This is a genomic window from Vreelandella sp. DA03-1M (assembly GCF_055725665.1).
Genome location: NZ_CM146798.1, coordinates 341,262 through 456,604 on the forward strand (window position 1 = coordinate 341,262; position 115,343 = coordinate 456,604).

Below are 115,343 nucleotides of genomic sequence, written 5' to 3' on the forward strand. Positions count from 1 at the left end.
GCCTTTATTGCGTGCCAAGGTCTCCAGCAGCTCGCCATCGCCGCAGGCAAGATCGAGCACGTGCGCGCCTTTAGGCACCCAGTCGTAAATCAGTTCAAGATCGGCGCGCATCATGGCGTCTCCTCTGAGCCCGTTTCAGTTAGCTTGAGCTCGCGGGCTGCGCGGTTCATAAAGGCGCTGACGATAGCATCGTAGCGTGGCTCTGAGAGTAAGAAAGCATCGTGCCCGTGGGGCGACTCAATGTTGGCGTAGCTCACCGACTTACCTGCACGGGTGAGGGCGTCGACCAGCTCTCGCGAGCGGGAGGGCGGAAAGCGCCAGTCGGTGGTAAAGCTAACAATTAAAAATGGACACTGCGCTGGCGCCAGCGCCTGGGCAAAGTCGCCGCCCTGAGTGGCCGCGGGGTCAAAGTAGTCCAGCGCCTTGGTCATCAGCAGGTAGGTGTTGGCATCGAAAGCGGTGGAAAAGGTATCGCCCTGATAACGCAAGTAGGACTCCACCTGAAACTCAACGTCGAAGCCAAAGTTAAGGTCGTCGCTGCGCAGGTCGCGGCCAAATTTGCTGCCCATGGCGTCTTCTGAAAGATAGGTAATATGGCCTACCATGCGCGCCAGTTTCAGCCCTCGTTTAGGTACGGTGTCGTGCTCAGCGTACCAGCCGTCAAAAAACTCTGGATCTGAGCGAATCGCCTGACGAGCCACTTCGTTAAAGGCGATATTCTGTGCCGAGAGCCGGGGCGTTGCGGCAATCACCACTGCATTGGCGACCCGCTCCGGATAGGTCATGGTCCACTGCATGACTTGCATGCCGCCAAGGCTGCCCCCGACGGCTGCAGCCCAGCGCTCAATTCCCAGCTGGTCGGCAAGTCGCGCTTGGCTGGCGACCCAATCGCTAACCGTCACCATGGGGAATTCGGGCCCCCATTGGCGGCCGGTCTCGGGATTGTGGCTAACCGGCCCGGTGCTGCCGTGGCAGCCACCCAGGTTATTCAGCGAAACAACAAAAAAGCGGTTGGTATCAATCGCTTTGCCGGGGCCAATATGGGCATCCCACCAGCCGGGCTTGCGATCGTCTTCGCTATGGTAGCCCGCGGCGTGGTGGTGGCCGGAAAGTGCGTGGCAAATCAGCACGGCGTTGCTACGCTCAGCGTTCAGCGTGCCGTAAGTTTCGTAAATCAGCTCATAGGCAGGCAGCACTTTGCCACACGCAAGTGCGAGGGGCGTGTCGAAGCGTGCTACGTGCGGAGTGACGAGGCCGACGGATGTCGTCGGCCGGTCTGCAAAGGCAAGCGTGTCTGAATCAGGCATTGAAGGCGCTAGTCCTGCTAAAAAGTGCAACTAAATGAATCAACTCGAATAGATTCATTAAATAAACAGCTGGTAGTCAGCCGCCATCACAACCCAACCAGCGCGCCGGAAATGCCCGCCGCACGAATCATTGAGCCGACCACCAAACCATCAATCAGGTTAATGGCAATAAACACCACGATAGGCGAAAGATCGATCATGCCCAGCGATGGAACCACTTTGCGCACCGGGGCCATAATCGGCTCTACCAGTTGCATTACCAGCAGCGCACCTGGATGGCTGGCGTTAGGCGCTACCCAGCTCAAGATGATCATGACAATCATGGCGAAGAAGTAGATTTTTAAAATCGCATTCGCCAAGGCCGCCACGCCCGCGATCAGCAGGCCAGGAATCGGCGGCATGCCAACGCCAATGACCATGAAAATGGCGACAATGCTGACGACTTTCAAGACAAAGCCTGCCGCTAACGTGGCGAGATCAAAACGACCAGCAACAGGACCCAAAAAGCCCTGAAAAAGACCTACTACCGGCTGGGTGATTTTGACTACCGACTGGCTTAACGGGTTGTAGTAATCCGCCCGCGACGCTTGCAGCAGAAAGCGCAGCATCAGTAAAAAAAGGTAAATATTGATGAGGGTATTTACCAGCATTAACCCTGCACTGCCCAATTCATTGCCCATTATTAAGTCTCCTTGATGATTCGTTGCGAGGCGGTGGCGTTACTGAACCGTTATTTCAGTACTGTTATGTCACTTTCCGCTCAGTTCCTTAGCCATTGCCTGGGCGCGATCGGCACATGCCTGCATGGCGTCGGCAATCGTGGTGCGCAATTGTGCCTCTTCCATGTGTTGAATGGCACGTTCAGTGGTGCCGCCCGGCGACATTACATTCTGTTTCAGCGTGGCCGGGTCTTTATCACTCTGTTGCGCCATCGTAGCGGCACCCAGTGCGGTTTGAATAGCGAGGCGACGCGCGGTGGCGGCAGGCAGGCCGAGTTTAACGGCGGCTTCTTCCATGGCTTCGAACATCAGAAAGAAATAGGCCGGGGCACTGCCGGAAACGGCGGTCACCGCATCTAACAGGGTTTCCTCTTCCACCCATTCGACAATGCCGACCGCTTCCATTAGCTGGGTGGCCGCGTCGCGCTGGTCATCGCTTACTTTCGCATTGGCGTAGAGGCCGCTGGCGCCGTAGCCAACCAGAGAAGGCGTATTGGGCATGCAGCGCACCATAGCGTTGTTGCCACCTAGCCACTGGTCAATAGTGCTGGCATCCAGGCCTGCGGCAATCGAGATAACCAACGGCTGCTGGCGCTGAACGCTGTCGCGCAGCGCTTCACATACGGTGCGCATGATTTGCGGCTTCACCGCCAGTACCACCACATCGGCTTCAGCCACCGCCGCATTGTTGTCGGTATTGGTATTAATACCCAGACGCGCTTTAACCGGTGCCAGTTCGCTATCACTCGGTGCGGTGGCGGTAATAGTAGAAGGCGCGACGCCGCTGTCGATGAGGCCGCCGATAATGGCGCTGGCCATATTGCCAGCCCCAATGAAGGTAATGTTATTCGCCATACCAGGTGTCCTTAAGTAAAAGTATGTTCAGTGTGAAGGTAGGCTACTGCCCGCCTAGGCCGATTGGCGGGCGCCGAAAATCGCGGTGCCTAACCTTACCAGCGTGGCACCTTCCAGTACCGCCGCTTCTAAATCGTCGCTCATGCCCATTGAAAGTGTATCAAGAGGGGCATTCGGCAAGCTGCTCTGTAGGGAGGTTAACGCTTCGCGCAGCGCTGCCAATGGCTGGCGCTGAGCATCTACGCCTTCCGCCGGGGCGGGAATCGCCATTAAGCCGCGCAAGTGCAGGTTGGGCAGCGTGGCGACTTCTTTGGCCAGCTCCTCTAGCTCTTCTGGCAGCACACCGGCTTTGCTCTCTTCGCGGCTGATATTAACCTGCAGGCAGATATTCAGCGGCGCTAGGTGGGTCGGGCGCTGTTCGCTGAGGCGCTTAGCAATTTTTAGACGATCAACGCTGTGCACCCAATCAAAGTGCTCGGCGACCGCGCGGCTCTTGTTGGACTGCAGCGGCCCAATGAAATGCCATACAATGTCGTCAAGATCAGCAAGCTCAGTCTGCTTCTCTAGCGCTTCTTGCAAATAGTTTTCACCAAATTCACGCTGGCCTAACTGCCAAACTTGGCGAATCATTGCCGCAGGTTTGGTCTTGCTGACCGCCAGCAACGTGGCTGCATCCTGGGCGCGTCCCGCGGCTTCTAATGCGTTACGCAGGCGTTCACGTGCCTGATCGTATGAAGAGCCGAGTGACTCGTTAAGCGCGATGTCTGTCATACTCAAGCACCTTACCGCAGCTGGGAAGAGAGATGGATATTACCGAACTGCTAGCATTCTCGGCAAAGCAGAATGCCTCTGACTTGCACCTTTCGGCCGGTTTACCGCCCATGATACGTGTTGATGGCGACATCCGTCGGCTCAATGTGCCCGCTATCGATAATAACGATGTGCGCAAATTGATCTACGACATCATGAATGATCGACAGCGGCGCGACTACGAAGAGCACTTGGAAATTGATTTTTCCTTTGAAGTGCCGGGGGTTGCGCGCTTTCGCGTGAATGCTTTCACTCAAGCGCGCGGTGCAGGGGCGGTGTTTCGCACCATCCCCAATCAAGTGCTCTCCATGCAGACCTTGGGGCTTGGTGAGGTATTTGAGCGCTTAGCGATGTTGCCGCGGGGTTTGGTGCTGGTAACAGGACCCACGGGCTCGGGCAAGAGCACCACACTGGCCGCGATGATCGATTACATTAACGATCATCGTTACGAGCACATTCTCACCATTGAAGATCCTGTTGAGTTTGTCCACGCCAGCAAGCGCTGTTTGATTAATCAACGCGAAGTGCACCGCGATACCCATAGCTTTGCCGACGCGCTGCGCAGTGCGCTGCGTGAAGACCCCGATGTGATCCTGGTCGGAGAGCTGCGTGATCTTGAAACTATCCGCCTGGCGCTTACCGCGGCAGAGACGGGGCACTTGGTGCTGGGGACGCTACACACTACTTCGGCAGCTAAAACTGTTGACCGCATCATTGATGTCTTTCCCGGCGAAGAGAAAGCCATGGTGCGTTCGATGCTGTCTGAATCGCTCCAGGCGGTGGTGTCGCAATCACTGCTTAAACGCCAGGGAGGCGGACGTGTGGCGGCGCATGAAATCCTCATCGCCACTTCGGCAGTACGCAACCTGATTCGCGAAGACAAAGTGGCGCAGATGTATTCGTCCATTCAAACCGGCGGCAGCCTGGGCATGCAAACCCTGGATGCCGCGCTGTCAAGGTTAGTGAAAGACGGTACGGTTAGTTTGGAAGAGGCGCAGCTGAGTGCGAAGGGAACGCTGTCGATGAAGGATGAATAAGGAGCATAGCGTGCCAGATGCCCAACTTTCGCCCACCCAGTGGCTGCATCAACTACTCGATATTATGGTTGAGCAGAACGCTTCTGATTTGCTCATCTCCGTGGGCGCACCGCCCAGTCTGAAAATGCCCGATGGGTTGGTACCGTTGGGTCAGCAGCGTTTAACCGCCCATCAGGTCAACGAACTGGTCACCCACACGCTGCCAGAAGGGTTGCGCGAACGGTTTGCCAGCGAGCATGAAGCGAACTTCGCGCTGAGTCGCGAGGGCAAAGGGCGTTTTCGGGTCAGCGCGTTTCAGCAGCGCAACCAGATGGCGATGGTGGTACGCAGCATCGCGATTGAAATTCCTCGTCTGGAGGCGCTAGGCGTGCCGGAGCAGTTGGCTGAATTAGCTCAGGCTAAACGCGGGCTGGTGCTGGTGGTAGGCGGTACGGGAACCGGCAAATCAACGACTCTGGCAGCGATGATTCAGCAGCGCAACGAGACCGTCGGCGGTCATATCATCAGCATCGAAGACCCGATTGAGTACCTGCACCCGCACAAGCGTGCGATTGTGAATCAGCGGGAAGTGGGGATTGATACCGAGTCGTTTGAGGTGGCGCTTAAAAATACCCTGCGTCAGGCGCCGGATGTGATTCTGATTGGTGAAATCCGCACCCGGGAAACCATGGAGCATGCACTCACCTTCGCCGAAACCGGCCACCTCTGTCTGGCAACGCTGCACGCCAATAACGCCAATCAGGCGTTGGAGCGCATCATTCATTTTTTCCCCCATGAACGCCATGAGCAGATATGGATGGATCTTTCGTTGAATCTGCGTGCGGTCGTTGCTCAGCAACTGCTGCCCACGCTTGCGGGTGGGCGCCGTGCAGCCATTGAGATCATGCTGCAGTCGCCGCGCATTGCCGACTTGATCCGTAAAGGGGAGGTCGCCGAGATTAAAGCAGCGATGGCCAAGTCCCGCGATGCTGGCATGCAGACCTTTGATCAGGCCCTGCATGACCTGCATCAGGCGGGGCATATCAGTAGAGAGGTGGCCATGGCCCACGCCGACTCGGCTAACGACCTGCGCATGCTGCTCAACGTCAGTGACGCCAGAGCGCGTAACCTCTCGCTGGACGAACAGGTGCCGAGTCATTTAAGCCTGCGCGATGGCGATGATTACTAAGCGTTAGCAACGCAGCAAAAAGCTATGCAGCATAAATACCGCCCAGCACCCGCAGGCCCTGCGCACCGGTGACCGAAGGCAAGTTGCCAGGCAGGTGATTCAATCGCTGATGAGCCAGCCAGGCAAAGGCGCCGGCTTCTATCCAGTCTTCAGGCCAGCCATACGCCGATGGCGAAGTTAGCGTGGCGCGAGGCAAGTGATGGGCAAGGCGCTGCATTAAGTAGCCGTTGTGAGCGCCGCCGCCAGCGGTGATCAGCGTGAGCGGGCCCTCATCGGCCCGCAGTTGTTCAATCCCTTGGGCGACACTCACTGCCGTAAGTTCAGCCAACGTCGCCTGCACATCGGCGGCGGCTTCCTGACCGCTAAGATATTTTTGTAGCCAACCCATATGAAATAGCTCTCGTCCCGTGCTTCTCGGCGGCGGCTGCTGGAAGAACGGTTCGGATAGCAATCGAGCTAACAGCGCCTGATCTACTTCGCCGCTCGCGGCCCAATCGCCGTTCTGATCAAAGCGGCCGCCGTGATGCAAGGCAAACCAGCCGTCCAATAAAACATTCGCCGGTCCGGTATCAAAACCAATCACCGGGTCGCTCGGCTGGCTGGAAAGCCAAGTGAGATTGGCAAAGCCGCCCAGATTAAGCACCAGTTGGTGTGCGTCTGCTCGACCAAATAGCGCCTGATGAAACGCCGGTGCTAACGGTGCGGCCTGACCTCCAGCGGCTAGGTCACGGCGTCGGAAATCGGCCACCACCGTGCAGCCGGTAAGCTCTGCCAGCAAGCTAGGGTTATCCAACTGAAGAGTATAGGCCGGGCCGCCGTCGTGGCCTTTGGGGGCGTGCTCGATAGTCTGGCCATGACTGCCTATCGCGCTGATCTGTTCTACATCCACTGAGAGCGGCGCTAATAACTGGTGCACGGCTTGGGCTTGGCATTGGCAGAATGCGTGCTCAGCGGCTGCGAGCTGCGCAAAACTTACCTGCTCTGCATGGCACAGTTTAAACAGTAGGTGATGCATCTCATCGGGCATCGGTTCGGCGTGGGTTGCTAATAGTCGCGGTGGTAAGTCATCTTCGATAGCGATAAGCGCCGCATCAATACCGTCCAGGCTAGTGCCGGACATCAAGCCAATATAATAAAGCGGCGAAGCGGTCGGTGATTTCATAAGCAAACTCGTACAAAGCGTGGCTAATATCCAGCCAGGGCTAAAACAAGGCCAAACCAAGGCTCAACCAGGGCGAACGAGCATGGTAACATCGTCGGCTATTTATCACCTGAGCCCGTTAAAGGGCGGTTCTTTATAGTGGAGAGAGGCAATGAGTGAGGTGGATCAGGCTTTAGCACTGCTGTCGCGGGGTACGCATGAAATCCTGGTAGAGGATGAGTTAAAAAAGAAGCTGGCTTCAGGCCGCAAACTGCGTATTAAAGCGGGTTTTGATCCCACGGCCCCTGATCTGCACTTGGGGCACAGCGTACTGTTAACCAAAATGCGCCAGTTTCAGGACTTGGGGCACACGGTTATCTTTTTGATCGGCGACTTTACCGGACGTATTGGTGACCCCACCGGTAAAAACGTAACGCGCAAACCGCTCACTGAAGAGGACGTGAAAGCTAACGCTGAAACCTATAAGGAGCAGGTGTTTAAAATCCTCGATCGTGAAAAAACCGAAGTGCGCTTTAACGCCGAATGGTTTAGCGAGCTTTCCGCCGCCAAAATGATTGAGCTGGCGGCGCAAAGCACCGTGGCGCGTATGCTCGAGCGGGACGACTTTGAAAAACGCTATAAAGCCAATCAGTCCATTGCCATCCACGAATTTCTCTACCCGCTGGTACAGGGCTACGACTCGGTGGCGCTTGAGGCAGATGTGGAGCTTGGCGGTACCGACCAGAAGTTCAACCTGCTGATGGGGCGCGAGATTCAAAAGCACTTTGGTCAGGAGCCTCAGGTGGTAATCACTATGCCGCTGCTGGAAGGATTAGACGGCGTGCAGAAGATGTCGAAGTCGTTGGGCAACTATATAGGTGTCGATGAAGCACCGGGCTCCATGTTCAACAAGCTGGTCTCCATGCCGGATAGCCTAATGTGGCGCTACTTTGAGCTGCTCTCTTTGAAATCGAATGAAGAGATCGACGCGCTGAAACAGAGCGTTGAGCAGGGTGCGAACCCGCGGGACGTTAAAATGGAGCTGGCGCGGGAGCTGATTGCTCGTTACCACGGGGACGAAGCAGCAGCCAATGCGCATAAGTCGGCGGGTAATCAACTTGCCGATGGCGAACTCCCGGAAGACCTACCGGAGGTGACGGTCGATTTCGAAGGCAGCGAGCAAGCGCCCATTGCCGCCGTGCTAAACAGAGCAGAGCTCGCCAACAATAGCGCCCAGGCTAAAGACATGCTGGGTAATGGCCGCGTTAAGGTCGATGGCGACGTCGTCGCCAAAGACACTATGCTGGCGACAGGTAAGAGCTATGTGATTCAGGCGGGCAAGAAACGTTACGCCCGTGTGACGCTTGTTTGAATTTTTTGTGCTTATTTTCCATGAAGGTCTTGCCAACCCGACAGCGAATCCGTAAAGTACGCATCCGCTGCCGGGGACGCCAAGCGTTACCAGCGGTGTATAAGGTGTAAAAGCCTTGGTTTGTCAGGAAGTTAGAGCCAGTTGTATCGCTCGCTTCAGTCGCTAAAAACAGCGGTTGACAACCACCAGGAAATGCGTAAAATACGCCTTCCTCGCTGAGGCAAGCCAAGTCAACGGCGGCCAGATTGCTTTTACAGTAATCAATTAGCGAAAACAGCTCTTTAACAATTTGATCAGGTAATTCATGTGGGCGCTTGCTGATGTTGGTGACAAATCACTAAATATCAAGGCAAGCGAACATATCGATACTTTTCGAAGTATCACAGTGAATTCGTTTGAACCTTGAGCCAAGTTTGGTTCGCTTCTGTCGCTTTCGAGTGGCAGGTAAGAACCGCATAGATCTTAAACTGAAGAGTTTGATCATGGCTCAGATTGAACGCTGGCGGCAGGCCTAACACATGCAAGTCGAGCGGTAACAGGTCCTTCGGGATGCTGACGAGCGGCGGACGGGTGAGTAATGCATAGGAATCTGCCCGGTAGTGGGGGATAACCTGGGGAAACCCAGGCTAATACCGCATACGTCCTACGGGAGAAAGGGGGCTTCGGCTCCCGCTATTGGATGAGCCTATGTCGGATTAGCTAGTTGGTGAGGTAACGGCTCACCAAGGCGACGATCCGTAGCTGGTCTGAGAGGATGATCAGCCACATCGGGACTGAGACACGGCCCGAACTCCTACGGGAGGCAGCAGTGGGGAATATTGGACAATGGGGGCAACCCTGATCCAGCCATGCCGCGTGTGTGAAGAAGGCCCTCGGGTTGTAAAGCACTTTCAGCGAGGAAGAACGCCTGTCGGTTAATACCCGGCAGGAAAGACATCACTCGCAGAAGAAGCACCGGCTAACTCCGTGCCAGCAGCCGCGGTAATACGGAGGGTGCAAGCGTTAATCGGAATTACTGGGCGTAAAGCGCGCGTAGGTGGCTTGATAAGCCGGTTGTGAAAGCCCCGGGCTCAACCTGGGAACGGCATCCGGAACTGTCAGGCTAGAGTGCAGGAGAGGAAGGTAGAATTCCCGGTGTAGCGGTGAAATGCGTAGAGATCGGGAGGAATACCAGTGGCGAAGGCGGCCTTCTGGACTGACACTGACACTGAGGTGCGAAAGCGTGGGTAGCAAACAGGATTAGATACCCTGGTAGTCCACGCCGTAAACGATGTCGACCAGCCGTTGGGTGCCTAGCGCACTTTGTGGCGAAGTTAACGCGATAAGTCGACCGCCTGGGGAGTACGGCCGCAAGGTTAAAACTCAAATGAATTGACGGGGGCCCGCACAAGCGGTGGAGCATGTGGTTTAATTCGATGCAACGCGAAGAACCTTACCTACCCTTGACATCCTGCGAACCCGGAAGAGATTCCGGGGTGCCTTCGGGAACGCAGAGACAGGTGCTGCATGGCTGTCGTCAGCTCGTGTTGTGAAATGTTGGGTTAAGTCCCGTAACGAGCGCAACCCTTGTCCTTATTTGCCAGCGAGTAATGTCGGGAACTCTAAGGAGACTGCCGGTGACAAACCGGAGGAAGGTGGGGACGACGTCAAGTCATCATGGCCCTTACGGGTAGGGCTACACACGTGCTACAATGGCCGGTACAAAGGGCGGCGAGCTCGCGAGAGTCAGCGAATCCCTTAAAGCCGGTCTCAGTCCGGATCGGAGTCTGCAACTCGACTCCGTGAAGTCGGAATCGCTAGTAATCGTGAATCAGAATGTCACGGTGAATACGTTCCCGGGCCTTGTACACACCGCCCGTCACACCATGGGAGTGGACTGCACCAGAAGTGGTTAGCCTAACGCAAGAGGGCGATCACCACGGTGTGGTTCATGACTGGGGTGAAGTCGTAACAAGGTAGCCGTAGGGGAACCTGCGGCTGGATCACCTCCTTAAACGATGCGTCACAGTGAGTAAGCGTCCACAATGAATTACCTGATCAGAATGCTGTTACTACGCAGTGATAAGTGTTTTTGTTTTTTCACGTTAAAAAGAAAAAATAGCTTTTAAGGTTTTAAAGGTTTTTTCTTCTTTTTAAGTCGAAAGAACGCTTATCACTGCTTCTAGCAGTCGCTCTTTAACAATGTATATCATGCTGACAAGAACACTTCTTACGAAGTGCTTCTTAAATTGTGATACGCGTCAGCGTATCCGGCAAAATGAAACGTGATCATTGCGAGATACCAGACTCCTTCGGGTTATAGGGTCAAGCAATGAAGCGCACACGGTGGATGCCTAGGCAGCCAGAGGCGATGAAAGACGTGGTAGCCTGCGATAAGGCTCGGTGAGGTGGCAACAACCTGTGACCCGGGCATTTCTGAATGGGGAAACCCACTGACCATAAGGTCAGTATCGTGCATTGAATACATAGATGTACGAGGCGAACCAGGGGAACTGAAACATCTAAGTACCCTGAGGAAAAGAAATCAACCGAGATTCCCCTAGTAGCGGCGAGCGAACGGGGACCAGCCCTTAAGCATGTGACTGATTAGGCGAACAGATTGGGAAGTCTGGCCGTAGCGGGTGATAGCCCCGTAGTCGAAAATCTGATCATGTGAAATCGAGTAGGTCGGGGCACGAGAAACCTTGACTGAAGACGGGGGGACCATCCTCCAAGGCTAAATACTCCTGGCTGACCGATAGTGAACCAGTACCGTGAGGGAAAGGCGAAAAGAACCCCGGAGAGGGGAGTGAAATAGATCCTGAAACCGTGTGCGTACAAGCAGTCGGAGCCCACTTGTTGGGTGACGGCGTACCTTTTGTATAATGGGTCAGCGACTTATATTCAGTGGCGAGGTTAACCGTATAGGGGAGCCGTAGGGAAACCGAGTCTTAACTGGGCGACACAGTCGCTGGATATAGACCCGAAACCGAGCGATCTATCCATGAGCAGGGTGAAGGTTGAGTAACATCAACTGGAGGCCCGAACCAGGATCTGTTGAAAAAGATTTGGATGACTTGTGGATCGGAGTGAAAGGCTAATCAAGCTCGGAGATAGCTGGTTCTCCTCGAAAGCTATTTAGGTAGCGCCTCACGTAGTACCGCCGGGGGTAGAGCACTGTTTCGGCTAGGGGGTCATCCCGACTTACCAACCCGAGGCAAACTCCGAATACCGGTGAGTAGAGCGTGGGAGACACACGGCGGGTGCTAACGTCCGTCGTGAAAAGGGAAACAACCCAGACCGTCAGCTAAGGTCCCGAAATCCTGGTTAAGTGGGAAACGATGTGGGAAGGCTCAGACAGCTAGGAGGTTGGCTTAGAAGCAGCCATCCTTTAAAGAAAGCGTAATAGCTCACTAGTCGAGTCGGCCTGCGCGGAAGATGTAACGGGGCTAAACCAGGTACCGAAGCTACGGGTTCATCCATTAGGATGAGCGGTAGAGGAGCGTCGTGTAAGCCAATGAAGGTGAATTGAGAAGTTCGCTGGAGGTATCACGAGTGCGAATGCTGACATGAGTAACGATAAAGGGAGTGAAAAACTCCCTCGCCGGAAGACCAAGGGTTTCTGTTCGACGCTAATCGGAGCAGAGTGAGTCGGCCCCTAAGGCGAGGCCGAAAGGCGTAGTCGATGGGAAACGGGTCAATATTCCCGTACCGGACATGGTTGCGATGGGGGGACGAAGAAGGCTAGGTGAGCCAGGCGTTGGTTGTCCTGGTGAAAGTGAGTAGGCTGAGGGTTTAGGCAAATCCGGACCCTTAAGGCCGAGACACGAAACGAACTGACCACGGTCAGGAAGTCACTGATGCCACGCTTCCAGGAAAAGCCTCTAAGCTTCAGATCATGTGCGACCGTACCCCAAACCGACACAGGTGGTCAGGGAGAGAATCCCAAGGCGCTTGAGAGAACTCGGGTGAAGGAACTAGGCAAAATGGTGCCGTAACTTCGGGAGAAGGCACGCCGGCGTAGGGTGATGAGACTTGCTCTCTAAGCCCGAACCGGTCGAAGATACCAGGTGGCTGCAACTGTTTATTAAAAACACAGCACTCTGCTAACGCGCAAGCGGACGTATAGGGTGTGACGCCTGCCCGGTGCCGGAAGGTTAAATGATGGTGTTAGCCCCTCTCTTGTAGAGGGCGCGAAGCTCTTGATTGAAGCCCCGGTAAACGGCGGCCGTAACTATAACGGTCCTAAGGTAGCGAAATTCCTTGTCGGGTAAGTTCCGACCTGCACGAATGGCGTAATGATGGCCACGCTGTCTCCACCCGAGACTCAGTGAAATTGAAATCGCCGTGAAGATGCGGTGTACCCGCGGCTAGACGGAAAGACCCCGTGAACCTTTACTATAGCTTCACACTGGACGCTGATGTTGCCTGTGTAGGATAGCTGGGAGGCTTTGAACTCTGGACGCCAGTTCGGAGGGAGCCACCCTTGAAATACCAGCCTGGCATCATTGGCGTTCTCACTCAGGTCCGTTATCCGGATCGAGGACAGTGTGTGGTGGGTAGTTTGACTGGGGCGGTCTCCTCCTAAAGAGTAACGGAGGAGCACGAAGGTACCCTCAGCACGGTCGGACATCGTGCATTGAGTGCAAGAGCATAAGGGTGCTTGACTGCGAGACAGACACGTCGAGCAGGTGCGAAAGCAGGTTCTAGTGATCCGGTGGTTCTGTATGGAAGGGCCATCGCTCAACGGATAAAAGGTACTCCGGGGATAACAGGCTGATACCGCCCAAGAGTTCACATCGACGGCGGTGTTTGGCACCTCGATGTCGGCTCATCACATCCTGGGGCTGAAGTCGGTCCCAAGGGTATGGCTGTTCGCCATTTAAAGTGGTACGCGAGCTGGGTTTAGAACGTCGTGAGACAGTTCGGTCCCTATCTGCCGTGGGCGTTGGATGTTTGAGAAGGGCTGCTCCTAGTACGAGAGGACCGGAGTGGACGACCCTCTGGTGTTCCGGTTGTCACGCCAGTGGCATTGCCGGGTAGCTATGGTCGGACGGGATAACCGCTGAAAGCATCTAAGCGGGAAGCCCCCTTCAAGATGAGACATCCCTGAGGCCTAGAGCCTCCTGAAGGGCCCAGCGAGACCAGCTGGTTGATAGGCACGGTGTGGAAGCGCTGCAAGGCGTTGAGCTAACGTGTACTAATGGCCCGTGAGGCTTGACCCTATAACACCCAAGGGGTCTGGTCGTAATGATGACGAGACATTCAAAAGCCGGATACGCGGCGTGTGGCCTGGCTCAAACGAGCAGGCGGCACAGTGAGACGATCACAATGTAGCAACCGCTAGTCAGCATGATAGACATTAAAAGTTACGCCTGACGACCATAGCACGCGTGAACCACCTGATCCCTTGCCGAACTCAGCAGTGAAACCGCTTAGCGCCGATGGTAGTGTGGGGTCTCCCCATGCGAGAGTAGGTCATCGTCAGGCACTTATACCACGAAGAACCCAGCCACCCGGCTGGGTTTTTTGTGTGCGTGCAAGAAAAGTCGTTACTTTTTACAGAAGCGATTTTTTCTTAGCACTCTGAAAAATAAGTTTTTTAAATATATTTATAACAATAGCTTGCGTATTTAGCATGGTATTGTTGCCAAGCAGCATCTAGTATTATGCTGCAGGTGCAAGATTTAAAATCTCAGGAGGAGGAAACGATATGACGACGGAATTAGCCAAAAAGTTAGCAATTGCCCTATTTATGGCGTTAATGGCAGGCGGGCTTGTCGCCTGTGATGATCAAGGCCCAGCTGAAGAAGCGGGTGAAAGCATTGACGAAAGTGCAGAAGAAGCCGGTGAGAGCATGGAAGAGCTCGGTGAAGATATGGAAGAGGCTGCCGAAGACTAGGCAGAAGAAGCATGTAATTGCTACGTTAGCAAAGCAGCCGCTGAAAAGCGGCTGCTTTGTTTTTGTGTCGTGTCTATTATGATTCCAATAATGATAAAAATTAAGGAGGCGCTGTGCAGCTACAACGTGAGAAAAGCCTACTGCTGATGGTCGATTTTCAGGCTGGCCTGCTGCCTGTGATTGAAGGTGGTCAAGAGGCCGTTACCGAGGCGGCTTGGCTAGGTGGAATGGCTTGCCTACTTGAAGTGCCGGTGTGGTTAACCGAGCAGAACCCTGAAAAACTAGGTGGTACCGCACCATCTCTATTGGCCGCACTAAACGATTATCAACTGTGGCAAAAACAGCATTTCAGCGTGATGGCAGAAGCTGAATTTGAATCAGCATTAAAAGCATCAGGAAAGACGCAGATTGTACTGTGTGGAACAGAAGCGCATATCTGTGTGCTGCAAACGGGGTTGGGGTTGCTAGCGGCAGGTTACGAGCTGTACTGGCTTAGCGAAGCGTCTGCCAGCCGTCGACCACAAGAGGCTACGATGGCGCGTGAGCGTGCATGTGCAAGCGGTGCTGTGGCTGTGACAGCGGATATGGTGGCTTATGAGTGGCTACACCGCTGTGACACGGCGCAATTTAAAGAGGCGCACCAGCGGTTTCTAAAGCCGCGTTCTTCACGCCCCGTGCGTTTTTTCTAGGCTGTAATAGCCCGGCCGTTCGCTTTAGCGATCGGCTTCTTTGCGAGTGAACACGAAGGTATCCCCCTGGGATGCCGAGGCGTCGAAGCGATAACCAGCAACATCGAATGCCTTGAGTTCATCTGGTTCGTTGACTTGCTGCTGAATCATCCAGGCGCTCATCAGGCCACGTGCTTTTTTGGCGTAGAAGCTGATGATTTTAAAGGTGCCGTTTTTCTCATCTTTAAACACTGGCGTAATGACCCGCGCATTGAGCTGCTTGGTATCTACCGCTTTGAAGTACTCGTTCGAGGCGAGATTCACCAGTACGTTGGAGCCGCTTTCAGCAATTGCCTCATTGAGTGCGGGTGTTAGGGTGGGCTTCCAGTAAGCATAGAGATCTTTACCGGCACTGTTAGGCAGCTTGGTGCCCATCTCCAGCCGATAGGGTTGAATTAAATCCAGTGGCCTAAGCAAGCCATATAATCCGGAAAGTATGCGCAGATGCGATTGTGCATAGCGGTTCTCTGCTTCACTAAAATTTTCCGCTTGCAGGCCCGTATAAACGTCGCCTTGAAAAGCCTGGACAGCAGGTTTGGCATTGCTCAGAGTGAAGGGCGGACGCCACTCTTCAAAACGCGCTGCATTCAAGCCCGCTAATTTATCGCTGATCCCCATGAGCTCGCTGATTTGTTGCGGCGAGTAGTCGCGCAAAATAGTGATAAGCGCTTTGCTCTGTTTCAGAAAATCGGGCTGTGACACTTGCTCTGTAGTCGGTGGGGTTTCGAAATCCAGCGTTTTGGCGGGAGAGATAACACTCAGCATCGCATGCTCCTGGTCGTGCTCTGGTAAATAAAAGCTTGATATAAGTGAGCTCAGTATACCAAGCCTCGGCGAAGGCCGAGGCTATAGTGGTGATAGCTTGGTGAGAGTCGACTGTGCTTTTAACGGCTGTTTTAAGGGCAGGGGTTCTGCATGCGGCGGTGAATGTCTTCGATTGCCTCTAGCACGTCGTTGTCCAGCTTGAGGCTTTCGCTGGCAAGATTACTTTCCAACTGCTCCATGGTGGTCGCGCCAATAATATTGCTGGTCAAGAAGCTGCGTGAGTTAACAAACGCCAGCGCCATTTGGGCGGGATCTAGCTCGTGCTTTTCAGCCAGAGCGACGTAAGCCTGGGTGGCCGCTTCGGCTTCCGGCGAAGTGTAGCGCTTGAAGCGCTCATACAGCGTTAAACGACCTTTGGGTGGCTGCGCGCCATTCAGGTATTTACCTGAGAGTACCCCAAAACCTAGCGGTGAATAGGCAAGTAGGCCGACGTCTTCACGGTGGGCAATTTCAGCCAAACCGACTTCAAAGGAGCGGTTAAGAAGGCTGTAGGGGTTTTGAATAGACGCCACGCGGGGTAAATCCAACTGATCTGCCAACTGCAGGGAGCGCATGACACCCCAGGGCGTTTCATTAGAGAGCCCAATGGCTCGCACCTTGCCTGCATCGACCAGTTCTTTCAGGGCGGAGAGCGTTTCTTCTAACGGCGTCGCATCTTCGTCTTCGCTATGTACGTAGCCTAGCTTGCCAAAGAAGTTGGTTTGACGGTCGGGCCAGTGCAGCTGGTAAAGATCTATGTAATCGGTATTTAACCGCTTTAAGCTTGTATCGATAGCTTGGTGAATATGTTCACGAGTCAGGCGTGGGCCTCCACGGATATGGTCAAGCCCTGGGCCAGCGGCTTTAGTAGCTATAATAAGGTCGTCCCGAGCGCCACGCTGCTTGAGCCAACTGCCGATATAGCGCTCCGTAAGACCTTGGGTAGTGGCCATCGGGGGGACAGGGTACATTTCAGCGGTATCAATGAAATTGATGCCAAATGCCACGGCTCGGTCAAGCTGCTCATGGGCTTCGGCTTCGCTATTTTGCTCGCCAAACGTCATCGTGCCTAAGCAGAGTCGACTGACCTCCATGCCGGTTCTGCCAAGTGGGCGCGTTTGCATTTTTATCTCCTTACTAAGGCGGCATTGCCAAAAAATAAGCCACCCTGGCAGGGTGGTAAACGGCGTATGCATGGCATGTTAGCGAGGCTCTTGGAAAGCAGCAAATTAATGGGGTTGAGTCGTCGCAAAGGCAGGCGTATGCTTGCCAGCCCATCGACCGGCTAAAGGCCGGTTTCTCGTGTGGTTGGTAGCTATTTTTGGTGGCTGCTGGCCCAAGGTCCCAACAGATAGGCAGGGTGGTTTGCCATGCTGCAGGCATCAACGTTGTTTACTCGGCTAGAATTTCGTCTAGCTGAACGGCTGTTTCATAATCGCTGGCTATTGCCGCGTTCTCCGCGTACCCAGCGTTTAACGATGCGCTTATTTAAGCGTTGTGCGGAGGCGGGTCACCCTGATGCGCTTTCCGTTTATGGTCATATGCTCTTTCATCGCAGTCAAACGCCTCAGGATAAGGCGCGTGGTGCGCGGTATGTTCTGGAAGCAGCGCATGCAGGAGATGTAAAGTCTCAGTACCAAGTAGCGCAAATCCATGAGCATGGCTGTGTGCAATACCCCCGTCGCGAAGATTATGCGGTGACGTGGTATGCCCGCGCTGCCCAGTCTGGGCATTTTTTAGCCGCCGAGCGTCTTGCCCGAGCTTATCGCCTGGGTGAGCTAGGCTTGACGGTAGATGATGAGCGAGCCGCTTATTGGCAGCGACAGGCCGAACAGCAGCCGCTAGATGACGTGGCCGTCGCATAAGCGCTTTCACGTTTTGATTGAGTGAGGAAGGTTGTGTCCGAGACGCTACCCACAGTACTAGATATTGAAGCGTCCGGATTTGGGCGTGGCAGTTATCCCATCGAAGTAGGCATCGCACGGGCTGATGGAAGCTGCTGCGCCTTTCTCATTCAACCGCTAGATGAGTGGACGCACTGGGATCCAAAGGCGGAGCTGCTGCACGGTATCTCTCGTGAGCGCCTCATTCAGGAGGGCTATCCCGTGCGTCAGGTTGCCCACTGGTTAAACGATGAGCTGCGCGAGTTAGGCAAGGCCTACAGTGATAGCTGGGGCTACGACAACACCTGGCTTTCCCTCCTCTTTCATCACGCGGGTATGCTGCCGCGTTTTCGCCTTGAGGCGCTAAGGATACTGCTCAGCGAAGAGCAGCAAGCGTTATGGAGCGACACCAAAGAAGCAATGATCGCCGAACGCGGCATTCACCGTCATCGGGCAGGTGAAGATGCACGTTTGCTACAATTAACTTATCAGCATACCCGCCAGCTCACCGAGCGTATGGGCCGCTAGTAACGTCTCCCTCACTCTTCCCTCGTCAGCACTATAGCTGAGCTTCTAATGCATCAAGCAGTTCATTGGATGTTGCTGCGTCGAGCAGCATGTCACGAGTGGCGGATGCCAAAAAGCCATGGCTGACAGTGCTGTCTAAAAAGGTCAGCAGCGGTGAATAGAACTCGTCGATGTTAAGCAACCCCATGGGTTTTTCATGCAGGCCCAGATAGCCCCACGTCCATATTTCAAACAGCTCTTCAAAGGTGCCAATCCCGCCGGGTAAGGCAATAAAAGCGTCGGCATTAGCCGCCATGGTGGCTTTGCGTTCATGCATATTACGCACCCGAATCAGCTCGCTTAACCCAAAGTGTGCCTGTTCTCGCTCCACTAAGTGTTCGGGCATTACACCAATGACCTCGCCGCCTGCCTCCAACACTGAATTCGCCAGCTCTCCCATCAGGCCAATGCGTGCCCCGCCATAAACCAGCGTGTGACCACGCTCGGCAAGCGTGCGTCCTAGTTTATTGGTCGCCTGCCGGAAAGCTGGGCTATTACCCTCACGAGAGCCAAGGTAGACACAAATTCGAGCCATTCGTTTTTTCCTAACGCTAAAAATGAGAAGTGACTAATCCGTTGCTTAGGGCAGGCAGCGGTCGACCTGATGGTGTTGATCCATCCACTGCCCTATAACGTTGTTACCGCAAAGGTGATGAGCATATTGAGTGTGCAGACAGCGTACTTGGTGCCAATTGCTAATACCGCCAATGCCGCGTTCGGTCATTACGTCGGTATAGCCCAACTGAGCGACTTCTTGGCGCTGGGCATCGCTCATATAGTCCCAGCGAGCAGCCACATAATCACGGTGACTTTGCAAATAAGCCTCAAGAAAGTCTGGTTCTTCCTGCAGCCGCTGTTCGAGCGCTTTGATAACGCCCACCGCTTCAATGCGAGAAATTTCTACTTTAAGAACATCTGAGCAGAGCCAATACAGCGTAGGAAAAGGTTTGCCATCGACGATAGGAGACATGCGTAGCACCAGCGGCGTCCCTTCGCCGTCAGTAGCTGCCACTGCCTCAATGCCACGCGGTGCGCGGCCAAGCTGTTGTGCAATAATAGCGAGCTGACGTTCGTCAGGCGCCTGATTGGTGCGTATCACCATCGGGTTGGTCTCTCACAAATTTGTTTGAGCGGCCAACGGCACGGAAAAAGCAGCGATTGAGCTGTTCGGGCGACGCAACATAGCACCACGTCCGCTCACAGTATTCAGCGGCTCGTGCCATTAGCACATCATAAAGGCGGTTGAAGGGGGCATCATAATCGTAGGGGTCTGCCCCAAACAAGCGGATATGCGGATAGTCGGCGAAGCGCTCAACAAAGTAGTGCTCAAGATCCGCTTCAACGGCACGGTGCTGCGCAACGTTGTCAGGGTCTATCCAGAGGTTGTAGCGGATGGCCATAAGCGTGGCTCCTATTGCCCCGACAGCGCGGGGCAGCGTCGGTCAGGCGTGTTCATTCAGGGGCATCTTGCAGGTGGGCCGTTAACGCCTCACGTAAATTGCCCTCAATGGGCTTGGCGCACTTAGCCTGGTGGTCGTACTGCACCATGACGGTGTGACCCAGGTTGGTAAGTGTGCCGTGTTGGCGCGCCTCTTGGGTCACCGTAAACGAACTGTTTCCCAAGCGTGTTAAATACGTGCGTATTTCGATGTCGTGACCGTAAAACAGTTCAGCTCGGTAGTCGACTTCCATACGCGCCATAATTAAGCGCCACTTCTTCGGGTTTAAATCAGGCGTGAAGAGTTTGAATAAGTCGTTACGGGCCAGCTCAAACCACGCGGGTAGGCGAGTATTATTGATATGCCCTAGGGCGTCGGTGTCGTAAAACGCTGGCTCAATGGTACGCGTAAACATGGCATGTCCTTGTTATGAACGAAGGGTTATCAATGACTGGTGATTAATGAACGGGATTAGCAGCAGGTCTTCAGGATTAACCCAAGCAAGTGCTTGGTCAAGTGGCACGGCGTCGGTACCACGCCGTCAGTTGCATCCATCCCAATAGCCATAGCGTCGCCGTGGCAAACCCAGCCAAGCTGCCCCACAACAGGCCTAGCGTTGGGTAAGTATAGGAAACACATAGGGTATAACTCAGCAATGAGCCAAGCCCCATCGGGTAGTGTTTGATAACAGTAGCTACTGGGGCCGCGCCGTGATTTAGATGAAGAATCAGCAAAAAAGGCAGCATGGTGACCGGAAAGGCGGCCAGCGTTCCCGCCCAGGCGGGCGGAAGCCAATGCGCTAGGCTCGTAATGGCAAATATGATCGCGGCGGCAAGGCAGGCCCGTGCAGCAAGAGCAGGGAGCGAAAACGATCGACTGGGTGGACTTTTTACATCTGGAATAGCGCGGAACAGGCCACTAAATGCGGCAATAGCCCCTAGTGTTACCAGCGTGCCGCTGAGCCGGGTGAAATCAAATTGGGCGAGTATAGTGCTGGCGGCTAGCCACGCAATGAAACCGCCTAGCACACCGCTGGCCATGCCTTTAACGCCTGGTTGACGTCCTGCTACCCAATAACCGGCGCCTAGCGCCATCGTCGCGGTAAACCCAGCCAGCGTATGTACTGCGCTTTGGGTCGCAAAGACGGGTGAAATTTCTAAGCCGATAAAAAATAGCGCCAACGCCGTGCCCAATGGATAACCCGCCAGCAGCCCGGCCATACGTGGACTGGCGCGCACCGCAATTGCCCCTAGCCCCAATACCATACTGATTGAAAGGCCAAGCTTTGCTAGCTGCCAAGTGAGCGGAATTTCTATCATGTAGCGTGTTCCTTGCTGTTATTTTTTGGTGCTATTGGTGTGTCGTTGTTTTATGACGCCATTTAATGGCCTTCACCGTTTCGGTTTTCTAAGCGAGCGTGCTGCCGATTAAACTAAACGCAGCCCTTGCTGGTCGCGCCAAGCGGCTTCTAACGCCTCTTGCAGAGGCGCTTTTAGGTGGGCAGGGAGGGCGTCCTGAGCTGCTTTCAATGAATCAAACGAGCGATTGCGTAGCCAGCAGTATGCCCAGGCGCAGGCTTCAGCATCGCTATCGGGGGTCGGGCGAGCGGGCATTTGATTAAGCAAAAATACCGCGGTGCGTGGCGCCCAAAGCGGCATCTCACCGAGCTCATCCTGGCTCCACTCTTCCAGCGTTGCGCCGCTCGGCGTGGCGTCGGGCGTACCTAATTTGGCAACCCGGGCCGTTTCGGCAAGAATAAGCGCAAGCTGGTCAGTATTCGCTTGGCCAAGCGAGCGCCATTGCCGCAACAGGGCTGATAGCCCTGCCCGCATCTTGGTATAAAAGTCATCTTGCGGCATGCTTGGCATCACCCCTGTTCAATAAGTGAGATTTTTCATGGCCTACGATTTTGCCACGCCTGTGGAGCGACGCCACCCAGAAGGTGGCTGGGCATCGCAAAAATGGCACCGCTACGGCGACGACGTGTTACCCCTTTGGGTCGCCGATATGGATTTTCGCTCCCCGCCAGCAGTCGTTGATGCGCTGCAGTCGCGAGTGGCTCACGGTGTTTATGGCTATGGTGAAGTGCCTGCTACGTTAACAGAAACGCTATGCCAGTGGAGCGCCCAGCATTATGACTGGCCCATTCAGCCCGAGTGGCAGCAGTGGTTGCCAGGGGTAGTGCCTGCCTTACATTTGGCTGCGCTCGCGCTGACCGAGCCTGGCGACGGTGTATTAACAGTCACACCTATCTATCCGCCGTTTCTAGCAGTGGCAGAGCGCACCGGGAGGCTGCCTCAGCAGGCGATGCTCCAAGCGTCTTCGAGCCTCGGTGAGCCTTGGCAGCTCGATATTGCCGCCCTGGAGGCGGCGATTACGCCGCGTACCCGTCTATTGCTATGGTGTCATCCCCACAACCCGACAGGGCGCGTATGGCATCAGGAAGAGCTTGCTGCGCTGGCTGAGCTGGTAGAACGCCACGATCTTTGGGTGGTTTCCGATGAGCTTCACTGCGACCTGTTATTAGATGAAGGCGCGCGTCATCGTCCGCTGGTGGCAGCATTTCCTGAACTGGCCAAGCGCACAATCACCCTGTGGGCGCCCTCTAAAACCTTTAATTTGGCTGGGTTGACCAGTGCCTGCGCGGTGATCCCTGACCCTGCTCTGCGTCAGCGCTTTGCAGCCGCAGCAAAAGGGCTGCTGCCCGATAGCAACATACTCGGCTTAGTCGCGGCGGAAGCGGCTTATCGTGAAGGTGAATCGTGGCGGCAGGAGCTGTTAAGCGTACTACGCGAGCATCGTGCGACGCTGGAGGCGCGAGTAGCTAGCTGGCAGGGCGTTCGTTGGAGTGCGCCGGAATCAACGTACCTAGCCTGGCTGGATATGCGCGAGGCGGGCCTGGGCAATGCGCCCCATAAAAGGCTGCTGAAAGAGGCGGGGGTGGCACTTTCAGACGGGGCTGCCTTTGGCTGCCCCGGCTTTGTGCGGCTTAACTTCGGCACCACCGCTACCCAACTGGAAATGGCATTGTCACGCATGGATGCAGTGCTAAAAAGCAGTGAGACCCGTTAGTAGAGCATGGCAAATAGTTTACGGCGGTAGGTAACGGTCAGCGGATGATCGGCGCCTAATGCATCGAACACCTGCAGCAGTGTTTTACGCGCTGCGTCATCATTGTAGGCACGGTCGTGTTTCATTAGCGCCAGGAGTGCTTCCAGGCCTGCATCGTAATGACCGTCAGCCACTTGGCGCAGGGCGCGCTGGTACTGAGCTTCGCTGTCGGTACGATCGCCCAGGGCTCCGATCTCTTCGGTTGAGGGCGCCTGTTCGCCAAACTCAATGCTGGCGCGCACGCCCCGTGCAGGTGCCGCGTCGCGCTCTTCCGGCGGCAGGTTATCAAGCACTTCACGCGCCTCGCTGCCACGCCCTTCGGCTACCAGTACCCGGGCGAACGCGACTTGATAAGCGTAGTGTTCCGGATACTGGCCCATCAGGGTTTGATAAATTTCGCGCGCGCCCGCGACATCGCCTGCCTGCAATGCCTCTTCCGCCTGCTCTTCCGGGGTAGGGGGTGCTTCGCCGGGGGCGGGGAAGTAACGATTCAACCACTCGCGTACCTCCTTTTCCGGCAATGCTCCCTGAAAACCATCCACTAGGCCGCCCTGGCTAATCAGCTTCACATCGGGCACTGAACGCACGCCGAGCTGGCCGCCGATTTCTGCATTCGCGTCTATATCGAGCTTACCGAGCACAAAGGCGCCTGCGTATTCCACTACCAGTTTCTCAAGCACTGTGAGCAGGGTGCGGCTGCTATCGGTGGAAGGCGAGTAGCAGCCCATCAGTACCGGCACCTGCATGGAGGCTTCCAATACCTGCTGAATATTGCCTGCGTTCAATTCAATGATGACATCTTCAGGTCGCACCGACGCACGCTCATCGGTAGGCGCGGTAGCATCGGTATTTCCAGTATCCGCGGTGAGCGGCTTACCTGAACGGGGATCAATAATCGACATAGGTAGACTCGTCAGCAAAAAATGAATAATAGTTACCCATGATATGCAGGCATGCCCCGGCGGATTCAAGGAAAAGGCAGGAAAATAAAAAGCCATAGGTGAAAAAAACCGTACCTTTCGGTAACAGTTTTTCTGGGCGTTTTTACATAACTAGCGGACACAAAAAAACCAACACCCGTAAAGGTATTGGTTTTTTCTATATTTGGTAGCGGGGACGGTTATGAGACTGATGGAATAGGGACATGTTATATGTCCTAAAATTGCATCTAATGTTCTAAAATCATCATTAAAAAGGGTTTTTTATAGGTTGCATTCGTGGAGGTAGTGTCACTTAAGAACACATGAGGGAATTTATATTTGGCACAGAAGTAGGTGGAATTCCTTGAAAGGAAGTGACCTTCGGGCCAATCACAGGGCACAGTCAAGCTGTTGAGATAGGTCGAACGTAGATGACCTTATGCCTCAGTTTCCTGAAAGCCAAGATCGAGTAATCCTGGCCGTAAATCAACTAACGCATTGGCTGGCACACCAAGCCAAAACAAGTTCCGGGCGCGGGTAACCGCAACATAGCCAATACGCCCGATCTCTGTATCCACGCCGTTCATTAAGCCTTCGGCATGTTCCTTGTTTGTCAAATACAGCACTGCATCCAGGCTTTCTCCCTTAGCCTGATGAACTGTGTCAACGCGAATGCGGGGTCGGTAGTTATTCCCATTCAGGTCAGCGGTAGATAGTAACGGTCCATCAGGCAAATCTCTTGTAGTGAGCTTGCTACCAAGCTTATCGACGCTCGTCAGACCACAATCTTTATTAATTTGAGCTAGTAAAGTTTTGACTCTATTAAGTAATAGGGGGTGCCACTGCGCTTTTCCATTGAGCGATACACCGGGCAGTCCCATATCAGGATTACGAGTAAAAGCCCAGATGAGCCGACGTAACGCCTGATCCTCACGTTGGGATGTGAGCTTAGCCAACATCCCATTTGGAGCATCAACGAGTAGGTTGACGATACCGATAGCCACCAGCCTGAATGCACCTTGATAGTCTTTAAAACGCTCGCGCAGAATTGCAGCCTGTGTAAACCGTTTGACGATGCCCCAGCCCGGGGCCCCTTTGTTGCCAGCCAGTTTATCTGCCTGTTTGCGTCCGCGGCAGAGTACCGCCGAACGCTCCAGCCTAAGGCCAGCGGCCTCCACTGCTCTCTGAAACGAAACAATGAGTTGCTCTCTGTCATTCTTACCGTAAGCTACAAAGAAGGTACCATGGACTGTATCAGGCGCTTCCCTATCTGCGGCATCGGTTCGTCCGGCCAGATGGTTGGCCAGATCAAGGATTGGTGGCACGGATCGGAAGTTTCTCTTCAATTCGAGGCTATTTACGCCGTCACGTTGCCCGTACTTTGACAAGAACGCCCCATCAGCACTGGCAAATTCATAAATACCCTGATTTGGATCTCCTATCAGCGAGACCTGGCAACCAGCACTCACTAGCTGCTCGATGATGACCTGATGAATCGTTCCGATATCCTGAGCCTCGTCAATCAGGATATGCGGATAACGGCGAACCAGAGCACGCAGAATCCCAGGTTGATCTGCTAACGTGCGATAGCACCAGTAACGCCCGAGGTTGTGTGTGTAGGCACCGATCCGCCCAAGGCGATGCACCACGTCTGCAGCTTGGGCAGTATTGAGCCTGTGCATTTCACTTTTAATATCCGAGTAGCAGAAGTAGACACCTCCAGCGTCAATACCGACCTGCATTTCATTGATAGCGCGCGGGTAAGGATCCGTTTGAAAGGTGAATCCTTTCAGAAATGCTTCTCCACCGGTCACAAGGAAAGCCGTCTGTTGCGCACCCATCGTCCGATAGGCATGAGGGCGCAACACGTTGCTGGTGATGAAAGTATCCAGCGTATCTATGTCCACGCGGTTGTTGACGTTGCTGCTGAGCCCCAGATCTTGATATTCCTTTCGGAAAGTATCTACAGCGACATTGGAGAAGGACAGGAGTGCCACACGACCACGATGATTACCAAGTTTTTGACGAATATTGGCCAGACGTCGCACGGCCGTGAATGTCTTGCCGCTGCCAGCACAGGCAATTACTGACAAGGGCTCTACTGAGGCATCTATAACCTGCGTCTGCTCTTCGGAAGGGTGGTTCACTACTTGGCCTCCGCTGTTTGACAGGCATGAGAAATCGCATTCTGGATGTAGTCTGGCACTACAAAAGCGTTGCCTTCGGCAATAACTTGCGCCAGTGACTGGCCAAAGCGTCCCTTCTGCACATTATTTTGTTTGCGCTCAAACATGCCGCTGAATAGAGTCCGTGCTTTGGCTGCATCGCCATCTTCCTCTTCGACCTTAGTCTGGAGGTCTCGCGCGATTCTCGGGTGCATATTTCTAAGTGCAGCCAGCATTGCGATGCGATTAACGTCAACCAACGCCAGATCATATTCGAGAGTTTTGAGACCGCAGAAAACCTTAACGAGGGAATCCTCGTTTTTCTTCATTCTGGCGGTATTGTTTGAAACCCTAATTTCCTCGTCGAACGTGGGATAAACGGCCACCGTTTCTCCGGTTTCATCCGCTTCACTTACTGGATCCGCGTCGGTGATCACGGATACTGGAATTTTCAGGGCCTCCTCACCAAACAGAGGCAAAAAAGAGTCAAAATTGAGTCCTTCGACACTGATCAGGCTGACGCCGTGCTTGCGCAGGTTATAGCCACACATTTCCGCGAGCACATTGACCAGCATCAATTCGGCCGCGCCTTCAACGAAGATGATACGACGGGCAAAAAACAGTTCAGCGCGGGTCACATCAAGGTAGCGTTCGAGCTTTTCTCTTTTTCCCCTTTCAAATTGGATGGTGCGTGGGAAGAAAGTCTCCACGCCAGTGGCTGTTTCGACCAGACAGGTGAGACTGTCGAGATTAGCAATGCTGGCGAAGTTGGGGGAATGGCTAGAAACAAACAACTGAACGGGCTTCTCACCCTCCCCATCTTGAATCGATTCCAGGTAATCTAGCAACACCGCCTGCAACTGCGGATGCAAGTGTGCCTCAGGCTCCTCAATGATCAGGCCTCGGTAACTCGCGTCAGCGTTCCTGGCCAGCTCACAGAGAACCACCGCCATGTAAATCAGATTGTTAAATCCAAGGCCGTTCTGTTCAATTTCGAAGTCGTCCACTACTAACGACAGGCGTGATGCCAGCTTCTGAAAATCGCTTCCGCTCAATCCCAAATCCAACACTTGGGCTAGCTGAGACCCTAGCATCGTGTCATGCCGACTTGTGATGGCCGAGTGAGCGGTAATAATCGGATCGTGGCCCCTTAGCTCTTCATCGAGCAGTTTAAGTGCTTCATTAATTCCATCACGACCTTCATCATCGGCAAGGAGCTGAAATAGTCGAGCCAGCTTGCTATGGCGATTGGGCTTGAGACCCTGTGAAGCATCTCTAAGAGGTGGCAGGTAGACACCGCGAAGGTTCTCGATCATATCCGCGGTCAGGCCTATCTCTTCATGGTCTCCACACCAACGCCTTACTCGCAGCCTGCCAATCTTGTCAGCTTCTGAATAACGGATGTTAATGTGAGCTTCAAACCTGCCATCTTGGTCCGGCTTCAGTGCTGCCAGAAAGTCTGCTTCGTCGTCTACGTCCAAATCCTGGAAGACGTACTTAAACTGGATGTCACCTGCCGGATCGCCCCCCTTTGGTCGATGCATATCGTCGTTGTTAAAGCGCGGGTATGGCTCGTCGTATCCTGCAAGTAGCGCGCGCAATGCATCAACAATAGCGGTCTTGCCAATGTTATTAGAGCCGACCAGGACGTTCAGCCCGGGCTGAAACTCAAGGTCAACAGATTGCAATTTTCTGAAGTTCGTTATTTTCAGTTTTGCTAGATACACTGATGTAGCGCCCCCTGTGGATCGGTTTTTAATTCATCCATTGTTATCACGACTGTGTAATCAACACATCACCTGCGCCCCATCCCAGAAAAGGTCATAAGCGGTTACCCCAGCAATAGCATGCTTCTATACCAATGTGATACCCCAAGCCCTGGGGAGGAAAAGGGCTATTTCCGCTCCCTAAATAAATTTTATCCCGCTAGCCCTTTCTTAAATCGTTTCAAACCTTCGCGGTTACTGGGAGGCCTCAGTAGCCTCAAGCCTGCCATATTTTGTAAACCTTGAGAGTGCTTACTAAAATTAGATATGCTTGTGGCAACAGGTACCTAAAGCTCACTAAAAATAAACGGTTTCGGGTACCGACAGCCTGAGAGAAGGCCGGTAAGCTATCTTTCAAACTTCACGGAGATAAGCACATGACCCACCTCAAGCCGCCAGCCTCTCCCCTAGCCGTTTGCGAAGACATTCTGCGAAAGAGTAAACAATACAATTTGGAGCATCACTGTTTGCCGAGTGAGAACAGAGTGATTGATAGACTGTTGAACAGAGGCCACGAGCTGGAAAGCGCCTATCTGGAACTGCACCGTAAGCTCGGCCATCACCCTCATGCACTGCAGGAATTTCTCGCCAAGCTTTTGAGTACAGCCGCATTTTGGAAACCGGAAGACATGAAGGCCGCCCGTGCTAGTCGATATCGTCTCATTGAGGTCAATCGGGAGATTGCGGACAAGGCTATGGAGCTCTCGACGCTGCTGGATGAGCGCAGCGTGCTCCATAATCATTCCGGCTTCGCCAGCAATACCCATTATCATGTCTGCGAAGTAATCGAAGAAGCCTCTGAACACAACCCTTTGTTTGGAATGGAGATTGGGGATAAGCTTAGCCGCTTACACTATCAATATGACCTAAAATATTGGCCATCACTAAGCGACTTCATGGACGAACTAGCCCAGGATGCTAGCGACGCAGATATTGAAGCTACTGATCCGCTAACCAAGGCGGCCACGGAGAGCTCTAGATCGTCAAAAGGTGATTTTCTCAGGGCCTTCCTCGCTGCCATCGAGGAAAGCAGTGCTCAGGTGTTTGGGCGGCTGCCCAGTGACTTGAAGATCACGGACAATACCATGGCCTCCTTGATTAACTGCGCACTGGAGCTAAAGGTGGACGAGATGGCATCCGCCGACTATGTGAAGCGCTTCCGGCAGAAGGAACGCGAGCGCAGTAGAAGGACATCCTATTGGACATCAGCCAGCAATTGAAAAGATGAAATAAACACTCTGCTCGGAAATGCCTGCTTCGAACAAAATTTCAATTTAAAAGTAGAGCGGTATAACCATATTGGATGTGCTATGCGTCACATGCTGCATCAACGCAAATGCTCCCATCATGAACGCTAACCGGGTCTCACAGTGCAAACAGGTCGTTTATTATCACTGGCTGCTTTGCGCCGTTGTGTGCATGCCATAGATAGGACGGATAACCTCTTGCCGAAATGCTAAATATATTTTTCTTTAAGAGCTGAAAAAGTCGTAAGTTCAGTCAGGTCTTATAGGCTTGGAGTACTCATTTTGCCAAACGTTTTTTTCTCATACTGTCACGCTGACGAGGTGCTGAGAGATCAGTTAGAAAAGCAGCTAGCGATGCTCAAGCGTCAAGGTATTATCGACAGCTGGCACGATCGAAGAATTGGTGCTGGTCAGGAGATCGACGCAGCCATTGATCAACATATCAACAGCGATGAGATAATTTTGCTGTTAGTGAGTCCTGATTTCATTGCTTCCGACTATTGCTACAACATAGAGATGGCGCGTGCCATGGAACGCCACAACGCTAAGGAGGCAATCGTCATTCCAGTGATTTTGCGAGCATGCGATTGGCACCACGCCCCATTTGGAAAGCTGCTTGGCACCCCCCAGGATGGAAAGCCGGTCACTCTCTGGCCGGATAGGGACGAAGCATTGTTACAGGTCGCGAAGGAGGTTCGCAAAGCGGCTGAAAGGTGGCGAAGCACTCAATCAAGCGCCGAACGCGTGGATGTTGGGGCTTTGATGCATACCCAGCAGTCTGTAGTTGCCGGCCCGCGTTCGAGTAACCTTCGAGTCGCTAAGACCTTTACTCAGCTGGACAAAGACCGGTTCCAAATCGACACTTTTGAATACATTGCGCGCTTTTTCGAAAACTCTCTGAATGAGCTCCAAGCACGGAACCCAGGCTACGAAGGTGTATTTCGTCGAATTGATGCTAATCGGTTTTTTGCGACCATCTACAAAGATGGTGAGAGCGTCGCGACGGCGACAGTGTATGTTGGAGGGCAAATGGGAGCAGGGATCTATTACAGTCAGGGTGGTGACTCTTTCAGCAGTAACTCCTTTAACGAGGCTCTTTCGGTGCAAGCAGACGACCAAGCCCTTTACCTAACGAGCATGGGAATGGCTTTCCAGGGGCGTCAACATCAGAAGCTATCTCAGGAAGGGGCAGCAGAAATGCTTTGGGAAATTGTTATCGCGCCACTTCAGCGTGCAAGATAACTTCTCTGTCGGAAACTGGGCCCCTGCTGATTCATGGGTGGTAAACCCTATCCCAAAATAGGCTTCGCATGGGATAGGCTATTCCGATGACTACCTTCTGAGGCTGCCTAGCGCTTGGGTGCTGAAACGCCTGTTGGGCCCATGTTCACTTTGGACGGGTGTGACATCAAACTCGTCAATTACCAGTGAGCAGTGATAGTTACCTTTTGCCCACGATGCCTAATTATAGATAATCAACTGTTTTCCTCAAAGCGGCCAAAGCTATTTTGGGGCACCGCTAGTTGGTGCCTTAACAATGTTTTGCCACCACTTGTGAACCACGCCACTTAGGTAATCTCTGGTCATGCCGTGCATGTAACGTTAAATGTTGCCTGGGCATGCAACATCTGTTCACGAAGTTTAGCAATGCAGAATTTGTTTGGCTGGTGGCAACACCGTCTTTAGTCATACGAATAATCAAAAATGTCAGGGTGACAGCTCTGGTGCGCGACTGCTTTGGCTACTCGTGCTTGGTATCAATAGATATTGGTAGCTATCACTATTATTTATATGTTTTTTAGATATATAGTAACTGTCTATATAAGAATGAATAAGTCGTAATGGTAGAGCATACGTTCGCGGTCAAAAGAGACGATATAAGCACTGGTAAGCAAATAGCGCGCTTTGGCCACCCCTATCGCGATATATGCCAATGGGCTGCCCAGCATGATCTCAGTGATGCTCTGGAACTGGCTTTTTGGACGCTTGGATTGGATCACCAGGTCGTCGCGATTGGCAACCTGGTTAATGAATTTCACCATCCTGAATCAAAAGACATTCTGGCTCGATGGCGGCAAAACCCCACCCTTGCCTCGCTAGATGATCTGGCGAAAGCCATTCGTCAAGATCCCTTGATCAACCTTCAGTATCCTGCATTTCCTCATGCAGGAGACGCTACAAAAACGAAACAAACATATAAAGGCAGCCTTAAAGAGCAAACGTTTCTTATAACGTTAATTACTTACCCGCTGCCTGGGGCGGAGCAATCATCTGAATACGTGTTAAGGCGTGCGCTACGCTTGTGGTTGGTCGCGCAGGCGGCGAATCGGGTAGTGACAGAGCATTGCTTAGCGGATCGAAATATCAGTACCGCAGCGCGCTTTTTGATTGCAGACCGCTATAAAGCGCAGTGGCAACTCGTTGATGATGTTTTGCGCCGTGCCCGACGTTACCTGACACCTGATACTTGGACATTTGAACGTTTTACTGACGCGTTGTCTTTGGCAGCTGAGCAGTACAAGCAAAGCCATACATTTGGTAAAAGTGGCACCGCATTCATCAATGCCATCATCGAGATTGCCAGTGGTGATACAAAAGCTTTCACCACTCAGCGCGATTTCCCTCCGCAGCCTTTTGTGCATGCTGAGTTATCTGCACCCATTTCTGAGCCGACACCGTTAATAAGCCTTGATGAGTCATCTGAACAGTTCATAGAAGTATGTCCTAACCCGGCGGGGTTGTTAGATGAAGAGGCTGATGAGGCGATTTACTTACTGCCGGTTGATGCAACAGATACCCAGGCTCAACAAGAACTGACAGGGCGTAGCTTTTATCAACAACAAGCGGAAACGTCCCATTACCTACCGTGGAGCTATTCCAAGCTTTTGCCACCTGAGCGTTTACTGATTGAGCAGTGGACTGCCCAGCAGCTCAAGCATACTGATCAACGAGAGCGATTGGGCGGAGCGTTAGTGTGGCTCGCGATACGTTTTTCGCGGTCTCTTAGCCAAGTGCTTGCAATGGGCATTGGAGACGAGGCCCAAGGGGAGTGGTCTTTATCATCAAACCTCAAGCAGATGGTTCGCTTGTCACCGCGTCGACGTAATGCATGGAAACCCGATATCGCCGCGCAACCTTACGTGGCAGCTGTTCACGAAAAGCAGTGTATTGGGCTAATCCCTGAAGTAAGAGAGGCGCTTTTAATCAGTAGTCAGCCATTACCCACCCAAGCGTCATTGCTGGCAGAGCTTTGGCAAAGCGCATCACCAGCCCAGAAAATTGAGGTGTGGTTTAATGAACGTATGCGCATAGCGTGCCCACGCGTTACCAGTGGAAAGCTTTCCGAGGTATGGGGCCAATCTGTTTTTGATGCGTCAGGCAATCACCATTTCGCGAGGATGCTAACCGCTCATCCTAATAGCGCGTTACCTGGTGCATGTAGCTATGCCAGCTGGGATATCGAGGCGATTGAGCAAGGACTTGCTTTACCTTATCAGTTCCAGGGCGCCGAAACGTTACAATCGACGAATCAAGGCAGCTTGTTGGTACCGCTTGAAGCCCAGCTCAATAGGGCGATTAGCGAAGCGACTCAGCAGCTCAAAGAAACGTTAGAAGGCAATGATCTGGTGCTTCTACATAATCAGTGGACAAGCTACTGTGTCATGGCCCTCTATGCGGCAACGGGGAGTCGCTACCTTAAAGACCCCTTTGAAAGCCCACGGTTTTTTAATCACGACCTCCCTGCTGTGTTTATTAATGATAAAGCGGAAGGCAGCGGTGTGCGAAATGGTCGTATGGTGCCATTGGCCGATAAGGCGATTAAGTTTGTCGAGGCTTACCTCTCGTACCTCCAACGTCTCGCCGAGCATTTGTTGAGCACCCATCCTGCAATATCCTCACGCATTAACACGCTATTAGAATTGCCTGCGAAGCCTGAACAGCCCCTGTTCTTTTTATTCGATGAGTCGCTCAATTGGCACTCTATGACAGCGTCTGATCTACCCGATGTTCCTTTATTTGACTGGCCGCTACCTCCCAATCTTTTCCGGCACCGACTAGCCCAGCAATTACCTTTATTAGGCGTCGATAACGAAATTGTGGATGGTTGGCTGGGGCATGCGGAAAAAAGCGTCGCCACTTATGGCGACACTTCGGCTCGCTGCTGGATGGACGATTGGACAGCCTATCGCAAAGAGGTCAACGAACTCTTTGAGCGACTATCGTTTGATTTGTTAGTACCCCCCGCATCACTGCCCTTAGCCCCCTCGGTGTGCGGCTTGCGTGATTCAACGACACCTTCCCGAGCGTTCGGGCAGCGGTTACGCGAAAAAAATCGTCGCTTGGCAACACGAAACGTTATCAGAGTAGCGCTTAACGATATTGAGTTGTTTTTAAAAGGGCGTGATATAGCCGCGCTGTCGGCCGATGATATCAATCAGCTGGGGCGGCAAATGTTGCTTCAGCAGGGAAAAACGCCTTACCCCTCTGCAGCCTTACGGTTTAGTGTGCTGACACGCTTGTTAGAGCGGCATGAGTCACCGCATCGCCATGCGTTTCAGCGCCGTTACATTCCGATGTTGCCGGAAAAAACGCTGATTCATGAGCACGCACCCGCTTACGCTGCATTAATGACTCAATTGACGCATTGGGCATCGACTGTGCGTCCATACGCTACCCGAACTCACTGTTCTAAACGCCAGGCATTAGCGCTCGGCGCGTTACTTTTGTGTATTGAAAAACGTATTTGTTACATGCGCCTGCTGAAGGATGTGTGCCAAGGGGACAACTTTCGGCTGTTATATCACCGTAAAGCCTATTACTTGGAGTATAGCGAACAGTTAAATAGCACCAGCTGGCAAGCCCCCGTGCAGCGCCACACAGTGCCATATCATGTGGCATCACTACTAACTTACGGCCAACGCCTAACATCTACCAAAGCGCTCGACGATCCTTGGACGATCCCAAAACAAGCGCCGCCTTTGCCTGAGGCATTTATCCAGTGCTGTGAGAGTCAAAAGTGTATAACGATCCAGCAGGTACTTGGGCAGGCGGCCGCTATTGTCGATCAAGCCAATCTTCTGGGATTGCCGGGCGCAGTGGCTGGCGCGTTAGCAGGGCGGATAGTGGCCACCAGCCTCCCTGTGCAAGCGCACATTCGTATGGTGCACGGCAAATCGCTGATGTTCCCACCTTCAGCAGTCAACACTGAGGATTCGGAGCTTCCTACAACGCTACCGTCACTATTACGGGCTAGCGGCGATAAATACGAGCTGCAGCAACAGGCGGTACTTCTTTTTAAAGAGGTGAAGCAAATCTTGGATGGCTACACCAAGCCGCAGGCTAAAATAACGGCAAAATCTCTGGAACAATTGGTAACACAGCGAAACGGTAAGGTAAGTAGTGCCATCATGCTGTTGGTCATCTGGATCGCAGCGGTTATCCGAAGTGGTAAGGGACGAGCGGGAAGGCGCTTTAAGCCGTTCGAAAGCAGTAGTATTCATCGCTACTGGGGCGCGTTGCGTAAGCTTTTTGAGGAGCTGGCGTACGGTGTCGACCTGATGACGCTCGGTAGTGAAGAAATCACCGCCTTTTATGCGGGGTTGGTTGATTATCAAGAAACCCAGCTAAGCGATATGAGCTATTTTAGCCATCGCCTGCGCTCTTTTCATCGCGTAGCTGCCTCTCTCGGTGTTGAAGAGCCTGACTGGGATGAGCTGCCCGTTGCAGAGCAAGGACGCCACGTGAGAGCTGAAATGCTCTCAGAACGAGAATACCTTGAGACACTGAAGCGGATAGAAACATCGCAACGAGACCCCGATATTGCGTGTTTACTTCAGTTTGTATTGCTATGCGCGTATCGCTTTGGTTTGCGGCTGGATGAAGCGAGAGGGTTGCTCAGGCGAGATTGGTGTGAATCTCATGGCTACTGCTGGGTATTGATTAGGAACAATCGTTATCGAACATTAAAAAGTGAGGCCTCTCGACGTGCTGTGCCGCTTTTGTTTTCTCTCGATGCGACAGAGCAACGTACGCTTAACGCTGTGCTTAATCGTCATGATGCGCTGTTGGGAGGTGAGGCATCCATACCGCTTTTAGGTGAGATGCGCGATGGGAAAGTCGACATAGCGCTTAGTGCTTCAGCCATCAGTGCTGCTGAGATAGATGCATTGCGTCACGTGAGTGGCAGCCCAACACTATCACTCCACCACGCCCGCCATGCGTTTTACAATATAACGGCAGCCGCTCTGCTGCAGCTAAACACGCCTGTCGCCACCAAAATAACTCAGCACGTAGATAGCGCTCACCTTCGTCAAATGGTGATGGGACAGCAACATTACTGTTCGCGTCGCGTGATGATGGGTCTGGCGCGCTTAATGGGGCACCGACAGCCTTCAACAGGGTTACTAAACTATAATCACTTGATTCTAGAATGGGCGGATGCGCTGACGCCTGTGAAAGGGGCAAATGGCAGCATTCTCAAAGAAGCCATAAAACTGCAGGATTTTAAACGTTACACGCCGTCTTCGGCACTACCTCAAGTCCTTCCTTTATTTCACGAACCCACACCGCATTTATTGATGAAAGCGTTGCGATTAGGCGCGCTAAGGCAGAACGTGCGACGAGCGAGTGAGGCGTTAGGATTGTCCCCGGGTCATGCTGCTATTCTTGAAGATGTTGTTAAGGTGGCTGAAAACAATATGCGTTTCAAAATTCGGGGAAAAGACCAATGGGTGACGTCGCAAGACTATCCCTTGGGATTGCTGCGCAGTATCAGCGACGCTGCTTGGGATCGGCTGCTTGAACACACTAAAGAAATAGATAGTGAAACCTTAACGACTAATGAGGCACTAGAACTCAATGAGATTGCTGGCCAAGTTGGCCGACACCGACATCTATTGATGAGTGAAGCGAGGCACGTCGAAGTTGTCGCGCTTACTGTCACAGCATTTAAAGTAGCTCACGGTAACTACGAGGTGGTTGGTAAAAACTTCAGCGATGACATAAAAAGTATGTTGCTACCTTATGGTTTGAAAGAAGTAAGTGATATGGATATTCAGCTAGATATGTTTGAAGTTGTCAAGAGCAGTAGAGAAATGAAATATCAGCAATATGCCGGGCTGCTATTAACTAAAAATGAAAGTGATGTCGTTAGAAATCGTTATGAGTTGGCAGTCGCTTACTTGGTGACTGCCACTTATCTGTATGTAAAAGAAAAAGGGCTTAATGTTAGCTAGATTGCAGCTGAAAGTTTTTGTAGGGATTGTCATCGCTCATAATGGAAAGAGTAGACAATACATATGACTTTTGTTTAGTAGGGCCTTTAGGGTTTTCCAAGCGCTCACCGGTGTAGTATAAAATGTCGTTATTAACTTTTGCAGAAGCTAATGTCATGATGTGGTCAGCATGATTGGAGGAGAGCGTAAAAGGTGTGCTTGAGACTTTATTAGTTGAATCGATATTATACAGAGAAATTGTATTGCTGTGTTCTTCATATCCCGCGGGAATAGCATAACCTTCAATGGGGATTGGTTTAGGCGTTTTAAACGTTGGTGCGCAATACTGACCGCTTACTAAAATGTCGGCTTTTGGTTGTTTTTTATCATCTATCTCAAGTGATACAGTAAATGGGTGCTTAATGGATTTTCCGCTTTTTTTGTTAATGAATTTTTCAGACTGCTCGAAAATAAAAACTTTGTCCCCTGGTAAGATTTGACTGGTATGGGTAATGCTTAAAATGTCTCTTTGTGTGATGACGGAATGCGTTAATTCGTAAGCCAGTAAGGCGAGTTTACGTGTTAGGTTTTCTTGGTGAGGCTGGTTGCTTAAAAACAGCATGCCGATATATTTGTTCTTATTTTCGCCATCTGTTTCTATAAAAAATTTATTTTCAATGCGGTCTTCGTTATCAGGCGATAGATCTTCGATGTACTTAGTTAAAATACTTTGTAAGTGGTAAGTGAAATCTTTTATTTCAGTATTTGCTAGATTTTCTGGGGTGCATTCGATGCCGTTGATATATTGAAGCTTTATAGCATCTTCTAAAGAAACTACTTTTATGATGAGGTTTTCAGGATACTGAAAATGCGTTTTCTTTTGTTCTTTGGGCATGTTGTTCCTCAATACTTTAGGATCGAAAGGTTTAGGCTCTATGCTAAGAAAAATTTATATTGTGTAGTGAGATGTACTACCGACTCCTTCTTATTCGCTACTATATGTGCGCAAAAATAATTTATCAGCTACTACATGTGCTCGAAAGGTTAAATAAACGCAGTTTTTAATGCTATTTCCTAATTTAGCAACTATAGCTTCCGTACGCGTGATTAGCGTACATGCGGCAGCTCTTCCCATCGAGTGGTGTAGCTCGGAGTCCGGTGTTCAGAACGTAATGCCCAGGCATTGCCTGCCCGTGGCAACCCTAGCTGTATTGTCCCTTGTCCTAACTCACGATTGAACTGGTCGACAGTGGCCATCAGCCGGTGCTGAGTTTTGCTTCGGCTTCTATTTGCGATGTTTCCGTTAGTGTAAGTTAACAGTTGGCTTTGGGAGAAAGGTCGAGGAGCATGACGTCGGCTTTATGGTAGGCGTAACCCTTACAGCCACAGCTGTCGAAGTCCTTGTGTGGCATGAAACAACTCGCGGCTTTCCCTCGTCGGGCGGTCTGATGTCGCCACTGTTGCTGGGTAAGACCAAGGCTAACGATAGACGTGATTCATGGATAAACGGAACCTAATGGAGCATTGGCACCTCGTAGTTTTCGACATCAAGCTTGAGCCATTTGATTTATGAGTCTATTATATCGGTATTGATATAAGCATTATGAAAATTGAGGAGTCAGCGTGGCGCGCAAGAAACCTGTTGCATTCGTCGGAGACTCTAAGGATAGGCTGCGCGACTTCCCTCTGGATGCCAAGAGAGAAGCGGGGTTTCAGATAGACAAAATTCAGTCTGGAGGTCAGTCAGACGATTTTCGTCCGATGCCAAGCGTTGGCTCTGGTGTGATGGAAATCCGTGTTCGAGAAAATAACGGTGTCTTTCGGGTTTTTTACGTGGCCAATCGAGGTGATGTGGTATTTATTCTCCACTGCTTCCAGAAGAAAACCCAAAAGACGTCCCAAAAAGACATCAATTTGGGCAAACAGCGATACAAAGAGCTGCCCTGAGTCCTGTTACTAAGTGAGGTGAGATAATGGCCATCGAGTATTACAACAGTGTGTGGGATGCCATTGAGGATACGCCTGAGGAAGCGTTGAATATGAGGCTCCGTTCCGAGCTCATGGCAAAAATTGCTGGCCGTGTGAGGGAGTGGAACCTTACTCAGAAAGAAGCAGCCGACCGATTAGGAATTACTCAGCCGCGCCTCAATGATCTGCTGAACGGTCGCATTAACAAGTTCAGCCTTGATGCCTTGGTCAACCTGACAGGGCCGGCTCACTTCCATCTCGAACTAGAGATTGAAGACGAGAAAGAGGTTGCTGCCTGAGAGTGACCAGCTCAGCGCGCCGTGTTTGTGCATTAGCCATCAGTGGATCGCAATATGATGCACCACGTGGCGTATTTTTTTGCGAGCAACTCAAGCAGAAGGTCATTGAGCCAAGGTTTACGGTCGCCTGTGGGCAATCATTCAGGCGATCGGGTTTATTGGTTTATCACCCGCTGACTGAAGCGACATCTGCAGTGGCTTGAAGCTGAAATCAATCTGGATCAGCTCAATAGCTTGGTGGAGGATAAAGATATGTTGGCAGGGGACTTAGAGAACTGGGCTCAACAGGAGCGGTTCTGAAGGCTGTCTCGATGAAGCTCGCGATAATCTTCGGGCGCAGTTTAGCTTCAAATTTGGTGAAGTCCCGCACTGGGCGGAGAATCGGATCGAACAAGTTGATCATGGCCAACTGAAAGTCTGGTCACGCGATATACTTTTTGCTAGCAACCCTGACGAAATGTTCAAGCAGTAACTCGCCAACAGTCTGGTGGGGGATAAAGGTGTGCTGGCAGAAAATCTTGAAAGCTGGGCTCAGAAAGAGCGTCACCAAGGCATCGCTTGATTAGTTGTCCAGGGTCTAACTGTGCCCTCAACGTCTAAAGCAGCTTGGTTTGCCCTGAAGCGGTAAACTGGTACCCCATGGCTTTGTAGCCTTTCTCACGTTTTCGGAACAAGCGTTCAAGCATGGGCAGTCCAGTATCAAGGTAGCCATAAACAGTGACTTCCTGTTTGTCTTCAACCGCTCGGTGGATCCTGCCAGCGTACTGCGACAGCGTTCCTTTCCAGGCGATGGGCAGGGCTAAAAACAACGTGTCTAACCGCGGCAAGTCAAAACCTTCTCCGATGTATTTACCGGTTGCAACGATAACCTGAGCCTTATGTAACTGCGCTTCCACCGCCTGACGTTCTCTGACACGCATCCCACCACGCAACACAACCGACGTTATGGATTCAGCGGCCAACAGTGCTGCCAGTGTCTCAGCATGCTCTCGTCGTTCCGAAAGGAGAAGACAGTTTGCCTGGTTGTTCACATAAGCGGTTGTGGAAGCCGCGGGTGGGCGTAAGTTATTGCTTACGATAAATGTTATATATGGATAGGTACTTATTAATGTTCCAAAGTTTCATTGGAACGAGGTTTTTGGCGAGGGAAAATAAATCCTAGTAACCATTGCAGTGCCACGTAAATCATCGAGAAGAGCAGCGGTAGCATTGCCTGGAGTGTAGGTTCAGCAAGGATTATGTCCCATGGCCCCGGCTCCATTTCCACAAGATGCCCACCGAATCGACTAACCTTCAACGTCTTGCCGGTGGCGTGGCAAGCAACTTCAATACCCGCCGTATTTAGCCCCGCCACAGAGAATACGCAGGCCGTATCGGCTGGATGGCCTTCGGCATTCATTACCCATACTTCATCACCTAGTTGCAGATCAAGCTCCATCACGGGGTAGCGGAGATCCGAGAGCAACCGTTTCTCCATCACTACCACACGGCCTGCTCGTAGGACTGGAGGTGGCTCGCCCATGGTGGCCGCATAAGTCTCGCTACCAATGGCACCGACTGCCAGTAAGCTGCCACTGAAGGGAAGCTCTTCAATGCGAACTTCGAGGGAAGCGGAATTTGCCCAATGCCAGGTCGCATTTTCGGACAACACGTTTTCCAGCGTGATTACTGGAATAACACGAGAAACTTCTTTCTCCTCTCCTTGCGGGGCGCTATTTTGCGTTTCGAACAATGACCCAGGAGTTTCTAACCCCCCAGGCTCATACTCCTGCAGCGTGACCTGCAACGGACCGCTGCCGTAGCGCACCATTTGCACATTCGCCCTAGGGCCAATCTCCACTAGGCCGCTGAATGCATAAGACTCAATGGGACTTTCTCCCAGGGGATCCGCAGCACCCTGCATGACGTCCCCCTGCTCGATGTACCACCGTGTAGCACTAACCCCCGTCGTGACCATATCCAGTATCTCCGTGTCTGCGGCGATATGGAAAGTGCTGGGCTTGCGTAGCGCCTCGGCCAGCAGATAGATCACGCCGGGAAGTAGTACAAAAGTAAGAATCAATCCAGCGGCTTGGCGGCCTAAGTGTCGTGTTCTTGAATGCCATATCACCGTCAATGCAGCAATCAAGCGATTAACGGAGGGGAGCCGTCTAGGTTGTTTCATGGCGCTAAGGGGAAAGGGACTGGTGGGGCGCGGTTGGGGCCCCTAAGACGAACTAGCTCAGTCTGGCCGAATTGCGGTTCACCGTGTTCACGAAGCTCACTAATATCGACCAAGCATTGTCGGTCGAAGGCAATACGCTGAGGATCAGGTATAATATCGCATTCAATGGCTTGCGGTGCTTTGCCCTCGTAAGGAACGACAAGAAAGGTTTGCATACGGCTGCTGTTAATCATGACGGCCAATTTTTGGTCTTCCTCTGGCCGCTCCCAGGAAACAGGCAGAATATGCTGAGCCGGGTGCCCGGGGGCACAATTCTGTTTGACTTCGGCCAGTGCTGTCAGCACATCCGAACGATCCTCAGCATAGAAGGCCGGCTCTCGGCTTTCGAATGTTACGTGAAGCAGAAAAGGCGTCTCGCCTGCTACTAAGGGCGCCCTCAATAGCCCAGTGTAACGCCCATCTCTTGCCAACAAGGACAGGCACAGCTCAGCATTCTCGATATCCATACCCTGCGGCACCCAGACAAAAAGTTCCTTACCATTGGGTTTGCCGCGGTGCTCGAACATGGCCCCCGCGAGCGGCCTTCCCGATATTGGTACGGTGGAAGAGAATCCCTCATCCACCATACGGGCTGTTACCTCCCGCTCGGGAAGCGGCTGGGCATACGCCAGGCTATTGAGCAGCAGACTTATCCCTATTCCCCACCACGCATTCATGACAAACGGATCCGGGCTGGCAAGCTGGCACTCTTACCGTCAGCAAAATCCTCCCCCATGTGCGGACTTCCTATGGCACAGTTCAGCACGCCGGCTAACTCAACACCGGAAAGCTCATTTAATGCTAGTGCACAACTGTATTGAGGAGTGCTATTGCGAGTGTGGCTTTTCAGTTCAATTCGTAATCCTCCGCGAGTCAGCTGGCCCACAAAGTTGTTATTTCTCACGGAAGCCGTTCGGAAGCTTCCAGTAATCTCGTCAGTAGCAGTATTTATCTTCAACTCGGTAAGGATGAGCTCACGGTATAAGTTGTAAGTATAAGCTTGGGCTTGACTAGCCTGAGTTGGCTCGACGATTTCGACGACCAAGAAGTCTCGGCTGTTAATCAGCTGACGCAGCCCTGCGGTCTGCAGCCGCTCATCATCGCTACTCAGTGCCGTCTCCATGGCTATGTTGCGCAGTAGTGAATCCTCACCCTTCATCACCTCTTCGAACACTGCCATTCGCACCGAGGCACTGTCGTCGGCAAGCAGATTGCGCACTCGATCAATAATGCCAGCCCGCTCCTGGGCCGCCTCAAGGCTGGCAAGATCTAACGCCATCAAGGGGGTACTGGCTAATGCTAAGACTAGGCCTACCCAGTAAGCGCGAACATGTTTCATAAGAACCTCTCCCGCAGGTTTGATTGTTGTTGTCAGCGCGCGGTGGTGTTGCGCACTCGCACATAGCCTTCACGGGTTTGCCACCATGGCAGCCCTGTCACCTTTCCGGTTATTTCGACGCTCTGACCCACGCTCAGCCAACGCACCACGGGGGACCACTGGCTAGGCTCCCCGCGGATGGCCGTACGTGCCGTGATAATGGCCGCCCCGCCATGGGGTTCCACAGGCAGGTGGGATGGCGGTAGCTGACTCGGACCGGAAGTCTGGAAGAAGCGAGTCAGAAGATGGCTGAGGGCATCATGTCGATAGGCCCTTACCACGCCATCATCGGTCGTAAGCACCATGCCGACCGGCATGCCGTCCAACAGTAGCTGCGAACCACTGACTCCCTTGAAGGCTTCGTCGCCCTGATCAACCGTCTTCACTTCTACATGACGATCATCTAACCCAGTAAAGAACACAGGATAAGAAACTATGCCGCCCGTCTCACGCACCCGTAGAATCGAACCCTGGCGGCTGTGTGAAACGGCCTCGGTCAGAGTAGCATCGAGGTTATCGATTATCGGCCAGCCCGTACCGCAAGTAATCTTGCCTTGCGAGGCCACACGAATCACCGCGATGTCGTCGCCGAAAGTCGTCTCAAGCGACGCCTGCGCCCAGACACGATCCGCAGACATCACTTTGAGCCCCAGGCCGAAGCCAATCACATGCTCCGGCACGATGGCAAAGCACTCACCACTGCGTACCCGAAGAACGCCCTGGCCTACCTCCTCGGCCTGTACCAGGACAGGATCGGCGGAAGCCAACAGCGTTGTTGTCAAAAAGAGACAACCGCTCAGCAGACATTGCAGCATCACACGCATCCGCGTCCCCACCTTCCTCACTTTGTATTTTCTAAGCATAGCCCAAGATAAACTTTACTCAATCGGCCTAATCATGGTTATTCAACGTAAATCAACAAGCGTTCTCAGAGTTTTATAACTAGAGAATTAGCTATTCATTCTAAAATCGAACGTTATTCACGCTTAATTGCTGTTTGTTGAACCCATTGGAGCGCTTCCAGAACTTTTCAGCTCGAAAACTTATTTAGCTCGTTAGCAGGCTTGTGAAACCAGCAGCGTTGACAGTTGGTCGTCGGTTAGATATTACTCAGAGTCGCCTAAAACCCTGAGGTGGGCTCAATCAGTTGCTTAACCTGATGGAGTCACTAATTTCTAATCCGGTTGTATACCTAGCTCAGGCTGCCAAGGTTACGGGTTTCTTGTAATGCTCCTAGATCATTGCGAGGCAACGTTACCAGTGAGGTAGATGTTGTTGCTTTTGGCCATGAGAATGAGCGGGAAGCCTTAAGTCATCCAGCTATACGCTCGATGAGCTGCTTCATCAGTGTGAAAAGGCAGTGGCTGATGACAATGATATTGTCGCTTGGCAAAATCTTAAAAAACGTTCGAGGAGAATGAGCTACTGTTGCTTGCTAGGTCGGTGAAAAGAAAAAAAATTGTTGAAACAGAGTGCTAGGGAGCGTGGTTTGAAAATCACCGGGGTCGCCATTGTATGAAGTGCTGATTAGATGCTCATTTGGCACGTGCGGAGCGCTAATGTTTTGGCTGCTATAATCTTACCAATCGTGGCATTATTTTGAAGTGAAACAATGGCTGGCATTTCTCAAATTTGGGAAGGTATTTCGCCGATTTTGTTTATCATGATCGCTACATTAGCTGCTGGAGGCTATGAGGTTTTCAAACAAAAAAATTAAGCGCCCTAAGCGTTGATGAAGACTGTATGGCAATTTTTAAGCCTGAATTCAAACATTAAGCGCAGCACCCGCGGTTTTCAGTGCCCCTGAATACTCTCCCAGGAACACTTGTGCCGGTGTCCGATACCCCAAGCGTTTTCTGGGGCGGTTGTTCAACTTGGCAACGACTCTCCTCAGTGCTGAGTCGCTCACCTTCCGGAAGTCCGTCCCTTTCGGGAAATATTGGCGAATCAGGCCATTGGTATTTTCATTGGTACCACGCTGGCATGAGCGGTACGGGTCACAAAAATAGGTCTTGGCCGAGACGGCCTTAGCAACCTGTCGGTGCTCGGCGAATTCCGAACCGTTATCTAGGGTGATGGTCTGCACTGCTCCTCGACGTGGTTCTAATAACCGGGTCATCGCCTTGGCCGTTCCAGTGGCCGTGATCGCCGGCAGGCGCGCCGCCAAGAGGTAACCGCTGCGTCTCTCGACCAGGGTTACCAGGCCAGATTCTTTGTGGCCCTTGAGTACCGTATCGCCTTCCCAATGGCCGATATGGCGCCTTTCATTCACGTCATCGGGGCGCTGTTCAATGCCTACCCGGTGTGGGATCTTGCCCAATCCCGCATGCTTGGCCAATTGGCGCTGATAGCGCCGCTGGCGTGGTAACCGGAGTCGTTTCCATAATTCACCGCCGTGTTGCTTGTCGTCCCAGATTAGCGCATAGATCCACTGATGGCTTACGCAAACCCCATTGGCATTCGCCATGAAGCCACTTATTTGCTGGGGGCTCCATTCGTCCATCAATTGACCAGTGACCCAGCGAATCAGGCTTGGCAGGCGCTTTGTCACTTTCCAGGCGCTGCGTCGGCGCTGATCACTTCTCGATTGTGCCTGCTCAGGCGCATAGCCAGTCGTAAGCCCATTTCGCTTTATCTCCCGGCTAATGGTGCTGCTGTGCACCCCAATAGCCTTGGCTATTTGGCGCTGGCTGAGGCCGGTCTCAAGATAAGCAAAAATTTGGTATCGTTGGGCTTGGGTCAGCTGTCGGTATCCCATGCTCTGCTTCACTTTGGTCGGTAAAGTCGAGAGGGTACCGGCGCTGGCTCTCCTGATCCTGCCCAGTAACGGTGGACACCTCAAGAACGTCATACGTTACGATGAGGTGAACCATGGCAAGATCGACAACATCAATGAAGAAAAAATCATATACCCGTTACTCAGATGCCTACCGGCAAGAAGCCTTAGCGCTTGCGGATCGCATTGGCGTTGCAGCAGCGGCGCGTGAGCTGGGAATACACGCGAGTCAGCTCTATCAGTGGCGATCTAAAGCACAGCTGCAGCAAGACACATCCGAGCGAGAGCGGTCGTTGGCAGAAGAAAACGCCCGCTTGAAGCGCCAACTAGCCGAGGCAAATGAAGAGCTGGCCATCACAAAAAAGGCCGCGGTGTACTTTGCGAAAAGCCTGAAGTGAAGTACGCCTTTATCCACCGTCATCGTCAGGCGTTCAGTATTCAGCGTATGTGCCATGTTGTCGGGGTCGCTCGGAGTGGCTACTACGCTTGGCGGCAACGCGAAGGCGCATCGTCCCCAAAACGCAGCCAGCAAGCCATTATCGATCAGCATGTGGCCAAGGCTTATCACCAACGCAAAGGCCGCTCAGGCGCCCCGAGACTAACGCTAGACCTGCGAGATGATGGGATGCCGATCAACCGTAAGACGGTGGCTGCCAGCTTACAGCGTCAGGGCCTGCGCGCTAAAGCAGCTCGTAAGTTCAAGGCCACCACGAACTCACGGCATTCGCTGCCAGTCGCACCGAATCTACTAGAACAAAACTTCACGGCCTCAGCTCCTAATCAAAAGTGGGTGGGTGACATTACCTACTTGGCGACGGGCGAAGGCTGGCTTTACCTGGCAGTGCTCATTGATCTTTACTCTCGTAAAGTGGTCGGTTGGGCAATGAGTGAGCGTATGACGGCCGATCTTGTCTGTGACGCGCTACAGATGGCGCTATGGAGACGCAAAATGCCCAAAGGCGTGATAGTCCATTCGGATCGAGGTAGTCAGTACTGTTCCACGCGTTACCAATCGCTGCTTACCCGGCATGAGCTTACGTGCAGCATGAGCGCCAAAGGCAACTGCTATGATAATGCCTGTGCCGAAAGCTTCTTCCACAGCCTCAAGGTTGAAGCGATCCATGGGGAGCAATTTACAACGCGAAACGATATGAGGCGCCAGGTGTTTGAGTACGTCGAACTGGACTACAACAAACAACGGCGGCACAGTGCTATTGGGATGATCAGCCCAGAGGCCTTTGAAGCCCGAATGATCGCTTAAACCAGTGTCCACTGTTGCTGGGTAAGATCATCCTTCCTCTACTGTGTGATCCAAAGTGCTGCGGTTATTCTATGAATCCAGGAGTAGAAGCCTTATAGGTTGTTTGATCACCATTATCTCTTATTTTGCTGTGCAAAATTCATCAATTAAGCCCTTTTATTATCATATTGATACTTTGATTATCGTCATATAAGCGAGAATGTCGATAGCGCTCTTCAACCGGGCGTCGATCATATATTTTCTGATCTAGTGTGTCAGGTTAGTAGTGATTATTATGGTAAACGGTAAAAAAGCATTACTAAGCTGCCAGGTTTTTTCTACATTTCTCAACGTCTATAGCAACCTAGTTTGCCCGGAAGAGGCCAACTGATATCCCATTGCCCTGTAGCCTTTCTCTCGTTTTCGGTACATGCGTTCAAGCATTGGCAGTCCAGTATCAAGGTAGTCATAGACAGTGACTTCCTGTTTACCTTCTACCGCTCGGTGGATCCTACCAGCGTACTGCGACAGCGTTCCTTTCCAGGCGATGGGCAGGGCTAAAAACAACGTGTCTAACCGAGGCAAGTCAAAACCTTCTCCGATGTATTTGCCGGTTGCAACGATAACCTTAGCCTTATGTAACTGCGCTTCCGCCGCCTGACGTTCTCTGACACGCATTCCACCACGCAACACAACCGACGTTATGGATTCAGCGGCCAGCAGTGCTGCCAGTGTCTCTGCGTGCTCTCGTCGTTCCGTTAGTAGAAGGCAGTTTGCCTGGTTGTTCACGCAGCTTGCTACATCCTGAACAATGTCCTGATTCCGGGCGTTGTTCTGTGCAAGCCAGTGGTAAACTGAGGCTAAATGAGGGCGTTCACAAGACTGATAGATATCGGTAGGTGGGATTTCATGACGCTCCCGAACGATGACGCGCTGAACAAACTGGGAGCTGTGTTCCGCCCGAACTTTGTGACGAACGGGCCCTGCAACCATCAACATGATCTTTTGGTGCCCATCCTGGCGGTCAGGCGTTGCGGTCAGGCCGACGACGTAGCGAGCGCTGACTTCATTAAGAAGCATCTCGTAGCGAGGGGCTGAGATATGGTGGCATTCATCGATGATGATCTGGCCGTATTCTCTAACCACGCTGGAGACCGTATTGTCTTTCTTATTGATTAGGCTTTGGTAGGTGGCAACGTCGATCTGACCGATAGGTTTCTTTTTCCCACCGCCTATCACACCCACGGAGATACCCTCCATAAAGGTTTCCAGGCGCTCCTTCCATTGATCTAATAACTGGCGACTGTGAGTGAGGATCAATGTGTTGACCTGCCACTTGGCTATAAGGCCAATGGCCGTTACGGTTTTACCGAACGCGGTCGGCGCATGAAGTATTCCGGTATCGTGGTCGGCAAGTGCCTCCACAGTCCTATTCTGATCATCCCGCAGCGTTGCTTTCAGGCTGATACCACTTAGAACCAGGCCTGGTAGCCTGCGGTCATCAATATTTACCGTTATTCCCTGACCCCGCAACAATGCCTGGAGCTCATCAAATTTTCAGTCTCCTTTGGATTGTTAGCTAGCGCATCACTAACTTTCGCAACAGCCTCTTGGAACGCATCTTTAGCTTTGCTTTGCTCGATCCACAGTTCTGTTCCGAATACATCCATCCATACTACTTTCAACCGCGAAAGAGCATTCCAATAGGCTTGTACTGCTCCTTTTCCTTTATCATCGAATGCAGAATTCATATAAAACCTTTAGAAATAAATTAATGTGACATTGAGCGACGTTGATTGTGCAAGTGCCTGATCATAGCGTAGGGTCTCATGGTCGCTGAAATCTTCGTAACCAGCGGCCACGCCAAAAACCCGCTGAGGGATCATGATATCGAGTTTGTGACGAACCTGTTCCGGTGCTCGGGGTTCATTAATCACGGAGGCCAAGCGGTGCGTCAGACGATGTTGTTTATCGACCTCCCGTAGCAGGAGCAATCCGGCATCGGGGGTAATGTGGCCGCCGGAAAAAATCGGCTTCAATTTGCCGGCGTGAGAGTGGCGAGAAGGTCAGTTTTTCAGGTACCATTTTGGAAGCAGCGGTTGGTGTTGGTTTTTGGTGTAAGGCCTGGAAACGTTAACACTTTCAGCCGCTTTCTTTTGTACCCCGTGAGAAATTCGGGCTAGCAACACTTGGGGCGAGCATGTCTCATCATACTCTGAGGAAGGCGGTCTCAACTTCCAGGCACACGTTATTAAAAAGTGCTTAAACCGGCGACGGGTATCTTGAGCCCCTCGGCGTAGACGTCCAGCGACTTGCGTGGTTGTAAATTCAGTGAGTTGGCCATCTCTTCGAGCTCTTCCTGACTGTAGATCGACAGATCCGTACCCTTCTTCGGCAGGTCCTGCCTCAACAGCGGTGTTGAGGGGCCGGCCATCGGTTGGAACCTCGCTGCCATGGGCTATGCTGGGCAGCAAAGTAAACCGCTGCACTGGTCTTCTGAGTGATCTCGACATGCTTCATTATCTCTTTGTACTGGTCATCAGTCATGAGCAGGCGCAGTGAACGCGTAAGCTTGTCACTGAAGCCGGTGTCCGTCGCAGTGGTGCCATCTACTTTTACCAGAATCACTAAACGCGTCGTGCGCTCCACCATTGTGCCGATGGCAGAACGATAGTTAGCGCGCCATTTCCAAGCATCAGGCGGTCTTCGATTTTAGGATGTCGCAGGCGGATGCTGACTAGGTCTGGAATCTATTGTCGCCTCTTCTTAACAAGTCGGCGAGGGCGCCGTTTACCTTTACCCGGGCGACTAGCTCCTTCTTGAGCGAGCTGCGCGGAATGAGGTAGAGCGCGTTGTAGATGGCTTCGCGTGGGACTTTGTGGTCAGTGTAACCAGGAAAAATACGCTTCAGTGTGTGCTCTTTGCTCTGGTGAGCTAGTGCTTGCGCAGCAGATAGGCCACCCGTCCGAATAACTCACCATCGTGGTTCAGCTTCGGGCAACGAGAGGTCGACAGCGGGTCAGTCGGGCTCGGTAGCCAGCAAGACGGGCGTCATACGCCATGTCAGGCCTGACCGTGTGGCGTGCTATTTCTCGTGAAACGGTACTAGGTGCGTGTCCTAACTGACGCGCGACGATACGAATGGAGTGATAACCCTGCATCAATATGATGCCGACTCGGTATTCCGCAGAAAGATGGCGATAACCGTGAGTCATGGCAACACCCTACCTAATTGGTGAGATGTTGTACTTAGTTATTGAGACCGTCGAAGACACCTTGCGCGGAGAAAACGACCATCTATTAATCACGCCTAGAGATGTGCTCCTAATGACCCTCGCCACGCGCCTCCTTTTGAAATAAAGGGGCTACCATGGCTTAAATTTAGAACCGGATTGCACACCCAACGGGGGAGAATCTCAAACGCCTCGCTGGCCAATGCGTTAAGCGAAAACTAGTATTTACATTCGTTGACATATACATCCGAAAAAATTCTTGACGTTCTCAAAAATCATAACTAGTCTTTCAAAAGTGGATGCGTGGTCTGACCATCAATCCACATAGAAGGGCTAACGAATTACTCTAAAGTGCAGGCTTATTTTTTGATTATTCTGATTAAGGTCAGTCATAGAGCATGGAAATTAAACCTTTAAAAAAACAAAGCTTAAGTGACTTTGTTGTGGCACAAATTAAAAGAATGATAATAGACGGCGAACTGAGTAAGGGTGACAAGCTTCCAGGGGAAAGGGAATTGGCACAGCGGTTTGAAGTTAGTAGAGCGTCAATTAGAGAAGCACTAAAAATACTTTCCTTACAAGGCCTACTGCATCGCACTAACGCGCGCACAGTGGTGACCACAGATTTTCTCAATATCATTGAGGAAACTCTGACGTTAAAAATTCTGCTCGAAGACAGTAGTTATAGTGACATCATTGCAGCACGCTTAGCCCTTGAAAAGTCGATGGTCACACTGGCAGCGAAAGAGATTAATAAAAATGAGCTTGAGTTGCTTGAAAAGTATATCGTTCTTATGGAACAAGCAGCTAAAACAGAATCCATGGATGATTTCGTTGCTTCTGATATTGAATTCCACCGTTCAATAGCCCTTTTTTCAAGAAATAGTGTTCTAAACAGCTTATATAATTCAATTATTTTTTTGTTATTCAAAGTGCAAACGCAAGTGGCATATGATAAAGGAGTAATGGATGAATCGGCTGCTTATCATCGAAGGATTTACCAAGCTTTGGCGCAGAACGATGCTGCACTAGCGGAGAAAGAAATGGAGGCTCATTTGATGGATATTGATGAGCGTTTAAATCACATGCTAATAATTGAAAATTTAAAAAACAGGAATTGAAAAATGTATATACGATTCGAATATAAAAATAAAATAAAAGAAGGTTTCTTGAAAGACGAGAAAATAGCTCTGCTTGATAGAGAGATGCTTGCGGGGGGAGAGCCTACTTCTGAAACGGTGTTGGTGAAGGATGTGACTATTCTTGCTCCCTGCCAGCCTTCAAAAGTGGTATGCGTCGGCTTAAATTACAAAGACCACGCAAAAGAAATGAACATGGAAATGCCAACAGAGCCATTATTGTTCCTGAAACCATCAACTTCCGTGATTGGTGACGGTGAAAAAATTATTGCTCCTCCTCAAAGTACACGCTTAGATTATGAAGGTGAGCTGGCAATTGTAATTGGCCAAGAAGCTAAAAATATTGATACAAAAGATTCGAATAAATATATTTTTGGCTATTCATGCGCAAATGACTTCACTGCCCGCGATTTACAGCTGTCGGACGGCCAATGGGCGCGTGGAAAGTCGTTTGATACCTTTTGTCCAATCGGCCCCGGAATCGTGAAAACGATTAATGAAAATGATGCAGAAATAGAGCTGAGGGTAAATGGTTCTTTGAAACAAAAATCAAATTTGAACCAACTTATCTTTAATGTTGACGAAATAGTTAGTTACATTTCAAAGCAAATGACCCTTCTTCCAGGCGACATAATCCTCACTGGTACCCCGCACGGCGTTGGCACGGTTGTTCCTGGTGACACGATGACCGTATCCATCACCGGGATCGGCACATTGACAAACACTTTGACACAAGCGTGAGCTGGTTATTTACAGGACTAAAAGCCACGCGGGTGAATGAATAATTCTCTCAAATTATTACGGTGATGTTATGACCGAGCCGGTAAAGAAAATAAGAATAGGAACTTGGGTCCAGATCAATAATGCAGATATTGTTGAGTGCATTGCGATTAGTGGTTTTGATTTTGCTATTTACGACATGGAGCACGGAAATATCGATTTCCCAGGACTCGAATCACTCATGCGTGCGGGTGAAGCCAAAGGTCTTCAGAGCGTGGTTCGCGTTCAAGAGAATTGTTCTGTATTAATCATGAAAGCGCTAGATCTGGGCGCAAGTGCTGTTTTGGTGCCGGGCATTTCTTCAGCAGATGATGCACGTTTTGCGGTTGAAGCCGCTAAATATGCGCCATTAGGTAATAGAGGCGCTTGCCCCTTTATCCGAGCTGGCGAGCACACTGTCAAAGACTGGGTCACGTTCTCAGAAAGAATGAACAAACAAACCCAGTTAATTGCTCTTGTCGAAAGTAAGCAGGGTGCGGAAAGCCTTGAAGAAATAATCGGGACGACAGGGGTGGATGGATTAATGATTGGACCTTTTGATCTTTCGGTATCAATGGGAATTCCTGGTAATGTTAGCCACCCCGATATTAGTAAGACGTTTGATGAAGCAGCTCAATTAGCAGTAAAAAATGGTAAAGAATTTTATGGAGTCGATTTTGAGGCAAATAGGGAGGGCGTAGAAAAGATGCTACCTCGTTGGCAAGAAAGAGGTATTACTACAATGGTTACAGGTGCAGATAAAGTGGTTATTATGCACGGATTTAGTGAACTAGCTAGTTCATTCAAACAGTAAAGCTTTTAAAACAACAAAATAGAGAGGTATAACATGAATAATTTGAAACTTCCGATTTCAGCTCTGGTTACAGCCATTCTGACCGTAGGCGCCGGTAGTGCGGCAGCGCAAGGTGCTACATTATCGCTTGCGCATGTGTTCCCTGATTCACATCCTGGAGGAATTCACGCTGAAAAATTAGCAGAGTTGGTTGAAGAGCGAACCAATGGTGAAGTGAAAATTAACGTGCACCATGGCGGTGTACTTGGTAGTGAAGCGGACGAGATTCAACAACTGCAAGCGGGTAATTTAGACATGGCCCTATTGTACGGTGTCTCGAATTTCCAGAATATTAATCCGCGCTTAGGCGTTGAGGAATTACCGTTCATTTTCGCTGATAGTGACCATGCGCAAAGGGCATATGATGGTGAATACGGAGACGCGGTCACAGATATTCTTGAAGAGGAGGGGTTTGTCGCACTTTCTTATTGGGAAAATGGACTTCGACATTTCACCAACAGTGTCCGTCCTATTGTTGAACCGGAAGACATGAGCGGCATTCGTTTCAGAAGCGCAGAAATACCAATCCGCCTAGAAATGTTTGAACTGCTTGGAGCCAGTGCAATCCCTATGGGGTTTAATGAACTTTTCACGGCACTGCAGCAGGGCACTGTTGGCGGTCAGGAAAACCCAATTTCACTAATACATGCCAATAATTTCGATGAAGTCCAAGACTATTTGTCTTTATCTGGTCATATCTACAATTCTGCTGTTCTGACTGCTAGTCCAGCTGCCATGGCAAAGCTCACATCTGAGCAGCAGGACATTCTAAGAGAGACCGGCCAAGAGCTCAAAGTAGAGCAGCGAAACATGATTGCTGAGCAGAATGAAACACTGCTTGCTGAACTTGAAGAAAGTGGCATGCAGATTAATACTATCAACACGGAGCAGTTTAAAGAGATCGTGCTCCCGCTATGGGAATCATTTAGTGAAGAAAACGGGGATGATCTGATTCAGCTTATCGATAAGGCAAATACTGAGAGCTAAAACTTTTCTGGATGGGTTCTACAGTTATTCTGGCGAGGATCCATCCAGTTACTTTTGTTGCCTCGAAAAATTATTTTTATATAGAAAATTGATATAAAAATAAGTAAGAAGCTTACGCTTCCCTCATTCCTTACTAGAAGTAAAGCGTAGCCGATTTATAAAGCGATCGTTTTTATTTTTTCTAGCATGCAAATAAGGATAAAAGACATGTTAAAAAATATCTTCACTGGAATTGAATACATTGTTTCTCGTATGACATTCTTTATTTTTATTGCAATGGTTGTTGCAGTTTTTAGTCAGGTTGTCCTGAGGTTTTTATTTGATTCTTCAATTTCATGGGCTGAAGAATTTGCGCGTTTCGCGATGGTATGGATCGCTTTCCTTGGAGCATCTCTAGGAATGAAAGATGGATCTCACACAAAAATTGATTTCTTTATTAATCGGTTTCCTTGGGGTGTAAAGAGGCTGATTCTTATTTTTAATAAAGCTTTATGCGTCGTTTTTCTAGCGTTCATTTCTTATTATGTAATAGCAGCTTTAAGCTATACAATGAATACGCTTAGCCCGGGAATGCGCATCCCTATGGGGATTATGCATATGATATTGCCAGTGGCCGGTATTTTAATGATAATTTACTTATTAAAAGATATATATCAGCTGGTAAGGAATGAGCCTCTGGCCTCTGAAATTGAATAATAACGATTAATAAGTAAGTTGGAGGTACATAATGCTGCTTTTCATTTTCCTAGGAATACTATTGATTTTAGGGATGCCAGTTGGCTTCGCTATTGGTATTGCCTCGATGCTCTTCTTGTTCCTTGTAGAAGGCCCATTGTCTCCTAACGTCATCGCTTTAAGAATGATTTCGGGGGTGGATTCATTTCCTCTTCTTGCGTTGCCGCTGTTTATGTTAGCAGGTGAGTTAATGAAATATGGGACAACTCCCCGATTGATGCGCCTTGCTAACGCGCTATTCGGTTTTATGCGGGGAGGGCTGGCAGGTGTCGCAGTCGCATCCACCGCTTTTTTTGGTTCTATATCTGGGTCAGGTGTTGCCACCGTGGCTGCAGTTGGTTCAATCGTCCAGCCGGAAATGACTAGGAAAGGTTATGGCAAAGGCTTCTCTGCCTCGCTTGTAGCCGGTGGCGGCGTACTAGGGATGGTAATACCGCCCAGTATGGCTATGGTCGTTTATGGTGTGAGTGCTGGAGTGTCAATTGGAGCGCTTTTTCTTGCAGGTATTTTGCCTGGTTTACTAACGGCCGTTATGCTCATTATCTACGGTGTTTGCATCTCGAGGCGACGAAACTATGGTGGTCAGGGGGGCGGCTTTGAGCTTAGGGAACTTGGCATATCTGCCCGTAAAGCGGTTCTTCCATTATTATTGCCTATTATTATTCTCGGTGGTGTAATGACGGGTATTTTTACGCCCACAGAATCAGCAGTCGTCGCAGTTGTTTATGCTTTTATTCTTGCTTTTATTGTATATCGTGAGCTTAAGCTGAAAGATTTGGTTGGAGCAGTTACTTCTTCTGCTATTACCAGCGCTGTAATTCTTTTTATAATCGCGACAGCTAATCCATTTGGATGGATAATGGCAATTGAGCAAATTCCCAATGCCTTATCTGATCTTCTTTCCAATTTAACAGATAATCATATTCTTCAATTGATTCTCATTAGTCTTATGCTTTTGATTATGGGAACATTTATGGAGACTATTGCGACCATAATCATCATGACCCCTATTCTGGTTCCAATTGCACTCAGCATTGGTCTTAACCCTGTTCATTTTGGTGTTTTGATGATGATGAATTTAGCAATTGGCGGTGTAACTCCTCCACTTGCAGTGGGTTTATTTACTGCAGCAAAGATTAGCGCCATACGTATTGAAGAAACATTCCCTGATGTTTTGTACGTATTATTGGTCATGATTGCGGCTTACGCATTGGTATTGTTTATTCCCTCTATAGCGATGTTCATTCCTGAATATTTTTCTTGATATTTTCAGAACTGTCCGCTCTCGCTTTAGTTATGAGTCACTTTTAAAATTTTCTTTATCCTCGGTGAACGGGTGTGTTGTATGCACCTGCGCTGTGTCGGAAAGGTGAACCTATGATTACCAAAATTAACAACCTTAACGAACTGATTCGGTTTCGGCAGGATCTCCACAGGTGGCCTGAATTGGGTTTTGCGGAGCATGAAACTTCTCGCAAGATTGCTGCGCACCTAGAAGCACTAGGCGTCGAGTACGTCGGTAGTGTTGGCGGAACGGGTATCGTAGCCAAGGTAGTCGGAACTGGAGACAACCACCGGATGGCCAGTGTTGGTCTGCGAGCTGATATGGACGCGCTGCCGCTTGAAGAGCACAGTGGGGTTCAGCATTCCTCAGCAAATCCTGGCTGCATGCACGCCTGCGGACACGATGGACACAGCACAATGCTCTTAGGTGCTATAGAGCATCTGCAGGCCAACAATGATTTTTCAGGGACCGTCTACTTTGTATTTCAGCCGGCGGAGGAGGGTGTCGGTGGCGGAAAGGCGATGATTAATGATGGCCTGTTCGAGCGGTTTCCTATTAACGAGATTTATGGTCTGCATAACTGGCCGGATCTTCCTGTTGGCAAGTTCGGCCTACTCGAGGGACCCATCATGGCGAGCGGGGACAAATTCGATATAACTATTAATGGCCGTGGCGGTCACGGTGGCCTCAATCCGCACGGGTGTATCGATCCGATCCGGATCGCTGCTGAACTAATCAATAAGGCGCATACCATCGTGTCGAGGGAAATCGACCCGCTGAGTCCTGCAGTTTTGAGTATATGCGCAATTCAAGCCGGCAGTATGAGCGGATTCAATGTGATCCCCCATACTGCCACCATGACCGGTACGATTCGCGCCATTGATGAGGAGGCCGGTGATATCGTCAGAGGTGCTCTGAAGCGCGTCTGCGATAGCCTCGAGCATTATTATGAAATTAAGATCGACCTGATCATAGACAATAAATTCCTTGCTACTGTCAACGAAGCCGATGCCGTCAAAACGGCAAGGGGCGTGATAAGAAGTTGCTTTGGAGAAGATGCGCTTCAGCAGAACTATAAGCCTAGCATGGCCAGCGAGGACTTCTCTTACATGCTCGTGGAACGTCCTGGTGCCTATGTTCACCTAGGAGCGGGCGACAAGGATCATACTCACGGCCTTCACAGCCAGAAATACGATTTCAATGACAGCATCATTCCTCATGGAATCGTGTTTTTGGCGAATGTGGCCTTAGCATCATTGGATAAGCAGAACGCAGGTTAGCCCACCAATGCCCGGAGTGCAGTACGTTGAATGGTATTAAACAAAACAACCGTAAAGGGGTTTTCGTCCTGTTACATGGAGCCTGGCATGGCGGCTGGTGTTGGAAGCGAGTGATGGAAACCCTTGCGGCTAGCGGCCACCGTGTATTGACGCCGACACTACCTGGGCTCGGTGCCCGAGCAAATTTGATGTCACAAGACATAACGCTGGACACGTTTATTCAGGATTTGGTAGATCTCATTGAGGGTGAAGATCTCCATGACGTTATTCTGGTCGGGCACAGCTTTGGTGGTATTGGCATCACTGGCGCTGCAGAGCGAATCCCTTCCCGCATCCGCCACCTAGTATATCTGGACGCAATGATTTTAGAGGATGGTGACAGCGCCTTCTCAATTTTGCCTCCCAACATCGCTGCTGAGCGACGCCAACAAGCCGCTCAATTTTCCAATAGCCTCTCAATGCCGGTTCCTGACGCAAGCGCTTTCGGCATAACCGATCCTGCGGACAAGGCTTGGGTCGAAGCCAACTGCACGCCACACCCGGTTTCCACCTACGAAGATACGTGCCGGTTGAACGGACTTATTGGCAATGGTTTGCCATCAACCTATGTCGCTGTTAAACCGGATTACGAACCGCTCGCCGCTTCCCGTGCTATTGCCAAGAAGCAACTAGGCTGGAGCTACCTGGAAATAGATGCCGGGCACGATGCAATGATCACATCACCACAGGCCGTAGTCGAATTGCTGTTAGATATCCACAGGGGTATGTAAATGAAAATCAAATAGTTATGACCAGTATTGAACCTGTTTGATTCGACCAAAGCCAACCTGAATAACCTTTAGGTGGCAGTAAATAAATAATGTGAACAATAACCATGGCAGTACCTGACTCCGGAGCGAACATGCCGACCTACACCAATATTGAAGATCTTCGACAGCGCTATGAACGGCGCACCCCTAAAATGTTCTATGACTATGTTGAATCCGGGAGTTGGACAGAACAAACATTCCGAGAAAATACAACTGATTTCAATAATATACATTTCAAACAGCGTGTTGCAGTTGACATGTCTGGGCGCTCCACGCGTAGTCAAATGATCGGCGAAGATGTGGCAATGCCAGTGGCGCTGGCACCTGTTGGGCTTACGGGAATGCAGTCTGCCGACGGTGAGATTAAGGCGGCACGGGCTGCCGAGGCGTTCGGTGTGCCCTTTACGCTATCTACTATGTCGATCTGTTCGATCGAAGACGTGGCTGAGCATACGACAAAGCCGTTCTGGTTCCAGGTATACACGCTCAAGGATGACGATTTCATGCGTCGTCTTTTCGAGCGTGCCAAAGCAGTCAACTGTTCAGCGATTGTCATCACGGTCGATTTGCAGGTGCTCGGCCAACGTCACAAGGACCTTAAGAACGGACTTTCGGCCCCTCCTAAGATGACCGCGCGCTCGATAGCCAACATGGCCACCAAGGTCCCCTGGGGCCTGGAGATGCTACGTACCAAACGTCGTTCCTTCGGAAATATCGTAGGTCATGCAAAAGGGGTTACCGACCCTTCTTCTATTTCCTCTTGGACAGCGGAAGCGTTTGACGCCTCGCTGGATTGGAGTCGTATAGCCCAATTCAAGGAGTGGTGGGGAGGTAAGCTGATTGTTAAGGGCATTATGGAGCCTGAGGATGCTCGGAGGGCCGTCGAGATAGGCGCCGATGCCATAGTTGTCTCAAATCACGGCGGTCGTCAGTTGGATGGTGCCGTTAGCTCTATTCGCATGCTACCAGCGATTATGGACGCTGTAGGTGATGATGTAGAAGTTCACCTCGATTCAGGAATTCGCTCCGGCCAGGATGTGCTGAAGGCCCTAGCTCTTGGAGCCACGGGTACCTATATCGGCAGAGCTTTCACCTATGGGTTAGGTGCTGAAGGTGAGGCAGGCGTGACGAAGGCACTCGAAATCATCCATAAAGAACTGGATATCTCTATGGCGCTTTGTGGGGAAACAAATGTCAAAAATCTTGGAAAGCACAACCTCTATGTACCTCAAGGCTTTGGTGACCCGACCATTAAGCTTTGATAGCTGGCCACAATAGTTGCCGTCTGCCTACCAAGTAATTGTCGCTGTATAGCTGGGGATAGTGTTGGTTTTCCAGCTATACACACTATTTTTGCCTGCCCCCAGAAGGCTAGCCAGTGAGCTTGAGTATTCTCTAAAGATGGCGAACCTGGAGCCAGCTGTATTATTTCTATATAAGTAAGCGGGCCATAAAACCCATCTACCCACATTAATGTTGGCTGATCACACTGGTAGTCTCCTTAGCATTGGAGATCATCATGAGTCGCGACCTCAATTCCACTCAAGCATTTTGGTTAGGGCACCTGTCTTATGCCGCCGCGTTGTAGATGCCGTTAAGCGCGTATGCTGAAGCGCAAGCCGTGACGTTAGCCGACCTGATGGCGTGGGAAAATCGGTTAATCGTGCAGGGTTTTCCCGTGCCACCGCGTTGTCGTCCTGCCCGGATCGAGGTGATCCGCCATGTGCGACACCAATATGCCTGCCCGGCGTGCGAAGAGGGCGTTAAGATCGCCCCGGCGCCTGCCAAGCTGTTGCCCAAGAGTAATGCCAGCGCCACGCTGCTCGCCTATGTCGCGACCGCCAAGTACCAGGACGCGCTACCGCTTTATCGGCATAGCCAGGTATTTGCCCGCCACGGTGCTGAGATCCCCCGCAACACCCTGGCACGCTGGATGGTACAGGCGGGAGAACGCATAGCTCCGCTGATCGAGACATTACGCCAGCATCTGCTGACCGCTCCTCTGTTCCATATGGATGAGACCACACTCCAGGTCAATCAAGAAGCAGATCGTGCCGCTAGTGCGACGTCGTATATGTGGGTGCAACGAGGTGGGCCACCCGGTCAGCAGGTCGTCTTGTTCGATTATGACGCCAGCCGTGCGGGGCGAGTGCCCGTTCGCTTACTGGGCAACTATGCAGGCCGCTTGATCACCGATGGCTATGAAGGCTACGCCGAGGTCGTGCGTCGCAATGGGCTCACCCATGCGGGCTGCTGGGCGCATGCCCGACGTAAGTTCGTCGAGGCCCAGAAGGTGCAGCCCAAAGGCAAAACCGGCAAAGCGGACTGGGCGCTGAACCAGATCCAGAAGCTGTACGGCGTGGAAAAACAGGCGAAGGCCCTTGAGCCCGACGCGCGTTACGCGCTGCGTGAACAGAAGAGTCGCCCACTGATCGATCAACTCCGCACCTGGCTCGACAAGTCATTGATGCAGGTGCTGCCCAGGAGTGCGCTGGGTAAAGCCTTGCACTACCTGGATAACCAGTGGCCCCGGCTGACCCGGTTCCTGGACGATGGGCTGATCCCACTGGACAACAATCCGGCGGAGAACGCCATCCGTCCGTTCGTAATCGGCCGTAAAAACTGGCTGTTCAGCCATACTCCGAGCGGTGCTCATGCCAGCGCGGCGATCTACAGCCTGATCGAAACCGCCAAAGCCAATGGTCTCTCGCCTTACGACTACTTGCAGTATGTCTTCGCGACACTGCCCACCCTAGACGATGATGACCTCAACACGCTGTTGCCCTGGCAGTGGAAAGAGACATTACCGATCTAAGCGAAATCTGCCTAGATGTGGTTAGTGGTCGCTTACCTATATAAAGGGTAGCGCTACTCAATCTGGGGGTGACGTCGTATGCATGTTTTTTTTATAAAGGAGCATAGTGGAAAATTAAGATCGAAACTTATTCCTATTCCAAATGCTCAAGTGTGTTTGCCAAATTTTCATTTGATTCGGGCGTATATACGGTTAATTATAAATCTCACCATCCGGCATTTTTAAAGAGACAAGAGTCAGTTATGAAAAATTACAAATTATTTATTAATAACGAATTTACTAACCCATCGAAGGGAGAGTGGTTTGACAGCCTTGATCCTTTTTCTGGGATGCCTTGGGCTAAGATTCCTCGCGCCCGTGAATCCGATGTAGATAGGGCTGTGGCTGCGGCAAAAAAAGCACTTGATGGGCCGTGGGGAAGTATGTCGGCAAGTGAACGAGGAGCATTGCTATACAAAGTTGGTGCCCTGATCGAAAAGAATGCAGACCAGCTTGCCAAAGTAGAGAGCCGCGATAATGGCAAGCTAATGAGTGAAGTTTTAGGCCAAGTTAAGTATGTGGCAAAATATTTTTATTATTATGCAGGATTGGCGGACAAAATCGAAGGATCTGTTGTTCCGATAGACAAGCCTAAGGTCTTTAATTATATAAAATATGAGCCAATGGGGGTTATAGCCAGTATTACCCCGTGGAATTCTTCATTGCTGCTTACTGCTTGGAAAGTGGCTCCAGCGCTTTGCGCTGGTAACACGATGGTATGTAAGCCCTCAGAATTCACATCGGCTTCACTTTATGATCTAGCAGAGCTGTTTATAGAGGCGGGGGTTCCAGCTGGAGTCTTTAATGTAATTTCCGGCTTCGCAATGGAGGCTGGTGACCCTCTGGTGCGCCACCCTGATGTTGCACGTGTTGCCTTTACTGGCGGGGATGAAGGTGGGCGTAAGGTTTATTCCGCTGCGGCAGATGGACTGAAACGTGTGTCACTCGAACTTGGAGGAAAGTCGCCAAATATAGTTTTTGATGATGCTGACCTCGACAATGCAGTTAATGGTGTTATTACTGGTATTTTCTCCGCTGGTGGGCAGACTTGTATGGCTGGGTCGCGCCTATTACTTCAAGAATCAATTCATGATGAATTCGTTGAGAAACTTGTCAAAATTACTCAATCAGCGAAGATCGGCGACCCTGCCGACGAATCAACTCAGATTGGGCCGGTGGCGACAGAACCTCAATTTCAGAAAGTCCTTTCCTACATCGATATTGCTAAAAAAGAGGGGGCTCGGTGCGTAGCGGGAGGCAACCGGCTTTCGGGGGAGGCATATGGCTGTGGCCAGTTTGTAGAGCCAACAGTTTTTGTGGATGTAACCAACGATATGCGTATCGCGCAGGAAGAAGTTTTCGGCCCCGTTCTTTCAGTGATTAAATTCAAGGACGAGGAAGATGCTGTGCGAATTGGGAATGATATTCGCTTTGGACTGGCGGCAGGAATCTGGACCTCAAATCTCCATCGTGCAATGTTGATGGCTGATAAGCTAAAGGCCGGAACGGTATGGATAAATAACTATCGCTCCACCAGCTATACCACGCCATTCGGCGGCTTCAAGCATAGCGGCATAGGGCGTGAAGGCGGTATCGAAGCGGTAAAAGAATATTTGGAAGCAAAAAGCGTGTGGATTTCAACTGATCTTGAAATGCCAAGTCCTTTTGTTCGTAAATATTAGTCTAAATTAACTTTAGAACACAAAGAAAACGTATTCTTGGTTGGTTAGCCAAAATTGGGGAAATTTATGAAGCACGCTGAGATGGAAAGCGACATAGTCATTGTCGGTTGTGGTATATCAGGATTAACAGCTGCGGTTTCAGCAATGGAGGCGGGTGCTAACGTTACGCTTTTGGAGCGTTCTTGCAAAGAGGACCGCGGTGGTAATACACGCTGGACCGAAGCTACTCTTCGCATGAAAAACGTAGGTGAGGTGGCAGATGATTTCGAGAGCCATTTTGCGGAGAATGCGGGACATCACCTAGACCCGGAATTGATAAAAGCTTCGGGGAGTTCTTATGAAGACTGGGGTTCCATTGTCAAAGCGCACCCTTTCACAGACCCTGAGCTGATTTCTACATTTTCCGATGAGGCTGGACCGACACTGGAGTGGCTACAGACGTATGGGGTGCGCTTCGATTCGATGCCCGGGTATTTCATAACTACTAGCACTTCACGCATCGTTCCACTTGGTGGTGGCCTGGCCGTTGTAGAGACCCTTGCTGATTGGATCGAAAAAAATGGTGCTAATATTCGTTATGAGACTACGGCCACAAGCCTTTATATGGATGAAGGCGGTATGGTCTGCGGTATAAAGGCCCGTGGGCCAGAAGGCCCCCTACTTATCAAAGCACCCAAGGTAATTCTTGCAAGTGGCGGCTTTCAGGGAAATTATGAAATGCAGGCCCGCTATATAGGTCCCCGTTCTCGATATATTCGTCCTGTTGCTCGGGGTGGCTATTATGACCGGGGAGAGGGTATAGAGATGGCCCTCAAAGTGGGTGCAGCTGGTGGTGGTGATTTCACGAGTTTTCATGCGGAGCCGATAGATCCACGCTCTGGTGCGCCTGAACCAATTGTGCTTGTCTTTAACTACGGTATTCTTGTGAACCGACAGGCTAAAAGGTTCGTGGATGAAGCGCCGGCCAGTGTAGACGCAACTTATGAAGCTATTACGAGAGAAATATTAGAACAACCTCAGGGAATTGCTTATACAATTCTGGATAGCAAAATCAATGATGTGCCGAATTGGCAGCGCTCTGTACGTACTGACCAACAGCCTATAATGGCTTCTAGCCTTGAAGAGCTTGCGGAAAAGCTTGAGCTTGATGTGCAAGCGCTAACTGACACGGTTGAAGCTTATAACACAGCTTGTATAGAAGGCCCTTTTGATCCATTAAGGCCAGATGGGCTCAGAACAGAGCAAGGGTATTTACCTAGTAAGAGAAATTGGGCGCGGTCAATTGATAGTCCACCTTTTATGGCCTATCCAATTATTTGTGGAAATTGTTTTACTTTTGGCGGGCTCAAAGTCAATAGCAAGAGCGAAGTGCTCGACGGAGATGGCCGACCAATTCAGGGGCTTTACGGCGTGGGGGAGGTGATTGGTATGTATCAGGGTACCTATACTGGTGCCACATCAGTCTTACGAGGAAGTGTCTTTGGAAGGATAGCTGGACGCAACGCAGCAAGTAAAAGTAGAAGGTAAAAGTTAGAAGCGAACACAACAAAAATCTTTGGAAGGAGTGCAGACAATGATTATAAATAACGTACTTAAGGGTGGCTTTATAATCGGAGCTTTTCTCGCAGGAAGCACTTTTGTAAATGCTAATGACAATATACCTGAAAAAACTTTGCGCTGGGCTCATTTTTCGGCAGAAGCCTGGGGTTCCTCTCAAGCCGATAAGTTGTTCGTTGAGGAACTAAGTAAGCGTACAGATGGTAAGGTTGATGCACGTTTTTATTGGTCGGGCGCGATGGGTGGAGGTAATGAGCTACTTGAGTTAACAGCCAATGGGGCGGTAGATGTTGGCAGTTTCGTCCCGGCATACTATCCTGGGCAAATGCCGCTTATGAGCCTTGTGAATAGTCTTCCGTTGACCTGGAATGATCCGATACTGGCAATGGAAACACAAAAATACCTTGCTCAGAATAACACCTATGTGCAAGAGGAATTGGCCGAAAATGGCGTACATCCTATTCTTTTCCATGGACTTCCCCCCTATCGACTGCAATGTACTACACCTGTTCGCACGATAGAAGATATTGAAGGACTTCGAGTTCGTACCTTTGGTGAATGGCCTCCTAAAATGTTTGACCAGCTCGGCGCTGTGCCGGTAAATATTGCAATGACTGAGGTCTACGAAGGGCTTCAGCGGGGCAGCCTTGATTGCGCTTATCTTTCTATTGAAGGAGCAGGTTTCCTTAAGGTTGCAGAAGTTGCTCCATACTGGAGTAATATAAATCTAGGAGCTATTGCTGCTTATTCCAGCTTCGTAAGCAAGGATGCTTATGATACGTGGTCGCAAGAGTTTAAAGAAACTATAGCGGAAGCAGCCGATGTCGCTGAAGCATACGAGAAAGAAGAATTCTCGAAACTTGAGCAACAAACTATAGAGTCTGCTAAAGAATCTGGCGTACAAATCGTTGAGTTCGTGGAGCAAGAACAGCTCAAAGAAGTTGTCCCCAATCTCCTAGATGCTTGGGAAAAATCAATGTGTGATAGTGGCCGGTGCGATGCGGCCAAAAGCGTAGCTGCTGACATCCGAAAATTTATGGATGAAAACAATGGATAAGAATAAGACTCCACATAAGGTGTCCTATTCTGTCTATGCCCCGCGACAGAGTCGCGGGGCTAGGCTACTGCTTTGGATAGACAGAATAGCTGTTAAGTTAGTTAATACTATGCTTTTTATCTCTGGGCTGAGTGTCGTGATTATACTAACTATAGGCGCTGCAGATAGTGTGGGGCGTGCTTTTTTAAATAAACCAGTAGTAGGCGCCGTAGAGATTAGCGAGGCGCTACTCGCGGTGACGATTTTCTCCGCTCTTGCCTTTGCCCAGAAGCAAGGGAGTCATGTGGTTGTAGATATTTTTAGTAGTAACTACGGACCCCGGCTGACTCGTTTCGCGAAAATGGCCATTCTTGTTTTAACGCTAGCTGCGCTGGGGTTTCTGTTATGGCGGATGAGTATTACGGCATACAAGGGCTGGCTGCATAACGAAATCTCTGCCGGGTTTCTTCCTGTCCCCGTTTGGCTTGCGAAAGTGTTTGCCGCGCTAGGTTTGGCGGTTGCCAGTATTGAATGTATACGTGAGTTAATATGGGGAATTGTAGAAAAAAATGGTAGATATGATCATTCTGTCCAAGTGATAGATAATGAAAAGAAACCAATGGATATAAAGTAATGGATCCAACTCTCATTGCCACAATTAGTATCCTTGTCATGCTCGGCTTGATGGCTTTCGGCATTCCAGTAGCTGTTTCGATGCTGCTGGTCTCGGCCACAGGAATGATGTTTGCTGTCGGACCTAACTACACATTAACGACATTTCAAACATTGCCTTACAATACGGCCGCCAATTATACTTTTGCCGCTATACCCATGTTTGTATTGATGGGATTAATTGCTGGATCAACAGGTATCGTTAAAGATATTTATCAAGCAGCTAATATGTGGCTCGCAAAAATTCGTGGCGGTCTTTATATGGCCACAGTTATTGCAGCGGCAGGCTTTGGTGCCGTCAATGGATCAACTATAGTTGGTGCAGCTCTATTTACACGTATTGCTTTGCCTGAAATGATATCACTTGGCTACAATAAAGGTGCGGGAGTCGGATGCATTATAGGAGCTGGTACATTTGCTGCTATGATACCACCTTCAATAACTATCGTTCTTTATGGAGTTTTGACGAGTGAGTCTATTGGCCAATTACTTATGGCGGGTATAATACCTGGTGTTTTAACTGGAATTATCTACCTTATAGGTATAGCTTTTTTAGTACGCATTAAACCAGCTTGGGCACCGCCTGCAGTTAAACAGTATTCTCTCCAAGAACGGCTGAAAAGTATTAAAGGCGTATGGCCTATAGGTTTCGTTTCTTTCATCGTGATTGGTGGTATTTACTCAGGCCTTGTTTCGCCCTCTGCTGCTGGAGCAATAGGTGCATTTGGTGTGCTTCTTGTCGGCTGGGTACTTCGCCGCCTCAGTAAGAACGAACTGGTTAAAAATGTTGGTGATGCGGCCCTTATAACAGCTGCCCTCTTCTTCATCGTTATGGGTGGCACGGCTTTCTCGCGACTTCTCCTTGTGACCGGGTTTATCGATGTCCTACTGGACTTTGTTAATAATCACGGTTTTGAACCTTGGATGATAATCTTAGCACTTGTTTTGGTTTATATAGTGCTAGGCATGCTCATGGATCCAATTTCAATGATGGTCATGACGGTTCCTATCGTGCACCCGCTTGTGGTGGGCCTAGGATACGATCCGATTTGGTTTGCCATAGTTATGGTTAAATTAATTGAATTATCTTGCATGACTCCTCCTGTGGGTATAAATATTTTTGCTGCGATTAGTGCGTCAGATGGCCAAGTCTCGACAAAGGAAGTTTATATCGGGGTAATTCCGTTTGTAATTCTTGAACTAATAGTTCTTGCTCTCTTGTTATCACTTCCAGGCATCGCACTTTTTCTTCCTGAAGTAATGCTGGGTTAGGAAAAAAATAATGACAAATCATTTATTCTCATCTTTCAAAATGCGCGGGATGGTTCTAGATAACCGAATAGTGGTATCGCCAATGGCGCAGTATTCGGCTGATGAAACCGGGCGTGCTAAAGATTGGCATTTCATGCATTTAGGCAATCTAGCGATTTCTGGTGCTGGCTTACTTATCCTTGAGGCAACAGCAGTTGAGCCTAAAGGCCGAGTTAGCCCGAACTGCCTTGGCCTATGGTCGGATAACCAAGTACCTTGTCTAAAGCGAATAGTAGAATTCGCGCGTTGCCATAGCAATACAAAATTGGGTATCCAATTAGCTCATGCTGGTCGTAAGGCTTCGATGAGTGCACCCTGGCAGGGAAGTAAAGGCCTTTTGCCAGAGGAAAGTGGTTGGGATCTAGTCAGTGCCTCCTCTTTGCCTTATCCGGGTCGACCAATCCCGCAGCAGCTCGATCACATTGAGATGGATAAGTTAAAACAGCATTATATGGATGCAGCTATTCGGGCCGACGAGATAGGATTTGACCTCATTGAATTACATTGTGCTCATGGTTATCTTTTAAATACTTTCCTTTCAACGCTTAGCAATACTCGTAAAGATAAATACGGAGGAGATCTCCAGGCCCGGATGCGATATCCGCTAGAAGTGTTTCGGGCAATCCGAGCAGTCTGGCCTGAGCACAAGCCTCTCGGTGTGCGTATATCTGCTACAGATTGGGTCGAGGGCGGCTGGACTATCCAAGATTCTGTTGTCTTCGCTCGTGAACTTAGCATGCTCGGGTGCGACTATATTGCTACCTCAAGTGGCGGTATTTCACCAAATCAGAAAATCCCCGTTCATAAAGGATATCAAGTGCCATTCGCTGAGGAGGTCCGCCGTGCTACAGATTTACCTTCCATTGCTGTAGGACATATTATGGATGGTTTGCAAGCCGAAGAAATTCTTACCAAAGGCCAAGCAGACCTTGTCGCGATCGGGCGTGGCATGACCTATGATCCTCGATGGGCATGGCACGCCGCTGAGCTACTAAAAGTTAAGGTCGATTTTCCTCCGCAATATGCGAGGAGTTCCCCCGCAATGCGAAAGTTGCCACGCTAGTTTGTTAGGTTAAGCCAAAGGAAAGTTAAATGTCTTATAAATTATATGCCATACGCTACGCCACTAATCAAGGTCGCCAACGATACGAAAATTTTATAGGTATGAAAGCCGACCCGCATGATACTCCTTTGGCAATGGATTTTTTCGTCTGGCTCGCTATTGGTTATGGCCGTGTCATTTTAATCGATACAGGCTGTGATGAGCAAACCTGCAAGAAACGTGGAAATGACTTTCTGCGATGTCCTTCGGATGGACTGCGGAGCCTGGGTATAGAGCCACATCAAGTAGATACAGTTATTGTCACACATCTGCACTGGGACCATGCAGGTAATTTCGACTTGTTTCCAAATGCTACTTTCCATGCTTGCCCGATCGAAATTCAGCATGCTGTTAGCCCTTGCATGTGTAATTCATTTATGCGGGCGCCATACGATGTGGATCATATTTGTTCGTTTATCAGGCTGCTTTACGCAGAGCGTGTACGCTACCATCGAGGGGTTACTGAGATTGCACCGGGGTTAACCGTTCATGAAGTTGGTGGGCATTCCCCTGGTCTCCAATTTGCTGCAGTTGAAACAAACCGCGGTCGTGTTGCGATTGCCTCGGACGCAATGCACTATTTCGATAATATGCTTTTACTGCGTCCCTATCCTGTGGTTCACGATATACCTTCTTATTTTGCTGCGATAGACTCAGTAACAGCAGTTGCCGAGACTGAGAATCATATCGTGCCAGGCCATGACCCGTCTATTATGCGGCTTTATCCGGCAGCCTCTCCTAACACTCAAGGTATAGTTGTGCGACTAGATGTTATGCCCAATATTGGGACCTAAATAACTGCCACTCATACGAGGTTGTTGAAGTTACTTTATTTTGACTTTAATTTAATGGAGGCAGGAGTCGATGTGCATGCATTGAACGAGGTAAGTGCAGAGCTAATACTAACTTTTTCAGTCAAAGCCTGCAGAAAAGCGTAATTTTTTAGGATTACAAGTGTATGTATATGACATCAATTGGTTGTATATTCTGATATTAAATATCCAAATGATAAAAAAATCGAGAAGCTTTTGAGGCTTGCCTAAGGAAGGTCTGAATAACTGCCGATATTCATCACCGCTCACTTGAGCCGAGAAAAAATCGAAAATTCAGACATTCTTCTCCCGTTCTTTGTGTATTTTTGCCCGTTTCCCGCTCATTGAGCGGAAAACGGGCGCAATCGCCCTATTCCCATAGGTATTTCTCACTGATCAGCAGGTTGCTGAACGCCGCCAGCAAGTGCAGGCGCTGAGTGTTTTTGGCCAGTCCACGATAGCGAGCCTTGCCATAACCAAAAACTTGTTTGATGTACCGAAAGGGGTGCTCCACCTTGGCACGGATACTGGCTTTGATTTTTTCGACTTTCTGTCGCCTGGCATCTAGCTGCTTGCGGGTGCCAGGCCGTTTGGCAATATACCAAGAGACATCGTTGCGGTGCTTGTGCTCGTCTCGTTTTTGAATACCAAGGTAACCGGCATCACCGAAGACGCGTTGCTCTTCACCGTGAAGGAGCTTATCGGCAGGCACAATGTCATGGACATTGGCAGCCGTGGTCTCAATGCTGTGAATCAACCCAAGCTTATCGTCGACACCTATGTGCATTTTCATGCCAAAGTGCCAAGAGCTACCTTTTTTAGTTTGGTGCATTTGCGGATCGCGCTCGCCTTTTTTGTTTTTGGTGGAACTAGGCGCAGAAATGATAGTGGCATCGACAATGCTCCCTTCGCGCAGCATCAGGCCATTTTTCTCCAGGTGGTTGTTCACTTCCTGGAACAGCACCTTGCCAAGGCCGTGGCGTTCCAGAAAATGGCGAAACTTGAGAATCGTGGTTTCGTCCGGCAATCGGTCCAGTTTCAAACCGGCGAATTGGCGCATGGACTCGATCTCGTAGAGGGCGTCTTCCATGGCCGGATCGCTCAGGTTGTAAAACAATTGCATGCAATGGACGCGGAGCATGGCAGACAGTTGATACGGAGGCCGCCCGCTCTCGCCCTTGGGGTAATAACGGGCTACCTTCTTCTCCAACTGCGTCCAGGGGATCAGCTTGTCCATCCGCTCCAGAAAGAGTTCGCGGCGGGTCTTTCGCTTCTTGTTCTGGTACTCGGCTTCTGAGAAGGTGATTTGATCCATGGCAGCACTGAATCCTATGCAGTTGACGATAGCCGTATTATCGCTGATGGCAGTGACTTTTTCAGAGCTTCCCTAAATCAGAAAGCATCGGCAGTTACAGCATGTAGTGTTACTATTTGTATCGCTAAGTCGACTCCCATAAATATAAGTGATAATTATTTATATTTATTTAGTACTAAATTAATAATGAAGGGATCTTTATGCCTAATGTGACTATTTTTACACCACCCTCTCATTTTGTGCAGAATCATGACAGTAAAGTAATGTTTATGCGTGAGTGTACTGACATTTGTACTGCTGTCCTGGGGGCCGAAGAAAATAAAGTACATATCATATTCGTAAACGTTTTAGAAAGTTTTACTGGGAAAGATGCTTATATCGAAATTAAATTTAGATACAGTGATCAACGCACGCAGGAAGTTATGAATAAGTTCATGCAGTTGCTAGAGAATATATACATTCACTACTTTTCCAAGCAACCGCGCATACGCTGCTTCGCCTACCAGGCAGAGAACATTTTTGCTCGAAATTGAGAATTTTCTCAAGCCTACGACGTTAAAATATAGGAGAATAAATTATGCAACAAGTTGCTAGCATTTATCATAGAAAGGTTGGAGATATTGTAGTTACAGCTTTATGTGACGGTTACCTTGACACTAGCTATGACATATTACAAGGCATAACGCCTAAGGAAGGTGAGAAATTAATGAAAAATGCCTGCCTGCAATCGCCTCCTCGTATATCTGTAAATGCTTATGTAGTTAGAAGCCAAGGCCGCACCGCTCTAATAGAAACAGGCTCCGGAAACAGTATGGGTTCTACACTCGGCCACTTGAATGAGAATCTTAGGGCTGCAAATATTACTCCACAAGATATTGATAAGGTACTTTTGACACATATGCATCCAGACCATTCCAATGGCTTAACAACAGACGATGGAAAGCGTATTTACCCCAATTCCGAGATTATTGTTCATGAAAACGAGATAAAACATTGGTCGAACGATTCAGAAATGGCTAGGGTGGATAAACGCAAGCAAGATCGCTATTTTCGCGCTGCTCGCAAGCAACTAGAAGCTTATAAGCAACAGTTATCTCCCTTTACCGGCGGTGGAGAAGTCTTTCCTGGGGTTGTGGCCATGCCGATGACTGGGCATACACCCGGTCATACTGCTTATCTCGTCACTTCTGGTAACGATACTCTCATGATCTGGGGAGATATTGTTCATGTGCCAAGTATTCAAATTCCTCACCCGGAAGTAACATTAGATTTTGATAGTGACCCCCACGTGGCTGCGGCAACACGCAAACGCGTGTTAGATATGGTATCTACCGATCAAATGCTAGTTGGTGGTATGCATCTTGACTTCCCCGGCTTCGGCTATGTTACGTCGTATGGTGAAAGTTATCGATTTCACGCTGAGCCATGGAAGCCATTGTTCTAAATGACCCGTTACATAGCTATTGTGTTCGTGGGATAGGTATCTGCTTCCAACTTGTTTCGTTGCAAATTGAAAAAATGCGCTTCTTTCTTAACCCATTCCACAAACATTTGTAGGCTTACTGAAAGCTGCTCACGTTCAGGGAGAATGAGAATGTAAGTTTTTTCATTTCTGAGTACATGTGAGGAGCACTGAAATAGTTCTCCAGACTCTAATTCATGCGCTACATAGAGCTTGGGGACGAGAGCAACTCCCATTCCCGAGCGCACGGCTTCGATAACATTCGCAAAGGAATCATAACGAGGACCAGAGGTTTGGCTAGAGTGCTGTATATTTGTTTGGGATAACCAACGTTTCCACGCATCATCACGACTAGACTTATGTAAGAGAGGAAATTTATTTATATTTTTTTCAAAATCTTTGCCATCGAAGTAACTTGGATTAAGGATGGCAATTAAATCCTCACTAAAAAGAGTATGCTTTTGACACCCCGTCCAATTTGGGTGGTCGAAATGTATTGCCGCATCAAATTCCGATTCCTCGAAAACGAACGGGTCTGGCCGACCACTAATGTTTACTATAATGTCTAAATTAGAATTAGATAGACTTTTCAGCCGTGGTAAGAGCCACTTGTTTGAGAACGTTGGTAATACCGCAAGACGTAGCTCCTTCCGTCCTTGATGAAAATTTATAACCGATTGTGTATCGGCTTCTAGCTTATCAAGGGTCTTGCGGACCTCAATGAAATAATTTTTCCCAGCCTCGCTTAGCGTAACGCGTCCATGAAACCGATCAAAAAGCTTTAACGCAAGGTAATCCTCCAACTTTGATACTTGTTTGCTAACAGCACTTTCTGTAAGGCATAGTTCACTTGCAGCTCGGGATAAAGTTCCCATGCGTGCAGTAGCCTCGAAAGCTATCAGTGCTGTTGTACTAGGAATGCGTCGTGTCATAGGAGCAACTCCTCAATTTGAGCCAAGCGTGCACGCTTGACGTTTAAATTTTCTCGCTGATAAGTAGTTTTTTCTTTGGGGACGCATTGTAAACTTAAGATTTGAAATGATGCTAAGTTAAAAAAGCCGATTTTCTATATTTTTTAGCCACCCAGGCTCTGTTTTGTGAAATAAATTGCATTTTGACAATATTAGTGACGCTGCTAAGTTCGGGCGGAGCGTGTTTAATTGCAGGGAGATGTAGTCTCCGATAGGGTTACTTGCTAAATAGATGGGTGATGTAAAGGTGGCTTCCATTAATTCTATTATATCATTTGTTATACGTTGAATATCGTGTAGTCCCACTAAGTTATCTTTTGAATTATTTTTAGTAAAATAAGGTATTATTACCCGTATATCAGCGGGAAGGCTATCAATGATCGGGATTATCCTTTTTAGTTCGCGTTTTGATATGCTAATTAGCAAAATGTTTTTTTTTGCAAAAGAGTTCTGTGTATCGTAATAAAGTAATTTTCCGCCATGTGACGCCCTGAATACTCGGTAGGCGGGGTGTGCAACCTCCATCATTTCTATACACATATTTACACCCTATCGAAAATGAGAGCGATGCTGTAGGTTGCCTGTCAAACCTCTGCTGGGATATAAACAATTAGTCGAGTTCTCTAGGTATTTTTACAAGAGACGTGGCGATGCCGTCGTACAGTCGCCTTCAGATTTTTATGATAATGTCATTTCGGAGTCGCTCTTCGCACCTGCAAACCGTCCGGACTACCTGATTGATGGCTATGTTGACTTGTTGGCGACGCAGAAGTGGGTTGCTGTTTCATGCAGTGGTATAATTACGAGCATCGCTACAGTGGGAACCGTTTGGTGATGTTTGATCTTTCCCCCATAACCCGATCCACCTGACCTTCCCCCCCCCCCCTGACTTAGGTCCGCCTTCAATGTGAGAGAGACATCGCTCCTTCAAGCGCACTGATGGGCATACGCTGCGGGTGACAGATAGCCCAGCGAGCTGTGGGTAGTCGCCAAGCGGAAGGGGGAGCGCCTGAACGTGATGGGGATCAAGACGGCTTGGCAACTGCTCGAAGCCGACCTCAAGCAGATACGCAAGCGGTTCTCCATGGTACAGAAGCGCTTCGTGTGGTAACTGCGCGGTGAAAACGCCATTACCTTGGATGACATGAGCCTGCCTAAACAGCAGATAATGGTCTCCCGCAGCTTTGGGCGGCTTACTTACAGCCCCCACGGTCTACGTGAAGCACTTCGAACGCATGCGTCACGCGCAGGAGAAAAGTAACGCAAGCAGGGCAGCGTCACGTCGGCCGTGATGGTGTTTATGCGTACCAACCTTTTTCGTACCGATTTACCCCAGTATCGCGAACGCACCGTGGTGACGCTTGAAGATGACAGCCATGAGCTTGTTGCAGCGTTCATTCAAGGACTATGCCATCTCTGGCGCAAGGGATTTGGCTATCCCAAGTTAGGCGTGATGTTGCTCGATCTCTCCTTCAAATCAAATCGTCAGCTCACGCTCGACGAAACACCGCAAACCGAGGCGGAGGCCATGCGTAGCGAACAGCTAATGGCGACTATCGATAAGCTGAATCGCGAGCTTGGGCTTAGCACTATTTAATTAGGCGTGCCACGCCAGAGCAATGCGTGGACGCTGCGCAGTGAGCGGCGGAAACCTCATTACACCACCTAGTACTGCAGTTGTAGATAGTCATCGAGAGACAAGGTAATGATGCTTCCTTTTGTCCGTTGGCGTCTTACCCAGTGATAGTACTGGGTGACACGCTGGTGAAGTCTTCTCCAACAGGACCAGTGCAGCAGCGCATCTTCCAGCCGCCTTCGTCGCTGGGCAATGGGGGTAAGGCACAACCATCGCCGCATTTCAGTCAGGGAGAGAACGATGGGCCTTGCCCACCCAGGTTCAGCAACAGGCTTTTTTTAACTGATGTCGGCGCAACGTGACCAGCAGAGCATAGGCCGCCATCACCAGCGTGATATGGCGATACCAGCCACGCCAGGTCCGCACCTCATACTGATCCAGTCCCAGTCGTGATTTGCTTTCCTGGAAACAGCGCTCGATATTCCACCGGGCCCCAGCCGCCAGCGCGAGGTCTTCGAGCGACGTACCGCAGGGTGCGAAGGTGAAATACGCTGTCAGTTCCTGGCCGACGTCCAGGGGACGCCTTACCAGCACCCCACGCTGCCATTCCTCGAAAGGCCCCGGGTTCACCGGCAGAAATACCCAGTCATACTCTCGGGGCCACTGGCTACCCGCCCCGGCGCTGAGCCGGATCCAGCCGGCGTTCCCAGGCAGGGTTTCCAGCAGGTCGCCCACTTTACGTTGTTCCAGCCCCTGCCAGACATACGCCTTGCGGCTGACCGCAATCACATAGCCTTGACCGCGCTCCTCCAGGGTCCAGCGCAACTGAAAGGACTCGCCATAAACAGCATCACCCGTCACCCAGCGGGCCGTGATGCCACTATTCAGCGCCCGGTTCAGCATCTCTCGGGCCAACGTCGTCTTGGGCATGTGACTCACCTCCTCCGGAATACCCGCCTGGCGGCAGCGTTCGCGATCGTCTGCCCAATCCCGGGGCAGGAAAAGGGCGCGATCCATCAATCTCTGCCCCCAGCAACTGGCATAGCCGAGGAACACACCAATCTGGCAGTTCTCGATCCGGCCTGCGGTTCCGCTGTACTGGCGCTTGAGCCCTGCCGAATGGCGACCTTTCTTGAGGAACCCGGTTTCGTCCATTATCAGCACCCCGTCATCGTAGCGCAGAGCCTCGTAGACACGCTGTCGCACAGCATCGCGCACGCCGTCCTCATCCCAGCGAGCCCGGTTGATCAAGTGCTGGAAGCCGTAGGGGTGTGCGTCGTCCTGGTGTTCCGCCAGCTGCCAACTGTTGCGTCGTTCGACGTCGCCCAATAGGCCCCGCAGATAGGCACTGAGGCGCTTCCGAGCCTCGGCGCGTTTGACGTAACCGCCCAGCTCTGTCAGCCATGAGGATAACGCTGATTCCCAATCACGGGTCTGCTTACGCATGTTTTCAAGGGTCAGTTCGTTCAGCATCGGGCACCTCGTTCACTCACGAGTTGTGATCAACGGAGTATAGATTTTATCTACAACTGCAGTACTAATGGGGAGAGTTAATAAGAGTGCCTAACAAGACAAGAGGGCAACCGGTGATTTTCAACGGCGGTCTCAGGTCTCAAGTGCAACGCTTTTGAAGGATGCTTGGGCTGGCGATGGACTTCTTGAGTACCTTAACGTTGACTCCTAGCGGCGTGCGCCAGTCCAGAGTCTTGCGTGGCCGTGTATTCAGTGAGACGGCGATGGGGTCAAGCGCTCCCTGGCTGTAGACCGACAGGTCCGTGCCCTTCGGCAAGTACTGCCGCAACAGACATTGGTATTCTCGTTGGAGCCCTGCTGCCATGAGCTATGCGGGTCAGCAAAGTAGATCGCCGTCTCAGTCTTCTGCGTGATCTCGGCATGTTTCACCATCTCTCTGCCCTGGTAATAGGTTATGGAGAAACGCAGGGAGCGCGATACCTCATTGAGCTTGTCGCTGAAGCCAACGGCTGCCGCCGTGGCAGTGGTACCATTCAATTTCACCAGGGTTAACAACCGTGTGGCGTGCTTTACCAGCGTATCTATGGCAGAGCGATTGTTAGCAACAATGATGAGGTCATCCTCCCAGCGGCCAGGTATCAGTCGTTCTTCGATCTTAGGAGGCGGCATGGATGCTGAACAGCTCGTGAATCTACTGGCATCGTAGCCCTTGATAGGGTCGATGGTGTGGCGAGCGAGTACCTGCGACACGGTCCAGATGACTGACGATGGCTTGGTCTTCAGCGGTGAGATAGCGGTATCAGTGGATCATGGCAATACCGTACCTGATAGGACAGGTGCAGCACTTGGTCATTGAGACCACCTATCCTCAATTCCATCATAATATAATTGGACTAAAGTTCTATATATGGGATGTGTAGAAGTAGGGTTAACTGAAAAGGTATTCAAGTGTATTCATTTGAATAATGCTTTAAGAAGGCCGTAATGTGAAAGTTTTTCATTCATTAATCAAAACAAAAATATTTTTAGGAGAGCTGACATGAAAATGAAAAAAACAAATCTTGCTGTGGGTGCTATCTCTCTTGCTATTAGCTCCATTGCTTTTGCTAACGAAGATAGATCTGATTGGCCGTCCAGCCTGGTCATGGGTACGGCCAGTCAAGGTGGGACTTATTATATTTATGGAGCAGGATTGGCTAACCTCATTAGTCAAGAGCTTGATATCAATCTCGGGACTGAGGTAACGGGAGGCCCCGCGCAAAATGTCAGTATGGTGCAGATGGGGGAACATGATTTTGGCCTCACTACATTAGGTCCGGCTCAAGAGGCTATTGAAGGTAAGAGTCCTGTCATGGCCGGTGTAGAGCATGAAAATATTCGCGCTGTTATTCCCATGTATTCGTCCATTTTTCACTATGCCGCACTGGAACAGTCCGGAATTACATCGGTGGCCGATCTTGAAGGTAAGCGTTTAGGTGTTGGGCCTGCTGGTGGTACAAATAGTGTCTATGTTCCGAGAATACTGGAGTTTCTTGGTTATGATGTTACCACTATTGATGGTGGTATCTCTGACCAAGGCGGACAAATTCAGGACGGTCTGCTCGATGGGTTTGCTCAGGCTGGAGGTGTACCCCTTGCAGCCATTAGCCAGTTAGAAGCTCAGGCTGAGGTCAATATTTTTGCTTATAGCGAAAATGAGATTGAACGTTTACTGGAAGAGTTCCCTGTGCTTTCTAGAGCAGATCTACCTGCTGGGGGTTATGCATCCTTGGATGAGGATGTTCCAACGGTGGCAATGTGGAGCTTTGTTATCACACATGCCGATGCTCCTGAGTCGCTTGTCTATGAAGTAGTAAAAACTGTGATGGAAAACTCTGAGGCTGTTGCTCAGATTCATCGCTCTGCCGAGGAAACTGTGGCAGAAAATTATATTAATAATTCTGCTATTCCTTTCCACCCAGGTGCGGTGCGCTGGTTTGAGGAAAATGGATATGAAATTCCTGAAGATTTGAAGGGGTGATCTGAAAAATTTGAATAGAGAAATAGGGATATAGAGAAAAGGTACTACCTCTATTTCTCTTTATTGAATCACTAAATGTGCTTTCATGATGAGTAATGAAATTATGAGTAGCGATAATGCAATGCCTCCAGTGAGCAGTGCAAGTGTAGATGAGATTAAACCGGCTGAGAATGAGCGTCTTCTTAGTGGTGTTGCTGCCTCTGCCCTATTTGTAATATGTGTAGGGTATGTTGCATTTCATTTGTATGCGTTAAATATCCAACCTGTTGAGCCTTGGAAGTTTCGTCTTATTCATGTTTCTGTTGGATTATTAATTGGTTTTTTAGTATTCAATTCCTCCAACAGTTTTTCCTCTCAGGGTGCTTCCTTTGGTAGAGGAATGGGGGTCGAAAGAGCTTCTTTTATTTTATCATCCTGTGTGTTGATAATGGTATTAGCAATATGGTTACGCATTCCAAGTGTAGTATTCGACGAGCACAGTGAAATTTTTAATAATTTTCTGTCCGGTATTTCTTTAGCAGCAGTAGTTGTTTCTCTTTTGTCTAGCTATTTTTATAAGACCGAACGAGGGCGTATGAGCAGATCGGATACTGCACTAGGGATTATAGCTCTAGCAGTTGGTATCTATATTATACAGTCGCTCGGGCGTTGGAATATGGTTGCTGGCACGCCGATGGCTAGCGATGTGGATTTATACATGTCGCTCATAGGAGTTATTCTTATACTGGAGCTGACTCGCCGCGTAGCAGGAATGGCTATGGTAGTAATTGCTTTAGTATTTATACTTTATGCATTTCTAGGCCCTTGGCTGCCAGGAGTTCTGGAGCATAGAGGGTATAGCTCAAATAGGTTTTTCACTTACCTCTTTACTGATAATGGTGTGCTTGGGCCAACGGTTTCTGTTTCCTCAACTTATGTTGTGCTATTCATCACTTTTTCTGCATTTCTGCAAAAATCTGGTGTTGGGGAGTTTTTTGTAAACTTTGCTTTCTCTATGGCGGGGCGCTCCAGAGGTGGGCCCGCAAAAGTATCGGTACTTGCCTCTGCAATGATGGGGATGATAAACGGTACTTCGGTGGGTAATGTCGTTTCCACCGGGCCTATGACTATACCCCTTATGCGGCGAGTTGGCTATGATGCTCGGAATGCTGGTGCCACTGAAGCAGGCGCTTCTACCGGTGGGCAAATAGCGCCCCCTATAATGGGAGCCGGGGCCTTCATCATGGCTGAGGTGACAGGTATTCCATATACTGAGATAGCAGCGGCTGCTGTATTACCCGCTGTATTTTATTTCCTCTCACTCTATTTCATGCTGGATTTACAAGCTCAGCGACTGGGTATTCGAGGCTTATCGCGAGAAGAGTTGCCTAACCTGAAGGGGTTGCTGAGAAAAGTCTATCTTTTCTTGCCCATTATTATCTTGGTTGTATCTCTTTTTGTTGGATATTCTGTTATTCGCGCTGGTACGCTGGCGATTGTAGCTGCTGCAGTGGTTTCTTGGTTTACTCCGTATCGAATGGGACCGAAAGAAATTTTAAACGCTTTGGCCCTTTCCGCTAGGATGGTAGTGCCTCTTATTGCGGTTTGTGCCTGTGCAGGAATAGTCGTGGGGGTAATTGCTCTGACGGGGATTGGAGCGCGCTTCTCATCGTTGATACTTGGGGTTGCGGGTGACAGCCAATTGATTGCGCTAGTGCTGGCTATGATTATTAGCATCATCATGGGGATGGGGTTGCCGACTACAGCTGCCTATGCACTTGCCGCTTCAGTTGTTGCTCCAGGTCTTCAATCCATGGGTATCCCTCCGCTAGTAGCTCATTTTTTCGTTTTCTATTATGCAGTGATTTCATCTGTTACACCGCCTGTTGCTCTAGCAGCCTTCGCTGCGGCTGGGATTTCAGGAGCTGATCCACTGAAGACCTCCATTGCCTCATTTAAACTTTGTATTGCAGCTTTCTTGATGCCGTTTGCTTTTTACTATAGCCCGGCGATACTCATGCAAGGTGAAGGCTTTATTCAGATTCTGCGCGTTTTAATTACTGGTTCAATAGGAGTGTTTTTTCTAGCTGCTGCGGTTCAGGCTTGGTGTTTTAAAGCACTAAATATCATTTTGCGAATCATGGCTTTTGCGGTTGGGGTGTTAATGATGCTTGGTAGCGTAGAAACGGATGTAATAGGTGTGCTGATGGCAGTAGTGATATTAGGAATACAGTTTAAGTTAAAAGACCATAGAAAGCCTGCATAGGTGATTGGTCTTGCCAAAATAATGGCCCTAAGGTTGGCTAGAGCTACTCAATAATCCTAGCCAACTTCCTGCTTTCGTAAAGATTTAGAGTGTCTTTAGGAGATTCATATGAGCAATAAATTTCAAGACTGTAGTCAACTGCTGATTGATGGAGAGTGGGTAGAAACGTCTGATCGGTTTCCAGTCGAAAATAAGTATAGCGGCGACGTAGTAGCTAATGTTTGTAGTGCAACTTCCGAACTAGTCGATATGGCGATAGATCGAGCAAAGAATGCGTTGATGAATAGTGTGCCTGCACCGCATGAACGGGCTTCGATTCTTAGGGGGGCTGCTATCTTGCTAGAGGAAAATAGATCTCGCTTTATAGAACTCATGGTAATTGAAGCTGGCTTCACGAATACTGATGCTGCAAGTGAAGTAATGCGGGCGGGTCTAACACTGCAACTCTCTGCCGATGTTGCTGCGACGCTTTGTGGTCATAGTGTTCCTTTCGGTGCTCATCCTGGCTCTGAACAGCGTATCGGTTTTACGGTGCATGATCCGATTGGCGTTGTATGTGCAATAACGCCGTTCAACTCGCCGCTAAATACTGTTCTTCATAAGGTTGCACCGAGCTTTGCAGCGGGCAATCCTACTGTTTTGAAGCCGTCTCCTTTGACACCTCTGACTTCTGCATTACTCGGTAAAATCTTGCTTCAGGCAGGAATGCCGAAAGGGTACCTCCACATCGTTCAGGGTGATCAGCACGTTGCTGAACGACTTCTGACTAATCCTGATATCGCATTTTTTACTTTTACGGGATCAACTCGGGTTGGAAGAATCATCCAGGGCCATGTTGGATTGCGGCGCAGCCAAATGGAGCTAGGGAGCATAGCTTCCACCATCCTATGCGCTGATGCTGATCTGGATAGGGCTCTACCTAAGATTGCTAATGCTGGGTTCCGAAAGGCTGGTCAGGTGTGCACATCTGTACAAAGACTATATGTTTCACGAGAAGTCTTAGCAGACGTTGTGCAGCGGCTTACCGTGCTTGCCCAGGAGATGGTTGCGGGAGATCCACGTAATGAAGAAACGCGGGTTGGCCCTATGATTAGTGAAGCATCTGCTGAAAGAGTAAATGACTGGATATGTGAAGCTGTATCAGCTGGGGCAGTTCTGCATTGTGGCGGTCAGCGTAATGGTCGTCTAGTGCATCCCGCGGTTCTTACAGGCGTTCCTTTTGAAGCCGATGTCTGGTGTTCAGAAGTTTTTGGCCCAGTAATCTCCGTGTGTCCGTTTGATACGTTAGACGAGGCAATTAAAGCAGCAAACGATACCGAGTTTGGCCTTGCTGCTGGGATATTTACCCGTGATCTTGACAATGTGCGAGCAGCCATGAGTGGCTTGAAGTTTGGCACAGTACAAATCAATGAAACATCATCGGCCCGTGCTGATGTCATGCCATTTGGAGGAGTCAAAGCCAGCGGATTTGGTAAAGAAGGACCAGCCTATGCAGCTAAAGAGATGACTGTTGAGCGTCTGATTGTTCTCAATCCATGAGCTTCTGTGGCTGCCACGTAAATACTAGGTATCTACAGCTTAATAGAGGGTGCTAAAAATGCTTTTGAACCAGTCTTCATATTTTTGCCCAACACAGATTGTTCTCGGTGAAGGGTGTTTCCGTCAGCTGCCTTCATTGCTGGCGGAGAAACAGGCTAGGCGCGTCCTGTTTGTGGTAGATCCTGCATTAAAAAAGCAAGAATTTGTTCAAGAAATTCAAAAGGAAATGGACAATTTAGGTGTTAAGTTTGCTGTCCATGCTGAAGTGAGCCCTGATCCGATGGACACTGAGGTTTCCAATGCTCTTGAGGTGAGTGAGTCTATCGGTGCAGACCTGGTACTTGGTGTTGGAGGGGGGAGTGCATTGGATGTCGCCAAAGCAGTGGCTATTGTGGCGACTAACGGAGGCCGTATTCATGATTATACAGGGATCCGTATGTTCGCCACCCCTCCTTTACCATTGATTGCACTGCCGACGACGGCGGGGACAGGATCGGAAGTTTCGGGGTCATGTGTGATCACTGACACGGAGAGTGGTATGAAAATGTCCATCCGTCATGCAGAGCTAAATCCTGCACGTGTGGCTATTCTTGATCCTCTAGTACTTGCTAGCTTACCCGTTTCGGTGGCATGTCATTCAGCACTGGATGCTTTTGTTCATGCATTTGAATCGTATATTTCAAGAAATTCAAATCCAGTAACTGACGGTGTAAATTTGCATGCGATTCGGCTAATAACAGATAATATTCGTCCATTTGTTGCCAATCGCTCGAATAGCCATGCGGCTTTGAACATGCTATGTGGATCGAACATGGCTGGAATGACCTTTGGACAGACGGGGTTAGGCAATGTGCACTGCATGGCGCGTTTTATTGGGGCGCGTTACCATCTGTCACACGGTCTATCTAATGCTCTGTGCTTGCCAGTTGTTGCTCGTTACAACATGATCGCATCTCCCGAACGCTATGCACAAGTTGCGAAGGCTATGGGGTGTCAAATAGAAGGCCTTTCCGTGCTGGAGGCCGCTGAGTTGGCGATCGACGCTATTGAAGCACTTTGCATAGATTTAGGTATCCCGAGGCACCTTGCTGAGGTAGGGGTGAAGGAAGGCGATATTGATGAATTAGCGGACCTTTGCGCTGAAGCAGGATATGACCGCTGGAACCCCCGCTCTACGACTAGGAATGATTTCGTCAATCTTTTCAAAGCTGCGCTTTGAAAATTGCTATTTGGATTGCTGCGTAAGTAGGGTGTGTATTGATGATTGATTACGCTTATATATGTCTTTATGCACTTGTAAAAATTTGGATGATGTTGTGTTTATAGATAAATATCATTTGTTTTATTTTATTGTGTCATTAAGTTAAAAAATATCATTTATTTATACGTCAATAATATACAAAGCCAGAGAAGGTGAGTTATTTGACAGTATCCACCCATTTTCGAGTGACCTTTGGGCTAAAATCCCTAGGGATAAGTGCCTATGTATATTTTCGTGCATTACAGATGGTAAAAAAACTGCCATTTGTCAGTGTTCTATGCCTGACTTACTTTTTCATAGGCACTTAGTTACACTACACCTTTTGATGGTTTTAAATATAGTGGAATTTGCAGTGAAGGTGAAATTGAAGCTGTTAAGAAGTATCTGGAGGTAAAGAATGATGAATTTCTATTGACTTAGAGATACCAAATCTTTATCAGGCAATATTAGAGCGTTTAAAGAGCTTTCGCTGTATACAATAAATTTTTTATGAAAAGCCGTAAGTGCGTCATAAAACCCATCTGCCCACATTAACGTTGGCTGATCAATCACACTGCTGATCTCTTATGCTTTGGAGATCATCATGAGCCGTTAACTCAATCCCACTCAAGCGTTTTGGCTAGGCCATCTGTACTATGCCGCCGCGTTGAAAATACCTTTGCTCGATTAAAATCGTATCGTGCCATCGCGACACGAAACGATAAACTCAAGCGAAACTACGAGAGCATGGTGGCCTTGGCCTGCGGCTTTTTATGGCTACCCATGTGCAGCATCAACAGGCCCTAAGTTATGAATGTTTTTTGTAGTTTGGCGATAACACTAGTATGCGGCCTATTCGGTGCCTCGATAGCACAAGCGCTAGGTATACCTAGCGCTTGGCTTCTTGGGCCTTTATTTTCTTCTGTCTGTCTCGCCCTACTGAAATGGCCAATAGTGTTTCCTCTTTGGCTTCAAAATATAACTGTATTTGTTATAGCTATTAATATTGGTGGAGCCTTGGATGTTCATGCGGTTTCATCTATTTGGCGTTGGTTTCCTAGTATACTTGGCATGTTTTTTTCGCTTTGGTTGACATTTATCTCAGTATGCTTTGTTTTGCGACGCATTGGTGGCTTTAATAAAAGCTCGGCTTTTCTTGCAGCATATCCTGGTCACTTGGTGTTAATGCTGCAATTTGCTAACGGTTCTAAGAAAGACTTACATGCTATTACTATACTGCAGAGCTTGAGAGTTGTCTTTTTGGTGACTGTTATGCCTGTCATGCTGCATGGGATGTCATTTAATGAGGTTAATCTCAAAGATGAGTATATTAACTGGGGGGCTGTGCCTGTCGTCGTAGCAGTTGCATTTTTTGGTATTGTAATAGTTCATTACATTCGGCTACCAGCCGCCATAATGATAGGAGCAATCTTGGGGGCTATGCTAGCCTCAATTTCTGGAGTTTCATTAGGCGGTTTGCCAAGTGAAATAGAAAAGACCATTCTCCTTTTTACCGGTGTGATGATTGGGTCTAGGTTTGTTAATGCTGATTGGCGAATGTTGGTTAATATGCTGCCAATTTCAATTTTAACCATCATCCTGGCGTTAGGGATATCCTCAGCAGCTGCTTTATTTGTTGGAAAAAGCCTTGGGCTTCCATTCGGTCAACTATTATTAGCATATGCCCCGGGAGCAGCTGAAGTAATGGCGATTATTTCTTTGACGACGGGATATGACTCCTCGTTCGTTGGTGTGCATCATGTAGTACGTTTGTTGCTTATGGCTGTGCTTTTACCTCTAGTGATTCCAAAAGAGTAGCAAGGCCAGTATGTGGTCACCCATTGAAGAGTGTAGCCCCCAATTTTCTTTGATCTTCTGTTGTGTTGTTTTTTGGCTATTCGTATGGTTCCAAAAATGCCTCTAGACGTGTCTTGTAAGCTTCCCGGATATGGGTGCGGGAGAGCTGCTCTGCAGTTTTGGGGTCACGAGCCTCGAGGGCATTGATAATCTCCTGATGTTCCTTGCGAGCGATCTCTGGCCGTCCTGGTTTGGCTAGGGTGCTGCGCCCCAGTAGCATCATTGATTCCTGTAAAGAATTTAACATCTTCAATAGGTAGCGATTGTGTGCACAGCGATAGAGTGTGCTGTGGAAGAGCTTGTTATTGCGTAGCAAGTCCAAAGTATCAGTGAGCTTGGCATCACGCTCATTGATCTCTCGCAAAAAAGCGATTTCCACCTCTGAAGCATGGCGTGCTGCCAAGCCCGCGGCAGTGCCCTCCAGAACCTCCCGCATCGCGTAGAGCTCACTGATCATGCTTTGGTCGAGCTCGGTGATGATGATGCCGCGCGAAGGGTCGTTGGCCACCAGGCCTTCTAGCTGTAGTCGATTTAGCGCTTCACGCACCGGGGTTCTACTAAGGCCAGTACGCTTGGCCAGCTCGACCTCTCGAATGCGCGTGCCGGGCAGCAGGCTGCCCTCCTTAATGGCATCGATGATGAAGCGATACGCCTGTTCGCTAAGTGGCTCGCCGCGTTCATTGTTGGCTGAGGATTGGGTGCTACCGGTTACTGGCTTCTTCATGTTTGGTCCCATACATATTTTCAGTTTAACTGTGATCTAAAAATAATAATATTTCATTTGAATTCGAATGAATACATTTGTATTCTTTGTGTGGATGGTGGTGGGCGATTCTCACTCAGCCCATGTTTTTCCTGTGAGCTATTTTGGGGGTCAAGATGTTGTCATCGTCTGGAACGCGTCTCAGCGAAGCTGATCTAACTGACCACGATGTTCTGGTTATCGGCGGGGGCAACGCTGCGCTATGCGCCGCGCTGACGGCGCGCGAGCAGGGAGCCAGCGTGTTGCTGCTTGAAAGTGCGCCGCACAAGTGGCGCGGCGGCAACAGCATTCACACCCGCAACCTGCGCTGCATGCACCGCGAGCCCACCGATGTGCTGAGCGATGCCTATCTTGAGGATGAGTTCTTCGACGACGTGTGGCGGGTCACCGGGGGTATAACCAATGAGGCCCTGGCGCGCCACGTGATACGTGCCTCGGAAACCTGTGCCGAATGGATGAAGGACTACGGCGTGCGCTTCCAGCCGTCGCTGGGCGGTACCTTGCACCTGGGGCGCACCAACGCCTTCTTCCTGGGCGGCGGCAAGGCACTGGTCAACACCTATTACCAGGCCGCCGAGCGCCTCGGCGTGACTATACTCTACGAGGCTGAGGCCGAGAGCCTAGTGTTCGACGGCAAGCGCTTCGATCATGCCCTGGTGACCTATAATGGTTCACCACGCAAAGTCAGTGCCAAGGCGGTGGTGATTGCCTCGGGGGGCTTTGAGTCCAACCAGGCGTGGCTGGAGGAGGCTTGGGGGGAGGTTTCACGCAACTTCTTGATTCGCGGCACGCGCTTCAACCAGGGCAAGATGCTGCGTGCGCTGATCGACAACGGTGCCAAGATCATCGGCGATCCAACCCAGGGCCATGCGGTGGCCATTGACGCCCGCGCACCCAAGTACGACGGCGGCATCGTCACCCGAGTCGACTGCGTGTCACTGGGTATTGTGGTTAATCGCGACGGAGAGCGCTTCTACGACGAGGGCGAAGACTTTTGGCCCAAGCGCTATGCCATCTGGGGTCGGCTTATCGCCAAACAGCCCGGACAAGTGGGCTACTCGATCACCGATGCTAAGGCTCAGGGTCGCTTCATGCCCTCGGTGTTTCCCCCCGAGCAGGCCGACACCCTCAATGAGCTGGCGGCCAAGCTCGAGTTACCGGTCGACGCCGTGCGCAAGACCGTCGACGATTTCAACGCCGCAGTGCAGCCCGGCAACTTCGACCACAGCGTGCTCGACGACTGTCACACCTGGGGCGTTACCCCGGAGAAGACCCACTGGGCGCAGCGTATTGATGAGCCGCCGTTCTACGGCTATCCGCTGCGCACCGGCATCACCTTCACCTACCTGGGCGCTGAGGTCGATGACAAGGCGCGCATGTACATGGACAGCGGAGAGCTGTCCGATAACGTCTTCCTGGCCGGCGAGATCATGGCCGGAAACATTCTCGGACAGGGCTACGTCGCCGGCTTCGGCATGACCATCGGCACCGTGTTCGGCCGCATCGCAGGCAAAGAGGCAGGCAGTTATGCAAAAGATTGAAGCGTTAATTGAAGAAACTCGGAGCAATATGACAATTTGCAATGCCTGTCGGTATTGCGAGGGGTTCTGCCCGGTATTTCCAGCAATGGAACGTCGCCGCGTTTTCACTCCCGAGGACCTCAAGTATTTGGCCAATCTTTGCCATAACTGTGGTGAATGCTACTACGCCTGTCAGTACGCGCCGCCCCACGAGTTTGCTGTCAACGTGCCGCAGTCGATGGCCAAGCTGCGCGCCGAATCCTATCGCGACTACGCCTGGCCGGGTCCGCTGGCGAAGCTGTTCGACCGCAATGGCCTGCTCACCGCGCTGGCGTTGGCGGTGGGGGTGACGCTGCTGTTGCTGATTGCAGTCGGTCTCAACGGCGGGCTGGCGGCGCTGGTCACCACCCAGCATGGCGGCGACTTCTACGCGCTGATGCCGCACAACGTAATAGTAGTGACCTTCGGCTCGGTGTCGCTATTCGTGCTACTGGCGCTGGTGATGGGAATGGTACGCTTCTGGAGTGAGAGCGGTGAGGGCGTGGCTGGGCTTGGCGATGCCCGGAGCTGGCGCCAAGCGCTCAAGGAGACCTTCTCGCTCCAGCACCTGCACGGCCAGGGTGAGGTCGGCTGCACCTATCCCGACGCCTACCACTCCCAATGGCGGCGGCGTTTTCACCACTTCACCTTCTACGGCTTCATGCTCAGCTTCGCCGCCACCGTTACTGGCACCATCTATCACTACGTGTTCGACTGGCAGGCGCCCTACGACTTCACCAGCCTGCCGAAGCTGTTAGGCACCCTGGGCGGCATCGGCCTGTTGATTGGCCCGGCGGGGCTCCTGTACCTCAAGCTGGTGCGCGATCAGAATACCGCCGATGTACGCCAGATGGGTATGGACGTGGCCTTTATCGCGCTGCTGTGGCTAACCGGCTTCACTGGCCTGGCGCTGATGCTGTTGCGCGAGACCTCGGCTATGGGTGTAATGCTAGTTGTACACCTTGGGGTAGTGATGGCACTTTTTATCACCATGCCCTACGGCAAGTTCGTACACGGTTTCTATCGCCTGCTGGCGGTGTATCGCAACGCCTTGGAGCGCAACCGCAGCAGTCACTAATCGTAAGACTTCTTGTTGATTTTCAACCCAGTTGTGTGTGCCACAGCAATATCAGCTAAACGAAAGAAGTTGTATGTGCGATATGAGAAACAGTTGAAATTATGGGGGAGCCGACCCTGCATGGGCTGGCTTCAAACCACCCCGTGAGGCATGGGTTAGAGAATGTTGCTGTGAGCGTAGGGGGAAGGCTTATTCATGTGGTGAGTCAGGTACGAGCCGAGAAGGCGCCCACAAGCGAACCATCGACAAAGTGTCAAAATTAATAACTGATATCAAAACCGGGGGCCTCAACTGTCCCCGGGATTAGTCCAATGGGAACCTGTTTACTGGGTGGGCGGTGTCGGGTATGGAGATGGCGCGAGCTAGTTTCAGCGAAACTGAGGGAACTCGATTTCTTGATGTTAAGGGAGAGCATCCAGTGCAGAAAAGCAGGATGCAGAGTGCCGAGTTACGGATCGAGGATCCTCTGCATTTCTTGGAATCATGGTAATTAAAATATAAAATTACTTATGTTAACGTAGTCTTCTCATCTTAAGGCTGAATAGCCTATGCTTTCCAACCAAGCTAAAACGTCAGCCTCAACTTCTTCTTGTCGTTCATTTTTTATAGCTAGTAGAATGCCATCCCTTTCTAAACCACCCTTCGTCTCAAATGCTTCTAATATCTGGCATCCAGCACACAATTCTTCAATAACCTCCAATGTGCTGCCTAAACCGTAACCACCATTAGTATTAAAAGGGATAACGGTTTTCCCGCTTAAATCATATTCACTCAAGAAGCTTTTCATTGGCGGAGGTAGTGTCATGTCCCAGGTAGGAAAGCCAATAAAAATGGTATCGTATTGCTCTATATTACCGATGGTTGTCTCAAGAGGAGGAAGGTACCCCGTTTCATTCTCTTCGTCTACTTGAGATACGATAGACTCATAATCTTCAGGATAGGGCGATTCTAATGCTAGCTCAATAAGTTCTCCGCCCACTGCTTCATGAATCATAGAAGCGACGGCTTTCGTATTGTTGGTACGTGTTAAATAGACAATTAAATTCGCATCGTCGCTTTGAAGGTCACTCTCACTCTCCTGTTCTTGCGCGTATAGAGTGGAAGAGGCTGATAAGGTAGCCATCAATAAGGTAAAACGAAAATAAAGCATAGGGTATTATCCATTAAATAGACGGTTTAATAGCCAATTATTCTTAGTCATCTGAAGTGTCGTCGATATCCCACCACTGGGTGAAATCAAGCTCTGACAAAGAATCTAGCTCAATAACTTCACCAATACGTGGAGTTAACAGCCCGAATGGTTCATCTTGGTCAAGACCTGCCAACTGGTTAAATGGGTCGTCCCAATCGTGAAAGGCGAGCGAAAACCTTCCTACATGAGCCGGTATAACCCCCGTCGCCCTTAGGTCGCGGCCCGCTTGAGCGGCATCTTCAGGCATCATGTGCGTAAAACGCCATTGTTCATCGTATTGGCCTGCATCTAGCATGGCTACATCTACTGCGCCTAACGCATTGGCTATAGCTTGAAAGTGGCTTCCATAGCCGCTATCACCACTGAAATACAGTTGCCTTTGTGGTGATTGAATGCCAAAAGATACCCAAAGCGTCTGATTACGTTGAAACAGGCGGCCTGAATAATGACGTGCGGGAAGTACATGGATAACTAGTTCGTCATCCAGGCTTATTTGAGTGTTCCAATCGGTTTCAATAATCTGATCATTATCAAATCCCCAGCTTCGAAAGTGTGAACCCACACCCAGCCCTACGATAACGTTATCGATTTGATCCTGTAACGCCATCACCGTGGGATAATCCAAATGATCCCAGTGATCATGGGAAATTAAGACATAATCGATATCAGGGATATCTTCTACGGTATAGATGCTCGTCCCTTCAAATGCTTGGATGTTGAAGGGGATAGGTGAGGCATTTTGACTAAGGACTGGGTCGATTAAAATACGTTGCCCCGCCACTTGTACATAAAATGAGGAGTGCCCTAACCAAACAATGATGTCTTCGCTTTGTTCTATTTCATGTAAGTTTGTCTTTACTGTAGGTAACGCCTGTGAGGGTGCTCTTCCGCTATCTCCAGTAAAGAAAAAGTCTAACCAGCCGCGATCGGAGTCTGATTCCATTGTGATCTCAGGGATTGGCTCTAGGTTATGAAAAATCCCGTCTGAATAATTTGGAGATTGTTGAAAAAGCGCTAAGCTCTCTTGATCGGGCGGCGCACCAAATTTTGGAGATTGAAGGTAAGCATACCCAGCTACGCCAATTGATAAAACCAGAAGTAATAGAACACCTAGAATTTTTTTCCAACTAAATTTCAACTACATACCCCTTCAAGTGAGTAGCGATTTTAGACCGATACGCGATTGATTTTTAAAAATATGTATCAGATAGCATCACCATAATGCCATGCCGTAATAAGCATTAGAGGTATAAATTGGGATGTGGCTATGAATTTAACTCATCAATAGTATTGCCGCGCCTATGAAGATGAGCGTAATGCCTCCAATAGCAGTGAAAAAGCGGGCGATGGTTGACGTCGATTTGGATAATAGAGATGAAATCCAGGGAAGTAAGGGCACCAATCATCTAACACTTGAATTAGCTGCCCAGATTTAATGTATTCCTCCACCATATCTTCTGGGACGAAACCTAACCCTACGCCCGCTAACGTGGCATTTATTTGTTGTTGAGTATTGTTGACGATAAGTTGTCCCTCTGTCGATACGTTCATTGCATGGCCTTTCTTCTCAAATTCCCACATATATAAACCACCGTGGGTTGGAAACCGGAAATTAATACAATTATGTTCAGTCAACTCATGGGGGTCTTTTGGCTGTGAATAATGCTCAAAATAATCTGGTGCTGCTACAACAACCATCCGCATATTAGGGCCTATACAAGTAGCTATCATATCTTTCGCGACGCGTTCGCCAAGCCGGACACCTGCATCAAACCGTTCAGAGACAATATCCGTTAATCCATTATCTACATTGATCTCAACTTGAATATCTGGGTACTCCTTTAAAAACGGTTGTAGCTTAGGTATTAAAATATAATCGGCAGCGTGGCTGCTACTTGAAAGCCTGATAGTACCTGCTGGCTTGTCACGTAGTTCGTTGAGGGCGGTTAGCTCTGACTGAATGTCTTCAAAGCAAGGACCTATGGTGCGAATTAACCGTTCACCTGCGTTGGTAGGTGAGACGCTTCTTGTGGTACGCATTAACAAGCGGATGCCCAACCTTTCTTCTAAACCGCGCATGGCATGACTAAGAGCGAGGGTGTTCAAAACTCTGTGTCAGCCAACCAGCCTTATAGGCTGATGTGATGTTCCAAGCGCCCTGGGAAGTGGATGGCCATCTGTGACAGCGTCAAGTTCCAGTTCTGCACGGGGTGCGTCCAGCGCTCAGAGGCCTTGAGTATACCGGCATAGAGCAGCTTGAGTAAGCTGTTCTCATTGGCGAAGCCGCCCTTGGTCTTGGTGAGCTTGCGGAACTGGCGGTGTACGGCTTCCACCGCGTTGGTGGTGTAAATCGCCTTGCGCACGTAATCGGGGTATTTGAAGTAGGCTGAGAGCGTGGGCCACTTGTCCCGCCAGGACTTGATAACCATGGGATATTTATCACCCCACTTGGCTTCCAGGTCATCAAGCGCAAGTTCGGCGGCATTGAGCGTGGCAGCCTTGTAGACGGCTTTCAGGTCGGCCATAAAGGCCTTCTGGTTTTTCGAGGCAATGTACTTCATCGAGTTCCGGATCTGGTGAATGATACAGTGCTGGATCTCGGTGTCGGGGTAAATCGACTCAATGGCTTCGGGGAAGCCCTTCAGTCCATCGATACAGGCAATCAGGATGTCTTTGACGCCCCGGTTGTAGAGGTCCGTGAGTACACTGAGCCAGTGGTGAGCACCTTCCTGGTCCGAGAGGTAGAGGCCGAGCAGTTCTTTCTTGCCCTCGATGTTCAGGCCAAGGAGCGTGTAGATCGCTTTGCTGACGTAGCGACCATTCTCTTTGATTTTGTAGTGAATGGCGTCGAGCCAGACAATGGGGTAAATAGCTTCCAGGTCACGCTCACGCCAGGCTTGCAGCTCCGGTAGCAGTTTGTCGGTGACGGCGTTGATGGTGCCGTTGGAGAGCGAAACACCATACAGCTCGGCGATGTGCGTACGGATGTCCTGATAGCTGTTACCGAGTGCGAACAGGGCAATGATTTTACGTTCCAGTTCGTCAGTAAGGTGGGTCTGGTGCTTCTTGACGATCTGGGGCTCGAAGGAGCCGGTCCGGTCTCTCGGTGCGTCCAGCTCAAAGCTGCCAGTCGGCCCCTTCATGGTCTTGCGACTGGAACCGTTCTTGCGGTTGGCTGTGTCCTCCGAGGCTAGATGGGCCTCCAGCTCACCTTGCATGGCGGCTTCGGTGAGTTGCTTGATCAACGGGGTCAGGATACCGTCTTTGCCGGTGAGGTCTTTGCCCTCACGCAGAGCTTGAAGTGCGGCATCCATATCGAACATAGGTTTGGTCATAAGTCATCTCTTTTCGGTTCAGTCTAAAGAAATGACACAGAATTCTGAACACTACCCTAAGAGCCGATTGTGATACACCTAGCTCTGCAGCGGCCCGCGTGAAGCTGCCCTTTTTGGCGACCATGAGAAATGCGTGTAAATCATTGAAATTATCGCGCGACATTGATGAATTTCCTTCATTAGCTCATCCATATTTTGCTATCTAATCATAAAAATTGCCTTTTGCTAAAGTCTTATCACTACTTTTTGCACCGCTACTAGCTGTTACGGAGCTGATGGGTAGGCCATAGCACAACGCTCCAGCATGCGCTGTATCGCCATCGCTGCCTCACCCTATTCAGGACACCTGAATATTATGAGCCATGCCCGCTAATTGCAGGTTAAGAATAGATGCCTTGGTTTAAGGAGTGAATAATGTCGTCAAGTGAGTCGGCTGACAGCCGCTTAATTAATGGTCACCCCAGCGCAGTGCTGGGTGTAGTGTTAATCAGTTATTTAATGATTGTTCTCGATATCTCCATTGTCGTAACGGGACTGCCTGAGATGCGCGATGATCTCGGCTTTACTTCAGTGGGACTGTCGTGGGTACAAAATATCTACACGCTTTTTTTTGGTGGTTTTTTATTATTAGCCGCGCGCGCAGGCGATCTGTTGGGCCGTAAGAGAATGTTGCTAGTAGGCCTATGGATATTTACCTTGTCATCGCTTGCGATAGGTTTGGCACAAACACCGTACTGGCTGATTATCGCGCGGGGGATACAAGGCATAGGGGCGGCTATTTTAGCGCCTTCAGTATTAGCGCTTATCTCAACGACCTTTCCAGAAGGGCCTGAGCGGACGAGGGCATTGGCGTATTATTCGATGGTAGCGGGGGGCGGTGCTAGCTTGGGGCTGGTACTAGGGGGTGTATTTGCTGATCAGCTCTCTTGGCGAGTGGGGTTTTTTATGAATGTTCCCATTGGCTTGGCTCTGATTACCATGGCAATGCGCGTATTGAGCGAGACCTCACGACAAAAAGGGGCTTTTGACGTGGTAGGCGCAGTCAGCTCTACCCTCGGTATGGGGGCATTGGTTTATGCCATTGTTCACTCCACTGAGGTGGGCTGGTTGGCAATGAGCACCTTGGGAGTGTTAGCCATCTCGATTGGGTTGCTTGCACTTTTTATTGTTACTGAACAGCGCGTAGCTCAGCCAATGCTACCCTTAAGGCTCTTCGCCAGTCGTGAAAGGGTCGGTGCCTATTTAGGGCGTCTACTGTTTCTTGGGGCGATGGTAAGTTTTTTCTTTTTTTCCACTCAGTTTATGCAGCTCGTGTTGGGCTTCTCGCCATTGCAAGCGGGTATTGGCTTCTTACCTATGACCATACCCACCTTTGTCGCTGCACTTTCGGTGCCTATATTGACACGCCGTTTTGGCAACGGTGGCGTGTTATGCCTTTCTTTAGTGCTACTCACTGTGGGTATGTTTTGGCTTTCGCTAGCCGATGAGAATGCCAGTTATTGGTCTGGAATAGCGTTGCCCATGTTATTGATTGGACTCGGAAACGGCTCAGCATTGGGCCCGCTGACCGTCGCCGGTGTTAGCCAAGTCCACTCTGACGATCAAGGTGCAGCTTCAGGCATGGTCAACGTGGCCCACCAAATGGGTGGAACACTGGGGCTTGGTATCTTGATCGCTTTTTTTGCCCATGCCAGCAATGCACCTTTAACGGGAATCACTCTGCTCAGCCATCAAATCTCAGTGGCTGTTTTGGGAGGCAGCATTATGGTGTGCCTAGCCCTATTGGTGGCGCTATTCATGATCGTGCCAGCATCAAACGCAGCAACGAGAGCATTTAGTTAATCAGCAGTTTAACTAAATGACGTTTAACACGATGGCTTCTAGGTTTTGATGCATTGGCTGCCTTCCCTTTTAGCCAGTTGATGCGAGGTGAAAATGCAGCATCTTGATCTAAAGGTTATCGAGCAGGCACTTGCTTGGGCACGTGACGGTGCCACCGTGTGGCTATGCACGGTGATGGCAACCTATGGCTCCTCCCCACGTCCACCGGGCGCTTTATTCGTTGTCAGTAGCGAGGGGCAGTATGTTGGGTCGCTGTCAGGTGGGTGTGTTGAGGAGGACTTTCTTGAACGGCTGGCCGCGGGTGAGTTTGACACACCAATGACCGCTCTTCGCTATGGTGAGGGCGGTGCTGAAGGCGCAGGCGTTGTCCTTCCTTGTGGGGGTATTCTCGATGTTCTTATTGAGCGACTGCCACCTGAGCAAGATGCTTTAGCTCACCTTGAAGTATTCCGTGACACCTTGCTAGGCCAAAAAGCATTGGCGCGGTGTATTGAACTTAACAGCAATGCGAGAAGCTTCGTTGTTGATGATGGCATTGGGCCGCGAGTGACCTGGGACGCGAATACCAATGTGGCGCACATCCGTTTAACACCAGCTACCCGTTTAATTATTGCGGGAATATCGCCTGTCTCCGAGGCCTGTGCTCAATTCGCGCTTGGGTTAGGGTATGAGGTGATTATCTGCGACCCGCGTGAGGAGGTGCTAGCTGGTTTTGATGTGCCAGGTGTGGAAGTGCGTGCCCAGCTTCCTTCTGTATTCATTGCATCGGGCGGTTGTCATGCCGCTACCGCTATCGTCGCGCTGACGCATGATCCTCGCATTGATGATCTAGCCATGATTGAAGCCGTGCGCACTCCTGCTTTTTATATCGGAGTCATGGGGTCACAACGAACTTCTCACGCTAGGGCAGAGCGGCTTCGTCGTTCAGGTGGGCTCAACGAAGCTGAAATAGCAAGTCTGCATATGCCCATAGGCCTGTCGTTAGGTAGCAAAACACCTGCCGAAATAGCCCTTGCTGTGATGGCTGATGTATTACGCGTTCAGCGGGGTAAAACGCGTAATAGCCTCTGAATGTGTCTCTAAAAATGGGGGATTGACCTACCTGCCTTGCGTTTGCGCCACTGCAACCCTTGTGACGAGTAATAGGACAAGAGCATGAAGAGTCCGGCGATCGCTATGCAGTGAATGAAAAAGCCTGCCACTGATTCTTCGAAGTTCCACCAGACGAGTGTCATTTGCATGGATAACTTACTCCCAAGCCCCAGTTCAAAAGAACTCCACACACCATGTGCCGCAATCATTATAGCTATTAATCGAAGTACGACAGTTCGCGTACGGCTATCGCGTTGAAGGCCCAAAGCGTTACGAGCGAGTCCCATGAGTAATGGCCAGCGTAACCCGAGATGGATAGCCACGATGACGAGTGCCCAATAAGCTGCCATCGTGTGTATTTGCATCACTGTAAAGCCGCCATAAGCTGACATGACACTAGATAAAGCATTAGAGATCAGTATGCTAGTGACGATCAGTACCAACATCACAACCATCAGTATGAACGTTACAACGGTGTTGAAAAGCTCACGTGATGCACGCCGTGCCTTAGGGGTCGTGCGATACCAACGCCGATTAAAAAAGTTGTGAATAATAAGGAGAAGAAACAGTGCAGTCCCAGCTACTTCATGGGCAAGATTACCAAGCCACCAATAAGAAAAGCCAAACAGCAGCAGACCTGCCGCAGTGAGGTCAAATATCAGCCTCATCAAAAAAATTGAACTCACGTGGTGCTCCTAACATTACTCGACAGGTGAACCATCAAATCGGGGTATCCGATAGCCAGTAAACAGGTAATCACTCGACGCCTGTCGACGGTGGCAAGATTGGCAGCGGGCTGTATTTTCATCGGTATTAATTGATCTATCTGGCCAAAACCATTGAAACTGCCAGTCGTCGGTTCTACGTGACGTATCGTAGTCATCACCAAAGCCTTCGCCTTTCTCCATGATAAAGTAGCGATAGAGTTCGCCATCTCGATGGTCAACGAGCACAAAATGCGTTCCGTAGGGTATGGAACGTCCTTCCTCTACGGCTTCCATGGCTTCGGGGGTGGTCATGATATGTTCCATCACATTGCCACGCCTTACGGTTGTGTAGTGCACCAACTCATCAAGATCAGGAAACTGGACACGGTTTTCCTCGGCCTGCAGTTGCCCGCTGGGTAAATAGAGAATTGAAGCAAACAAGGCAAAATAGGGGGCATACTTCTTCATTTCAGTACTCAATAAGGGATGAAGTCAGGAAGTTAATGTTCGCCTACACTTGGGTATCACTGGTTCCTATAAGCCGGTTTCGATGTGATGACTGCAACACCTTCATTGGCCATATGAGCGAGTCGGGCCACAGATAGCAGCCCGACCGTGATGCAATTCTCTATTACAATGTTCGGGCATAGAATTCAGTCAGTTCATCGACGGCGCTATCGACATATTCGGGAACCCAGTAGGTTTCGATATGTGTCGCACCATCAACTAGGAACAATTCCTTATTCTCTGTGCCGGTGGCCATGCTGAATGCATCCTCGGTCATGTAGAGGGTTTCGGCCTCGCTACCGGCGATCATTAAGAGCGGCTGGTCGATCAATTCGATCTGGTCAGTAGCGTCCCAGCGCATCAAATCTAGCAAACTGCTCTGAGTGTATCGGGCAGTCGAGTTCGGATGTGCATGGGTTCTACCGTAATAGATAGCCCCCTGGCTATAGAGCTCAAAGGGAAGCTCTGCAATCTGTTCGTCAGTCAGTTCAGTGAAACCTTCAGCTGCATACAGCACTTCTCCGCCAGCCGCTTGCTGGTCGCGAGCTTCCGAAGCCTCCTGCAGTCGCTCTTGGATCGTGTCCATTTGCGAATCCACATAGCCATTGCGACGAACGCGGCCCGAGTTGAACATACTGAGCGTTGCAACTGACTGGAAGCGTTTATCCGTTTTGGCGGCTGCCAATGAATATCCACCACCGCCACAGATGCCGAGTAAGGCTAAGCTTTGCTCATTGGCGCCCGGATATTGAGTGATGAAATCCGCCATGCCATGGATGTCTTCAATGCGGTTTGTGGGCGTGTCCACATTGCGCGGCTCGCCACCACTCTCACCCTGATAGGCCGCGTCCGCGGCAATGGTGATGTAGCCCTGTTCCGCTAGGCGTTGTGCATACAAACCTGCCACTTGTTCTTTTATCCCGCCATTCGGGTGTGCCACTACTACCGTTGGATAGCTCTGCTCTGGATCATAACCCGCAGGGGTGTAGACGTTAGCTGCAATATCTACCCCATCGAGTTCATAGCTGACCGGGTGAATATTGACCTCGCCATTTACGTTTTCAGTAATTGCGCCTTCATAAGTCAAGGTAAATGGATTGTTTTGGTAATCCGCTGCCCAAGCTCCACTCACTGAAATGCTGGTCATTGCCGCCATAACGGCAGCCTTTAATACAGTGTGTTTCATATAGTGCTCCTGAAAGATTAAACAAACGGTACCTAAAGCACGCTAATAGTGATGAGCGTGCTTTTAACAGCAGCGTAAGGGAGTTGACTGATGAGGTTAAGCCCGATATCCAGCATGAACCGATGAGATAAATTCATTAATTTTTGAGCAGCCTTGCTGGCGATTGCAGGCTGTAGCGGGGTTAGGACATCCATGTCCTATTGCAATGTTGATGCTGATTATGAAAGTCGGGAGAAAGCGTTAATCCAATCCTTTCTCTGCCAGAAAGTCCGACACCTGATCGGCAATTTCGATGTTGTTTAAGTCCGAGAAGGGAAAGTGGGTGTTACCCTCAATGCCAATCTCAGGCAGGTGAACCAACGTGACATCGCCGCCATGTTCGTTGACGGCATCTCTCCATTCACGCGCCATTTCGAGTCTTACCCGCCAAGCGTCTTGGGTGGGAATATCGGTGGGCTCTGCAGGAATATTGTCGCCATAAAAGATGATAATGGGGAGCTCGGTTAGTTTTTCGAAATCTTCCATTGGAATCGCTACCCCTTCCAGCGTATCGAAGGAGCTTTCTTTAGGCGCAGGTACCTCGCCTTCTGGGAAGACGAAGTTACTGCCTGGCTCAAAGGCAACGATGGCTTCGATATCATCATTCTTGATGGCTGCAGACCACCCCATGCCACCACTGTGAGAGTGTGTAAACAGGATGCCTTGGCCAATCTCGTCAAACAGGGCAGAGACAGCATCGGACATTATGTCGATATCGACTGGGCCAGTATCTGGTGTCATAGAGCGGAAGTACTGATCGAGCGTCTCCTCATCGGTCGGGAACTGTACGCCTTCGAAATAATCTGGCCAGACGCCCACTCGAAACTGCCCAAACCAAAACTGCTCATCAGGGGTGGGTTCGATTTCGGTACCGACCGTGCTGCGACCAGCATTACCACGACGCGGTTGGTCAATGACATAAACTGGGTATTGGCGACGAAGAAAGATGTTTTGGAAGCCTTCACGCCCATCCGGGGTGGACTCCCACGTCTTGGAGAATTGCCCAAAGCCGTGCCACATAACGATAGGCAGTTGCCGAGCTTCGTCTGGAATCTGGTAAAACGTATAAAGGTGGTCTCCTCGAAAGGTTTGACCATCAGGCTGAGTAGGGTTCAGCGGGTCAAACTCTCCTGGCTCCGTGGTTATGGAGCCACCCACGGAGAAGCTACCTTGCTCCTGGATCACCAGCGGTTCTTGAGTATCAGGTTCGGCCGCGAGGCTAAACGGTGAACTCAAAGCACTGACAATAAATGCAGCAGACAATGGCGTTGTCCATCTAGATTTCATACAAGCTGACTCCTTAACGTTGTTAACTTTATAACTCCCCCAGCGCTTGATGGAGGAGCTTTTGATGGGATTATTCGAGCTACGACTGAGTAAATCCGACCACCTGTTTAAGCGTTGCATTTACTCTCAGCGCTCTCTCCTTGTGCATACTCTTCATCAGTGACGAGTTCCATCCACGTTACAGAGCTGCCATCCTGCGCTTCTGATATAGCAAGGTGAGTCATGGCGTCAGATGCGGAAGCACCATGCCAGTGAGGTGTATTCGGTGGTATGACAACGATGTCGCCGGGCTTAACCTCTTGGACAGTTTCGCCTTCACTCTGCACCCAGCCGCATCCTTCGGTGATATAAAGCGTTTGACCGAGAGGGTGGGTGTGCCAAGCCGTGCGAGCGCTCGCCTCGAAGCTCACTACGCCTCCCCCGAGGCGGGCGGGTTGGGGGGCAGAAAAGCGTTGGCTAACCTCAGCTACTCCCGTGAAATTATCCTCACCGCCTGTCGTGGTTTCTGCATTCGTGCTGGGCACAACCGTAATGTTGGCTGACGTCTCGGCTGTCTCACGCGCCGACAAGACTTTTTCAAGCACTGGGACTGCGGATACCGCGTTTGGCCATCCTGAATAGTAGGCTAGGTGGTGAATTGCTTCCTTCGCCTCAGCTGGTGTTAGCCCATTATCCAGTGCTCGATTGAGGTAGGCGGGGAGTTGTTCGGCCTTACCGGTAGCGGCTAGTGACGCGATAGTCACCAAGCTGCGGTCTCGGGTGCTCAGCGTAGGTCGACGCCATAAATCGTCAAACAGTACCTCATTGGTCGCGTCCGCGAGTTGAGGCACTGTCGCAGTGATGCCTTCGGACATTTCACGCTGACGCTCGGTTTCGGCCTCCGAGTTAAGTTCTAGCGGTGTGCCATCGGCCTCTACTGGCATCTCAACGCCTTGATCCTGAAAGACCTCGTGCATCTCGTAGACAGCGGCGATGGCATAGGGCCAGCCAGCATAGAAAGCCAGATGGGTGGCGATCTCACCGATCTCGGCAGGCGTGAGGCCGTTTTCCAGGCCGATGCGGGTATGACTACCTACCGGCCCGGTCTGCCCCATGGAAATCAGCGCGGACAGCACGACAAGGCTACGATCACGGGGGGCGAGGGCCTCGCCGGGCCAGACGCGCCCGAACAAGACCTCATCTGTGTATTGGCCTAGGCCAGGCGCTACTTCGTAGACCTCGTCCGGCGCGATGCGACTGGAATCGGACTCTTGCGCCTCGGCGTGAGAAAGCGCCGCGAAGGAAAATAGGAGGGGGAAAGCAAACTTCATCATACTGCGACATCCTTTGCATTAAGGGTTTTTATATCAACGAATATATCGCTGTTTAGAGCTGCGCCCGGAAGTGGCTAGGCTTCCGGGATTACTAGGCGTTTCAGGCGATTTGTGGTAGACGGTCTAGGAATTTATCAAGTGTGATGGGGTAGTCGCGGACTCGCGCGCCGGTAGCGTTATAGATGGCGTTAGCGACTGCTGCGCTGACCCCGCAAATACCGAGTTCGCCGACACCTTTGGCCTTTAACGGCGTCGAATAGGGGTCCTCGCCTTCAAGGAAGATAACCTCCTGCTTTGGGATGTCGGCATGAACCGGTACTTCGTAACCAGCTAGGTCATGGTTAACGAAAAAGCCATGTCGGGTATCGACAGCCAGCTCTTCCATTAGGGCTGCGCCAACACCCATGGTCATCGCCCCTATCACCTGGCTACGAGCTGTCATGGGATTAAGAATGCGTCCAGCATCACAGACTGCTAGCATTCGGCGGACGCGAATTTCACCCGTCGAAGCGTGAACGGCCACTTCGACAAAGTGCGCGCCAAACGTGGCTAGTTGATACTCTTCACTTCGAAAATCACCGAACTCAATACTGTCTTCAGCCGTAATGGCGCCTGAAGAGGCGAGCTCACTGAGCGCTGTTTGCTGATCGTTATAGCGAACATAACCTTCTGAAAATTCAAGTGCCTCAGGATCAACAGCTAAACGCTCTGCAATTTTTTTGCGTAACGCTAAACAGGCCGCATAGACCCCCGCCGTAGAACTTGCCGCTCCCCACTGACCGCCTGAACCAGCAGAAACAGGATGTCGAGAATCTCCTAAATCAACGCTAACCACATCAAGCGAAACGCCCATCATCTCTGCCGCCGTCTGGGCGATAATGGTGTACGACCCGGTACCAATGTCCGTCATGTCCGTTTCTACACGGATAGAACCGTCGGGCCTTACACTGACCCGCGCCCCTGAGGTTTCTGCAGGGGCATCGCGATAGGCGCCTGCCACACCATGCCCAATTAACCACGCCCCTTCACGTCGCGAGCCTGGGGCTTTGTTGCGAGATGCCCAATTGAAGACTTCGGCGCCGCGCTGTAAGCACTCAATAAAGTGACGCTCCGAAAACTGACGTTCAGGATGACTAGGGTCGACCTGCGTATCGTTAATAATCCGAAACTCGACAGGGTCCATCCCTAGCTTCTCAGCCATTTCATCCATCGCAATTTCTAGCGCCATCAGGCCTGCTGTTTCGCCGGGTGCGCGCATCGCATTGCTTTCTGGAAGATGAATTTCCAGCGCTCGATTAATGAGAAGCCGGTTTTCACCTGCATAAAAACGGCGAGTGGCCCTGGCGCCGTTTTCGCCGCCACCACCGGGAAGCGTGTTGGTGGCGTTATCGTGCCCGATCGCGGTGATTTTTCCCTCTTGGGAGGCTCCAATGCGTATTCTCTGGATCGTCAAACCGCGATGGGTCGTGTTATTTGCGGACATTGGCCTAGGGAGCGCGAGCTTAACCGCGCGCCCGACCTTTCTAGCAGCAAGCGCAGCCATCACCGCATCGGCGCGTAAAAATAGCTTCACCCCGAAACCACCGCCTATGTAAGGCGAATCGAGACGAAAGTTTTCGGCGGGCAAATCAAACGTGGTAGCGAGTGCTTGACGGCTCCACTCAATCATCTGATTCGATTTCCAGAGGGTCAGATGATCTCCATCCCATTGGGCAATGGTCGCGTGTGGCTCCATCTGGGCATGGCATTGCCCTGGGGTGGTATAGGTGGCATCAAGTGTCACCTCAGCTGACGCATAGGCGCTTTCGAAGTCGCCAATATTGTCAATGGGTTCTACGTCATCACTTAACCGCTCTTGCCGTACGGCAGCCAGGTCGTAGGTGGCACCTCGGTCTTCCTCATACTCGACGCGAATCAAGGCGGCTGCGGCGCGGGCTTCTTCGAAACTGTTAGCAACCACCACGGCAATTGCCTGGTGATAATGCTGAATCTCGCGTCCACCGAAGAGATACGCCACATTCCAGTCGACCTTGGGAAGGCGCTCCATTTCCAAGGTGGTGACAATGCCCACAACCCCCGGTGAGGCTTGCGCTTCATCAATATCCATCGAGACAATACGGCCTTTGGCGATGGCAGAGCCGAGTGGGTAGCCGACAAGCTGATCTTTCGCCACACCATGACGCTCGTAGGCGTAGGGCGCCATGCCGGTGGTTTTTAGAGGTCCGTCGATTCGGCGTAATGGTTGTCCGAGCACCTTCATACGATCGGAGACGTTTTGTTCAGCGGGACTGTCGAAACGCATGGCTTATCCCCTGGCTTCGGCGAGCACGGCGGCAAGCGTACGCTCAGCCAGTGTCACCTTAAATTCGTTATCTTCAGTGGGTGTCGCACCCTCCAAAAGACGTGATATGACGGCTCGGGCACCGTTTGGCATTGCGGCCTCGGCGGCCTCATTTCGCCACGGTTTGGGGGCCACGCCACCCAGTGCGATGCGACCTGAGCCATCCGGCTGAATCACAGCGGCAACCGATACTAGAGCGAAGGCGTAGGATGCACGATCACGTACCTTGTGGTAGAAGTGCTGCCCGCCAAGTGGCCTGGGAAGGACAACGGCGGTGATGAATTCGTCTGGTGCGAGTACTGTCTCGATATGCGGGGTGTCGCCAGGAAGAAGGTGAAAGTCAGCGAGGGGAATGGCGCGAGTGTCGCCCTCGGCATTCACTGTCTCCACCACTGCATCGAGCACACGCATGGCGATTGCCATGTCACTTGGGTGAGTGGCGATACAGGCTTCGCTGCCGCCGATAACCGCGAGTTGACGGCTGTAGCCTCCTTGCGCGGCGCAACCCGACCCTGGCTCGCGCTTGTTGCAAGACATGTTGGTGTCGTAGAAATAGGGACAGCGTGTGCGCTGTAGCAGGTTACCACCCGTCGTTGCCTTGTTGCGTAGCTGGCCCGATGCCCCCGCGACGAGCGCACGACTCAGGACACCATAGTCGCGGCGCACGCGTTGGTCGGTGGCAAGATCAGTGTTGCGTACTAGCGCGCCAATGCGCAGGCCTCCCTCTGCCGTCGCTTCGATAGTATCGAGTCCTAGTCCGTTCACATCGATGAGATGCGAGGGCGCCTCGATTTCCAGCTTCATCAGATCAAGAAGGTTTGTCCCGCCAGCGATGAACTGGGCTCCTTCATGCGCGGCCGCTGCTGCGGCTGCTTCTTGGGGCGATCCTGCTCGTTCGTAGCTAAATGCTCTCATGCCTTACCCTCCGCGACGTTCTCTATGGCATCAAGAATGTTCGCGTAGGCGCCGCAGCGGCAGAGGTTACCGCTCATACGTTCGCGTATCTCAGCGGACGTGATTTGTATCTTTCCGGTGATATCTTCAGTCACATGGCTTGGGATGCCAGCCCGGATTTCTTCGAGTGTTGCCTTCGCCGAGCAGATTTGACCAGGGGTGCAGTAACCACACTGATAGCCGTCATGTTCAATAAAGGCGACCTGCATCGGGTCAAGACCCTCTGGTGTGCCAAGCCCCTCAATCGTTGTGATTTCATCACCCTCATGCATTACCGCAAGGGACAAACACGAGTTAATACGCCGACCATTGACCATAACGGTGCAGGCTCCGCATTGGCCATGGTCGCAGCCTTTTTTCGTGCCGCTTAGTTGCAGGCTTTCGCGCAGTGCATCAAGAAGGGTGAGGCGATTATCGGCAGTTAACTTCCGGGCCTCGCCATTCACAGTGAAACCGACCTCTGTCATTGCCGTATAGGGACTCCTCCCCGGTTGCAAGCTCCGATGATGAACAACATAAGCCGATGCGTGCGTATAGTCGGTCTCTTAATGGGGACGCTATCCCCTGACCCTGATGAACGTCGCGCACCTTCTCTCCTCAACGAGGCGTAGGCTTTTTCAGCCATCGCAATGAGCAGGTTTTGAGAAGGTCGGTCTGACCTGTTTTTCATCGATCGTTGCCCGGCAACAAGGTAGCCGCCTGTCGGCGCTTAGCCGCTGATGATGTTACCGCTTAGCTCACCATCAGCGCGGAACCGTCGTTAAACTCTCTACAATAGGACTGTCCGCTGTGCAGAACCGCCCAGGCGGTTCGCACTGTCTTGTTCGCTAACGCGACAGCCGCTTTGTTCTTGCCAACGCGAGCGACCAGGGATCGTAGCCAACGACTTTTAGCATCCTGTTTGTCACCCACGGTGTTGATGACCGAGTGTGCGCCACGTATCAGGGCGGCTTTCAGCGAGATTTGCCCCGTTCGGCCAATGCCCTTGATCTTCGCGATGCCACCACTGCTGTGTTGTGTCGGCGTTAACCCCAGATAGGCTGACGCTTGGCGACCTTTCTTGAACGCGTCGCCGTTACCGAGGGCGCTATAGAGCTGGGTGGCGACCACCGGCCCCACTCCCTCAATCGCCAACAGTTGGCGACAAGGCATCACCGCACGGCTCATCTGCTCCACGCGCTTATCCAGTGACTGAATGCGCTCGTTGAGTCGATCCAGCTCCGCCATTTGCTCGGCAATCAAGTCACGCATCAGCATCGAAAGCTCGTTATCGGCATCTTCCAGGGCGAGCCAGACACGTTGCTTTAACGCTTTCTGTCCCCGACCGCTGATCACTCCATATTCCTGCAATAACCCATGAACCTGATTGATCAACTGGGTGCGTTGATGAATATACCTTTCCCGAATGCGGTGCAGGCTCTGAATATCCTGTTGCTCGACGCTTTTGAGCGGTACAAAGCGCATATCAGGGCGCAACCCGGCCTCTACAATGGCGAGCGCGTCATTGGCATCTGTCTTATGCCCCTTGCGAAAGGGCGTTACAAACTGGGGCGATATGAGGGCAACGGTATGGCCGAGGGCCTGCAGCTGTCGCGCCCAATAATGCGATCCACCGCACGCCTCCATGAACACCCGACAGGCCGGTTGGCGGCGCATAAAATCCAAGACCTGATGCCGTTTAAGCTCTTTGTTGACCTGAACACGCGGGCGGCGAGTGTCGACAACACACACTTGGAAAACACGCTTTGCCAGATCAATACCTATTGTCTTATGCTTGTTCATGGCTCTTCCCCTCCGCATTGATGTGGTTCAACTATCAATGTAGCTCGCTGAAGCTTCGAGAGGGGAGGAGTCCCTTTCATTGAGGCTGGAATAGTGGTTACTGAAGAAGCTTGCCCCGTATTTTTTCCCTGGGCGAAGGAAAATTTAGGCAAGGCAAGAGAGGCTGTGGTCGTGGCGCTCCCGATCAACAGGTTGCGCCTGGTGATTTCGAAGTCGCTTAGCTTTGACATGGGGCATCCCTATCGCTAGCAAGTCGGCATGAAAGTCGATCCAAATGACATGGTGTCTTTGGGAAATGAGTCCATAACGTTCATTTGTCTTCAGCTACCAACTTAGCTAAACCAAATCCATTCAACTATCGCTAAAATCCGGATGAGCTTATGTGCTCAATTCATTAATCAGATGATGGCTTTGGGTGTCTATGCGGCTAGGCTAGTTGGATATCCCTTGAAAGCTTCGCTACGAGTTCAATCAGTTAACGGTGATAAAGCCATTAGAGCGTATGCCCAGTAGCAGTAGGGTAGCCGAATAGCTCAAGCCGTTATGAAGAACACATTTTTAATACAGCTTGTAAGGCGCGTCATAAGCGTCACCCTTGATGGGTCAAATGCGCGAGAAGGAGGGGTAGGTTGGTTTTTGGATTAATGAATTCTAGACATAAGACCAAGTCATTATAAGCCTCTAATCATATCCAGGTGAGTGTCCTAAACTGTGAGACACGCTACTCCCTCTTGACCTCGCTGTCTGTTCCAGGCTCGTCAAAACACTCCAATGACCAAAGGTATTCTCATGGATATCCAGCGCAACGCCTCCAAGTCATCTGCCCAAGGCCCCGAAGAATATTTCACTGGGGCAGTGCGTATTGATTCGCCTTTCCAAGCCCCTGAACCAGCTAAAACCGGCGGAGCTATCGTCACTTTCGAACCTGGAGCCCGAACGGCTTGGCATACCCATCCACTAGGGCAAACATTGATTATTACGGCCGGGCTGGGTTGGGCTCAGCGGGAAGGTGAGCCAAAACAAGAACTCTGCCCAGGCGACGTAGTGTGGTTTGGACCAGACGAGAAGCATTGGCATGGCGCCACGGATAGCAACGCTATGACGCATATCGCGATTGCTGAATCGGAGAATGGTTCGCCCGTCACTTGGATGGAAAAAGTCGCGGAAGAGGATTATCTCAGCAGCGTTTCTTAAGCAAAGAACAGCAAGAGTCATTACTTTATTTAGAAAGGAGAACTCACAATGGAAGGTATCAAGGATAAAGTCGTTGTCATCACAGGGGCTAGCAGTGGCCTTGGCGAAGCGACCGCACGCCGATTGGTGAATGGGGGCGCAAAGGTAGTGCTCGGCGCGCGTCGTATGGAGCGTTTACAGTCGCTGGCCCAGGAGCTCGGCCTGGATGAGCGGGCGGTGGTTAAGACCGATGTCACCCAGCGGGATCAGGTGGAAGCGCTGGTAGAGCGCGCCATCCAGCTGCATGGTCGTATCGATGTCATGCTCAATAATGCCGGTGTGATGCCGCATTCGCCTTTAGAGCGCCTGAAGGTCGAAGAGTGGGATCAAATGATCGACGTCAATATCAAGGGTGTGCTGTATGGCATCGCGGCAGCAATGCCGCCTATGACCGCCCAAAAGAGTGGGCAGATCATCAACGTTTCATCGGTCGCTGGCCATAAGGTTGGCCCTGGCAGTGCTGTTTACGCGGCCACTAAGCATGCCGTTCGTGTCATTTCCGAAGGACTGCGCCAAGAGGTCAAACCTTACAATATTCGTTCGACGATTATCTCGCCTGGCGCTGTCGATACAGAACTACCGAATAGTATCTCGGAAAATGACGTGTCCGAGGCGATCCATGATTTCTATGAACAGTATGCGATACCCGCCGACTCGTTCGCGCGCTCAGTGGAATTCGCCATGAGCCAGCCCGAGGACGTGGATATCAACGAGATTCTGTTCCGGCCAACCAGCCAAGTGCTATAAACAAGATAGGAAATGCTATGACCATACCCCTTCTTACCTTGAACAATGGTGTTGAGATGCCTGCTTTCGGACTGGGCGTTTATCGCTCTAGTCCTGAGGAAACCACTGGTGCGGTATTGTCTGCGTTTGAGGCGGGCTATCGTCATGTCGATACTGCCGCCGCTTACATGAATGAACAGCAGGTGGGTGAAGCGTTCCGATCAAGCGGTCTCGCTCGCTCAGACGTGTTCATCGAGTCCAAACTCTGGCTCTCAGATTATAATGCATGGGTTTGAACGTTCGCTACGCAAGCTGGACATGGAACACATCGATCTCTATCTGTTACATCAGCCAGCCCCGACAGAATTCGAACGAACCTTGGGGGCATGGAAGGCGCTCTGTGAGGTTGTCAAAAGTGGCCGTGCTCGTGCAGTTGGCGTGTCGAACTTCAACGAAGAAGAGCTTAAGCGCATCATTGATGAGACCGGCGTGGTTCCTGCGGTAAACCAAGTGGAGCTGCATCCGTTTTTTACTCAGAAGAAGCTGAGTCAATTTCATCAGGAGCAGGGCATTCTGACTCAGGCGTGGTCGCCCATTGGCGGCGTTAATCGTTACTTCACTGAAGACCCTAAGCCGGAAGACGACCCGCTGACGCATCCCACAATCATACGGATTGCAGAAGGGCATGGTAAGTCATCGGCGCAGGTGATACTGCGCTGGCATATCGAATGGGGCCATTCAGTGATCCCCAAGTCGGTTCACACTGAACGGATAAGGGAGAATTTCGATATCTTCGATTTTTCGCTTTCCACCGAAGAGGTCGCTTTGATCGACGCACTTGATACTGGGCGCCGTGGCGGGCCAGACCCCAAATCGCTCAGTACTAAAACGGTAAATTTTTCTATACCAGAGTGATGCCGTCGTTTAGATAGAAGATAAGAACCGAGCTTTGCTCGGTTCGACGTCACCCCCTGATTGAGTAGCGCTACACTTTAGAGTCTCTCAATCGCAGAGCTGAAAATAGGCTGGAATATAGTCCCATCAGTAAGGTGCTCTTCCAGTTGGCCAGCGTCTAGCATCTCTATCTGTGACGGGTAATGCCTTAATAGCTGCTTTGCTTGCCTGCGGGTGGTTTCTGGAAAGTTAGGGAAGGTCTGAATAACTGCCGATATTCATCACCGCTCACTTGAGCCGAGAAAAAATCGAAAATTCAGACATTCTTCTCCCGTTCTTTGTGTATTTTTGCCCGTTTCCCGCTCATTGAGCGGAAAACGGGCGCAATCGCCCTATTCCCATAGGTATTTCTCACTGATCAGCAGGTTGCTGAACGCCGCCAGCAAGTGCAGGCGCTGAGTGTTTTTGGCCAGTCCACGATAGCGAGCCTTGCCATAACCAAAAACTTGTTTGATGTACCGAAAGGGGTGCTCCACCTTGGCACGGATACTGGCTTTGATTTTTTCGACTTTCTGTCGCCTGGCATCTAGCTGCTTGCGGGTGCCAGGCCGTTTGGCAATATACCAAGAGACATCGTTGCGGTGCTTGTGCTCGTCTCGTTTTTGAATACCAAGGTAACCGGCATCACCGAAGACGCGTTGCTCTTCACCGTGAAGGAGCTTATCGGCAGGCACAATGTCATGGACATTGGCAGCCGTGGTCTCAATGCTGTGAATCAACCCAAGCTTATCGTCGACACCTATGTGCATTTTCATGCCAAAGTGCCAAGAGCTACCTTTTTTAGTTTGGTGCATTTGCGGATCGCGCTCGCCTTTTTTGTTTTTGGTGGAACTAGGCGCAGAAATGATAGTGGCATCGACAATGCTCCCTTCGCGCAGCATCAGGCCATTTTTCTCCAGGTGGTTGTTCACTTCCTGGAACAGCACCTTGCCAAGGCCGTGGCGTTCCAGAAAATGGCGAAACTTGAGAATCGTGGTTTCGTCCGGCAATCGGTCCAGTTTCAAACCGGCGAATTGGCGCATGGACTCGATCTCGTAGAGGGCGTCTTCCATGGCCGGATCGCTCAGGTTGTAAAACAATTGCATGCAATGGACGCGGAGCATGGCAGACAGTTGATACGGAGGCCGCCCGCTCTCGCCCTTGGGGTAATAACGGGCTACCTTCTTCTCCAACTGCGTCCAGGGGATCAGCTTGTCCATCCGCTCCAGAAAGAGTTCGCGGCGGGTCTTTCGCTTCTTGTTCTGGTACTCGGCTTCTGAGAAGGTGATTTGATCCATGGCAGCACTGAATCCTATGCAGTTGACGATAGCCGTATTATCGCTGATGGCAGTGACTTTTTCAGAGCTTCCTTAGTGTTACGGCTTAGCTCGATCAGGAATTCTCGGGTCTGGATGACCGAACGTGTGCGTTCACTTGGCATGGTCATAAAAAAGTTCTCCAATAGCTTGGTAAAGCCGACGCACAAAAAGCTGACGGCTCCGGTCGAAAAGTATAAGTGTGCTTCAGTGTGATGCCGCTGCAGATAACTGAGGCTGCCAAAAAAGGTTTTGCCCGAGTCGGCCAAATCCCTTGTTAGTTTGACGGCGAAAAGCTCGCTGTTGGTTATCGGCCATCGCGCTTTGCCCATCCGCGTCACGAATATAACGGGCCAACGTCATTGCTGCGGGTTGTCCGTAACGAGCGCTTGGCGAAGCACATGTCCACAAATGGCGAAGTGTCATCGCAATGTCGGGTTCATGTGCATCCAAGTATGTAAGCCCGTAGGCACAAGCCTCTAGCGTAAACACGTCATGGCTACAGAGCTTCCAGGCGGCATTTGGCTTGCCCTTGGAGTCATAAGTATATGTCTTACCAATATCGTGCAATAGTCCTCCCACGAAACAGGCTTCCTGCATGAGTCGAGGCATGGTCGGCTCGTTAAGGCGCAGCATAGCCACTGAGTGGTTGGCAACTTCCAGCGAGTGCTTTAGCAAACCACCTGGATACGCATGGTGATAATTGACGCTGGCCGGCGCATTCAAAAAAGCTTCAAGACGATCCTTCCGTTCCAGTACCCGTGTCAAAAACACTCGAAGGCAGTCTGATCGAAGCGACTGTACGGTCGCGACTAACTTGTCGAATACCTCTGGCATCGGGGAGTACACCCGTGGCAACGATTGCAGGGTATCCATAGAGGTCACTTCATCCCGGGACGCCCTGCGGAACTCATCGAGAATGAATTGGCCTGATAAACACTTCACGCCGGAGGCGGTAACAAAATCCAGATGGCCGATGCGCTCAGGTACTGTTGTTTTGCTCAAGTTGAGCATCGCGATTTGATCCCCCACGCAATCGCTTAGCCGCAGCCTTAAGAAAGGCGTTTTCGCGTTGTCGAACTCCACCACGCGCCCAGTAAGGCGATAAGTGCCCGTGAAGGTACGAGACAGGTGAGTAGGGGCGTTATCAAGCCGTTTCATGATGCTGCTCCTTCTGGGGCTTAGTGGGCGTGGTGTTGCCTAACAAACGCTCAAAGGCAGAGCCATCCATACGGGTGGCATTGGGGACGTAACGCGAATAAACCTTGAACAGCATTTCGGTGGAACTGTGACCCAGCATGCGCGCTACCCATTCTGGGTTTTCACCAGAAGCCAAAAAGAGTGTCGCGGCAGTATGGCGTGTTTGATAAGGACGGCGTTTGGTCAGCCCAAGAGACTTGAGCAAGGGATACCACACGCGCTTCGTCACATTATTGTGATCAAGTGGCTGCCCCAACTGATTGCAGAACACGTACTTACTCATATGCCCAGTGGCGGCGTACTGCGTTTTGAGAGCGTCGTGCACCTGCCCGAACATGGGTATTTCTCGTTGCGACCCATCGGTCTTGGTGTATTCCGTTTCACCATTTATCAATGTTTCGCGTACTAAGATTTCCCGCTTAGCAAAATCAATATTTTTCCACTTCAACCCATCGACCTCACCGGTGCGCATGCCGGTAAAGAAGCGCACCGTGTAATAGTTGCAATAGTCTGCGCGGACGTTATCGATGATGCGTTGCACCTCATGTAGCGAAAACGGCTCGATGTGCGTCTTCTGGAGCTTTAACGGCTTAATATTTTTGTACGGCGTCTCGAAATCGAACCGCTCGGCCGCTTCATCGAGCACCATACGCAAAATGGACATATGGCTGTTGATCGTTTTAGGCGATACCAATCCAGTGGCACCACGGCCCCTGCGCTTGGCTAGTTTGGTGCGGAACGCAAGGATGTCAGCCTTGGTGATATCTCCGACGTGTTTTTTCCCAAACGCTGGCTTCAACGAGCTATCCAAGATCGAACTCACATTGCGGACGTGGGAAGCACGCCACTGGATTTTGCTCTCGTCGAACCACTGATTAGAAAAATCATTAAAGAGCGGTGTGTCTAAATCGCTGACAACTTGAAGTTTAGCTGTATTGGTAGGCTGACAAGTCTTCAATTTCTGCAAGTTGCTGCTATTAGGAAAGAATTCTGCATAATTGAATTCGCCGAGCAGCATTTTTGCTTCCATGCGCTGTAAAAGCTGCTCCAACTGCTTACGATTTTTTGCGTTGTCGTCTAGAAGCGTTTGTTCACGAAAACGTTGCCCGTCATATCCTGGATTCATAGAATAAGCGCAGCACTTTGGATCACAAGGTAGAGGCAGGAGGGCCAGCGCCGGTACCCTCTCTGCCTTACCTACCAAAGTGAAGCAGAGCATGGGATACCGACAACTGACCCCAATCCAACGATACCAAATTTTTGCCTATCTTGAGACCGGCATCAGCCAGCGACAGATCGCCCAGGCCATTGGTGTCCACAGCAGCACCATTAGCCGCGAGATAAAACGTAACGGTCTGACCCGTGGTTATGCGCCTGAACAGGCCCAATTGGTAAGTGATCAGCGCCGACGCACCGCCTGGAAAGTGACTAAACGACTACCCAGCCTGGTTCGCTGGGTCACTGGCCAATTGATGGACGAATGGAGCCCTCAACAAATCAGTGGTTTTATGGCCAATGCCAACGGAGTCTGCGTAAGCCATCAGTGGATCTATGCGTTAATCTGGGACGACAAGAAGCACGGTGGAACCTTATGGAAACGGCTCCGGCTGCCACGCCAGCGGCGCTATCAGCGCCAATTGGCTAAGCGGGCGGGGTTAGGCAAAATCCCGCACCGAGTAGGCATCGAGCAGCGCCCTGCCAAGGTGGAAGAACGGCGCCATATCGGACATTGGGAAGGCGACACGGTGCTTAAGGGCCACAAAGAATCCGGGCTGGTGACCCTGGTCGAAAGACGCAGTGGCTACCTCTTGGCAGCGCGGCTGCCAACAATCACCGCCACTAGAACGGCACAGGCGATGACGCGGTTATTGGCACCACGCCGAGGGGCAGTGCACACCATCACTTTGGATAATGGGTCGGAATTCGCCGAGCATCGGAAGGTTGCCAAGTCCGTCTCGGCCAAGATCTATTTTTGCGACCCGTACCGCTCATGCCAGCGTGGTACTAATGAAAACACCAATGGTCTGATTAGGCAGTATTTTCCTAAAGGAACTGACTTCCGCAAAGTGACCAATGCCGAGCTACGAAGAGTCGTCAATAAGCTAAATGATAGACCAAGAAAGCGGCTGGGATACCGAACCCCAGCCCAGGTGTTCTTAGGTGAATACTCAGGAGCGCTAGAAACCGCAGGTGCTGCACTTATTAGTTGAATTCAGGACCTGAAGTCGATAAAAAGCTTTTTGCTCTCTTGGCGGACGCGAACCTTACCCATGGCATACGCCTCCGTTCGCCATTGGAATGGCGATTGCTTGCTCACGAGGGGTCGCTTTCAGCATTTCTTCCTGAATAGTTTCCCAGATATAAAGGATTTTCCGACGCCCAAAGGGGCGGATATAATGAGTGCCTTCAATGAGCACACTATCTTTGAGTTGCTGGCGGATAGTACGCGCATCGTACTTGATAAGTGATGCTAGCTCTTCTGTTGTCAAAAAAGTGCAGGCCATGAGACTATCTCCTTGATCAAGTGATCATTTGATAATATTTTTAATCGTTCGGTTATAAATATAAACGATCAAATGATTATTTCAACACCTTTTTGATAACTTTAATGATCATATTGGACAAAGAGATGATTCGGTATCACTTAAAAGAGCTGATTGCGGAGAAAGAATTTGAAGAACGGCGCAGGATTACGATAGGCGAGATAGCAAAAGAAACGGGTATTAATCGGATGACGTTGTCTAAGATCATCAACCATCCAGGGCATAGTACGGTGACGGATAACCTAGATAAGCTCTGCGACTACTTTGATTGTGAGATCGAGCAGCTGGTAACTCATATCAAGGAGGCTAAAGATAGATCTACGCCATTGTCCGACTAAGAACGTAGTATGGAAATTAATGGTGAGGTAGGAATTTGCCGTCAGGTGCCTGAAGGTCATGCAAATTTTTGATCTTCAGGGGCAATGAAAATATTGGGCACGGTGTGGGCACAATATGGGCACAGAGGAATTTGAAAAGGCGGGCAACAAAAAAGGCAGACCAGTAAATAACTGATCTGCCTTTCAAAATATTGGTAGCGGGGACCGGATTTGAACCGATGACCTTCGGGTTATGAGCCCGACGAGCTACCAGACTGCTCCACCCCGCATCAACGTGTGGCGCATTCTACAGAGATTTCGCATGAAGTCAATAGGGGTATTAACACGTTCGGCTTATGGCAGTAGCGAGCATCCTGCTGCAACATGAGAGAAGTGCAGCTATGCTTTAGATAGCCATAACAAAAAGCTTACGTTGGTGCATTGCTCAAGCCAATAATGCACTAGGGTAATACAGGCGCAACCGCGCTTATTCACAATGGCTTGTGACACAACCTATATGCTTTTAGACCCAAGCCAATTGTCATTTCAGGGAGGTAGTCAATGACCAATCAAGCCCCCGTCGCCTGGGTAACTGGTGGAACTGGTGGTATCGGTACGGCAATTTGTCGTTCGTTGGCAGATGCGGGATATTTGGTTGTTGCGGGTTACCGCAACCCCGATAAGGCCAAAACCTGGCTAGAAACGCAGCGTGCTGACGGCTATAACAATATCGAATTGTCCGGCGTCGACCTTTCTGACCATAATGCTTGCCTGGAAGGTGCCCGTGAAATTCATGATAAGTACGGCCCCATCAGTGTGCTAGTGAACTGTGCGGGTATTACCCGTGATGGCACCCTGAAGAAAATGTCTTACGAGCAGTGGTACGAAGTGCTCGATACCAACCTCAACAGTGTTTTTAATACCTGCCGTAGTGTTATTGAGATGATGCTTGAGAATGGCTATGGCCGGATCATCAATATTTCATCCATCAATGGCCGTAAGGGGCAGTTTGGTCAGGTGAACTACGCGGCAGCGAAAGCCGGCATGCACGGCTTGACCATGTCGCTGGCACAGGAAACGGCGACCAAGGGGATTACGGTTAATACTGTATCGCCTGGTTATATCGCTACCGATATGATCATGAATATTCCAGAAAAAGTGCGCGAAGCCATTCGGGAAACAATCCCAGTGAAGCGCTATGGCAAGCCAGAAGAGATTGGCCGCTTGGTTACTTTCTTAGCCGACAAGGAATCAGGATTTATTACCGGTGCTAACATTGATATCAACGGTGGTCAGTTTATGGGCTAGTGGTTCGCTACTGGCTGATAAACACTAGCTCCTTGACTCAGAGGAGAACGCAAACGGGAGGCGCTCAGCCTCCCGTTGTTATTGATGTGTTCGTCATTTGTTAAGGCAGGGGAACTCTTGCCAAGCGGCTTAGCAGGTTATCCAACTCTTCTACTTCTTCAGCCCATAGTGCGGCAGGCATCGGTCCCAGTGCCAAAAGCGCGGCTAGAATGTCGGTGACTTCTTCATCACGACTGCGCTCCTGGCTGAAAGCCTCGTTCAAGCGTTCTACCTGGATGGCTAGTCGCAGCGGCTCATCGCTTTGCCGGACGCTACCAATGGCCAGCATAGAGAGATGTACTCTCAAGCGGGCGAGAGACTCCGCCAGCTTGGCATAGTCATTATCAGATAACGGCACTGCTACACGATGGCGCTGCTGATTGCGGATGGCGTGTGCCTCTTTAAAGGCCGCCGGAAGGGGGGCGCTGAGTAACTCTTGCGCATCTACCTCGTTGGGAGTTCCCTCACTCAGGTAATTCTGGTCGGCGGCCAAGTGAGCATTCACTAGCGGCATAATCGCGTGCCACTGCTGAACCGTATTGACGACGGCGAGCCGATTTAAGCGTTCGCGACGTGCCCGCACAATGCCGCTCATGCGCCGCTGCATGCCCTCGCTGCGACGATTGCGTGGCAGCGGTTCGAGCTGGTTGGCCTGGTTTAGAAAGTTATCCAACGTGGAGGCTTCGCTGGCCTCAATGGGCTGCCAGCTATCCATTTGATCGATGAGCGTTTGCATCTCATCAAGCTGCTGTTGTTGGCGTGCCGCTTGCTCATTTTTATGCGCATCGCGTTGGGCAAAAAGCTGGTCACACTCATGTCGAAAGGTTTGCCACAACGTTTGCTCTTCGCCTTTTGGGGCTCGCCCGAGCGCTCGCCACTGATGTTGTAGCTGTTTGGTGTGGTGAATACGTTGCGCCAACGGCTGGCTGTCATCACTGCGCAGTGCAGT

At 50.6% G+C, this 115,343-nt stretch carries 95 protein-coding genes, 1 tRNA gene, 3 rRNA genes and 8 pseudogenes (2 of these 107 cut by a window edge); 51 read left to right on the forward strand and 56 right to left on the reverse strand.

All coding sequences use genetic code 11. The annotated features are described in order from the left end of the window. The 5 genes from metW to ACXUPB_RS01640 form a co-directional block, all read right to left on the reverse strand. Positions 1-111, reverse strand: partial view of a methionine biosynthesis protein MetW gene (gene metW / locus ACXUPB_RS01620; RefSeq protein ID WP_335597385.1) — the beginning only. The gene continues 483 nt to the left of window position 1, outside the view; 111 of the gene's 594 nt are visible here — the first part of the coding sequence; its start codon is at positions 109-111; the stop codon falls past the left edge of the window. Next, positions 111-1,307 (reverse strand): homoserine O-succinyltransferase MetX, encoded by a 1,197-nt coding sequence (gene metX, locus ACXUPB_RS01625; protein WP_335597374.1) that lies wholly within the window; start codon positions 1,305-1,307, stop codon positions 111-113. Before metX ends, metW begins: the two co-directional genes overlap by 1 nt. A gap of 86 nt (positions 1,308-1,393) precedes the next feature. Continuing rightward, positions 1,394-1,987, reverse strand: coding sequence for a YggT family protein (locus tag ACXUPB_RS01630; RefSeq protein ID WP_176304286.1), 594 nt, complete (start codon positions 1,985-1,987; stop codon positions 1,394-1,396). A 69-nt stretch (positions 1,988-2,056) separates the two neighbouring features. Beyond that, positions 2,057-2,881, reverse strand: a complete 825-nt coding sequence (proC, locus tag ACXUPB_RS01635) for a pyrroline-5-carboxylate reductase (RefSeq protein ID WP_472955045.1) — start codon at positions 2,879-2,881, stop codon at positions 2,057-2,059. Positions 2,882-2,935: 54 nt separating this feature from the next. Beyond that, on the reverse strand, positions 2,936-3,652 hold the full coding sequence (locus tag ACXUPB_RS01640; RefSeq protein WP_472955047.1) for a YggS family pyridoxal phosphate-dependent enzyme: 717 nt from the start codon (positions 3,650-3,652) through the stop codon (positions 2,936-2,938). 32 nt (positions 3,653-3,684) lie between these two features. Here ACXUPB_RS01640 and ACXUPB_RS01645 point away from each other — a divergent pair, with 32 nt between their 5' ends. Together ACXUPB_RS01645 and ACXUPB_RS01650 are read left to right on the forward strand one after the other, a co-directional pair. Next, positions 3,685-4,728: a type IV pilus twitching motility protein PilT gene (locus ACXUPB_RS01645; RefSeq protein WP_008958822.1), complete on the forward strand. Its 1,044-nt coding sequence runs from the start codon at positions 3,685-3,687 to the stop codon at positions 4,726-4,728. Next, complete coding sequence (locus ACXUPB_RS01650; protein ID WP_008958823.1) at positions 4,721-5,896, forward strand: PilT/PilU family type 4a pilus ATPase; 1,176 nt, start codon at positions 4,721-4,723, stop codon at positions 5,894-5,896. The genes ACXUPB_RS01645 and ACXUPB_RS01650 overlap by 8 nt, the downstream gene beginning before the upstream one ends. A 22-nt stretch (positions 5,897-5,918) precedes the next feature. Here the strand turns inward: ACXUPB_RS01650 and ACXUPB_RS01655 are convergent, their stop codons facing one another. Beyond that, entirely contained in the window at positions 5,919-7,058 is a 1,140-nt protein-coding gene (locus ACXUPB_RS01655; RefSeq protein ID WP_472955049.1) for an anhydro-N-acetylmuramic acid kinase, read from the reverse strand. Positions 7,059-7,209: 151 nt separating this feature from the next. Here ACXUPB_RS01655 and tyrS point away from each other — a divergent pair, with 151 nt between their 5' ends. From tyrS to ACXUPB_RS01685, 6 genes are all read left to right on the forward strand, one after another. Then, on the forward strand, positions 7,210-8,409 hold the full coding sequence (gene tyrS, locus ACXUPB_RS01660; protein WP_472955051.1) for a tyrosine--tRNA ligase: 1,200 nt from the start codon (positions 7,210-7,212) through the stop codon (positions 8,407-8,409). Between the two features lie 464 nt (positions 8,410-8,873). Further along, positions 8,874-10,402: ribosomal RNA gene (locus ACXUPB_RS01665) — 16S ribosomal RNA — on the forward strand. A 309-nt stretch (positions 10,403-10,711) separates the two neighbouring features. After that, positions 10,712-13,613: ribosomal RNA gene (locus ACXUPB_RS01670) — 23S ribosomal RNA — on the forward strand. 149 nt (positions 13,614-13,762) lie between these two features. After that, a 5S ribosomal RNA gene (gene rrf, locus ACXUPB_RS01675) occupies positions 13,763-13,878 on the forward strand. The 16S, 23S and 5S rRNA genes sit together here, the layout of an rRNA operon. A gap of 223 nt (positions 13,879-14,101) precedes the next feature. Then, a complete protein-coding gene (locus ACXUPB_RS01680; RefSeq protein ID WP_101146656.1) occupies positions 14,102-14,290 on the forward strand; it encodes a hypothetical protein in 189 nt (62 codons plus the stop codon). A 113-nt stretch (positions 14,291-14,403) separates the two neighbouring features. Next, positions 14,404-14,979, forward strand: coding sequence for an isochorismatase family protein (locus ACXUPB_RS01685; RefSeq protein WP_472955054.1), 576 nt, complete (start codon positions 14,404-14,406; stop codon positions 14,977-14,979). A gap of 24 nt (positions 14,980-15,003) precedes the next feature. Here the strand turns inward: ACXUPB_RS01685 and yaaA are convergent, their stop codons facing one another. Continuing rightward, a complete protein-coding gene (gene yaaA, locus ACXUPB_RS01690) occupies positions 15,004-15,783 on the reverse strand; it encodes a peroxide stress protein YaaA (protein ID WP_472955057.1) in 780 nt (259 codons plus the stop codon). Between the two features lie 131 nt (positions 15,784-15,914). Beyond that, positions 15,915-16,946 carry an NADP(H)-dependent aldo-keto reductase gene (locus ACXUPB_RS01695; RefSeq protein ID WP_472955059.1) on the reverse strand — a complete coding sequence of 344 codons (1,032 nt, stop codon included), beginning with the start codon at positions 16,944-16,946 and terminating at the stop codon, positions 15,915-15,917. A 246-nt stretch (positions 16,947-17,192) separates the two neighbouring features. Here ACXUPB_RS01695 and ACXUPB_RS01700 point away from each other — a divergent pair, with 246 nt between their 5' ends. Both ACXUPB_RS01700 and ACXUPB_RS01705 read left to right on the forward strand, forming a co-directional pair. Beyond that, positions 17,193-17,687: a tetratricopeptide repeat protein gene (locus ACXUPB_RS01700; RefSeq protein ID WP_472955061.1), complete on the forward strand. Its 495-nt coding sequence runs from the start codon at positions 17,193-17,195 to the stop codon at positions 17,685-17,687. A 33-nt stretch (positions 17,688-17,720) separates the two neighbouring features. After that, positions 17,721-18,233, forward strand: a complete 513-nt coding sequence (locus tag ACXUPB_RS01705) for a hypothetical protein (protein WP_008956371.1) — start codon at positions 17,721-17,723, stop codon at positions 18,231-18,233. A 31-nt stretch (positions 18,234-18,264) separates the two neighbouring features. Here the strand turns inward: ACXUPB_RS01705 and ACXUPB_RS01710 are convergent, their stop codons facing one another. The 6 genes from ACXUPB_RS01710 to ACXUPB_RS01735 all read right to left on the reverse strand — a co-directional run bounded on the left by ACXUPB_RS01710 (position 18,265) and on the right by ACXUPB_RS01735 (position 21,570). Continuing rightward, positions 18,265-18,807 carry an LOG family protein gene (locus ACXUPB_RS01710; protein WP_472955062.1) on the reverse strand — a complete coding sequence of 181 codons (543 nt, stop codon included), beginning with the start codon at positions 18,805-18,807 and terminating at the stop codon, positions 18,265-18,267. 45 nt (positions 18,808-18,852) lie between these two features. After that, complete coding sequence (locus ACXUPB_RS01715) at positions 18,853-19,374, reverse strand: DUF501 domain-containing protein (RefSeq protein ID WP_035586146.1); 522 nt, start codon at positions 19,372-19,374, stop codon at positions 18,853-18,855. Then, positions 19,346-19,672, reverse strand: a complete 327-nt coding sequence (locus tag ACXUPB_RS01720) for a hypothetical protein (RefSeq protein ID WP_008956368.1) — start codon at positions 19,670-19,672, stop codon at positions 19,346-19,348. Before ACXUPB_RS01720 ends, ACXUPB_RS01715 begins: the two co-directional genes overlap by 29 nt. A gap of 52 nt (positions 19,673-19,724) precedes the next feature. Continuing rightward, a complete protein-coding gene (locus ACXUPB_RS01725) occupies positions 19,725-20,126 on the reverse strand; it encodes an acyl-CoA thioesterase (RefSeq protein WP_101146649.1) in 402 nt (133 codons plus the stop codon). Between the two features lie 97 nt (positions 20,127-20,223). After that, the gene (locus tag ACXUPB_RS01730; RefSeq protein ID WP_472955065.1) at positions 20,224-21,030 is read right to left on the reverse strand and encodes a hypothetical protein; all 807 of its coding nucleotides are present in this window, start codon (positions 21,028-21,030) and stop codon (positions 20,224-20,226) included. A 108-nt stretch (positions 21,031-21,138) separates the two neighbouring features. After that, positions 21,139-21,570, reverse strand: coding sequence for a hypothetical protein (locus ACXUPB_RS01735; RefSeq protein WP_336275172.1), 432 nt, complete (start codon positions 21,568-21,570; stop codon positions 21,139-21,141). A 37-nt stretch (positions 21,571-21,607) separates the two neighbouring features. Here ACXUPB_RS01735 and ACXUPB_RS01740 point away from each other — a divergent pair, with 37 nt between their 5' ends. Continuing rightward, positions 21,608-22,783 (forward strand): MalY/PatB family protein, encoded by a 1,176-nt coding sequence (locus ACXUPB_RS01740; RefSeq protein ID WP_472955068.1) that lies wholly within the window; start codon positions 21,608-21,610, stop codon positions 22,781-22,783. On the opposite strand, the gene ACXUPB_RS01745 is transcribed toward ACXUPB_RS01740, so the two are convergent. The 3 genes from ACXUPB_RS01745 to ACXUPB_RS01755 form a co-directional block, all read right to left on the reverse strand. Further along, positions 22,780-23,724, reverse strand: coding sequence for a co-chaperone YbbN (locus ACXUPB_RS01745; RefSeq protein ID WP_472955071.1), 945 nt, complete (start codon positions 23,722-23,724; stop codon positions 22,780-22,782). The genes ACXUPB_RS01740 and ACXUPB_RS01745 overlap by 4 nt on opposite strands. 455 nt (positions 23,725-24,179) lie before the next feature. Continuing rightward, positions 24,180-25,889, reverse strand: coding sequence for a UvrD-helicase domain-containing protein (locus ACXUPB_RS01750; protein ID WP_472955074.1), 1,710 nt, complete (start codon positions 25,887-25,889; stop codon positions 24,180-24,182). Continuing rightward, positions 25,889-27,634 (reverse strand): ATP-dependent nuclease, encoded by a 1,746-nt coding sequence (locus ACXUPB_RS01755; RefSeq protein ID WP_472955077.1) that lies wholly within the window; start codon positions 27,632-27,634, stop codon positions 25,889-25,891. The genes ACXUPB_RS01750 and ACXUPB_RS01755 overlap by 1 nt, the downstream gene beginning before the upstream one ends. Positions 27,635-28,050: 416 nt before the next feature. Between ACXUPB_RS01755 and ACXUPB_RS01760 the strand changes: the two genes are divergently transcribed. The 3 genes from ACXUPB_RS01760 to ACXUPB_RS01770 all read left to right on the forward strand — a co-directional run bounded on the left by ACXUPB_RS01760 (position 28,051) and on the right by ACXUPB_RS01770 (position 36,155). Next, on the forward strand, positions 28,051-28,893 hold the full coding sequence (locus ACXUPB_RS01760) for a hypothetical protein (protein ID WP_472955079.1): 843 nt from the start codon (positions 28,051-28,053) through the stop codon (positions 28,891-28,893). Positions 28,894-29,202: 309 nt separating this feature from the next. After that, on the forward strand, positions 29,203-30,162 hold the full coding sequence (locus tag ACXUPB_RS01765) for a toll/interleukin-1 receptor domain-containing protein (RefSeq protein WP_472955082.1): 960 nt from the start codon (positions 29,203-29,205) through the stop codon (positions 30,160-30,162). A gap of 599 nt (positions 30,163-30,761) precedes the next feature. Continuing rightward, the gene (locus tag ACXUPB_RS01770; protein ID WP_472955085.1) at positions 30,762-36,155 is read left to right on the forward strand and encodes a hypothetical protein; all 5,394 of its coding nucleotides are present in this window, start codon (positions 30,762-30,764) and stop codon (positions 36,153-36,155) included. Here ACXUPB_RS01770 and ACXUPB_RS01775 read toward each other — a convergent pair. Then, positions 36,148-37,029 carry a hypothetical protein gene (locus ACXUPB_RS01775; RefSeq protein WP_176304526.1) on the reverse strand — a complete coding sequence of 294 codons (882 nt, stop codon included), beginning with the start codon at positions 37,027-37,029 and terminating at the stop codon, positions 36,148-36,150. The genes ACXUPB_RS01770 and ACXUPB_RS01775 overlap by 8 nt on opposite strands. Before the next feature lie 212 nt (positions 37,030-37,241). Further along, entirely contained in the window at positions 37,242-37,391 is a 150-nt protein-coding gene (locus ACXUPB_RS01780) for a DUF4113 domain-containing protein (RefSeq protein ID WP_176304525.1), read from the reverse strand. A gap of 366 nt (positions 37,392-37,757) precedes the next feature. Between ACXUPB_RS01780 and ACXUPB_RS01785 the strand changes: the two genes are divergently transcribed. Both ACXUPB_RS01785 and ACXUPB_RS01790 read left to right on the forward strand, forming a co-directional pair. Then, positions 37,758-38,081: a type II toxin-antitoxin system RelE/ParE family toxin gene (locus ACXUPB_RS01785; protein ID WP_176304524.1), complete on the forward strand. Its 324-nt coding sequence runs from the start codon at positions 37,758-37,760 to the stop codon at positions 38,079-38,081. A gap of 26 nt (positions 38,082-38,107) precedes the next feature. Beyond that, positions 38,108-38,401, forward strand: coding sequence for a helix-turn-helix domain-containing protein (locus ACXUPB_RS01790; protein WP_176304523.1), 294 nt, complete (start codon positions 38,108-38,110; stop codon positions 38,399-38,401). A 596-nt stretch (positions 38,402-38,997) separates the two neighbouring features. Here the strand turns inward: ACXUPB_RS01790 and ACXUPB_RS01795 are convergent. From ACXUPB_RS01795 to ACXUPB_RS01820, 6 genes are all read right to left on the reverse strand, one after another. Beyond that, positions 38,998-39,432, reverse strand: a complete 435-nt coding sequence (locus ACXUPB_RS01795; protein WP_340162506.1) for a DEAD/DEAH box helicase — start codon at positions 39,430-39,432, stop codon at positions 38,998-39,000. A 74-nt stretch (positions 39,433-39,506) separates the two neighbouring features. After that, entirely contained in the window at positions 39,507-40,565 is a 1,059-nt protein-coding gene (locus ACXUPB_RS01800) for a hypothetical protein (protein ID WP_176304522.1), read from the reverse strand. After that, positions 40,562-41,281, reverse strand: coding sequence for a hypothetical protein (locus ACXUPB_RS01805; protein ID WP_176304521.1), 720 nt, complete (start codon positions 41,279-41,281; stop codon positions 40,562-40,564). Before ACXUPB_RS01805 ends, ACXUPB_RS01800 begins: the two co-directional genes overlap by 4 nt. Continuing rightward, positions 41,278-41,943: a hypothetical protein gene (locus tag ACXUPB_RS01810; RefSeq protein ID WP_176304520.1), complete on the reverse strand. Its 666-nt coding sequence runs from the start codon at positions 41,941-41,943 to the stop codon at positions 41,278-41,280. Before ACXUPB_RS01810 ends, ACXUPB_RS01805 begins: the two co-directional genes overlap by 4 nt. A gap of 32 nt (positions 41,944-41,975) precedes the next feature. Continuing rightward, positions 41,976-42,797, reverse strand: a complete 822-nt coding sequence (locus ACXUPB_RS01815; protein WP_472955088.1) for an SH3 domain-containing protein — start codon at positions 42,795-42,797, stop codon at positions 41,976-41,978. Positions 42,798-43,747: 950 nt separating this feature from the next. Continuing rightward, a complete protein-coding gene (locus ACXUPB_RS01820; protein ID WP_472955090.1) occupies positions 43,748-44,740 on the reverse strand; it encodes an IS30 family transposase in 993 nt (330 codons plus the stop codon). 113 nt (positions 44,741-44,853) lie between these two features. Here ACXUPB_RS01820 and ACXUPB_RS01825 point away from each other — a divergent pair. Beyond that, positions 44,854-46,019 (forward strand): IS3 family transposase gene (locus ACXUPB_RS01825; RefSeq protein ID WP_101146503.1). Its coding sequence is split into 2 segments (ribosomal slippage): positions 44,854-45,115 and positions 45,115-46,019, totalling 1,167 coding nucleotides; the frame shifts between segments, so codons are not numbered across the junction. A 333-nt stretch (positions 46,020-46,352) separates the two neighbouring features. Here ACXUPB_RS01825 and ACXUPB_RS01830 read toward each other — a convergent pair. The 5 genes and pseudogenes from ACXUPB_RS01830 to ACXUPB_RS01850 all read right to left on the reverse strand — a co-directional run bounded on the left by ACXUPB_RS01830 (position 46,353) and on the right by ACXUPB_RS01850 (position 49,213). Next, positions 46,353-46,997 carry a DEAD/DEAH box helicase gene (locus ACXUPB_RS01830; RefSeq protein WP_472956661.1) on the reverse strand — a complete coding sequence of 215 codons (645 nt, stop codon included), beginning with the start codon at positions 46,995-46,997 and terminating at the stop codon, positions 46,353-46,355. 6 nt (positions 46,998-47,003) lie between these two features. Continuing rightward, a pseudogene (locus ACXUPB_RS01835) lies at positions 47,004-47,534 on the reverse strand (DEAD/DEAH box helicase); the annotation flags it as partial. Next, the gene (locus ACXUPB_RS01840) at positions 47,513-47,749 is read right to left on the reverse strand and encodes a hypothetical protein (RefSeq protein ID WP_176304518.1); all 237 of its coding nucleotides are present in this window, start codon (positions 47,747-47,749) and stop codon (positions 47,513-47,515) included. The pseudogene ACXUPB_RS01835 and the gene ACXUPB_RS01840, both read right to left, overlap by 22 nt. Positions 47,750-47,788: 39 nt before the next feature. Then, positions 47,789-48,083, reverse strand: a pseudogene (locus ACXUPB_RS01845) (transposase); the annotation flags it as partial. A 166-nt stretch (positions 48,084-48,249) separates the two neighbouring features. Further along, a pseudogene (locus ACXUPB_RS01850) lies at positions 48,250-49,213 on the reverse strand (IS30 family transposase). Between the two features lie 416 nt (positions 49,214-49,629). Between ACXUPB_RS01850 and ACXUPB_RS01855 the strand changes: the two are divergent. The 17 genes and pseudogenes from ACXUPB_RS01855 (at position 49,630) to ACXUPB_RS01935 (ending at position 68,086) form a co-directional block, all read left to right on the forward strand. Further along, on the forward strand, positions 49,630-50,352 hold the full coding sequence (locus ACXUPB_RS01855) for a FadR/GntR family transcriptional regulator (RefSeq protein WP_176304517.1): 723 nt from the start codon (positions 49,630-49,632) through the stop codon (positions 50,350-50,352). Positions 50,353-50,355: 3 nt separating this feature from the next. After that, positions 50,356-51,111 (forward strand): fumarylacetoacetate hydrolase family protein, encoded by a 756-nt coding sequence (locus ACXUPB_RS01860; protein ID WP_176304516.1) that lies wholly within the window; start codon positions 50,356-50,358, stop codon positions 51,109-51,111. Positions 51,112-51,181: 70 nt separating this feature from the next. Continuing rightward, positions 51,182-51,943 carry an HpcH/HpaI aldolase family protein gene (locus tag ACXUPB_RS01865; RefSeq protein WP_176304515.1) on the forward strand — a complete coding sequence of 254 codons (762 nt, stop codon included), beginning with the start codon at positions 51,182-51,184 and terminating at the stop codon, positions 51,941-51,943. 33 nt (positions 51,944-51,976) lie between these two features. Then, a complete protein-coding gene (locus ACXUPB_RS01870; RefSeq protein WP_176304514.1) occupies positions 51,977-52,969 on the forward strand; it encodes a DctP family TRAP transporter solute-binding subunit in 993 nt (330 codons plus the stop codon). 207 nt (positions 52,970-53,176) lie between these two features. Next, the gene (locus tag ACXUPB_RS01875) at positions 53,177-53,665 is read left to right on the forward strand and encodes a TRAP transporter small permease (protein WP_176304513.1); all 489 of its coding nucleotides are present in this window, start codon (positions 53,177-53,179) and stop codon (positions 53,663-53,665) included. Positions 53,666-53,696: 31 nt separating this feature from the next. Next, positions 53,697-54,968 (forward strand): TRAP transporter large permease, encoded by a 1,272-nt coding sequence (locus ACXUPB_RS01880; protein ID WP_176304512.1) that lies wholly within the window; start codon positions 53,697-53,699, stop codon positions 54,966-54,968. A gap of 113 nt (positions 54,969-55,081) precedes the next feature. Further along, a complete protein-coding gene (locus ACXUPB_RS01885) occupies positions 55,082-56,269 on the forward strand; it encodes an amidohydrolase (protein WP_176304511.1) in 1,188 nt (395 codons plus the stop codon). Positions 56,270-56,295: 26 nt separating this feature from the next. Next, complete coding sequence (locus ACXUPB_RS01890; RefSeq protein ID WP_217908942.1) at positions 56,296-57,039, forward strand: alpha/beta fold hydrolase; 744 nt, start codon at positions 56,296-56,298, stop codon at positions 57,037-57,039. A gap of 131 nt (positions 57,040-57,170) precedes the next feature. Continuing rightward, positions 57,171-58,340 (forward strand): alpha-hydroxy acid oxidase, encoded by a 1,170-nt coding sequence (locus ACXUPB_RS01895; protein ID WP_176304510.1) that lies wholly within the window; start codon positions 57,171-57,173, stop codon positions 58,338-58,340. A gap of 434 nt (positions 58,341-58,774) precedes the next feature. Further along, positions 58,775-59,893, forward strand: a pseudogene (gene tnpC, locus ACXUPB_RS01900) (IS66 family transposase); the annotation flags it as partial. Between the two features lie 242 nt (positions 59,894-60,135). Then, positions 60,136-61,614, forward strand: a complete 1,479-nt coding sequence (locus tag ACXUPB_RS01905) for an aldehyde dehydrogenase (protein ID WP_176304509.1) — start codon at positions 60,136-60,138, stop codon at positions 61,612-61,614. Between the two features lie 66 nt (positions 61,615-61,680). Continuing rightward, on the forward strand, positions 61,681-63,141 hold the full coding sequence (locus ACXUPB_RS01910; protein WP_217908941.1) for an FAD-dependent oxidoreductase: 1,461 nt from the start codon (positions 61,681-61,683) through the stop codon (positions 63,139-63,141). A 46-nt stretch (positions 63,142-63,187) separates the two neighbouring features. Then, on the forward strand, positions 63,188-64,228 hold the full coding sequence (locus ACXUPB_RS01915; RefSeq protein ID WP_176304508.1) for a C4-dicarboxylate TRAP transporter substrate-binding protein: 1,041 nt from the start codon (positions 63,188-63,190) through the stop codon (positions 64,226-64,228). Further along, positions 64,221-64,841: a TRAP transporter small permease gene (locus ACXUPB_RS01920; protein WP_176304507.1), complete on the forward strand. Its 621-nt coding sequence runs from the start codon at positions 64,221-64,223 to the stop codon at positions 64,839-64,841. The genes ACXUPB_RS01915 and ACXUPB_RS01920 overlap by 8 nt, the downstream gene beginning before the upstream one ends. Next, positions 64,841-66,151, forward strand: a complete 1,311-nt coding sequence (locus ACXUPB_RS01925; protein WP_176304506.1) for a TRAP transporter large permease — start codon at positions 64,841-64,843, stop codon at positions 66,149-66,151. The genes ACXUPB_RS01920 and ACXUPB_RS01925 overlap by 1 nt, the downstream gene beginning before the upstream one ends. 10 nt (positions 66,152-66,161) lie before the next feature. Then, complete coding sequence (locus ACXUPB_RS01930; protein WP_176304505.1) at positions 66,162-67,253, forward strand: NADH:flavin oxidoreductase/NADH oxidase; 1,092 nt, start codon at positions 66,162-66,164, stop codon at positions 67,251-67,253. Between the two features lie 29 nt (positions 67,254-67,282). Next, positions 67,283-68,086, forward strand: coding sequence for an N-acyl homoserine lactonase family protein (locus ACXUPB_RS01935; RefSeq protein ID WP_176304504.1), 804 nt, complete (start codon positions 67,283-67,285; stop codon positions 68,084-68,086). Between the two features lie 388 nt (positions 68,087-68,474). Here ACXUPB_RS01935 and ACXUPB_RS01940 read toward each other — a convergent pair whose 3' ends face one another. Beyond that, positions 68,475-69,419, reverse strand: coding sequence for an IS5 family transposase (locus ACXUPB_RS01940; RefSeq protein ID WP_101147219.1), 945 nt, complete (start codon positions 69,417-69,419; stop codon positions 68,475-68,477). A gap of 577 nt (positions 69,420-69,996) precedes the next feature. Between ACXUPB_RS01940 and ACXUPB_RS01945 the strand changes: the two genes are divergently transcribed. Further along, a complete protein-coding gene (locus tag ACXUPB_RS01945) occupies positions 69,997-70,863 on the forward strand; it encodes an MBL fold metallo-hydrolase (RefSeq protein WP_176304503.1) in 867 nt (288 codons plus the stop codon). Between the two features lie 8 nt (positions 70,864-70,871). Here the strand turns inward: ACXUPB_RS01945 and ACXUPB_RS01950 are convergent, their stop codons facing one another. Then, on the reverse strand, positions 70,872-71,813 hold the full coding sequence (locus ACXUPB_RS01950; RefSeq protein WP_176304502.1) for a LysR family transcriptional regulator: 942 nt from the start codon (positions 71,811-71,813) through the stop codon (positions 70,872-70,874). Positions 71,814-73,125: 1,312 nt separating this feature from the next. Here ACXUPB_RS01950 and ACXUPB_RS01955 point away from each other — a divergent pair. Further along, a pseudogene (locus ACXUPB_RS01955) lies at positions 73,126-73,449 on the forward strand (DinB/UmuC family translesion DNA polymerase); the annotation flags it as partial. A 300-nt stretch (positions 73,450-73,749) separates the two neighbouring features. On the opposite strand, the gene ACXUPB_RS01960 reads toward ACXUPB_RS01955, so the two are convergent. Next, the gene (locus ACXUPB_RS01960) at positions 73,750-74,901 is read right to left on the reverse strand and encodes an IS701 family transposase (protein WP_176304500.1); all 1,152 of its coding nucleotides are present in this window, start codon (positions 74,899-74,901) and stop codon (positions 73,750-73,752) included. A 139-nt stretch (positions 74,902-75,040) separates the two neighbouring features. Then, positions 75,041-75,564 (reverse strand): annotated as a pseudogene (locus tag ACXUPB_RS01965) (IS30 family transposase); the annotation flags it as partial. 376 nt (positions 75,565-75,940) lie between these two features. On the opposite strand from ACXUPB_RS01965, the gene ACXUPB_RS01970 reads away from it, so the two are divergent. From ACXUPB_RS01970 to ACXUPB_RS01990, 5 genes are all read left to right on the forward strand, one after another. Continuing rightward, entirely contained in the window at positions 75,941-76,921 is a 981-nt protein-coding gene (locus ACXUPB_RS01970; protein ID WP_176304499.1) for a TAXI family TRAP transporter solute-binding subunit, read from the forward strand. Between the two features lie 85 nt (positions 76,922-77,006). Continuing rightward, a complete protein-coding gene (locus ACXUPB_RS01975) occupies positions 77,007-79,166 on the forward strand; it encodes a TRAP transporter permease (RefSeq protein ID WP_246286745.1) in 2,160 nt (719 codons plus the stop codon). A gap of 108 nt (positions 79,167-79,274) precedes the next feature. Next, a complete protein-coding gene (locus tag ACXUPB_RS01980) occupies positions 79,275-80,705 on the forward strand; it encodes an aldehyde dehydrogenase family protein (RefSeq protein WP_176304498.1) in 1,431 nt (476 codons plus the stop codon). A 58-nt stretch (positions 80,706-80,763) separates the two neighbouring features. Then, positions 80,764-81,924: an iron-containing alcohol dehydrogenase gene (locus tag ACXUPB_RS01985; RefSeq protein ID WP_176304497.1), complete on the forward strand. Its 1,161-nt coding sequence runs from the start codon at positions 80,764-80,766 to the stop codon at positions 81,922-81,924. An 831-nt stretch (positions 81,925-82,755) separates the two neighbouring features. Beyond that, a complete protein-coding gene (locus ACXUPB_RS01990) occupies positions 82,756-83,763 on the forward strand; it encodes an AbrB family transcriptional regulator (protein WP_176304496.1) in 1,008 nt (335 codons plus the stop codon). Positions 83,764-83,839: 76 nt separating this feature from the next. On the opposite strand, the gene ACXUPB_RS01995 is transcribed toward ACXUPB_RS01990, so the two are convergent. Continuing rightward, positions 83,840-84,526, reverse strand: coding sequence for a GntR family transcriptional regulator (locus ACXUPB_RS01995; protein ID WP_176304495.1), 687 nt, complete (start codon positions 84,524-84,526; stop codon positions 83,840-83,842). A gap of 155 nt (positions 84,527-84,681) precedes the next feature. Here ACXUPB_RS01995 and tcuA point away from each other — a divergent pair, with 155 nt between their 5' ends. Then, entirely contained in the window at positions 84,682-86,106 is a 1,425-nt protein-coding gene (tcuA, locus tag ACXUPB_RS02000) for an FAD-dependent tricarballylate dehydrogenase TcuA (RefSeq protein ID WP_176304494.1), read from the forward strand. Next, complete coding sequence (gene tcuB / locus ACXUPB_RS02005) at positions 86,093-87,202, forward strand: tricarballylate utilization 4Fe-4S protein TcuB (RefSeq protein WP_176304493.1); 1,110 nt, start codon at positions 86,093-86,095, stop codon at positions 87,200-87,202. Before tcuA ends, tcuB begins: the two co-directional genes overlap by 14 nt. A 526-nt stretch (positions 87,203-87,728) precedes the next feature. On the opposite strand, the gene ACXUPB_RS02010 is transcribed toward tcuB, so the two are convergent. The 5 genes from ACXUPB_RS02010 to ACXUPB_RS02030 form a co-directional block, all read right to left on the reverse strand. Beyond that, on the reverse strand, positions 87,729-88,352 hold the full coding sequence (locus ACXUPB_RS02010) for a flavodoxin family protein (protein ID WP_176304492.1): 624 nt from the start codon (positions 88,350-88,352) through the stop codon (positions 87,729-87,731). 43 nt (positions 88,353-88,395) lie between these two features. Next, complete coding sequence (locus ACXUPB_RS02015; RefSeq protein ID WP_217908939.1) at positions 88,396-89,532, reverse strand: MBL fold metallo-hydrolase; 1,137 nt, start codon at positions 89,530-89,532, stop codon at positions 88,396-88,398. A gap of 161 nt (positions 89,533-89,693) precedes the next feature. Further along, on the reverse strand, positions 89,694-90,500 hold the full coding sequence (locus ACXUPB_RS02020; RefSeq protein ID WP_472955101.1) for a LysR substrate-binding domain-containing protein: 807 nt from the start codon (positions 90,498-90,500) through the stop codon (positions 89,694-89,696). A gap of 23 nt (positions 90,501-90,523) precedes the next feature. Continuing rightward, positions 90,524-91,729, reverse strand: coding sequence for an IS256 family transposase (locus tag ACXUPB_RS02025; RefSeq protein WP_035565815.1), 1,206 nt, complete (start codon positions 91,727-91,729; stop codon positions 90,524-90,526). Then, the gene (locus tag ACXUPB_RS02030; RefSeq protein WP_472955103.1) at positions 91,680-91,892 is read right to left on the reverse strand and encodes a LysR family transcriptional regulator; all 213 of its coding nucleotides are present in this window, start codon (positions 91,890-91,892) and stop codon (positions 91,680-91,682) included. The genes ACXUPB_RS02025 and ACXUPB_RS02030 overlap by 50 nt, the downstream gene beginning before the upstream one ends. 251 nt (positions 91,893-92,143) lie before the next feature. Between ACXUPB_RS02030 and ACXUPB_RS02035 the strand changes: the two genes are divergently transcribed. Beyond that, the gene (locus ACXUPB_RS02035) at positions 92,144-93,571 is read left to right on the forward strand and encodes an MFS transporter (protein ID WP_472955105.1); all 1,428 of its coding nucleotides are present in this window, start codon (positions 92,144-92,146) and stop codon (positions 93,569-93,571) included. Between the two features lie 93 nt (positions 93,572-93,664). Further along, positions 93,665-94,642, forward strand: coding sequence for an XdhC family protein (locus ACXUPB_RS02040; protein WP_176302466.1), 978 nt, complete (start codon positions 93,665-93,667; stop codon positions 94,640-94,642). An 8-nt stretch (positions 94,643-94,650) separates the two neighbouring features. On the opposite strand, the gene ACXUPB_RS02045 is transcribed toward ACXUPB_RS02040, so the two are convergent. From ACXUPB_RS02045 to ACXUPB_RS02085, 9 genes and pseudogenes are all read right to left on the reverse strand, one after another. Then, positions 94,651-95,349, reverse strand: a complete 699-nt coding sequence (locus ACXUPB_RS02045; RefSeq protein WP_176302467.1) for a DUF4405 domain-containing protein — start codon at positions 95,347-95,349, stop codon at positions 94,651-94,653. A 15-nt stretch (positions 95,350-95,364) separates the two neighbouring features. Further along, entirely contained in the window at positions 95,365-95,838 is a 474-nt protein-coding gene (locus ACXUPB_RS02050) for a cytochrome P460 family protein (protein WP_176302468.1), read from the reverse strand. 163 nt (positions 95,839-96,001) lie between these two features. Then, on the reverse strand, positions 96,002-97,063 hold the full coding sequence (locus tag ACXUPB_RS02055) for an alpha/beta hydrolase (RefSeq protein WP_472955109.1): 1,062 nt from the start codon (positions 97,061-97,063) through the stop codon (positions 96,002-96,004). Between the two features lie 240 nt (positions 97,064-97,303). After that, positions 97,304-98,389, reverse strand: coding sequence for an alpha/beta hydrolase (locus tag ACXUPB_RS02060; RefSeq protein ID WP_472955111.1), 1,086 nt, complete (start codon positions 98,387-98,389; stop codon positions 97,304-97,306). A gap of 107 nt (positions 98,390-98,496) precedes the next feature. Continuing rightward, positions 98,497-99,702 carry a (R)-mandelonitrile lyase gene (locus ACXUPB_RS02065; protein ID WP_472955114.1) on the reverse strand — a complete coding sequence of 402 codons (1,206 nt, stop codon included), beginning with the start codon at positions 99,700-99,702 and terminating at the stop codon, positions 98,497-98,499. Between the two features lie 100 nt (positions 99,703-99,802). Beyond that, a complete protein-coding gene (gene paoC, locus ACXUPB_RS02070) occupies positions 99,803-102,004 on the reverse strand; it encodes an aldehyde oxidoreductase molybdenum-binding subunit PaoC (RefSeq protein ID WP_472955116.1) in 2,202 nt (733 codons plus the stop codon). Positions 102,005-102,007: 3 nt separating this feature from the next. After that, the gene (locus ACXUPB_RS02075) at positions 102,008-102,958 is read right to left on the reverse strand and encodes an FAD binding domain-containing protein (RefSeq protein WP_472955118.1); all 951 of its coding nucleotides are present in this window, start codon (positions 102,956-102,958) and stop codon (positions 102,008-102,010) included. Next, positions 102,955-103,497 (reverse strand): annotated as a pseudogene (gene paoA / locus ACXUPB_RS02080) (aldehyde dehydrogenase iron-sulfur subunit PaoA); the annotation flags it as partial. The pseudogene paoA and the gene ACXUPB_RS02075, both read right to left, overlap by 4 nt. 232 nt (positions 103,498-103,729) lie before the next feature. Next, entirely contained in the window at positions 103,730-104,779 is a 1,050-nt protein-coding gene (locus tag ACXUPB_RS02085) for an IS110 family RNA-guided transposase (RefSeq protein ID WP_472952743.1), read from the reverse strand. A 789-nt stretch (positions 104,780-105,568) separates the two neighbouring features. Here ACXUPB_RS02085 and ACXUPB_RS02090 point away from each other — a divergent pair. The 3 genes and pseudogenes from ACXUPB_RS02090 (at position 105,569) to ACXUPB_RS02100 (ending at position 107,653) form a co-directional block, all read left to right on the forward strand. Beyond that, positions 105,569-105,973 carry a (R)-mandelonitrile lyase gene (locus ACXUPB_RS02090; RefSeq protein WP_472955120.1) on the forward strand — a complete coding sequence of 135 codons (405 nt, stop codon included), beginning with the start codon at positions 105,569-105,571 and terminating at the stop codon, positions 105,971-105,973. Positions 105,974-106,021: 48 nt separating this feature from the next. After that, complete coding sequence (locus tag ACXUPB_RS02095; protein WP_472955123.1) at positions 106,022-106,759, forward strand: SDR family oxidoreductase; 738 nt, start codon at positions 106,022-106,024, stop codon at positions 106,757-106,759. A 56-nt stretch (positions 106,760-106,815) separates the two neighbouring features. Next, a pseudogene (locus ACXUPB_RS02100) lies at positions 106,816-107,653 on the forward strand (aldo/keto reductase). 371 nt (positions 107,654-108,024) lie between these two features. Here ACXUPB_RS02100 and ACXUPB_RS02105 read toward each other — a convergent pair. The 4 genes from ACXUPB_RS02105 to ACXUPB_RS02120 form a co-directional block, all read right to left on the reverse strand. Then, positions 108,025-108,969: an IS5 family transposase gene (locus ACXUPB_RS02105; protein WP_101147219.1), complete on the reverse strand. Its 945-nt coding sequence runs from the start codon at positions 108,967-108,969 to the stop codon at positions 108,025-108,027. 14 nt (positions 108,970-108,983) lie between these two features. Further along, a complete protein-coding gene (locus tag ACXUPB_RS02110; protein ID WP_472955126.1) occupies positions 108,984-109,118 on the reverse strand; it encodes a BPSL0761 family protein in 135 nt (44 codons plus the stop codon). A 76-nt stretch (positions 109,119-109,194) separates the two neighbouring features. Further along, positions 109,195-110,148 (reverse strand): TraI domain-containing protein, encoded by a 954-nt coding sequence (locus tag ACXUPB_RS02115; RefSeq protein WP_176302478.1) that lies wholly within the window; start codon positions 110,146-110,148, stop codon positions 109,195-109,197. Continuing rightward, a complete protein-coding gene (locus ACXUPB_RS02120; RefSeq protein WP_472955128.1) occupies positions 110,135-111,313 on the reverse strand; it encodes a tyrosine-type recombinase/integrase in 1,179 nt (392 codons plus the stop codon). Before ACXUPB_RS02120 ends, ACXUPB_RS02115 begins: the two co-directional genes overlap by 14 nt. A gap of 91 nt (positions 111,314-111,404) precedes the next feature. On the opposite strand from ACXUPB_RS02120, the gene ACXUPB_RS02125 reads away from it, so the two are divergent. Then, positions 111,405-112,397, forward strand: coding sequence for an IS30 family transposase (locus ACXUPB_RS02125; RefSeq protein WP_472954230.1), 993 nt, complete (start codon positions 111,405-111,407; stop codon positions 112,395-112,397). 54 nt (positions 112,398-112,451) lie between these two features. Here ACXUPB_RS02125 and ACXUPB_RS02130 read toward each other — a convergent pair whose 3' ends face one another. Next, on the reverse strand, positions 112,452-112,691 hold the full coding sequence (locus tag ACXUPB_RS02130; RefSeq protein ID WP_022520247.1) for a hypothetical protein: 240 nt from the start codon (positions 112,689-112,691) through the stop codon (positions 112,452-112,454). A gap of 104 nt (positions 112,692-112,795) precedes the next feature. Between ACXUPB_RS02130 and ACXUPB_RS02135 the strand changes: the two genes are divergently transcribed. Then, complete coding sequence (locus ACXUPB_RS02135; protein WP_217908772.1) at positions 112,796-113,068, forward strand: helix-turn-helix domain-containing protein; 273 nt, start codon at positions 112,796-112,798, stop codon at positions 113,066-113,068. 192 nt (positions 113,069-113,260) lie between these two features. Here the strand turns inward: ACXUPB_RS02135 and ACXUPB_RS02140 are convergent. Further along, a tRNA-Met gene (locus tag ACXUPB_RS02140) sits at positions 113,261-113,337 on the reverse strand. A gap of 271 nt (positions 113,338-113,608) precedes the next feature. Between ACXUPB_RS02140 and phbB the strand changes: the two genes are divergently transcribed. Next, the gene (gene phbB / locus ACXUPB_RS02145; RefSeq protein WP_336273608.1) at positions 113,609-114,355 is read left to right on the forward strand and encodes an acetoacetyl-CoA reductase; all 747 of its coding nucleotides are present in this window, start codon (positions 113,609-113,611) and stop codon (positions 114,353-114,355) included. A 100-nt stretch (positions 114,356-114,455) separates the two neighbouring features. Here phbB and ACXUPB_RS02150 read toward each other — a convergent pair whose 3' ends face one another. Beyond that, positions 114,456-115,343, reverse strand: partial view of a DUF349 domain-containing protein gene (locus ACXUPB_RS02150; protein ID WP_472955131.1) — the end only. The gene runs 1,929 nt beyond the window's last position; the window shows 888 of its 2,817 coding nt (coding positions 1,930-2,817); its start codon lies beyond the right edge, outside the window; it ends in the stop codon at positions 114,456-114,458.

Coding starts and splice junctions, on each gene's coding strand:
- metX (WP_335597374.1), bottom strand. CDS start 1,307: ATGCCTGATTCAGACACGCTTGCCTTTGCAGACCGGCCGACGACATCC.
- ACXUPB_RS01630 (WP_176304286.1), bottom strand. CDS start 1,987: ATGGGCAATGAATTGGGCAGTGCAGGGTTAATGCTGGTAAATACCCTC.
- proC (WP_472955045.1), bottom strand. CDS start 2,881: ATGGCGAATAACATTACCTTCATTGGGGCTGGCAATATGGCCAGCGCC.
- ACXUPB_RS01640 (WP_472955047.1), bottom strand. CDS start 3,652: ATGACAGACATCGCGCTTAACGAGTCACTCGGCTCTTCATACGATCAG.
- ACXUPB_RS01645 (WP_008958822.1), top strand. CDS start 3,685: ATGGATATTACCGAACTGCTAGCATTCTCGGCAAAGCAGAATGCCTCT.
- ACXUPB_RS01650 (WP_008958823.1), top strand. CDS start 4,721: ATGAATAAGGAGCATAGCGTGCCAGATGCCCAACTTTCGCCCACCCAG.
- ACXUPB_RS01655 (WP_472955049.1), bottom strand. CDS start 7,058: ATGAAATCACCGACCGCTTCGCCGCTTTATTATATTGGCTTGATGTCC.
- tyrS (WP_472955051.1), top strand. CDS start 7,210: ATGAGTGAGGTGGATCAGGCTTTAGCACTGCTGTCGCGGGGTACGCAT.
- ACXUPB_RS01680 (WP_101146656.1), top strand. CDS start 14,102: ATGACGACGGAATTAGCCAAAAAGTTAGCAATTGCCCTATTTATGGCG.
- yaaA (WP_472955057.1), bottom strand. CDS start 15,783: ATGCTGAGTGTTATCTCTCCCGCCAAAACGCTGGATTTCGAAACCCCA.
- ACXUPB_RS01695 (WP_472955059.1), bottom strand. CDS start 16,946: ATGCAAACGCGCCCACTTGGCAGAACCGGCATGGAGGTCAGTCGACTC.
- ACXUPB_RS01700 (WP_472955061.1), top strand. CDS start 17,193: ATGCTGCAGGCATCAACGTTGTTTACTCGGCTAGAATTTCGTCTAGCT.
- ACXUPB_RS01710 (WP_472955062.1), bottom strand. CDS start 18,807: ATGGCTCGAATTTGTGTCTACCTTGGCTCTCGTGAGGGTAATAGCCCA.
- ACXUPB_RS01715 (WP_035586146.1), bottom strand. CDS start 19,374: ATGGTGATACGCACCAATCAGGCGCCTGACGAACGTCAGCTCGCTATT.
- ACXUPB_RS01720 (WP_008956368.1), bottom strand. CDS start 19,672: ATGGCCATCCGCTACAACCTCTGGATAGACCCTGACAACGTTGCGCAG.
- ACXUPB_RS01725 (WP_101146649.1), bottom strand. CDS start 20,126: ATGTTTACGCGTACCATTGAGCCAGCGTTTTACGACACCGACGCCCTA.
- ACXUPB_RS01730 (WP_472955065.1), bottom strand. CDS start 21,030: ATGATAGAAATTCCGCTCACTTGGCAGCTAGCAAAGCTTGGCCTTTCA.
- ACXUPB_RS01735 (WP_336275172.1), bottom strand. CDS start 21,570: ATGCCGCAAGATGACTTTTATACCAAGATGCGGGCAGGGCTATCAGCC.
- ACXUPB_RS01740 (WP_472955068.1), top strand. CDS start 21,608: ATGGCCTACGATTTTGCCACGCCTGTGGAGCGACGCCACCCAGAAGGT.
- ACXUPB_RS01745 (WP_472955071.1), bottom strand. CDS start 23,724: ATGTCGATTATTGATCCCCGTTCAGGTAAGCCGCTCACCGCGGATACT.
- ACXUPB_RS01760 (WP_472955079.1), top strand. CDS start 28,051: ATGACCCACCTCAAGCCGCCAGCCTCTCCCCTAGCCGTTTGCGAAGAC.
- ACXUPB_RS01770 (WP_472955085.1), top strand. CDS start 30,762: ATGGTAGAGCATACGTTCGCGGTCAAAAGAGACGATATAAGCACTGGT.
- ACXUPB_RS01775 (WP_176304526.1), bottom strand. CDS start 37,029: ATGCCCAAAGAACAAAAGAAAACGCATTTTCAGTATCCTGAAAACCTC.
- ACXUPB_RS01780 (WP_176304525.1), bottom strand. CDS start 37,391: ATGGCCACTGTCGACCAGTTCAATCGTGAGTTAGGACAAGGGACAATA.
- ACXUPB_RS01790 (WP_176304523.1), top strand. CDS start 38,108: ATGGCCATCGAGTATTACAACAGTGTGTGGGATGCCATTGAGGATACG.
- ACXUPB_RS01800 (WP_176304522.1), bottom strand. CDS start 40,565: ATGAAACAACCTAGACGGCTCCCCTCCGTTAATCGCTTGATTGCTGCA.
- ACXUPB_RS01805 (WP_176304521.1), bottom strand. CDS start 41,281: ATGAATGCGTGGTGGGGAATAGGGATAAGTCTGCTGCTCAATAGCCTG.
- ACXUPB_RS01810 (WP_176304520.1), bottom strand. CDS start 41,943: ATGAAACATGTTCGCGCTTACTGGGTAGGCCTAGTCTTAGCATTAGCC.
- ACXUPB_RS01815 (WP_472955088.1), bottom strand. CDS start 42,797: ATGCTGCAATGTCTGCTGAGCGGTTGTCTCTTTTTGACAACAACGCTG.
- ACXUPB_RS01820 (WP_472955090.1), bottom strand. CDS start 44,740: ATGGGATACCGACAGCTGACCCAAGCCCAACGATACCAAATTTTTGCT.
- ACXUPB_RS01830 (WP_472956661.1), bottom strand. CDS start 46,997: ATGTTGATGGTTGCAGGGCCCGTTCGTCACAAAGTTCGGGCGGAACAC.
- ACXUPB_RS01840 (WP_176304518.1), bottom strand. CDS start 47,749: ATGAATTCTGCATTCGATGATAAAGGAAAAGGAGCAGTACAAGCCTAT.
- ACXUPB_RS01855 (WP_176304517.1), top strand. CDS start 49,630: ATGGAAATTAAACCTTTAAAAAAACAAAGCTTAAGTGACTTTGTTGTG.
- ACXUPB_RS01860 (WP_176304516.1), top strand. CDS start 50,356: ATGTATATACGATTCGAATATAAAAATAAAATAAAAGAAGGTTTCTTG.
- ACXUPB_RS01865 (WP_176304515.1), top strand. CDS start 51,182: ATGACCGAGCCGGTAAAGAAAATAAGAATAGGAACTTGGGTCCAGATC.
- ACXUPB_RS01870 (WP_176304514.1), top strand. CDS start 51,977: ATGAATAATTTGAAACTTCCGATTTCAGCTCTGGTTACAGCCATTCTG.
- ACXUPB_RS01875 (WP_176304513.1), top strand. CDS start 53,177: ATGTTAAAAAATATCTTCACTGGAATTGAATACATTGTTTCTCGTATG.
- ACXUPB_RS01880 (WP_176304512.1), top strand. CDS start 53,697: ATGCTGCTTTTCATTTTCCTAGGAATACTATTGATTTTAGGGATGCCA.
- ACXUPB_RS01885 (WP_176304511.1), top strand. CDS start 55,082: ATGATTACCAAAATTAACAACCTTAACGAACTGATTCGGTTTCGGCAG.
- ACXUPB_RS01895 (WP_176304510.1), top strand. CDS start 57,171: ATGCCGACCTACACCAATATTGAAGATCTTCGACAGCGCTATGAACGG.
- ACXUPB_RS01905 (WP_176304509.1), top strand. CDS start 60,136: ATGAAAAATTACAAATTATTTATTAATAACGAATTTACTAACCCATCG.
- ACXUPB_RS01910 (WP_217908941.1), top strand. CDS start 61,681: ATGAAGCACGCTGAGATGGAAAGCGACATAGTCATTGTCGGTTGTGGT.
- ACXUPB_RS01915 (WP_176304508.1), top strand. CDS start 63,188: ATGATTATAAATAACGTACTTAAGGGTGGCTTTATAATCGGAGCTTTT.
- ACXUPB_RS01920 (WP_176304507.1), top strand. CDS start 64,221: ATGGATAAGAATAAGACTCCACATAAGGTGTCCTATTCTGTCTATGCC.
- ACXUPB_RS01925 (WP_176304506.1), top strand. CDS start 64,841: ATGGATCCAACTCTCATTGCCACAATTAGTATCCTTGTCATGCTCGGC.
- ACXUPB_RS01930 (WP_176304505.1), top strand. CDS start 66,162: ATGACAAATCATTTATTCTCATCTTTCAAAATGCGCGGGATGGTTCTA.
- ACXUPB_RS01935 (WP_176304504.1), top strand. CDS start 67,283: ATGTCTTATAAATTATATGCCATACGCTACGCCACTAATCAAGGTCGC.
- ACXUPB_RS01940 (WP_101147219.1), bottom strand. CDS start 69,419: ATGGATCAAATCACCTTCTCAGAAGCCGAGTACCAGAACAAGAAGCGA.
- ACXUPB_RS01945 (WP_176304503.1), top strand. CDS start 69,997: ATGCAACAAGTTGCTAGCATTTATCATAGAAAGGTTGGAGATATTGTA.
- ACXUPB_RS01950 (WP_176304502.1), bottom strand. CDS start 71,813: ATGACACGACGCATTCCTAGTACAACAGCACTGATAGCTTTCGAGGCT.
- ACXUPB_RS01960 (WP_176304500.1), bottom strand. CDS start 74,901: ATGCTGAACGAACTGACCCTTGAAAACATGCGTAAGCAGACCCGTGAT.
- ACXUPB_RS01970 (WP_176304499.1), top strand. CDS start 75,941: ATGAAAATGAAAAAAACAAATCTTGCTGTGGGTGCTATCTCTCTTGCT.
- ACXUPB_RS01975 (WP_246286745.1), top strand. CDS start 77,007: ATGATGAGTAATGAAATTATGAGTAGCGATAATGCAATGCCTCCAGTG.
- ACXUPB_RS01980 (WP_176304498.1), top strand. CDS start 79,275: ATGAGCAATAAATTTCAAGACTGTAGTCAACTGCTGATTGATGGAGAG.
- ACXUPB_RS01985 (WP_176304497.1), top strand. CDS start 80,764: ATGCTTTTGAACCAGTCTTCATATTTTTGCCCAACACAGATTGTTCTC.
- ACXUPB_RS01990 (WP_176304496.1), top strand. CDS start 82,756: ATGAATGTTTTTTGTAGTTTGGCGATAACACTAGTATGCGGCCTATTC.
- ACXUPB_RS01995 (WP_176304495.1), bottom strand. CDS start 84,526: ATGAAGAAGCCAGTAACCGGTAGCACCCAATCCTCAGCCAACAATGAA.
- tcuA (WP_176304494.1), top strand. CDS start 84,682: ATGTTGTCATCGTCTGGAACGCGTCTCAGCGAAGCTGATCTAACTGAC.
- tcuB (WP_176304493.1), top strand. CDS start 86,093: ATGCAAAAGATTGAAGCGTTAATTGAAGAAACTCGGAGCAATATGACA.
- ACXUPB_RS02010 (WP_176304492.1), bottom strand. CDS start 88,352: ATGCTTTATTTTCGTTTTACCTTATTGATGGCTACCTTATCAGCCTCT.
- ACXUPB_RS02025 (WP_035565815.1), bottom strand. CDS start 91,729: ATGACCAAACCTATGTTCGATATGGATGCCGCACTTCAAGCTCTGCGT.
- ACXUPB_RS02030 (WP_472955103.1), bottom strand. CDS start 91,892: ATGTCGCGCGATAATTTCAATGATTTACACGCATTTCTCATGGTCGCC.
- ACXUPB_RS02035 (WP_472955105.1), top strand. CDS start 92,144: ATGTCGTCAAGTGAGTCGGCTGACAGCCGCTTAATTAATGGTCACCCC.
- ACXUPB_RS02040 (WP_176302466.1), top strand. CDS start 93,665: ATGCAGCATCTTGATCTAAAGGTTATCGAGCAGGCACTTGCTTGGGCA.
- ACXUPB_RS02050 (WP_176302468.1), bottom strand. CDS start 95,838: ATGAAGAAGTATGCCCCCTATTTTGCCTTGTTTGCTTCAATTCTCTAT.
- ACXUPB_RS02055 (WP_472955109.1), bottom strand. CDS start 97,063: ATGAAACACACTGTATTAAAGGCTGCCGTTATGGCGGCAATGACCAGC.
- ACXUPB_RS02060 (WP_472955111.1), bottom strand. CDS start 98,389: ATGAAATCTAGATGGACAACGCCATTGTCTGCTGCATTTATTGTCAGT.
- ACXUPB_RS02065 (WP_472955114.1), bottom strand. CDS start 99,702: ATGATGAAGTTTGCTTTCCCCCTCCTATTTTCCTTCGCGGCGCTTTCT.
- paoC (WP_472955116.1), bottom strand. CDS start 102,004: ATGCGTTTCGACAGTCCCGCTGAACAAAACGTCTCCGATCGTATGAAG.
- ACXUPB_RS02075 (WP_472955118.1), bottom strand. CDS start 102,958: ATGAGAGCATTTAGCTACGAACGAGCAGGATCGCCCCAAGAAGCAGCC.
- ACXUPB_RS02085 (WP_472952743.1), bottom strand. CDS start 104,779: ATGAACAAGCATAAGACAATAGGTATTGATCTGGCAAAGCGTGTTTTC.
- ACXUPB_RS02090 (WP_472955120.1), top strand. CDS start 105,569: ATGGATATCCAGCGCAACGCCTCCAAGTCATCTGCCCAAGGCCCCGAA.
- ACXUPB_RS02095 (WP_472955123.1), top strand. CDS start 106,022: ATGGAAGGTATCAAGGATAAAGTCGTTGTCATCACAGGGGCTAGCAGT.
- ACXUPB_RS02105 (WP_101147219.1), bottom strand. CDS start 108,969: ATGGATCAAATCACCTTCTCAGAAGCCGAGTACCAGAACAAGAAGCGA.
- ACXUPB_RS02110 (WP_472955126.1), bottom strand. CDS start 109,118: ATGACCATGCCAAGTGAACGCACACGTTCGGTCATCCAGACCCGAGAA.
- ACXUPB_RS02115 (WP_176302478.1), bottom strand. CDS start 110,148: ATGAAACGGCTTGATAACGCCCCTACTCACCTGTCTCGTACCTTCACG.
- ACXUPB_RS02120 (WP_472955128.1), bottom strand. CDS start 111,313: ATGAATCCAGGATATGACGGGCAACGTTTTCGTGAACAAACGCTTCTA.
- ACXUPB_RS02125 (WP_472954230.1), top strand. CDS start 111,405: ATGGGATACCGACAACTGACCCCAATCCAACGATACCAAATTTTTGCC.
- ACXUPB_RS02130 (WP_022520247.1), bottom strand. CDS start 112,691: ATGGCCTGCACTTTTTTGACAACAGAAGAGCTAGCATCACTTATCAAG.
- ACXUPB_RS02135 (WP_217908772.1), top strand. CDS start 112,796: ATGATCATATTGGACAAAGAGATGATTCGGTATCACTTAAAAGAGCTG.
- phbB (WP_336273608.1), top strand. CDS start 113,609: ATGACCAATCAAGCCCCCGTCGCCTGGGTAACTGGTGGAACTGGTGGT.